Annotated in this window: 71 protein-coding genes and 17 pseudogenes; 47 read left to right on the forward strand and 41 right to left on the reverse strand. The window is 69.3% G+C overall.

Translation table 11 applies throughout. The features are described from left to right. Window positions 1-2352: 2352 nt before the first annotated feature. From ABZZ17_RS24660 to ABZZ17_RS24680, 5 genes and pseudogenes are all read right to left on the reverse strand, one after another. Window positions 2353-2787, reverse strand: a complete 435-nt coding sequence (locus ABZZ17_RS24660; RefSeq protein WP_356878572.1) for a hypothetical protein — start codon at window positions 2785-2787, stop codon at window positions 2353-2355. Between the two features lie 242 nt (window positions 2788-3029). Beyond that, window positions 3030-3314, reverse strand: coding sequence for a hypothetical protein (locus ABZZ17_RS24665; RefSeq protein ID WP_356878574.1), 285 nt, complete (start codon window positions 3312-3314; stop codon window positions 3030-3032). A gap of 513 nt (window positions 3315-3827) precedes the next feature. Next, complete coding sequence (locus ABZZ17_RS24670; protein ID WP_356878576.1) at window positions 3828-4433, reverse strand: hypothetical protein; 606 nt, start codon at window positions 4431-4433, stop codon at window positions 3828-3830. A gap of 191 nt (window positions 4434-4624) precedes the next feature. After that, a complete protein-coding gene (gene cas2e, locus ABZZ17_RS24675) occupies window positions 4625-4921 on the reverse strand; it encodes a type I-E CRISPR-associated endoribonuclease Cas2e (RefSeq protein WP_356878691.1) in 297 nt (98 codons plus the stop codon). Window positions 4922-5240: 319 nt separating this feature from the next. Next, window positions 5241-5480: pseudogene (locus tag ABZZ17_RS24680) on the reverse strand (CRISPR-associated endonuclease Cas1); the annotation flags it as partial. Window positions 5481-5530: 50 nt separating this feature from the next. On the opposite strand from ABZZ17_RS24680, the pseudogene ABZZ17_RS24685 reads away from it, so the two are divergent. After that, a pseudogene (locus ABZZ17_RS24685) lies at window positions 5531-5651 on the forward strand (VOC family protein); the annotation flags it as partial. A gap of 213 nt (window positions 5652-5864) precedes the next feature. Here ABZZ17_RS24685 and ABZZ17_RS24690 read toward each other — a convergent pair. After that, the gene (locus ABZZ17_RS24690) at window positions 5865-7202 is read right to left on the reverse strand and encodes a NucA/NucB deoxyribonuclease domain-containing protein (RefSeq protein WP_356878578.1); all 1338 of its coding nucleotides are present in this window, start codon (window positions 7200-7202) and stop codon (window positions 5865-5867) included. 195 nt (window positions 7203-7397) lie between these two features. Between ABZZ17_RS24690 and ABZZ17_RS24695 the strand changes: the two genes are divergently transcribed. After that, window positions 7398-8675, forward strand: a complete 1278-nt coding sequence (locus tag ABZZ17_RS24695) for a hypothetical protein (RefSeq protein WP_356878580.1) — start codon at window positions 7398-7400, stop codon at window positions 8673-8675. 887 nt (window positions 8676-9562) lie between these two features. Next, window positions 9563-10297, forward strand: a complete 735-nt coding sequence (locus tag ABZZ17_RS24700) for a hypothetical protein (RefSeq protein WP_356878582.1) — start codon at window positions 9563-9565, stop codon at window positions 10295-10297. Window positions 10298-10654: 357 nt separating this feature from the next. Here ABZZ17_RS24700 and ABZZ17_RS24705 read toward each other — a convergent pair whose 3' ends face one another. After that, on the reverse strand, window positions 10655-11314 hold the full coding sequence (locus ABZZ17_RS24705) for a hypothetical protein (RefSeq protein ID WP_356878584.1): 660 nt from the start codon (window positions 11312-11314) through the stop codon (window positions 10655-10657). A 374-nt stretch (window positions 11315-11688) separates the two neighbouring features. Here ABZZ17_RS24705 and ABZZ17_RS24710 point away from each other — a divergent pair. From ABZZ17_RS24710 to ABZZ17_RS24725, 4 genes and pseudogenes are all read left to right on the forward strand, one after another. After that, window positions 11689-11781, forward strand: a pseudogene (locus tag ABZZ17_RS24710) (zinc-ribbon domain-containing protein); the annotation flags it as partial. A 153-nt stretch (window positions 11782-11934) separates the two neighbouring features. Next, on the forward strand, window positions 11935-12327 hold the full coding sequence (locus tag ABZZ17_RS24715) for a hypothetical protein (RefSeq protein ID WP_356878702.1): 393 nt from the start codon (window positions 11935-11937) through the stop codon (window positions 12325-12327). Window positions 12328-12344: 17 nt separating this feature from the next. Beyond that, window positions 12345-15476, forward strand: coding sequence for a DUF87 domain-containing protein (locus ABZZ17_RS24720; protein ID WP_356878586.1), 3132 nt, complete (start codon window positions 12345-12347; stop codon window positions 15474-15476). A 25-nt stretch (window positions 15477-15501) separates the two neighbouring features. Next, window positions 15502-16371 carry a hypothetical protein gene (locus tag ABZZ17_RS24725; RefSeq protein WP_356878704.1) on the forward strand — a complete coding sequence of 290 codons (870 nt, stop codon included), beginning with the start codon at window positions 15502-15504 and terminating at the stop codon, window positions 16369-16371. Window positions 16372-16583: 212 nt separating this feature from the next. On the opposite strand, the pseudogene ABZZ17_RS24730 reads toward ABZZ17_RS24725, so the two are convergent. The 4 genes and pseudogenes from ABZZ17_RS24730 to ABZZ17_RS24745 all read right to left on the reverse strand — a co-directional run. Then, window positions 16584-17322: pseudogene (locus tag ABZZ17_RS24730) on the reverse strand (transposase); the annotation flags it as partial. Between the two features lie 488 nt (window positions 17323-17810). Next, window positions 17811-19244, reverse strand: a complete 1434-nt coding sequence (locus tag ABZZ17_RS24735) for a hypothetical protein (RefSeq protein ID WP_356878588.1) — start codon at window positions 19242-19244, stop codon at window positions 17811-17813. Window positions 19245-19848: 604 nt separating this feature from the next. Beyond that, entirely contained in the window at window positions 19849-20196 is a 348-nt protein-coding gene (locus ABZZ17_RS24740) for a MerR family transcriptional regulator (protein ID WP_356878590.1), read from the reverse strand. 849 nt (window positions 20197-21045) lie between these two features. After that, on the reverse strand, window positions 21046-21177 hold the full coding sequence (locus ABZZ17_RS24745) for a hypothetical protein (RefSeq protein ID WP_356878592.1): 132 nt from the start codon (window positions 21175-21177) through the stop codon (window positions 21046-21048). 39 nt (window positions 21178-21216) lie between these two features. Between ABZZ17_RS24745 and ABZZ17_RS24750 the strand changes: the two genes are divergently transcribed. The 4 genes from ABZZ17_RS24750 (at window position 21217) to ABZZ17_RS24765 (ending at window position 24940) form a co-directional block, all read left to right on the forward strand. Next, the gene (locus ABZZ17_RS24750) at window positions 21217-22020 is read left to right on the forward strand and encodes an alpha/beta hydrolase (protein ID WP_356878594.1); all 804 of its coding nucleotides are present in this window, start codon (window positions 21217-21219) and stop codon (window positions 22018-22020) included. Next, entirely contained in the window at window positions 22020-23330 is a 1311-nt protein-coding gene (locus tag ABZZ17_RS24755; RefSeq protein WP_356878596.1) for a SpoIIE family protein phosphatase, read from the forward strand. The genes ABZZ17_RS24750 and ABZZ17_RS24755 overlap by 1 nt, the downstream gene beginning before the upstream one ends. Beyond that, a complete protein-coding gene (locus ABZZ17_RS24760) occupies window positions 23327-23674 on the forward strand; it encodes an STAS domain-containing protein (protein ID WP_356878598.1) in 348 nt (115 codons plus the stop codon). Before ABZZ17_RS24755 ends, ABZZ17_RS24760 begins: the two co-directional genes overlap by 4 nt. 231 nt (window positions 23675-23905) lie before the next feature. Next, window positions 23906-24940, forward strand: coding sequence for a magnesium and cobalt transport protein CorA (locus ABZZ17_RS24765; RefSeq protein WP_356878600.1), 1035 nt, complete (start codon window positions 23906-23908; stop codon window positions 24938-24940). Between the two features lie 124 nt (window positions 24941-25064). Here ABZZ17_RS24765 and ABZZ17_RS24770 read toward each other — a convergent pair. The 4 genes and pseudogenes from ABZZ17_RS24770 to ABZZ17_RS24785 form a co-directional block, all read right to left on the reverse strand. Then, a pseudogene (locus tag ABZZ17_RS24770) lies at window positions 25065-25142 on the reverse strand (VOC family protein); the annotation flags it as partial. A gap of 101 nt (window positions 25143-25243) precedes the next feature. Continuing rightward, complete coding sequence (menD, locus tag ABZZ17_RS24775) at window positions 25244-26974, reverse strand: 2-succinyl-5-enolpyruvyl-6-hydroxy-3-cyclohexene-1-carboxylic-acid synthase (protein WP_356878602.1); 1731 nt, start codon at window positions 26972-26974, stop codon at window positions 25244-25246. Further along, window positions 26971-27936 (reverse strand): o-succinylbenzoate synthase, encoded by a 966-nt coding sequence (locus ABZZ17_RS24780; RefSeq protein WP_356878604.1) that lies wholly within the window; start codon window positions 27934-27936, stop codon window positions 26971-26973. The genes menD and ABZZ17_RS24780 overlap by 4 nt, the downstream gene beginning before the upstream one ends. After that, window positions 27924-28823, reverse strand: a complete 900-nt coding sequence (locus tag ABZZ17_RS24785) for a 1,4-dihydroxy-2-naphthoyl-CoA synthase (protein WP_356878606.1) — start codon at window positions 28821-28823, stop codon at window positions 27924-27926. The genes ABZZ17_RS24780 and ABZZ17_RS24785 overlap by 13 nt, the downstream gene beginning before the upstream one ends. 98 nt (window positions 28824-28921) lie before the next feature. Here ABZZ17_RS24785 and ABZZ17_RS24790 point away from each other — a divergent pair, with 98 nt between their 5' ends. From ABZZ17_RS24790 to ABZZ17_RS24800, 3 genes are read left to right on the forward strand one after another with little or no spacing between them, the layout of a single operon-like run. After that, on the forward strand, window positions 28922-30220 hold the full coding sequence (locus ABZZ17_RS24790) for an AMP-binding protein (RefSeq protein ID WP_356878608.1): 1299 nt from the start codon (window positions 28922-28924) through the stop codon (window positions 30218-30220). After that, window positions 30217-31020, forward strand: coding sequence for a methyltransferase (locus tag ABZZ17_RS24795; protein WP_356878610.1), 804 nt, complete (start codon window positions 30217-30219; stop codon window positions 31018-31020). The genes ABZZ17_RS24790 and ABZZ17_RS24795 overlap by 4 nt, the downstream gene beginning before the upstream one ends. 58 nt (window positions 31021-31078) lie before the next feature. Continuing rightward, window positions 31079-32284, forward strand: a complete 1206-nt coding sequence (locus tag ABZZ17_RS24800) for an isochorismate synthase (protein WP_356878612.1) — start codon at window positions 31079-31081, stop codon at window positions 32282-32284. A gap of 13 nt (window positions 32285-32297) precedes the next feature. Here ABZZ17_RS24800 and ABZZ17_RS24805 read toward each other — a convergent pair whose 3' ends face one another. Beyond that, a complete protein-coding gene (locus tag ABZZ17_RS24805; RefSeq protein ID WP_356878706.1) occupies window positions 32298-32648 on the reverse strand; it encodes a hypothetical protein in 351 nt (116 codons plus the stop codon). Between the two features lie 2 nt (window positions 32649-32650). Here ABZZ17_RS24805 and ABZZ17_RS24810 point away from each other — a divergent pair. Further along, window positions 32651-32755, forward strand: a pseudogene (locus tag ABZZ17_RS24810) (IS5/IS1182 family transposase); the annotation flags it as partial. Between the two features lie 387 nt (window positions 32756-33142). After that, window positions 33143-33607 carry a barstar family protein gene (locus tag ABZZ17_RS24815; protein ID WP_356878614.1) on the forward strand — a complete coding sequence of 155 codons (465 nt, stop codon included), beginning with the start codon at window positions 33143-33145 and terminating at the stop codon, window positions 33605-33607. Window positions 33608-33739: 132 nt separating this feature from the next. Here ABZZ17_RS24815 and ABZZ17_RS24820 read toward each other — a convergent pair whose 3' ends face one another. Further along, a complete protein-coding gene (locus ABZZ17_RS24820) occupies window positions 33740-34144 on the reverse strand; it encodes a hypothetical protein (RefSeq protein WP_356878616.1) in 405 nt (134 codons plus the stop codon). A gap of 216 nt (window positions 34145-34360) precedes the next feature. Further along, complete coding sequence (locus tag ABZZ17_RS24825) at window positions 34361-35197, reverse strand: LysR substrate-binding domain-containing protein (protein WP_356878693.1); 837 nt, start codon at window positions 35195-35197, stop codon at window positions 34361-34363. A gap of 96 nt (window positions 35198-35293) precedes the next feature. On the opposite strand from ABZZ17_RS24825, the gene ABZZ17_RS24830 reads away from it, so the two are divergent. Beyond that, the gene (locus ABZZ17_RS24830; protein ID WP_356878618.1) at window positions 35294-35788 is read left to right on the forward strand and encodes a cupin domain-containing protein; all 495 of its coding nucleotides are present in this window, start codon (window positions 35294-35296) and stop codon (window positions 35786-35788) included. A 68-nt stretch (window positions 35789-35856) separates the two neighbouring features. After that, the gene (locus tag ABZZ17_RS24835; protein WP_356878620.1) at window positions 35857-36216 is read left to right on the forward strand and encodes a DoxX family protein; all 360 of its coding nucleotides are present in this window, start codon (window positions 35857-35859) and stop codon (window positions 36214-36216) included. A gap of 56 nt (window positions 36217-36272) precedes the next feature. On the opposite strand, the gene ABZZ17_RS24840 is transcribed toward ABZZ17_RS24835, so the two are convergent. Together ABZZ17_RS24840 and ABZZ17_RS24845 are read right to left on the reverse strand one after the other, a co-directional pair. Next, entirely contained in the window at window positions 36273-36878 is a 606-nt protein-coding gene (locus ABZZ17_RS24840) for a cadmium resistance transporter (RefSeq protein WP_356878622.1), read from the reverse strand. Between the two features lie 874 nt (window positions 36879-37752). Further along, window positions 37753-37924, reverse strand: a pseudogene (locus ABZZ17_RS24845) (helix-turn-helix domain-containing protein); the annotation flags it as partial. A 205-nt stretch (window positions 37925-38129) separates the two neighbouring features. Between ABZZ17_RS24845 and ABZZ17_RS24850 the strand changes: the two are divergent. From ABZZ17_RS24850 to ABZZ17_RS24860, 3 genes are all read left to right on the forward strand, one after another. Next, window positions 38130-38735 carry a dihydrofolate reductase family protein gene (locus ABZZ17_RS24850; protein ID WP_356878624.1) on the forward strand — a complete coding sequence of 202 codons (606 nt, stop codon included), beginning with the start codon at window positions 38130-38132 and terminating at the stop codon, window positions 38733-38735. A gap of 160 nt (window positions 38736-38895) precedes the next feature. Beyond that, the gene (locus ABZZ17_RS24855) at window positions 38896-39675 is read left to right on the forward strand and encodes a hypothetical protein (protein ID WP_356878626.1); all 780 of its coding nucleotides are present in this window, start codon (window positions 38896-38898) and stop codon (window positions 39673-39675) included. A gap of 527 nt (window positions 39676-40202) precedes the next feature. Continuing rightward, a complete protein-coding gene (locus tag ABZZ17_RS24860; RefSeq protein ID WP_356878628.1) occupies window positions 40203-40760 on the forward strand; it encodes a hypothetical protein in 558 nt (185 codons plus the stop codon). A gap of 14 nt (window positions 40761-40774) precedes the next feature. On the opposite strand, the gene ABZZ17_RS24865 is transcribed toward ABZZ17_RS24860, so the two are convergent. Both ABZZ17_RS24865 and ABZZ17_RS24870 read right to left on the reverse strand, forming a co-directional pair. Beyond that, window positions 40775-41604, reverse strand: a protein-coding gene (locus ABZZ17_RS24865) for an IS5 family transposase (RefSeq protein ID WP_356878695.1) whose coding sequence is annotated in 2 segments (ribosomal slippage) — window positions 40775-41292 and window positions 41292-41604 — 831 coding nt in all. Because the reading frame shifts where the segments join, the coding sequence is not laid out codon by codon here. 942 nt (window positions 41605-42546) lie between these two features. Next, complete coding sequence (locus ABZZ17_RS24870) at window positions 42547-42993, reverse strand: DUF732 domain-containing protein (protein ID WP_356878630.1); 447 nt, start codon at window positions 42991-42993, stop codon at window positions 42547-42549. Between the two features lie 351 nt (window positions 42994-43344). Here ABZZ17_RS24870 and ABZZ17_RS24875 point away from each other — a divergent pair, with 351 nt between their 5' ends. Together ABZZ17_RS24875 and secD are read left to right on the forward strand one after the other, a co-directional pair. Then, the gene (locus ABZZ17_RS24875; RefSeq protein WP_356878632.1) at window positions 43345-43722 is read left to right on the forward strand and encodes a hypothetical protein; all 378 of its coding nucleotides are present in this window, start codon (window positions 43345-43347) and stop codon (window positions 43720-43722) included. A gap of 99 nt (window positions 43723-43821) precedes the next feature. Beyond that, entirely contained in the window at window positions 43822-46170 is a 2349-nt protein-coding gene (secD, locus tag ABZZ17_RS24880) for a protein translocase subunit SecD (RefSeq protein WP_356878634.1), read from the forward strand. Between the two features lie 286 nt (window positions 46171-46456). Here secD and ABZZ17_RS24885 read toward each other — a convergent pair whose 3' ends face one another. Next, entirely contained in the window at window positions 46457-47119 is a 663-nt protein-coding gene (locus tag ABZZ17_RS24885; RefSeq protein ID WP_356878636.1) for a hypothetical protein, read from the reverse strand. Window positions 47120-47577: 458 nt separating this feature from the next. Here ABZZ17_RS24885 and ABZZ17_RS24890 point away from each other — a divergent pair, with 458 nt between their 5' ends. After that, window positions 47578-49059, forward strand: a complete 1482-nt coding sequence (locus tag ABZZ17_RS24890) for a hypothetical protein (RefSeq protein WP_356878638.1) — start codon at window positions 47578-47580, stop codon at window positions 49057-49059. Between the two features lie 117 nt (window positions 49060-49176). Here ABZZ17_RS24890 and ABZZ17_RS24895 read toward each other — a convergent pair whose 3' ends face one another. Next, window positions 49177-50316 carry a helix-turn-helix domain-containing protein gene (locus ABZZ17_RS24895; RefSeq protein WP_356878640.1) on the reverse strand — a complete coding sequence of 380 codons (1140 nt, stop codon included), beginning with the start codon at window positions 50314-50316 and terminating at the stop codon, window positions 49177-49179. Window positions 50317-50403: 87 nt separating this feature from the next. Here ABZZ17_RS24895 and ABZZ17_RS24900 point away from each other — a divergent pair, with 87 nt between their 5' ends. After that, window positions 50404-51459 (forward strand): ferredoxin reductase, encoded by a 1056-nt coding sequence (locus ABZZ17_RS24900; RefSeq protein WP_356878642.1) that lies wholly within the window; start codon window positions 50404-50406, stop codon window positions 51457-51459. 7 nt (window positions 51460-51466) lie between these two features. Beyond that, entirely contained in the window at window positions 51467-52585 is a 1119-nt protein-coding gene (locus tag ABZZ17_RS24905) for an acyl-CoA desaturase (RefSeq protein WP_356878644.1), read from the forward strand. A 550-nt stretch (window positions 52586-53135) separates the two neighbouring features. On the opposite strand, the gene ABZZ17_RS24910 is transcribed toward ABZZ17_RS24905, so the two are convergent. Next, window positions 53136-54005, reverse strand: coding sequence for an alpha/beta fold hydrolase (locus tag ABZZ17_RS24910; protein WP_356878646.1), 870 nt, complete (start codon window positions 54003-54005; stop codon window positions 53136-53138). Between the two features lie 258 nt (window positions 54006-54263). Continuing rightward, window positions 54264-54567, reverse strand: a pseudogene (locus ABZZ17_RS24915) (GNAT family N-acetyltransferase); the annotation flags it as partial. A gap of 607 nt (window positions 54568-55174) precedes the next feature. On the opposite strand from ABZZ17_RS24915, the gene ABZZ17_RS24920 reads away from it, so the two are divergent. The 3 genes from ABZZ17_RS24920 (at window position 55175) to ABZZ17_RS24930 (ending at window position 59181) form a co-directional block, all read left to right on the forward strand. Continuing rightward, window positions 55175-55561, forward strand: a complete 387-nt coding sequence (locus tag ABZZ17_RS24920) for a GNAT family N-acetyltransferase (protein WP_356878697.1) — start codon at window positions 55175-55177, stop codon at window positions 55559-55561. 1083 nt (window positions 55562-56644) lie between these two features. Further along, the gene (locus tag ABZZ17_RS24925) at window positions 56645-57481 is read left to right on the forward strand and encodes an aldo/keto reductase (RefSeq protein WP_356878648.1); all 837 of its coding nucleotides are present in this window, start codon (window positions 56645-56647) and stop codon (window positions 57479-57481) included. 998 nt (window positions 57482-58479) lie between these two features. Further along, window positions 58480-59181, forward strand: a complete 702-nt coding sequence (locus ABZZ17_RS24930) for a hypothetical protein (protein ID WP_356878650.1) — start codon at window positions 58480-58482, stop codon at window positions 59179-59181. A 177-nt stretch (window positions 59182-59358) separates the two neighbouring features. Here the strand turns inward: ABZZ17_RS24930 and ABZZ17_RS24935 are convergent, their stop codons facing one another. Beyond that, window positions 59359-59982, reverse strand: a complete 624-nt coding sequence (locus ABZZ17_RS24935) for a DJ-1/PfpI family protein (protein WP_356878652.1) — start codon at window positions 59980-59982, stop codon at window positions 59359-59361. Window positions 59983-60132: 150 nt separating this feature from the next. Between ABZZ17_RS24935 and ABZZ17_RS24940 the strand changes: the two are divergent. The 5 genes and pseudogenes from ABZZ17_RS24940 to ABZZ17_RS24960 all read left to right on the forward strand — a co-directional run. Beyond that, window positions 60133-60450: pseudogene (locus ABZZ17_RS24940) on the forward strand (DUF4158 domain-containing protein); the annotation flags it as partial. A gap of 321 nt (window positions 60451-60771) precedes the next feature. Beyond that, window positions 60772-61110 carry a hypothetical protein gene (locus tag ABZZ17_RS24945; protein WP_356878654.1) on the forward strand — a complete coding sequence of 113 codons (339 nt, stop codon included), beginning with the start codon at window positions 60772-60774 and terminating at the stop codon, window positions 61108-61110. A 638-nt stretch (window positions 61111-61748) separates the two neighbouring features. Next, a complete protein-coding gene (locus ABZZ17_RS24950; RefSeq protein ID WP_356878655.1) occupies window positions 61749-61994 on the forward strand; it encodes a hypothetical protein in 246 nt (81 codons plus the stop codon). Between the two features lie 223 nt (window positions 61995-62217). After that, a pseudogene (locus ABZZ17_RS24955) lies at window positions 62218-63508 on the forward strand (transposase). Window positions 63509-63547: 39 nt separating this feature from the next. Then, the gene (locus ABZZ17_RS24960) at window positions 63548-63868 is read left to right on the forward strand and encodes a hypothetical protein (RefSeq protein ID WP_356878657.1); all 321 of its coding nucleotides are present in this window, start codon (window positions 63548-63550) and stop codon (window positions 63866-63868) included. A 786-nt stretch (window positions 63869-64654) separates the two neighbouring features. Here ABZZ17_RS24960 and ABZZ17_RS24965 read toward each other — a convergent pair. Further along, on the reverse strand, window positions 64655-65599 hold the full coding sequence (locus ABZZ17_RS24965; protein WP_356878659.1) for a LysR family transcriptional regulator: 945 nt from the start codon (window positions 65597-65599) through the stop codon (window positions 64655-64657). 116 nt (window positions 65600-65715) lie between these two features. Between ABZZ17_RS24965 and ABZZ17_RS24970 the strand changes: the two genes are divergently transcribed. Further along, window positions 65716-66528, forward strand: a complete 813-nt coding sequence (locus tag ABZZ17_RS24970; protein WP_356878661.1) for an inositol monophosphatase — start codon at window positions 65716-65718, stop codon at window positions 66526-66528. 49 nt (window positions 66529-66577) lie between these two features. After that, window positions 66578-67222 carry an NAD(P)-binding domain-containing protein gene (locus ABZZ17_RS24975; RefSeq protein WP_356878663.1) on the forward strand — a complete coding sequence of 215 codons (645 nt, stop codon included), beginning with the start codon at window positions 66578-66580 and terminating at the stop codon, window positions 67220-67222. A gap of 156 nt (window positions 67223-67378) precedes the next feature. On the opposite strand, the gene ABZZ17_RS24980 is transcribed toward ABZZ17_RS24975, so the two are convergent. The 3 genes from ABZZ17_RS24980 to ABZZ17_RS24990 all read right to left on the reverse strand — a co-directional run bounded on the left by ABZZ17_RS24980 (window position 67379) and on the right by ABZZ17_RS24990 (window position 70121). Beyond that, on the reverse strand, window positions 67379-68014 hold the full coding sequence (locus tag ABZZ17_RS24980; RefSeq protein ID WP_356878665.1) for a VOC family protein: 636 nt from the start codon (window positions 68012-68014) through the stop codon (window positions 67379-67381). A gap of 425 nt (window positions 68015-68439) precedes the next feature. Beyond that, window positions 68440-68796 carry an STAS domain-containing protein gene (locus ABZZ17_RS24985; RefSeq protein WP_356878667.1) on the reverse strand — a complete coding sequence of 119 codons (357 nt, stop codon included), beginning with the start codon at window positions 68794-68796 and terminating at the stop codon, window positions 68440-68442. Continuing rightward, window positions 68793-70121 (reverse strand): GAF domain-containing SpoIIE family protein phosphatase, encoded by a 1329-nt coding sequence (locus tag ABZZ17_RS24990; protein WP_356878669.1) that lies wholly within the window; start codon window positions 70119-70121, stop codon window positions 68793-68795. Before ABZZ17_RS24990 ends, ABZZ17_RS24985 begins: the two co-directional genes overlap by 4 nt. Before the next feature lie 400 nt (window positions 70122-70521). Here ABZZ17_RS24990 and ABZZ17_RS24995 point away from each other — a divergent pair, with 400 nt between their 5' ends. Both ABZZ17_RS24995 and ABZZ17_RS25000 read left to right on the forward strand, forming a co-directional pair. Next, window positions 70522-74508: a SpoIIE family protein phosphatase gene (locus tag ABZZ17_RS24995; protein ID WP_356878698.1), complete on the forward strand. Its 3987-nt coding sequence runs from the start codon at window positions 70522-70524 to the stop codon at window positions 74506-74508. Continuing rightward, entirely contained in the window at window positions 74508-74798 is a 291-nt protein-coding gene (locus tag ABZZ17_RS25000) for an STAS domain-containing protein (protein WP_356878671.1), read from the forward strand. Before ABZZ17_RS24995 ends, ABZZ17_RS25000 begins: the two co-directional genes overlap by 1 nt. 39 nt (window positions 74799-74837) lie before the next feature. Here the strand turns inward: ABZZ17_RS25000 and ABZZ17_RS25005 are convergent, their stop codons facing one another. Next, the gene (locus ABZZ17_RS25005) at window positions 74838-74996 is read right to left on the reverse strand and encodes a hypothetical protein (RefSeq protein ID WP_356878673.1); all 159 of its coding nucleotides are present in this window, start codon (window positions 74994-74996) and stop codon (window positions 74838-74840) included. 58 nt (window positions 74997-75054) lie between these two features. Here ABZZ17_RS25005 and ABZZ17_RS25010 point away from each other — a divergent pair, with 58 nt between their 5' ends. Continuing rightward, window positions 75055-75579 carry a hypothetical protein gene (locus ABZZ17_RS25010; RefSeq protein WP_356878675.1) on the forward strand — a complete coding sequence of 175 codons (525 nt, stop codon included), beginning with the start codon at window positions 75055-75057 and terminating at the stop codon, window positions 75577-75579. 33 nt (window positions 75580-75612) lie between these two features. Here ABZZ17_RS25010 and ABZZ17_RS25015 read toward each other — a convergent pair whose 3' ends face one another. Both ABZZ17_RS25015 and ABZZ17_RS25020 read right to left on the reverse strand, forming a co-directional pair. After that, the gene (locus tag ABZZ17_RS25015) at window positions 75613-76002 is read right to left on the reverse strand and encodes a hypothetical protein (protein ID WP_356878677.1); all 390 of its coding nucleotides are present in this window, start codon (window positions 76000-76002) and stop codon (window positions 75613-75615) included. A gap of 437 nt (window positions 76003-76439) precedes the next feature. After that, window positions 76440-76643, reverse strand: a complete 204-nt coding sequence (locus tag ABZZ17_RS25020; protein WP_114041062.1) for a cold-shock protein — start codon at window positions 76641-76643, stop codon at window positions 76440-76442. Window positions 76644-77010: 367 nt separating this feature from the next. Here ABZZ17_RS25020 and ABZZ17_RS25025 point away from each other — a divergent pair, with 367 nt between their 5' ends. Then, window positions 77011-79131 carry a SpoIIE family protein phosphatase gene (locus tag ABZZ17_RS25025; RefSeq protein WP_356878679.1) on the forward strand — a complete coding sequence of 707 codons (2121 nt, stop codon included), beginning with the start codon at window positions 77011-77013 and terminating at the stop codon, window positions 79129-79131. A 52-nt stretch (window positions 79132-79183) separates the two neighbouring features. Here ABZZ17_RS25025 and ABZZ17_RS25030 read toward each other — a convergent pair whose 3' ends face one another. Both ABZZ17_RS25030 and ABZZ17_RS25035 read right to left on the reverse strand, forming a co-directional pair. After that, window positions 79184-79351, reverse strand: a complete 168-nt coding sequence (locus ABZZ17_RS25030) for a hypothetical protein (RefSeq protein WP_356878681.1) — start codon at window positions 79349-79351, stop codon at window positions 79184-79186. A 95-nt stretch (window positions 79352-79446) separates the two neighbouring features. Next, window positions 79447-79542, reverse strand: a pseudogene (locus tag ABZZ17_RS25035) (EamA family transporter); the annotation flags it as partial. 11 nt (window positions 79543-79553) lie between these two features. On the opposite strand from ABZZ17_RS25035, the gene ABZZ17_RS25040 reads away from it, so the two are divergent. From ABZZ17_RS25040 to ABZZ17_RS25050, 3 genes are all read left to right on the forward strand, one after another. Further along, the gene (locus ABZZ17_RS25040; protein ID WP_356878683.1) at window positions 79554-80267 is read left to right on the forward strand and encodes a hypothetical protein; all 714 of its coding nucleotides are present in this window, start codon (window positions 79554-79556) and stop codon (window positions 80265-80267) included. Next, the gene (locus ABZZ17_RS25045; protein ID WP_356878685.1) at window positions 80264-81376 is read left to right on the forward strand and encodes a type IV pilus twitching motility protein PilT; all 1113 of its coding nucleotides are present in this window, start codon (window positions 80264-80266) and stop codon (window positions 81374-81376) included. The genes ABZZ17_RS25040 and ABZZ17_RS25045 overlap by 4 nt, the downstream gene beginning before the upstream one ends. Window positions 81377-81755: 379 nt before the next feature. Beyond that, window positions 81756-82343, forward strand: coding sequence for a sulfite oxidase-like oxidoreductase (locus ABZZ17_RS25050; protein ID WP_356878687.1), 588 nt, complete (start codon window positions 81756-81758; stop codon window positions 82341-82343). A gap of 4 nt (window positions 82344-82347) precedes the next feature. Here the strand turns inward: ABZZ17_RS25050 and ABZZ17_RS25055 are convergent. Beyond that, window positions 82348-82772 (reverse strand): annotated as a pseudogene (locus ABZZ17_RS25055) (transposase); the annotation flags it as partial. Window positions 82773-83437: 665 nt separating this feature from the next. Here ABZZ17_RS25055 and ABZZ17_RS25060 point away from each other — a divergent pair. Next, on the forward strand, window positions 83438-84181 hold the full coding sequence (locus tag ABZZ17_RS25060; RefSeq protein WP_356878700.1) for a 2OG-Fe(II) oxygenase: 744 nt from the start codon (window positions 83438-83440) through the stop codon (window positions 84179-84181). A 127-nt stretch (window positions 84182-84308) separates the two neighbouring features. Here ABZZ17_RS25060 and ABZZ17_RS25065 read toward each other — a convergent pair. Both ABZZ17_RS25065 and ABZZ17_RS25070 read right to left on the reverse strand, forming a co-directional pair. Continuing rightward, window positions 84309-84455, reverse strand: a pseudogene (locus ABZZ17_RS25065) (IS630 family transposase); the annotation flags it as partial. A 76-nt stretch (window positions 84456-84531) separates the two neighbouring features. Then, window positions 84532-84849, reverse strand: a complete 318-nt coding sequence (locus ABZZ17_RS25070; RefSeq protein ID WP_356878708.1) for a hypothetical protein — start codon at window positions 84847-84849, stop codon at window positions 84532-84534. 362 nt (window positions 84850-85211) lie between these two features. Here ABZZ17_RS25070 and ABZZ17_RS25075 point away from each other — a divergent pair. Continuing rightward, window positions 85212-85922, forward strand: a pseudogene (locus ABZZ17_RS25075) (transposase). Window positions 85923-86000: 78 nt separating this feature from the next. Here ABZZ17_RS25075 and ABZZ17_RS25080 read toward each other — a convergent pair. Next, window positions 86001-86378 (reverse strand): annotated as a pseudogene (locus ABZZ17_RS25080) (transposase); the annotation flags it as partial. Between the two features lie 802 nt (window positions 86379-87180). Between ABZZ17_RS25080 and ABZZ17_RS25085 the strand changes: the two are divergent. Continuing rightward, window positions 87181-87359: pseudogene (locus ABZZ17_RS25085) on the forward strand (glyoxalase); the annotation flags it as partial. Window positions 87360-87406: 47 nt separating this feature from the next. After that, entirely contained in the window at window positions 87407-87796 is a 390-nt protein-coding gene (locus tag ABZZ17_RS25090) for a hypothetical protein (RefSeq protein WP_356878689.1), read from the forward strand. A 19-nt stretch (window positions 87797-87815) separates the two neighbouring features. Here the strand turns inward: ABZZ17_RS25090 and ABZZ17_RS25095 are convergent. Beyond that, window positions 87816-88511 (reverse strand): annotated as a pseudogene (locus tag ABZZ17_RS25095) (IS630 family transposase); the annotation flags it as partial. Window positions 88512-88602 lie beyond the last annotated feature (91 nt).

The raw sequence follows: 88602 nt of genomic DNA on the forward strand, positions 1-88602 counted from the left end.
GCCGGCCCTTCGGGCCGGAGTCCTGCGCTTCGCTCCGGACTGGTTCGGGTTCCGCTGCGCTCCACCCGAACGGCCCGCTCCGCGGGCTGGGGTGACCCCGTTTCACGGGGTCGGGGCCTACAGGCCGTTGGGGCGGGTCCGCTCCGCTCCCCCACCCGGGGGCCCTTCCGGCTCCGCCTCCAGGACCAGCCCGCTGCGCGGGCCGCCAGCAAGGGAGAGGGTGGCACTGGGGCTGGAAGGAGCAAGGTGCTTTCCCGTCGGAGTCTCTCACCGGCATGATGAGGTGCTACTGGCATCAGGAGAGTGGGGGCACCATGAGCCGGGCCAAACGATGGGCACTCACAAGCGGGGTGTTATGCCTGGTCACCTGGATAGCCGTGACAGCAATCGCCCTGCTCCCAGCCGTCCAGGGCATCCAAGACGCCTTGGGTAAATGGCTCAAGGCCCTCGCTGCCGCCCCCGCAATCATCACGGTCATCGGGTTCTGGGTCATCGGCGCAAGCGGCGGACCACCAGACGGTACCTGGGGCAGTAACCCTGTCAGCCACCCGACAGACCTCATCTGACCGTGTCCCGGACCCGAGGGTCTCTGCTTCAAACACAGAGTGAGCTAGACTCTGGGATGCGCTGAGCATGGGCATCCCACAAAACGCCCCTCTTGTTGTCGGCGATCAGTGAAACTGCGCAGGACCCCACCAACCTGCGCAACCAAGTCCCGAGGCCAGAAACTCCGCAGGCCAGACGGCTGCCTCACCCAGAACTCTGCGCAGGTTCAGTGAGCCACGACAGCAGCCATCCCGCTCAGTCCAACTGTACAACCCCAGGTCAGAGGCATGACGACAGCTCAGCTTCAGCGACCCGCGACCCGCGACAGGATGTCACCAATCGGTGAAGCTGCCTGGCGCCCGGCGAACCTGAGCAGGCCTCCAGGTGCAGCCCTTGTCCTGCTCCAGTCGCCGGCTACCGAGGTGGCTCCAATGGCCAGCGTGGAGGCTGGAGTTCGCGCAGACCGTAGTCGGGCGGCAGCCATCCCTTCTTCCTCCTGTCGATGGTCTTCTGTGTGTGGGGCAGCGGGTACGGGCACCCGTACATCCCCTCAGGTCCAGGCGCAGCCCACGGGCGCCGGTAGTAAACCGTACACACAGGCCAGACGGTCTTCTCCGGCGGTTTCGGAGCCGGTTTCGCTGCCTTCCGGGGCCGACGGGGCTTGGGGCGTTACAGCTGGGGCGGACGTAGCCTGCAGCGCTCGCTGCCGCATCGTCGAGGAATGCATTCTGAAGGCGCGCAGCGCAGTTGCGACCAGGCCTGGGCCGAGGCCTTGGACCGTTACCCTCCCCCGCCCCCAGAAGACGCTCGGTCTTCGCCCTCCATGCGATTGCTGCTGCAGGCCACAATGAGCGAGAAAGTCCGGGAAGTCACCACCCGCAGAACGGCACCTGACCAGCCAAAATGTAGAACCTCCCCGAAACCACCTTCCCCCCAAGGTTCCCCCTTAGGTTCCCCTGGCTTACCCCCGCCCCTTGCCTGTGGCGACGCGCCGCGCCTCACCGGATCGCGACAAAGGCCGGCTCACTGGCTTTGTATTCGGGTTTCGAGAACGTCTGTTGTCCGGCCGCAGGAACACTCGCCTCATCCGGAAAGTGATGTCGTCGCATTCCGGGAACCTCGGTGCTCGTTTCGGGACCGTGGTTGTGCTCACGTGCCCAACGCAACGGACTTGGCAGGATCCATTCGTTCCTCAGCCCCACGCGGGACCGGCCGGACAGGTCCTGGCTAGTCGTCCACGGCCCCCGGAGCCAGGGCCGGGGCCGGGAACGCGAAGCGGGCCTCGGCGCCCGACCACCAGACGCCGATGGCGAAGACGGCGGTGGCCTCCAGCAGGGCAGCGCGATCGAGCCCGCCGCAGGGCAGAGGTGGACCGGGACGGCTCCGGCGCGCTGGACCGCGGCGAATTCCACCAGGCACTCACGGAGTTCTTCTACGGCAACGACCCGGACGCTCCCGCTAACCACCTGTTTGGGAAAGTCGCCTGCTGACAACCCCAGAATGTGGCCCAGGATCCGTACGCCCACACCACTGCTGGTGTGGGCGTACAGACCTCAGGCCAGGGCAGCCCCTAGACAACGCTTCAACCACCGACGGCCTCAATGGCGTGCCCTGGTCGACAAGCTCGCGGCCGCGCAAGCGGCGGTTTCCGCCGACGGAGCGGAGCCGGGTGATCAGGCGGGCCTCGCCGATGACATTGAGGAAGTTCTGGTGGTGCCGATCTGCCCGTACGGCCGAGGCTGGGGGGACGGGGAGCGGGAGCAGGAGGTCGTCACGACCAATCCGGTACTACACGAGGAGTCCCGCTCAGTCCCTGTCGATGCCTCGGGAGGCGAAGACCTCCGCCGCGTCCGGCACCGCCAGGACGCCGTCATCCACGAAAGTCACCTCCCGCAGGTTGGGCAGCAGGTTGAGATCGTCGAGCGACCTGACGTCGAACAGGTCGTCCTCGCCGTCCCAGGCGGGGGCGCAGTGCCTGAAGACTTCCGCCCCTGCGTCGAAGCACAGCTCCTCGATGCCGGCGAGCAGCTCGGCCGGTATCTCCAGGGCCTCGAAATGGGCCCTAGACTCCGGCAGCACCTCCGCATGGAGGCCGTTGTCCAGGACGTGGGACGCGGGGTCGCCGATCCCCTGCTCGGCCAGCCGCGCGGGCAGGTCGTAGACCGGGAGGAGCGGCTCGGGGCCGTACATGAGCTCCTCGATGACGAGCAGCTTGAGGTTGAAGTCGCGGAACTGGCTCATGGGAGATGACTACCACGGTGGGACGAAGGGCCGGAGCCCGGCCCCCTCGGGCCAGGTACAGCGCTCGGGCCGCGCTCGGGGCAGCGAGCACGCGGATCCGGGCGTCGATCACCGCCCGATCCTGACCTGTGTTCAGCGGCTCACGGCGCGGGGCCGCCTGCACACGACGATGACGCAGCCGGACCTCGTCGCAGGCGGGTTTCATGCCGGGTACCTCCGCGGCGGCGCCGGCCTGCACGGCCTCAGACGACATGCTTGTGGAGCGCGGCGAGTCCGCCGGGCGGGAGGGGAGCGGGGCTGCCCGTGAGGGTGTACCACTCCTCGGCCCCGGCGTACTGGATCCGTACCGAGACCGGGCCGTCCAGGCCAGGCTCGGTCGTCAGGGTGACGGCGCCGGTGATGACGCCGACCTCATCAGTCATCGCCCCGCCCGGGCCCGCCTTCACATGGTCGGTCAGCGGCACCGCTCCCTCCGGGACGACGCCGTGGTCGGGCTGCGGGGGGCCTGCTGACTGGTGGTCGGTCATGAGCACGTCTCCAGCATCTCGGTCAGCTTCTTCTTGTCCACCTCGGTCACCGTCGGCTGGTAGGTGGCCTTCACGTTCGTCCACGCCGTGGCATGAGTGCACCAGGAGCCCTTGGCCGATGGCTGCCAGTCCTCGGGACCCTGGTCACCCTTGGCACGGTTCGTCGCCGCCGACGGGGTCTGACGTTGTCAGGGTGGGAGTGGATGTCGGTCACCCGTGCCCAACGATGGACGCCTCGCGGCCGTGACGCGAGAGGAGACCGGCTTCGGGTTCCTCGGAAAAGTGTGGCCGCCAGGCTGCTTGCCGGGGTAATCGACGCGGCCCCCGGCATCCCGCAGGAATGTGGGGTGCCAGGTGCCGGGGGTCGGTCCGGTCGTGCCCCAGAGCGCTGTGGGTTCCGGCCCTGACCCGCGCACCCATGCCGGCGCGGACTGGACATGACCCTAACGATCATCAGGCCGGCTCCTCAGGACTCCCTGGAAACCGGCCCAGGCAGGTGTGGTGCGAGGGGTTTCAGCGGTAGGGGCTCCAGCCGCCGAAGCGGGCCATCAGCCGGCGTGCCGCGTGCTCGTCCAGGCCGAGAGCGGCCGCGGCCTGTCCAGCGCTCAGGTCGGCGCGGGTCCCGCGCGCGGCCCAGTAGCCGACCCGCCCGGCGGTGACCTCCATACGGCGGGCCGCCCGCACCCCCGCGACCGGAGACGTCCTGGTCAGCTTCTCGATCTCCTCCTCCAGCCGCTCCAGCAGACTCGTGACCTGCTCCGGCAGGGGGACGGTGGTCGCCTCGACCTGGGCGGTGTGGCCGTCCCAGTCCCGTACACACGCGTCCGCCTGTTCATCACCGGCCTCCGCGAGGTCCTGGCCGCCGATCAGCGTCCAGTCCAGGCGGTGTTCCGGGCCGGCCCAGCCGCAGGAACAGATTGCGCGCAGCGCGGCCGCGCGCGGGATGCGGGGGGTGTGGCCGTCGTAGACGGACCAGTGGGACACCGACTGGCCGCCCGGGCCGGAGCCGGAATCGAAGTACACCGGGCCCGGAACGCTGCCGTCGGCCAGGAGCACGCCGACCGCACCCTCGTGGGACGTGCCGAACTCGTCCGTCGTCCAAGTCTCCCGCTCGCCCACAACACCCCTCCAGCAGTCCGCCAAGTACGTCAGCGCTCCCGCCGGGACCGCCAGAGAACGACGATGCCGCAGCCGGTACCGCGGGCGGGGCCGGATCCACGAATGGGGGCGCCTGCCATGCTGTGTGGCGAGGAGCTGCTGTCGGAACACCCCCGCGTCGGCTGGGAGGACACTTCCTGACCTGCTCTTTTCTAAGGAGTTTGCGATTTCTTTACTATTGGTGTCGCTGATTGCGACGGACCTGTCATGCGGATCAGTGTGAGGCCGTCAAAGTCGACCGGGACACGCCGCCTTGACCCTGTTGTGCGAAGTACGTACCCCTGTTCGTTCGATGTGGAATGGATGAGCACGGCCTGCCCGTCTCCGACCACAGCGGTCACCGCCTTCCAGAGTTCGTCGCGGACTCGTGCGGAGAAGGTGCCGACGTAGATGCCGGGTACGACTTCGCTGCTCCATCGAGTCAGAGCGCCGCGGAGGTGGTCGGGCACGGCCGTGGTGGCCGATGACCGTCATTGTCGGCATCTCAGGCGTCTCCTCGGCTGTAGTTCCGTCCTGCCGGCAGGACGCCGGCATGTGGATCCTGAGGTTGACCAGACTCACGGCCTGTCCGTCGGGTTGGTCCTCGCCCCTTCTTTGTTCTGGATCGTCGGGGGCCAGGAGGGACTGGATGTCGCGCACAATGCGCGGGAGCAGTTTCAGTAGGCGCAGGTCGTCTCTGAGTTTGCGGCGCGCGTCGGCTTCGGGGTCATCGGAGGCGTGCAGGGCGAACGCCAATGGCAGAGTGGTATCGGCCTTGTACAGGTCGGCGATGTCGTAGACGAAGGAGTGCTGCTTGCCGGTATGGACGAAGCCGAGGGCGGGTGAGCAGCCGAGGGCGAGAAGGGCTGCGTGCACGATGCCGTAAAGGCAGGTGTTGGCTGCGGAGAGTGCCAGGTTGGCCGGGTCCTGGTCGTGCCACTGTTCTGGGTCGTAGTTGCGGCGGAAGCGTTCGATTCCGTGTTTGCGGGCGAAGAGGCGGTACAGGGACCTCATCCGTTGTCCCTCCATACCTCGCAGCGCGTCGAGGGTGACGCCTGAGGGAACGTCATCGTCGAAGCGTCTCCTACGAGCACGACCACGTCGTCCTGCGGCACGGCCGCGACACCGTCGCCCGGATCAGCGGCGGAGCGCTCGGCGAGGACCCCGACCCAGGTCCGCCCCCGCTGGCACGTCCACTTCCACCGCCGTCGCAGGGCTCATGAAGCCGCTCCTTCCTGTAGCCCCGGCTCGGGGGTTGCGGCTTCACCGACGCGGGCCGCCCTCGCGCAGGCGGCCCGGTGGTTTGCGGGCGCACGTGGTGGTGGACCTGAACCAAATAGCGGTGGCCACCGCCCCCGGGGAGGTGGGGACGGTGGCCGCACTTGTGCCATCGGCGGTCAACCGAGCATGACGTCAGTCGACGTGCACCCAGTACGGGTCCTCTACGGGCCAGGCCAGGATCCGGTCGTCGACATAGAAGTTGCTGAGTTTGGTGCCCGCCGACCGGTTCTCGCCCAGCTCGATGTTGCGCACCGTAAAGTCCCATTCGATCGACGATGCGCCCTCATAGGTGGAGCTGAAGGGGTATTCGTCGCAGTCATCGACCGATGTGTTGTACGGCGGAAGGCCGGTCGCGGCGTTGTAGTCCGGGCCCCACGGGTTGGACCCGCTCCTCTGCCCGCATGCCGCCTTCTTCACCTCCTCGTTCGCCAGGGCGATCGCGCCGCCCTGCCCGCGGCTCCCCACGCGGTGCAGCGGCGCGCCCCGAGTCCCGGCGGCCGGCGACCACTTGCCGGGAACCTTCTTGGGGTGGTTCTCCTTGGGGTAGGTGACGCCGTCGGTGGCCGGGGCGTTCTGCGCGTCGCGGATGTGCTGGCGAATGTTGGGGTGGTTGCCGTCGTAGGTGAGGAAGGGCGGCGCCCCGGTGTAGATGCAGGCGCGGGGGTAGCGCTTGACGCCGTGGGTGAAGTAGTCGGCCGAGTCGCAGCGGATACCGATCGGGGGGCCCTCACCGCGCTCGGTGCCCTGCTCGTATCCCGGGCTCGCGCCGTTCATGTAGAGGCGCCACTGGTGGAAGGCGACCTGGTCCTGGCCCTCCCCACCAACGGAGGAGACGTCCCAGTAGACCCAGTCAGGGAAGTTGCTCCACTGGGCCCATTCCATCTTCGCCGGAGACCGCCCGACGCCGCACGTGGCAGTGGTGGGCTGATTGGCGCCCGGCACGCATTCGGGGGTGATTTCCAGCTTCAGGTTCGGGGCGACGGTCCGCTTCTCCAAGGGGTTCCACCCGTCGTAGCTAACCTGGCCGGTTTTGGCGCGGAGAAAAACGCGAGTGGCGCGGGAGTCGTTGTAGCCGATGGCGGCGGCCTGGAACCTGATTGTGTTGGTGCCCTTCAGGACGGGCTTGCCGTCCACCTTCTTGTAGTACCTGTTCTTGAACTCGTATTCCTGGCACCACTTGAACCGGTTGTAGACGCGGCCGTCGGGGTCTTGGGCGTCCGAGGAACCGAGACAGTCGTTCAGCCACTCGGTGCCCGCGGGGTTGTCGGGGGATATCGGCATCTCCGCCGTCCCCTTGCCGTTGCTGCTGCGCAGAGCACCGTCGCCGGGCTTGGCCGTGTACCCGATGCCCGGGGCCGGCGCGGGGGACTTGGGGCCTGCGGCTGCGACCGGTGAGGCACCCACGGCGCACAGGGCTGCGGTGAGGGCGAGCGAGGCTATCGCCGCCACGCCGCGTCTGATGTGTTTCACAAGGTGGTCCCTTCCGTCGGTGGCCCATTGCGGGCGCGCACCGAAGGCATGGAACCGGTCAACTCCCTTTCATGCCAACCGAAAACGCGACTTCGTGATCGCATTTGGCTAGTTGTGGTACAGACCTGCCGCCCCCAGCGGCGCTAGTTTCGCTCAGCACTCATCTCACAGATCACACACAGAGGGAAAGCAATGATGCGCCGCACAAAAACCCGCCTGAGCAAAGGGCTCGGAGCGCTCATAGCCACCGCGACGGCCGTCGCGGGCCTGGCCGCCACCCCGGCCGCCGCCACCCCGGCCGCCGCCACTGCGGCCGCCTCCGGGCAGACGGTCCAGCCCGGCCAGGCCTGTACCGCAGCCGATCTCGGCAAGCGCCACCCGATCATCAAAAGCACGGAGGTCGCCCCGACGATCACCCACTTCAACGGCTGGTACGTCACCCAGGGCTCGACCGGCTACCAGAACGTCACCACCAGCACCCAGACCACCATCTCGGTCTCCGTCGGCCTCAACGGCGAGATCAAGGGCGATTTCGCCGTCGAGGCCCTTGGCACCGTCGGCGCGATGCTGGGCCTGAACGTACAGGTGAACTACTCCTCCACCAGCAGCGAGTCAACCTCCGTCAGCTGGAACTTCAACGACCCCGGCTACTACGGCGTCTACAAGGGCACCAAGAAGATCACCGGCACCTACGGAAGCCTCAACTGCAACCGCGCCCAACAGGGCGACGGCAGCTGGGCGCTGAAGTGGATCGAGGGACCAGACAGCGGCAGCTACACCACCTACACCACCCTCGAAGAGGGCGCGGTGCGCTGCGAGGACAAGGTGCCCGCCAACAGCATCATGCGCAAGGCGCAGGGTCTCCTGGACTGCGAGACCCCGCCCCGGGCCGGACACGCACCAGGGCCGGTGGCCTCCGCCAAGGCCACCGCGGCCAGGAACGCGGCAGCGAAGGAAACGGCGAACGGCACAGCGGGCAAGGCGACCACCCCGAGGACCAGTGTGCCCGCCACGCGGGCCGCCCTGAACTGCCAGCCTGACGTCTACAGGATCCACGTCCCCGGCAAGCCCCTGAACTGGAGCGCACCGGTCCTGACCAACGATGGCATCCGGCTGCGCGAATCCAACTGGACCAGCGCCCACCTGGACAACTGGCGGCTGTGCAACGTGACGGAGCGCAACGGGGTTATCGAGGCGTCCCTGTGGAACTGGGGCAACGGCGGGTGCGCGACCATCCCGGCCAGCATCGCCAACCAGGAACAGGCCTACCTCACAACGGCCCCTTGCGCGGAAGACGACCTCCAGCGGTTCTACATCTATCGCGACGTACCTGGCGGCTCGAAGATCGGCCTGCAGAACAAGTACACCGGCTCGATGCTCGGCCACGACCGGTACGCGGACGGGGAACTGATCCGCCAGTACTCCAGCGGCAGGCAGAACGGTACGGGCACGTACAACCTGGTGAAGGCCTGACCCTCACCCGCCAGACACGGTCCCCTCTAGCCCAGGCGCCCGACTTCCATCCAGCGTGAACCGAGGTCGGGCGACCCGGGCCTACACCACGGACACGCCGTGGACGCCTGAGCGCCTCTGAGTTCCCGGCGGGCGCTGAGTGCACACGCAGCCACCTCTTTCGCTAGAAGCGGGTCTGCAAGTCCGGTCAGGGGCCAGTTCGCGAGACAGAGGACTTGGTTGCGTTCGTCGTGTACTCCACACACGTCGTGCCGGTGGTGACCCTGCTCCGAGTAGAGCCTCGGGTCCGGCTTCCGCGTCCAGGAGACCGCGGAGCAGGACTGGGGCCTCGGGTACCTGTGACCAGTCGACATCGGCGCAGCCCCGCAAAGCGGGGTGGTCGCATGCACCTCGCTCAATCTGCGGGTACTCGCGGAGGAACCGAACGACGGCAGCCTGTTTGGCCACCGGATCCATCACACACATCTCTCTGCCCTGCTCCCACACCCTCGCCCCGGCCGGCGCGCCCACGGGACGCAACTCTTCCCGGGGCGAGCGCCGGACCCAAGCACCAAGTCCGATATCACCTCTCACCCTGCGGGTGGGCACCGGGTAAAGGTGTCCCACCCGGCACCAGAGGCACTGTCATCGCCATGCGGCCACCCCCCCTTCCCGGTCCGATGCAGCGTTCCCGGACAGGAAGCACACGCTGGGCAGAACCAACCCGTCGAAGGTATACCGCGTCATTCCTGGCCGACCTGGGCCTCGGCCAACGCTTCGCAGTGTCCAGCGAGGAGAAGTTACCGCTCCGCCGGGCCCCCCGCCGACACGAAATGGCCCTGGCACCCCTCCCCCGATATCCTGGTGATCCGACATGGGGGGGGCTTCCTCTCGTGGAGGGCGGCACGATGAACCGGAAGTTGAACGCGCATCGACTGCTGATAGCCCTCGCAGCACCCCTGCTCGTCTCCTCGGTCGCTCTCGCGCCCGCCTCCGCGGCCCCGGGCAACGCAGCAGGAGCCGCTCCGGCCCGCCCCTCCTGTGAGCTGGTTCCGGCTGGCACCGGCGAGCCGGGCGGCGACCGAAGCTACAACCTCCACCTCAGCGGATTCCCGGCGAACCAGTCGGTGCGGGTGGAAGGGCAGCGGTTTTCCTTCCGAGCCACAGTGGACGACCAAGGCAGCCTCAACCGACAGGACGTGAGGCACGGAAAATACAGCGTCAATTACCGGGACGGCGCCAGCAACCGAACCAAGCGCGTCGGATGCGCCACCACCGGGGAGAGGCCGGGCAGCGGCAAGCAGAACGTCAAGGTCACCGCCGTGGCAGTGAAGACCCTCACCAAGCCCGGGACCGTCGTCGACTGCACCAAGACGAACAAGGCGGAATTCGACGGCAGCATCACGGCAACCGGCCAGGGCAAGGTCGACTACTACTGGACGTACGCCTCCAGCGCCGAGCCGCACTCATCCGGTTCGGTCGACTTCACCCCCGGCACCACGAGCCATGCGTTGCTCAAAGTAGTCGACGTTTCGGGAACGGCGAACGCCTCATCCGTAAGCGTGTTCGTCACCCTCCACGTCCCGGGCCACAACATGAGCGCACGCAGCGAGCAGGTCGTACTGACCTGCGCTAAGCCCTGAGAACGCCGGCCAGCAGAAGCTCCTCCCACCCTGCCGAAACCGACCTCCGCGCAATGGCCCTGGGTGCCAGGCCGTTCGTTCTCGCTGGCTGGTGCCCGTGCCCAGATTGCCACCTCAGGTCACGTTGCCGCCTAGGTTCGGCTCGGACCAGGCAAGAGGCCCGTATACGGCGGCCGCGTGGCACAACTACGCCGCGTCCGCAAGGAGCTTGTCACCGACGTTCGCCGCGACGCCCTCCGGTTTCGCATTCGAGCGGCGCATCAGCTTCGACTTCTTGTCCGCGCCGTCATTGCCACGCCTCTCCCGCCCTCCGTGGTCCGCGCGGCCTACCCGCTCGTCAGACCAGGCATACCAAGATCATTCGGTGGGGCGCCCTAACGGTTGGCCTGCCATTTGCCCGCCGCTCAGAGGAGACTCCCCCGTGGGATCGTGCCCAGACCTTCTCTCCAGGTGGGCAAGCAGGTGCTCCGCTGTGGTTGAGGCCATGTCCTGCGGCGCGCCGACCGCAGTCAGGGCGGCGGCAAGCCTTGCCGAAGCCACGTCTGGCAGGTCCTGGTCCATAAGGAGGGGAAGGAGCAGCAGCAGGCGGGCGGCTGTGTCCTGGACGCCTTCGCGCGCGGCGGAAGGGTACTCGGCGATGCGGACCAGTTCGTGCCACGTCAGGCCGGTCCCCGAAAATTCTTCTCCCCAGCTGGCGATCTGTCGTGCGTAGCGCGTGTCTGGATGGGTGAGCAGGTAGTCGGTGGCGTAGTCGCCGACCAGGTTGCGGTAGATCACCACAGCTCCGGGACCCCCTTCGGCCGGCACTCGGAACATTGGCCAGTGTTCGGAATCGAAGAGGAGCTCGGACAGGGCATCGGCATCAGCGCCATCGTCGCCGAACCACTCCGGGACCGCCCGCTCGGCACATGCCCCGTCACTGCATATCGTCAGAAGGTAGTTCGACCAGAAACCCAAGCGGGCCAGCAGTGGCTCGCCTGCCACCAGCGGGCCGTCGTCGTATCCATTGATCAGCACCCTCCGATCCTGTCACCAGGCACTGACATAGTCCGATCCGGGACGGGGCCGGGCCGGGCCGGGCCGGGCCGCGGCACTGCTTCAGACCCCTGGCACGCCCCGGCACCAGGCCACACGGGCAGCCCAGGGTTACCACACGCCAGTCGCAGGCCACCTATTCGTCAGCCTGGGGGCCGTACACCTCCATGTCCGAAGCGGTGACCGGCTGCCGTCGCCGAGGGTCAGTGCGTTCGGTGACCCGAAGGGGGTGAGTGCGGCCCGAAGCGACCGGACCTGGCAGCCGACTGACGGCGCGCATGAGTAGAGCCAAGCGACTAGAATCAGGACTAAACCAGCAGATATTCCCCAGGGGGCTCAGAGCGCGGGACACTGGCATGGGTGAATACAGCGTCGGCCACACCACACGATGCGGGCACTGCGGTGCCCAAGCGCCGAAGTCTGCCGCCTTCTGTCCCGGGTGCGGTACGCCCCTCGACCCGGGCGCTGCCGGAAGCGGCCCGGGACCCTCCAGCTCGCCGTCCGTCCGGGCGGACGGGAGTTGGAACCCGCCGGGACATCCCCCACACACCCAGCCGCCCGACGCACCGCCCCAGCCACCCCCAGGGAGCGGCAGGACGACGGTGGAAGGGCAGGTACGCGGCCTCCAGGTGCGCACCGATCAACAAGGTGAATCCGACCGGGAGAACGTCTGGACGTTTCGGGTCGAGCGCTACGACGCATCGGGGCGCCGCGTGGCACTGGTTCCGGTCGAGATGCGCGGACGCACATTCGAAGGCGCGATCCACGAGGGCGACTGGGTCCGGGCGCACGGTCGCATGCGCTCCGGTACGTTCCGCGTTACTCGGGTCGAGAACCGCACGACCGGCGCGGAGGTCCGTCCCAAGGGGCTTCCCAAGCCGGTAATCATCCTCGTCTGCATCTTCTTCGCCATCGTCGTGGCCTTCATAGCCTGGGTGGCCTACGGCATGTTCACGATGCCCACGGGACCGCCCCCGGGCTGGGACTCCCCTTAGGCCATGAGGACATCGGCATGAGTATCGAAGAACTGACGGCGGAGGACCTCGATCACCTCCAGCGCGCGGGTTTCGAGCCGCCGCGGCTGGGCTCCGGCGTCGGCCTCACAGCGGCGCCGCCGGCCCTGCGCACCCTGCTCCGGGTCAACGGTGTCGGCCGGCTGCGGAAGGACGGCGCTCCCCCGTGGACCGACAGCCGGGAAGCCGCCGCCCCGGTCACTCGCGACCTACTCGTCAGCCTCTACCAGTGCAGGGTGCCGCTCGCCTTCGAGCTTGGCGGGGACTCCGGGCGGGCCTGCATCCGCCTGGGAACCTGGTTGCCTGACGGGGGTGCACCCGCGGCCGTACGGCGCAACAGCGGGCTGCTGCACACCGCCCTGCGGTCGCTTTACCCAGCGGTGGATACCACCGAGGAGGAGGTCTCGGCCGCGGAACCCTGGCCCCTTGGAGGTCTCGTTCTCGGTATCCCGACGGCCAAGCCGCCCGACGAGACGGACGGCGTGCGACAGGTGGACCGACTGCTCCGGGCCATGGGCCCCACCCGGTGGGCGGCGTTCGTGCTCGCCCAGCCGGTCGGCGAAGGACTGATCCGCTCCCTCAAGCTCCAGGTGATCAACGAGATGCGGGCCGCGCAGACCGCCGCGAAGTTGGGCGGGGTGCCCAGCCCGCTCGCCGAACACTACGTGGAACTGCTGACCGCCCAGTTGAAGAGTCTGGGTGACGCCCAGGGCACCGGCGCCTGGCGTACCGCCGTCTACCTCCTCGGCGACACCGACAGCTACGCCCACGTCGCCAGCATGTGGCGCGGGCTGTACTCCGGCGACCGTTCCGTACCGGAGCCGGTCAGGGTCTGGGACCGCGAGGACGTACCGGGGCTGGCTCGTGCCTGGGCCCTGCCCGACCCTGACGGCCCGTCCTCGGACGCCGGCCGCAAGCACCATCCTTTCCCCCACCAGTCCTTGCTCAGCTCCGTACAACTCGCCGCCTACGTCGATCTACCCGTGGGAGAGACCAACGGCTACGCAGTCACCGCGGTACCCGACTTCGACTCGGTGCCACCGCCGGTCAACGCCGACTCTGTCTTCCTGGGCTCCGTAGTGGAACGCCAGCAGGTCACCCCCGCGCCATACACGGTCCGCGCCCCCCAACTCACCCGTCACGCCCTCGTTACCGGAGTAACCGGCTCCGGCAAGACGAACACCATCTTCCAGCTGCTGCGCCGCACCGCCAGTTCGGGAGTGCCCTTCCTCGTCCTGGAACCGGCCAAGACGGAGTACCGGGTGTTGCTCCGCGACCCCGCGCTGGGCGGCCCTCTCCAGATCTTCACCCTGGGCACCGAAACCGTCGCACCGCTGCGCATGAACCCCTTCGAAGTACCTGAAGGGATTCCCATCGCCACCCACCTGGATCTGCTCCGCTCGGTCTTCAACGTCAGCTTCGGCATGTGGACGCCTCTGCCCCAGGTACTGGAGGCCGGACTGCACGGCATCTACGCCGACCGCGGGTGGGACATCACGACCGGGACGAATCGGCGGCTCGACGACGCGTCCGACCGCTCCCTCGCCTTCCCCACCCTTTCCGACCTCGTGCGGAAGGTCGAGGAACTGGTGCCCCGGCTCGGCTACGACGAGCGCGTCACCAGCGACCTGCGCGCGGCCCTGCGGACCCGCCTGAACAGCCTCCGTACCGGCGGCAAGGGCCGCATGCTCGACGTCGGCCGCTCCCAGCCCATGGGAACACTCCTGGACCGGCCCACCGTGATCGAACTGGAGGGCATGGGCGACGACGACGACAAGTCCTTCATGATGGGACTGCTGCTGATCCGGCTGGCCGAACACCGCCGCATCGAGGGAGACACCGAGGCCCTGCGCCACCTCCTCGTCGTGGAGGAGGCCCACCGGTTGCTGGCTGCCCCGGGAGGCGGGTCCCGGCGCGGCGACGAGACGGAGGCCGACGTCCGCGGGAAGGCCATCGAGACCTTCACCCACATGCTGTCCGAGATCCGCGCCTACGGGCAGGGGGTCGTGGTCGTGGACCAGATCGCGACGAGGCTCGCCCCGGACGTCCTGAAGAACACCAACCTCAAGCTGGTCCACCGCGTCGTGGCGGGCGACGATCGCGAGCTGCTCGCCGCGAGCATGGCGATGACCGAGCGCCAGAGCCTGGCCCTGGCCACCCTGCCGGTCGGCAGGGCGGCTGCCTTCATCGACGGCGAGGACGCGCCTCTCCTCGTCCAGGTGCCCCCGTCGAAGGGTGGATCCGGTACCTGGCCCTTCCATGACGAGGTCCGAGAGCACATGGCTACGCACGGCCCGTACGCGGAGCAGCCGGAGCTGCTGCTCACATCGCCGGCTTGCGACCTCCGCTGCCTGGCTGCCCCTCAGGCCTGCGCGGTGGCCCGCGGCCTCGTCACGGAACCCGCGGTGAAACGGGCATTCGGCCGGGCCGTGCTCTCCGCCGTGCTGAACCCCGGCGGGCTCGGCCGCACGTGGCCGGACGTCGCCGTCACGGTCAAGCCACGGCTCCCCCGCGGCCTGGACCGGGGCGAGCTGCCCGGCCGGCTGGTCCGACACGCGGCCTGGCACCTCGCCGACGTACGAGGTGCCCGGGCGGGATGGACGTACGCGGAGGTGGCCGAGGTGGCGTCGCTGACCGACGCACTGGTCAGCGCCCATGTGGAGGGCCGGGAGACCCGGGAGGAGACGGCCCGGCTCCGCCTGGTGCTCCTGGCCATCCAGGGCGGCGACTGCGGCCCGTACGCGGCGTGCGCCCGTATCTGGGAGGGCCGGCCCACACCCTGCCTGTGCGCCCTGCCGACGGCGGACCTGGTGGCAGAGGGCGGCTTCGCCGAGCTGTGGAGGCAGGCCCGCAGCTCGGACCGGGCTTCCCCGGAAGGTGGCCGAGCAGCGGTGTGGGATGTCTGCCAGGACGCCGCGCACCAGGTGGTGGAACTGCCTGAGGACGGGGCTCCGGACAGCCTGGTGGGGCAACTGCGCGGCACGGCCGACCGCATTGCCCTGTGCTTCGCCCAGCAGATGCTGGCCACCGAGACCTGGGCCCACCCGGCGACCGCCCGGCGGGTGCTCGCGGACCTCCTGGCCTTGGCGGGCCTGACCCCGGCGCTGCCCGAGGAATCAAAGGTTCGGTGAAACCTCGTCGAAGGGTTCCGTTGCGATGAAGGACAAGAGCGCGCCGAAGCACGAGTCCAAGGACTCGCCGAAGACCGGTGAACGCGATCGCGGCGGGGGACACATCGAGACCCGCATGGCGACCGACGGCGGCTCCCAGGGGCCGTCGGGATCGGACGCCGGCACACACGGCAGCAGGGAGGGCCAGCACGACAGCAACTCCTCAGGGAGCGGAGACCAGACCACGAAGAGTGAAACCCGCACCCAGGGCGGGGGGACGGACAAGACGACCACGACTGAGAAGCCCGACGGCACAGTGCGCAGTCTCACCGACCACTACGACTCCAAGGGCGAGTTCACCGGGTCGACGGAAGTCACGCAATCATTCGACCTGCCCAACGGGACGATCACCACCGACACGGTGAACAGGGGCGCCGACGGAAAGGTCACCAGCACCCAGCACACCGAGTCCCAGCGGACGAAAGACGGCTGGACTGAGACGACGACCGAGACCAACTACGACAAAGACGGCCGGGTGACCGGCAGCGAGACGACGGAGAAGACCCAGCACAACGACGGCAGGAGCACCGAAAAGACGGTCCGGCGAGACGGCGAGAATCTCGTGAAGGGCAGCGAGGAGAAGACGGTCACGCCGACCAAGGACGGACATACGGTGACGGACGTACATAGGAACGCCCGCGACGACGTCGTCCGTAGTGGAAGCATGAGAGAGCACCACAAGCCCGACGGTACGGTCATCAGGGACTCGAACCACAATTGGAACCCCGGCCGTGAAACGTGGCACACGCATACCGTAGAGCGCACCGGCAAGGACGGACATCGGCACGTCGATGGCTGGCGGGACTCCACCAGCCACGGCCGGACGACCAGGCAACCGATCCACCAGGTCAAATGAGGCGTACACCGAACCGGGGCTACGGGGCAAGGGTTCACCCTCCTGCATCCCAGCCGGTCGACTTGGTGCGGGCTCTGCCCAACTGACTGCTTAGGCCTTGGCCTGCTCCTGACAGGTGATCGGCGACCCAGCGCGAGCGCCGCTCGGCGGGCTGCTGTAGCGATCGCGGCCCGGACGGGGCTTGCGTCGCGAAATTCACTCCACTGCATAGGGGCGATGCCGAGCATGGCGTGGTGAACGCCGTCGCCTTTGAGGCGGCAGTCGCGGAGGATCTTCCAGGCCTTCATGCGGGCGAAGACGTGCTCGACGCGAGCCCGGACCTGCTTATGTGACCGGTTGTGCTCCTCTTTCCAGTCCGGGAGTTCGCTCTGGCCGCGCTCTCTGCGGTGCGGGATGACGAGTCCGGTGCCGGGGTAGCCGCCGTCGGCGATCGTGAGGGTGTGGCCGACGGCTGTTTTGGCGCCGGACTCCTCCCATGCCTTGCAGTCGTTGCGGTTCCCGGCGAGCGGCCGGCCGATCACGACGACCAGGCGGGTGTCGGCGTCGATGACGACCTGGTGGTCGTGGAGTACCGGTAGTTCTTCGACCGCTCGGCCACAGTGTGATCGCGGGTGGGGAGCAGGGTGTCGTCCACGATGAGCACGGTGTCCTTGGCGAACCGTCTGCGTGGCTGGAGCGCGAGCATCGGCCCCAGATGGTCGATGATCCGGTCCGCCGCCGACTTGGAGACCCCGAACAGCGGGGCGAGCTGGCGCATGGTCAGGTTCGTGCGCCAGTAGGCCGCGAGCAGCAAGCCCGGTCCTCCAGCGGAAGGCTCCACGGCCGGCCCCTGCGGACCGCGTCCGCGCTCTCGCGCCGCAGCACCGGCACCAGCTTCCCGAACTGCCGCGGGCTCAGCACGCCGAACGGGGATATCCAGGACGGCTCCGACGCCGTGATCACACCAGCCACAGCAAGATCGTCTCAGTGGTGCGCCGGCCAGCCGGGTCCTGCCCACGGTACGGAAATCAGGCGACCGGGCCTGGCGCATCATCCAGGATGACCCCATGAGCCATGACCTTGTGACGTTCCTCCACGCACGGTTGGACGAGGAGGCCGACCTGGCCCGACGCTGCGACGGTGGCGGCTGCGGGGAGTGGACCGCTCACGGGCACGCAGTCGACTTCTGTCCAGTACGACGGCGAGACCTGGCCATGCGATGACCTGCTCGACCTCGCGTCGCCTTACGGCGATCACCCTGACTACCCCCGACGCCCCTGAGACCGAGATCGTTTACGGGACAGCCCTCAGGGAAGCAGCGTTCGTGGCTGCGGCCCGCGAGCTCGCTTTCGGATCATCTGGCTGACCAGATGAAGAAGGCGGCGAGGTAGGTGGTGGCGGCTTTGTCGCTCGTCTTTCTTGGTCTGCCCCCGCTTCCCTCGGGGGCCTGCTCGGGGCCTTCAGGCCGGACCGATTTCCGGGTCGCGGGTCGCGCGGATCTCCCAGCGGCCGGTCCTGTCGGAGAGGTCCGCCCTGCGCCGCACCAGCACCACGCAGGCGGCCACGGCCACGACCGCAGAGAGTGCGGTCGTCAGCCATGCGGCGAGCCAGGACATCGGCAGCATCAGCACGAGGACGACCAGTGCGTAGGACAACGCCATACCCCCGAGCCAGGGCCAGTGGGCCCCGGGCACCACGGTGGTGGGCCACGGGGAGAGCCGCGTCGAACGCTCCGGGTCGGGCTGTATCGGGGTGGCGGGCTCCATGACCCGCTGGAATTCCTCGCGGTCCACCTTCAGCCACGCCACCTCCCCCTCGTCGGTGACGAAGGCGACCGGCTGGTGGTCGTTGCGGATCAGACGCCAGTTCCGGGCACCGCACAGCCAGCCCGGCCGTTCTCCCATGCGCGCCGCGAGGAGGGCGAGCCCGGCCGGCTCGACGGTCGGGTTGCCGATCAGCAGCTCGGAACCGTCCTCCAGCGCGAGGCGCAGCTTGTGGTCCGATCGCACCCGGACTGTTCCGTCCACCGTTCCGAACGTGGTGTGTTCGTTCCGCCGGGCCGCGATGATCCGTGCCCGGACGGCGGGCAGCGCCGCCCCGGCGGCCGCGTCCTCACGAAGGGTCCGGAGGGTCGGATCGGACGGAGGTACCCGGACGAACATCAGCGACCCGAAGAGCGTGATTGCCGCTCCGATGCCGAGGCCGATCCAGGTGGTCAGGGGCGTGAGGGAGAACGCGAGCGGAGAGGCCGCCTCCACGTACCGCTCGATGTGGCCGGGCTCGTCCACGACACCGCCCAGTGCGGGCGCCGTCGGGGCGTGCAGGACCAGTACGGATTCGCCCTCGAAGCCGCCGCTGAATCGGTCCGAGATGTGCCCGCTCACCACCTCGAGCCGCCTGGTGTCCGTACTGCCGCCCCCGGGGCCATGCACGGGCACCTCGACGGTGACGTCGGCGGTGTCCGCGACCTCCTTGTTCTTCCCCGACTTCACCCGGTGGAGCTCGACGATGGTGCCCCGCGTCACTTCGGCGCCGGCCTTCTGTATCGCCGCGATCCGTTTCAGGTCGTCGCCGTCCGGGCGCGTGATCAGCTCGGTGAGCACGGCCAGAGCGGGCAGTACCACCACCACGGCCAGCAGCAGGGGAAGGAAGTCCCGGAACGGCCGTTTCCAGGGCAGCTTCGCGGGCGGCGCCGGCACCGGTTCGACCTGCCTCGGTGGTGTGACCGGGATCGGACGGGAGGCCGACCACACCCACCCGGCGGCCAGCGCCAGGGACACCGCCCCGAGTACGGCCACGTCCGGCCGATACACCGACACGCCAACGTGGAACAACAGCGTCCACAGGGCCAGCACCGCGAACAGCAGCGCGCCCCCACCCAGAGACCTGGTCACCCAGGCGATTCTCCCCATGATCCCGAAACTACCAACTCCGTTGCTCACGAAGACGGCCCTGGGGAGGCGGTGGTCACCGCCCGGCTCCGAGCCCGGTCACGAGGGCGCCGCAAACCCGGCCGCGTGCGCCCCACCATCCCAGGTCCCGGCCACTCGCTCTCCCAGCGCCGCCTGCCCGGTACCTGGAGCCAGTGATGGTTCGACCAGGACGAGGGCCACCTGGTCGATGTCGACCCCACCCCGCTGAAGCCGAGACGGCCATCCCAGTGTTCAGGCGCCTGTGTGCACCTTCGGGTTACGCGACGAAACGCCGACTTCGGGCGATGGGATGACGGCCGGGCGGCCTGGAACCGGTCGCCGAGGTCGAGACCTGCGGCCCGAAGAACGGCCTTCTGTTCGAGATCGCGAAGGTCCGCCCGGTACGGCGCCGATGACCCTCGCCAAGGAGTTCGCCCTCGACAAGGCGATGGCTGCCAGACAGACCTGTGGCACCTGCCGCCGACGCTCCTTCTTCGTGCTTCCTGCGTCCCTGACGAGCTGCTTGGAGTGCCACGACGGCACGCCCGGAGACCCCGCTGGTCGCCAGGGGCGGGGCTGTGCGCTTTCAGGCCGCTGTACTGGGGGGCGCCTCGGCGGCATGCCGGTATGCGGCGTTGATGCGCTGGGCTTCCTCGAGTTGGTCTTCGAGGATGATGATGCGGCAGGCGGCTTCGACGGGGGTGCCCTGGTCGACGAGTTGGCGGGCGCGGGCGGCGATGCGCAGCTGGTAGCGGGAGTAGCGGCGGTGTCCGCCGGCGGAGCGGAGCGGGGTGATGAGGCGGGCGTCTCCGATGGCGCGGAGGAAGCCCTGGGTGGTGCCGAGCATTTCGGCGGCCCTGCCCATGGTGTAGGCGGGGAAGTCTTCGTCGTCCAGGTGGCCGCCGAGGGGGCCGGCCGGGGTTTCTGCTGTCATGAGCCCTCTCTGGCGGGAACGCGTGGAGGGGCCCTGGCGCCTATCGCGCCAGGGCCCCGAAGGAACTGCTACACCATCTGCCGGCCCTGAGACTGCGCCGGCCTCTTGTATCCGCTGACCCGTCCGAACGGGGACGGGAGGTGCGGGGATCGCGGTTGCTTGACCGGAGACCACCTCACTATCGATGTCCTGCGGTACCCGGGCCCAAAACCTCCGCCCGGGCGATCCTGATGGCGCCCAATCCCTCCGTTCATCCCTCGGATGATCAACTGCTTTCCAAGCGGGGAACTACGGGTACTGCTCCACTCGGTCCTGCTGGTACTGCGTACTTCTTTCTGCTCGTGGCCTGACCAAGCGCCACGCTCCGGCAGCCAGCCCCGTCGCCCATCCTGCGTCTGCTCTGGCTTGGAACCCCACTGCCGAACCTCCCGGTGCGCGCGCCCGCAGCCGACGCCTTCACCGAGGTACCACTCACTCACTTCACTGCTGGGTACTGCCAACTTCACCACTGCGTTAACTGCGGTACTGCTGATGGCAGCCCCTGAACCTGCGGGCCACCCGGTCCGACCGTCAGTCCCGTCGCCGTCCTTCGACAACCCTGGCTCCGGAACTCCACCGCCGCACCGCACTGCTGAACTGCAACTACCTGTACTGCTGCCCGGCAGTTTGTCTCTGCCGGGCCCTGCTTGATCTCGGCTACGTGAGAAACCATAACCACACCACAAGCAAATGTCTACCCCGGCCGGGATAGATTTCTGTTCCTGCGCCAGAGAGGTAATCGATCCCTGTCAGGTACGCAGCCGCACACCTGCAGCGGCATCCGCAGGCCCGCCTGCGGGCCGGGACCAGTCAGGCGGCCGCGGGCAGGTGCTGGGGCTGGGGCTCGCCGAGCTGGGCCTGGCCGAAGAGGAGTGCGTAGCCGTCGGGGAGCTGCTGGAGGATGCGAGCGAGACCGCGGGCCTGAGGGGGCGGGGGTGGCATAGCTGCTGGAGCTGGCGGTATGGATGCGAGACTGGCGCGATGGATATCCGCCGCAGGAACAATGTCACCGTCACCGGCCGCAGGGGTGGGCCGGTGCTTCTGCTGGCGCACGGTTTCGGCTGCGACCAGAACATGTGGCGCCTGGTCGTTCCCGCGCTGGCGGAGCGCTTCCGCGTGGTGCTATTCGACTATGTGGGATCGGGGCGATCCGCCCCCGAGGCGTGGAGTGAGCAGCGTTACAGCTCGCTGGAGGGCTACGCGGCGGATGTGCTGGAGGTCTGCGAGGCGTTGGACCTGCGGGACGTGACCTTCGTGGGGCATTCGGTCAGTGCGATGGTCGGGGTGCTGGCGGCCGCGAAGGCTCCGCAGCGGTTCTCCCGTCTGGTGATGGTCGCTCCTTCGCCGCGCTACATCGATGAGGACGGGTACCGGGGCGGGTTCAGCGCGCAGGACATCGATGAACTGTTGGAGTCGCTGGAGGCGAACTACCTGGGCTGGTCGGCGGCGATGGCGCCGGTGATCATGGGCAATGATGACCGGCCCGAACTCGGCCTGGAGCTGACGCACTCGTTCTGCGCGACCGATCCGGAGATGGCGCGGGTCTTCGCCCGCACTACGTTCCTGTCGGACAGCCGCGCGGACCTGAAGACGGTGACGGTGGCGACGCTGGTCCTGGAGTGCAGGCAGGATGTGATCGCTCCCCCTGAGGTCGGGGCCTTCGTCCACGCGGCGATCCCGGGCAGCCGCCTGGTCACCTTGGAGACCACGGGGCACTGCCCGCAGCTGAGCGCACCCGAAGCCACCGCCGGGGCCATCATCGAGTTCGCCGGGGTATCACGTTGATGTGCCGCGTCGGGGAGGAGCATGAGCCGGGCAGGGAGCCGGCCGCGGACAATACGGATGCGGTGTTCACTTCCCTGCTGGAGGACAGTGCGGAGGAGTTGTACGAGCAGGCGCCGTGCGGCTACTTGTCGACCATGCTGGACGGCACCATCGCGAAGATCAACGCCACGCTGCTGGAGTGGCTGGGACTGGAGCGCAATGCGGTGGTGGGGCGGATGCGGTTCACCGACCTGCTGACCGTGGGCGGCAAGCTCTACCACGAGACGCACTTCGCCCCGATGCTCCAGATGAAGGGCGAAATCAGCGGGATCGCCCTGGAGATCAAGACCGCCGGCAGACAGCGGATGCCAGTGCTGGTCACCTCGAAGGTGAAGGCCGGCGACGAGGGCGAACCTCTGCTGATCCGCACCACCGTCTTCGACGCGCGCGACCGCCGCGCCTACGAGACCGAGCTGCTACGCGGCCGCCAAGCAGCCGAGGAGGCCCGTCGTCAGGCGGAGGAGGCGCGCCGTCAGGCGGAGTCCGACCGTGAACGGCTCCAGGAAGCCCTCGCCGTGCTGCAGCAGAACCTGCTGCCCGCCGAGCTGCCCGCCATCCCGGGGCTGGAAGCCGGCTCGTACTACCACACGGCCTCCCCCGACCTCCTCGGCGGAGACTTCTACGACCTGTTCCCCCTCGACGCCGACCGGTGGGCGTTCTTCCTCGGCGACGTGTGCGGCAAGGGTCCGAAAGCCGCCGCGGTCACCTCGCTCACCCGCTACACCCTGCGGGCCGCAGCCCTGCACGACTCCGACCCGGTCACCGTGCTGACCACCTTGAACACCGTGCTCCACGAGCGGTACACCAGCGGAGATCCCCGCTACTGCACCGCCATATTCGGTGTTCTTGAGCCTGAGAGTGATCGTGTCTGCGTGCACCTGGCCTCCGGCGGGCACCCCTCCGCGCTGATCCAGCGCGCGGACGGCGTGCCCGACTACCTGTCGACCCCCGGCGGCATGCTCATCGGCATCCTGCCCGAGGCCCAGTTCACGGCGGCGCGCACCGAATTGCTGCCCGGCGACACCCTGCTCCTGTACACCGACGGCCTCACCGAAGCCCGCGTCGGGCCCGACCGCGCCCTGTACGGCGAAGACGCCCTGCACGCCTTCACCGCCGAACAGCCGCCCGCCGGACCGCAGGCCCTGATCCGCGCCCTGACCGGGCTCCTCGCCGACTTCGGCGACGGACTCGACGACGACACCGCGCTTCTCGCCCTCGGCATCCCCGTGCCCGCCACCCTCCCCGTCCCCGCGAGTGAAGACCTGACATGAGTACCCTGACGATCACCGCCCGAGACGCCGCCACCGGTCCCGTCCTGGAGATCACCGGCGACCTCGACTACGCCACAGCGCCTCAACTCCGCAGAACCCTCGAAGAGCTGACACTTGCCACAGGGCAACTGTTGGTCCTCGACATGGCCGGTCTGGAATTCTGCGACTCCAGCGGCATCACCACCATGCTGGCCGCCCGCAACCTGGCCACCGAACAAGGCGCCCGGATCGCCCTGGCCGCGGTTCCCGCCAACACCCTGCGCGTCCTGCGCATCGTCGGCCTGGACCGCGTCTTCACCATTCACCCCGACACCTCCACGGCCGCCGACAGCCGGGCCTGCTGACCGGTTCCCAAGCCCACGCCGGGTTCATCAGCTCGGCCAGGACCCGGCGGCCAGACGCCGGCTCCACAGCCCAACCACCGGGCCGCCGCTTGCCCGGCCTCCCCCCCCCAGCGGGGAATGCACCCTCCCCGTCGCTCTGATGGTGGGCCGCAGGGCAAGCAGGGGGTGATCATTCGCCGACCGGGGGTAGGTTGCCTCCCGACATGTCCCACGGCAGACGAGAGGCAGCGCATGACGGCACGGCGTAGTAGTGGGGCCGGAGACTTGCCGTCGGCGGTGGTGGACTGCGCGCTGTACGAGGACGGCAAGCGGATTCCCGGGCAGGTGAACCTGGGCCGGATCATGGAGCGGATAGAGCCCCAGGCCGGGAGGTTCGCATGGATCGGTCTGTACGAGCCGACCGAGGAGCAACTGCAGGAGGTTGCCCAGGCGTTCGGTCTGCACCCGTTGGCGGTCGAGGACGCGGTTCATGCGCATCAGCGGCCGAAGTTGGAACGCTACGGCGACATGTTGTTTCTGGTGCTGAAGACGATCGTCTACATCGAGCACGAGCAGATCACCGCGAGCAGTGAGATCGTCGACACCGGGGAGATCATGGTGTTCGCCGGACCGGGGTACGCGATCACCGTCCGCCATGGCAGCGCTCCTTCACTGGACGGCGTGCGCGAGGAGTTGCAGAACGACCCGCGACAGCTGGGCTGCGGTCCGGCAGCGGTTCTGCACGCGGTCTCGGACATGGTCGTCGACCGCTATATCGAGGTCGCGGATGCCTTCGCGGGTGACGTCGACACCCTGGAGGCTGAGGTGTTCTCCCCGGACCGGCCGGTCGACGCGGGGCGGATCTACCAGCTCAAGCGCGAACTTCTGGAGTTCAAGCGGGCCGTGATGCCGTTGGCGTCGGCCCTCCAGCGCCTGAGCGAAGGCGGTATGCCGCAGGTCCCCAAGGAGGTGGCCACCTATTTCCGTGACGTCGCCGACCATCACCAGCGGGTTCGTGAGCAGATCCTGGCCTTCGACGAGCTGGTCACCGGGATGCTTGCTGCCAGCGTCGCCCAGCTCGGCGTCCAGCAGAACGCCGACATGCGCCGTATCAGTGCCTGGGCCGCACTCATCGCCGTCCCCACCATGATCGTCGGCGTGTACGGCATGAACTTCGACCATATGCCCGAGCTGCGGTCGCCTTATGGCTATCCGGCGGTCTGGGTCGTCATCATCTCCGCGTGCACGATCGTCTACCGAGCCCTGCGCCGCAACAAGTGGCTCTAGCGACTCGGCTCCCCCACCACGCTCGCACCAGGGCACGCCGGGGCACAGGTGATCGCCACGGCCAGTCCTCGGAGCGCCGAGGCGGTCGCTTAGCCCGCTGGACGCCGTAGCTCTGGCAGCCCCGCGGGGCCAGGGAGCGCAGGACGTCGAATTCGTTGCCCTCGGGGTCGGCCGTGACCACCCAGCTCCGGCCCGGTCCCTTGCGTCCATCATCGGCGTAGCCGCCTCACCCCGCTCCGCGTCGCCGAGTAGCCGGTCGATCGGGCGCATCGGCGCTCGCGGCCCCTTGCGTCCTGTAGGAGGTCAGGTCGGTCCCGGGAGCAGGGCGGCGACGGCTCGGTCCGCGGTGGCTTGGAGGGCCGCGCGGAGTGCGGTGTCCCGGGCTCGGTCGGTACGTACCTCGATCAGGCGCAGGCCTTTGCCGCAGAGCGCGTCGGTGAGTTGGTGCGGGTGGGTGAGGAGGGTGTGCGGTGTTCCGGTTGCCGCCGCGAGGGCGGCGAGGTCCGTGCCGTGCGGTGTGCCGAAGACCCGCTCGAAGGGTTCCTTGTGTTCGGCTTGTTCGAGCAGTGAGAAGATGCCGCCTCCGTCGTTGTTGACCACGAGGATGGCCAGGTCGGGGACGGGTTCCGCGGGGCCGAGCAACAGCCCGTTGTGGTCGTGGAGGAGGGTGAGGTCGCCCATCAGCGCGCAGCTGGGTCCGTTGTGGGCGAGAGCTGCGCCGATCGCGCTGGACACGACACCGTCGATGCCGCTCGCTCCCCGGTTGGCGAGGACCGTGTGGGTTCGGGTTTCGGAGGTGGCGTGCAGATGCTGGTCGAGATCTCGGATGCAGAGACTGGGGCCTGTGAAGAGGAGGCTGTCAGGGGGCAGGCGGCGGGCCAGCGCGCGGACGAGGCCGGGTGCGGTGAGGGCCGGGGTGTCGTCGAGGAGGGCGTCCAGTGCCTCGCGGACGGCCCGGTCTGCCTGGAGCCATGAGGCGAGCCACGGGGAGGTCGGCGGTGCGGCGCTCCCGCTGTCGGCCTGTGCGACGGGCGGGTGGGTATGGGCTCGCGCTGTTCTGGCCGGGTCCGCGGGGTGCAGCCCGGGTACGAGGAGGTGGGTTCGGGCCGCTTCGAGCAGGGCGGTCTGCTGCCGGGTCAGTCCGGGTCGTCCCGCGCTCACGACCAGATCGGGTCGGTGTGCCTCCAGGAATCCGGGTGCGCGGAGCAGGTGCGGGTGGGCGGTGAGCGCGTTCGGCCCGTAGCGGCCTCCGGAGGTGGGCTCGGCGAGTACGGGCCAGCCGGCCCGCTGGGCGTGGGCGATCAACGGTGCGGGGTCCGCGCAGCCGTCGCCGAGCAGCAGGACTCCTCGCCCGGTGTCGGGCAGCGGGTCGCCCTGCACGCTCCGGGGCGGTGTCGGGCGGCACCAGGGTTCCGCCCCGGGTCGTCCCGCGAGGGGTTCCGGCCAGGGGTCGGGCTTGTCGTCCTGGGTGGGTACGAGAGGGGCGCGGAAGGCGATGTTGAGGTGGACGGGGCCGGGGGGACCGTGGTGCGAGCCGGCGGAGTGGCCGTACGCGCGGGCGGCCAGTGAGCGCCAGTACGCGACCGCGCCCGTTCGGCGTTCGGGTACACCGGTCTCGCAGAACCATCGTACGGCGCCGCCGTACAGGCGGATCTGGTCGATCGTCTGGGGTGCGCCGGTGTCACGGAGTTCGGGCGGCCGGTCGGCGGTCAGGACGAGCAGGGGGACGCACGACAGGTCCGCCTCGACGACGGCGGGGTGGAAGTTCGCGGCGGCGGTACCGGAGGTGCACAGCACCGGCACCGGACGCCGGGAGGCTTTGGCGAGACCGAGTGCCAGGAACGCGGCGGAGCGTTCATCGATCCGTACGTGCAGCCTGAGTCTGCCGGTGCGGTCGGCTTCGTGGAGGGCGAGGGCGAGGGGTGCCGAGCGTGAGCCCGGTGACAGTACGGCTTCGGTGACGCCGTTTCTGATCAGCTCGTCGGTGAGGACGTCGGCCATCGCCGTCGCGGCGTGGACGGCGGGGCCGGTCATGCGTACTCCAGTTGCGCGTGTGCCAGGGCGGCGCGCTCTGCCCAGGGTGCGAGCGGAGCGGCGTGTGAGGCCAGTCGGGTCGGGGAGACGGATGGGGTGCGTACCTCGATCCAGCCGTCGCGGGGAGAGAGCGGGGCGTCGCTCAGGTCGGCGTCCAGGAGGCCGATGGTGCCCAGGCCGCAGGCGTACGGGAGTTCCGGCAGCGCTGCGGCCAGGGCGATGCCGGCAGCCAGGCCCACCGAGGTCTCGATCGCGCTGGAGACCACTACCGGCAGCCCGCAGGCCTCTGCCACGGCCAGTGCCGCCCGTACTCCGCCGAGCGGTTGCACCTTGAGGACCACCAGGTCGGCTGCCCCTGCGACGCGCAACCGTACGGGGTCTTCGGCGCGGCGGATCGATTCGTCCGCCGCGAGCGGCACGTTCACCCGGCGCCGGAGCCGGGCCAGGTCGTCCAGCGTGGCGCACGGCTGCTCCGCGTACTCCAGGTCGTAGCGGTCGAGGGCGCGCAGTATGCGCACGGCGTGGTCGACGTCCCAGGCGCCGTTGGCGTCGATCCGGACGCGTCCCGTGGCGCCGAGCGCGTCGCGTACCGCCTCCACCCTGGCGATGTCGCAGGCATCGCTCTGGCCCGGCTCGGCGACCTTCACCTTGGCCGTGGTGCAGCCGGAGGCCGCCACCAGTGCGTGCGCGGTCTCGGGAGTGACCGCCGGCACCGAAGCGTTGACCGGGATCCGGGTCCGCACCGGGGCCGGCCAGCCCGTGTACGCGGCTTCCCGGGCGCAGGCCAGCCAGCGGGCGGACTCGCGCGGCCCGTATTCGGCGAAGGGGGAGAACTCGCCCCACCCGGCGGGGCCTTGGAACAGGCAGCCCTCGCGCCGGGACAGGCCGCGGAAGCGGACCCGCATGGGGATGGAGAATGCGTGCAGGGGGTTGGAGTCCTCCGGCGGGTTCAGTACTGCCACGCGAAGTCCGTCCAGTCGGCGGGACGCTTTTCCAGGAAGGAGTCGCGGCCTTCCTCGGCCTCCCGTGTGCCGTAGGCGAGCCGGGTTGCCTCGCCTGCGAACACCTGCTGGCCGACGAGCCCGTCGTCGATCAGGTTGAAGGCGAATTTGAGCATGCGCTGCGCAGTGGGGCTCTTTCCGTTGATCTTCCGGCCCCAGTCGAGGGCGGCGGATTCCAGATCCTGGTGGGCGACCACGGCGTTGACCATGCCCATCCGGTGGGCGGCCTCGGCGTCGTAGGTGTCGCCGAGCAGGAAGATCTCCCGGGCGAACTTCTGGCCCACCTGGCGGGCCAGGTAGGCGGACCCGAATCCGCCGTCGAAGCTGGCGACATCCGCGTCGGTCTGCTTGAAGCGGGCGTGCTCACGGCTGGCGAGGGTCAGGTCGGACACCACGTGGAGGCTGTGGCCGCCGCCGGCGGCCCAGCCCGGCACGACGCAGATCACGATCTTCGGCATGAAGCGGATCAGCCGCTGCACCTCCAGGATGTGCAGCCGGCCGGCTCGCGCCGGGTCCCAGCTCTCCGAGGTCTCCCCGGCCGCGTAGCGGTAGCCGTCGCGCCCCCTGATCCGCTGGTCGCCGCCGGAGCAGAACGCCCAGCCGCCGTCCCTCGGGGAGGGGCCGTTGCCGGTGAGCAGCACGCAGCCCACGTCGCTCGTGCATCGTGCGTGGTCCAGGGCCTGGTGCAGTTCGTCCACCGTGTGCGGGCGGAAGGCGTTGCGTACCTCGGGCCTGTCGAAGGCGATGCGTACCGTGCCCTGGTCCACCGCGCGGTGGTAGGTGATGTCGGTGAAGTCGAATCCGTCGACGGTCTTCCAGCGGGAAGGGTCGAATAGGGCTGAGACCACGTAACTGTCCCTTTCTCTCTTCGAATCGGTCACGTGTGCCGGTCAAGGTGATCGGTGATGGTTGCGGGAGGTGCTTGTGCGGCAAGTAGGGTCCCCGCATGGAAGATCACAGCGTATCCACTCGGTCACTGTGTGCAGTCGTCGGTCTCTCTGGTGAAACGTTCCTGAACGCGCTGCGCGCGGCCCTGTCGGGCAGTGGTCCCGCGCTCCTGCCCATCAGCGATCAACTGCCGGCCCCCGCGCGCGAAGCCCTTCTGGAGGCGCTCCGCCCCACGAGCATCCGGACGTCCGACGGCGAACAGCTCTGCCCGGGAGGTCTGCCGGTGAAGGCCGGGACGGCCCTGGTCATTCCGACGTCCGGGTCAACCGGATCACCCAAAGGAGTGGAGCTCACCGCACGGAGCCTGACCACTTCCGCCCGTCTGTCCCTGGCCCGGATCGACTCCGGAGACCGCGGGGCGCGCGGCGACCGCCGCGACCTCGGGACCCGCCGGGCCCCCTGGTTGTGCGCGCTGCCGGTCGACCACGTCTCCGGGATCCAGGTCCTGGTCCGCTGTCTGGTCAGCGAGACCCGGCCCGTCTTCCTCGACCGGTTCTCACCGGAAGCGGCCTTGGCCGAGGCCGAGGCCGGGTGCGCGCGGACCTCACTCGTGCCCACCCAGCTGCGCCGCCTGACCGCGCTGGGACGGGATCTTTCGGCGTTCCGGACGATCCTGCTCGGCGGGTCACGTGCGCCGGCCGGGCTGGTCGAGGAGGCGCGGCGCCTCGGCGCCCGCGTCATCTGCACCTACGGCATGACCGAAACCGCCGGCGGCTGCGTCTACGACGGTCTCCCCCTCGACGGCGTGCGGGTGACGACCGAGGCGGACTCCGGGCGGATCGTCCTGGCCGGGCCGACCCTGTTCTCCGGCTACCGCCTCGACCCGGGCCGGACCCGCGAGGTGCTGGGCCCGGACGGATACCGCACGAGCGACACCGGACTCGTGGGAGCGGACGGCCGGCTGACCGTCCACGGACGGCTGGACGACATCGTCATCAGCGGCGGCAAGAACATCTCCCCGGAGCCCGTCGCCGCGCTCCTGGAGGCCCACCCCGCCGTACGCGAGGCGGCGGTGACGGGGCGGCCCGACCCGGACTGGGGGCAGTGCCTGGTCGCCGCCGTCGTTCCCGCCGACCCCGCCAAGCCGCCGTCCGAGGACGAGCTGCGGACCTGGGTCCGCGAACGGCTCGCTCCCTGGGCAGCCCCGCGCCGCATCACGCTCCTGCCCGGCCTTCCCCGGCTCCACGGCGGGAAGACCGACATGCCCGCACTCACCGCCTTGCTCGACCGCGACCGCGACCGCGCCCGCGCCCCCGACCTCAACCTCGACCTCGACATCCTCGAAAGGACATCATGAGCACGAAGAGCCATGTCCCCGGCCCCGCCTACGCCTTCGACAACTCCAACGAGCACGCCGCAGGCCAGCACGACAGTCTGGCCCGGCTCCTGGACCCCCTGACCTGCCGGCGGCTGGCCGCCACCGGCATCCGATCGGGCTGGCGCTGCCTGGAGGTCGGCGCCGGCGGCGGCAGCGTCGCCCTGTGGCTCGCCGCCCACGTCGCGCCGGGCGGAAGCGTCCTGGCCACGGACATCGCACCGCACCACATCCCCGATACGCCCGGACTGACCGTCCAAACCCACGACATCACCACGGACCCGCTTCCCGAGAGCACCCACGACCTCGTCCACGCCCGGTTCGTACTGAGCCACCTTCCCGACCGCCGGGCAGTCCTCGGCAGGCTCCTGCGCACGCTCAAGCCGGGCGGAGTCCTGCAGATCGACGAACTCGACACCACGCACTGGCCGGTCGTCACCGCGTACGACGAGCCGCACGCCCAGGCCTACACCGCTTACCGGGACACCCTCGTAGCCGTGCTCCGGCAGGCCGGCGCGGACCCCACCTGGGGTCCCGGCGTGGCTCCCGCTCTGGTCGACGCCGGCTTCACCGGGATCGATGCGCACTGCCACACCGAGGTCTGGGACCGGACCTCGCCGGGGGCCGCCCTGATGCTCAGCAACAGCCACCACCTCGAACCGGCGCTGCTGGGCGCCGGCCTGGACCGGGACACCCTGCACACCGCCCGCGCGGCCATGCGACACGACGCGTTCCGCGCGGTGTCCTTCACGGTGCACACCGTGCAGGCCCGCCGCCCGTGAATCCCCCGCCTGTCCCGCCCGTCCCGCAGCCCCTCCCCAGAAAGCGAGCGACCACCACTTGAGCAGCAGCACTCCGCTCGAGGTCACCACCGTCCGCATCCCCGACCCCGGCCCCCTCGCCGCCCTGGCCCCCGGACCGTCCAGCACCCTGTGGCTGCACCGCGGGGACGGGTTGGTGGCATGGGGGGAAGCCGCCCGGCTGGAGACGACCGGCCCCGACCGCTTCGACGAGGCGGACCGCCGGTGGCGGGAATGGGCGGCGGCGGCCGTGATCCACGACGAGGTCCGCCGACCCGGTAGCGGCCCCGTCGCCTTCGGCAGCTTCACCTTCGCAGCGGCGGGAACATCGGCGCTGGTGGTGCCCCGCGTACTGGTCGGCCGCCGCGACGGCGTCTCCTGGATGACCACGGTCGGGACACCCCCCGGCCCCGTCCCGAGGCAGCAACCCGCTCCGATGCCCCGGGCTACCTGGCCGCACGATCCGACAGCCAGAGCCCACTGGCAGCACGCCGTCGGCGAAGCCGTCCGGCGCATCCGCGACGGCGAGGCCCGCAAGATCGTCCTCGCCCGCCAAACCATCGCCGAACTCAGCCACGCCGCCGACCCGCGCACCCTGGCGTCCACTCTGTCCGACCGCTACCCGGACTGTTTCACCTTCGCCGTCGACGGCCTCACCGGTGCCACCCCCGAACTCCTCGTCCGCCGCACAGGACGGCACATCACCTCCCTCGTCCTGGCAGGCACGTCCTGGCCGGGCGGCGCCACCCCGATCGGCGCCGCGAAGAACGCCGAGGAACACGGCTACGCGGCAGCCTCCGCCACGGACGCGCTGCGGCCCTTCTGCGCCGAACTGCACCCCTGCGACCAGCCGGAACACCTCTACCTGCCGCACCTCACGCACCTGGCCACCCGCATCACCGGCACCCTGAACGAGAACGTGTCCTCACTCGCCCTCGCAGGGGCGCTCCACCCCACCGCGGCCGTGGGAGGCACACCCACCGCCCGCGCGCTCGACCTGATCCAAGCCCTGGAGAACTCCGACCGCGGCAGGTACGCGGCCCCGGTGGGCTGGCAGGACGCCCGGGGGGACGGCGAATGGTGCATCGCCCTGAGGTGCGCGGCCATCGAAGGCAACCGCTTACGGCTGTACGCGGGCTGCGGAATCGTGGCCGACTCCGATCCGGAAGCCGAGTGGCAGGAGACCGAGGTGAAACTGACCGCGATGCGCACCCTCTTCGAGGAACTCCTGCCCGCCCTCGGTTGAGGCTCGCAGGGAATCAAGGTGCTGCTTCCTCTGCTGGGGCTCGTTGGCGCGCGGTATGCGCACACAAGGGAGCCGGGCGGGCCTCGGCGGCCGCTTCCCGGTCGCTTAAGGCGATGGCGGCCGTGCCGCGCAGGGCGGCCAGGATGGAGTAGGCGAGGTCGCGCAGGAGCGGCACGCGCCGCTCGAACACCTCGCGGGCCTGTTCGGGGCGGCCCGCGGCCAGCAGGGCGAGTCCGGCGAGGGCTTCGTTGTGCGGCTGGTACCGCTCCCACACCGCGAGCAGCATGGGCAGGACCTCGGCGAGCCGGCCCTGCTGCAACCGGATGCATCCGACGGCGAGGCCGCCCAGCCCGCTGGCATCCACTCACGGCCGGTCAGCGAGGAGACTCCCCTCAGTTCGATCCTGTCCTGGAAGCGATCAGAGTGCCGAGGCTGGGCCTGGGGCGGCCGCGCGAGCGACCGGACCAGGTACGACGATCGAACGTGTCCGCGATCTTTCCGGAGACCCAAGCGCCGCCCCGCTCTCCTTCGATCGGCTCGTAGTCGTCGAGGCAGCCGGTCAGGGCGACTACGAGCCGCTCCGGCCCGATGTGATTCTCGCGTTCCACGATTTGTGCCTCGTGAGGGATGACGGTGAGTGGTTCATGGGGCAGCTCGACGATGACGGCTCGGTGATCTGCTGGGCCTCCTACGGATCCGACCTTGCCGAGGCCATCCGCAGTCTCTGAACGACGCCCCGCACCTTCAGCCACTTTCGCACCAGACCCTATGCCGTTTCGTTTGGAACTAGGCTGTGCAGCTCGCCGCCGTGACCGGCTGACGGCGGTCGGCGGCCTGGATCACTGGAGGGAGGTGGCGGTGCACACCGTGCCGTGGTTGCACATCGTTGCGAAGCAAGGCTCTCTGCCGGTCGATCTCCTTCTTCCCATGACCGGCAGGACGTACGTAGCGCGTCTCGACGGTCGGGAGATGCGTGACACGAACGCCGTGTTCCAGCAGTTCTACGACGGATTACAGTTGCCTGATTACTTCGGGTGGAACTGGAATGCCCTGTCCGACTGTCTGCGTGATCTGAAGTGGCTGTCTGCGGACCGCTACGTATTGATCGTCGAGGCCACGGACGAGGCTCTGCCGGGCGATCCTTCCGAACAGCGGCTGCTCTTCAACACCCTGCTTCGGGCGGGACAGCGCTGGTCCTACACGCAGCGCCCCGAGGGCATCGAACTCGGCAGGCTCGTGATTGTCATGTCTTGTGACGCTTCGTCCGTCCCATCGCTGAAGGGACGGCTGCAATCATGCTTGGAAGAGACGGCATCGCCATAGGGGCTCATCTCGCGACGAGAGAAACGGCCCGGATCCCGCGCTTGCTCAGGTGGTCGCGAATGGCGCGTGCGCAGTACGCGCGTCCGCCGAGCGCACCTGCCATCGGGCCGCGACGAGGCGCGGGGCAGCGGCCTAGCGCGGGCCGGGCTCGAGGCGGCGCAGTTCGGCGGCGGCCGCCACGAGCTCGGCCAGACGGGGGACCTCGGCGCCCGCCGGAGTGCGCAGCTTGATGTGGCGGGCCAGCTTGCCCGTCCCCTCCAACAGGCCGCCTGCGTCGAGCCCGGCCAGGGCGACGCCGTCGCTGAACATCAGATTCACATGCGTGGCGTGCAGGACCAGCCCCGCGAACAAGCCCTTGTAGGTGCCGGGCGCGAACGTGAACCCGAGCATCCGCGCCGACACATCGACCTCCTCCAACGCGTCCGGCACCGCCCCGCGCACCACCTCCCGCGCCCGCGTGGCGATCACCGCCACCTCGGGAGACGCCGCGCCAAGCAGTTCCTGCCATGGGGACGGTCCGGACACTTCTGAGATCATGACCGGACTTTAGTAGGGCCGGGGACTGCCGCGGCGGCTGACGCTCCGTCTCCAGCAGCCGCCGCCTCGAACCGATGGTTCGCCGGGGGCCCTGGCACAACTTCTGTGGTGACGGCCCGACGGCCGACGCTCCGTGCCACCGAACTCGGGGAACTGGCAGGTCCACAGGTTGGCCTGACGCCGACACCAGCACGTAACGGCCCGGCCAGCCGGCGCTCAGTGACGGTAGGCGGCTGCCGCAATCTCGATGAAGGATCGGATCAACGGGTTGGTGTCACCTTCGTTCCACACCGCCACCACTCGGCTCGGCGCCATGTCGGTCAGCGGCACCACGGCCAACTCCGCGGGCAGGTCGTGTCCGAGCGGGGCCAGGCCGACCGTGCCGTTCCACAGCACGGCCTGCAGGCATTCCTGAACGGCGCGCACCACCGGGCCCTCGCGCGGCCTGCCACCGTTCCAGTACGACTGCCAGATGGGGTCGGCGCCCTGCGGGAACTGAAACCAGCGGCGGTCGCTCAGGTCGGCCAGCCGCAGCCGGTCGCAGCGGGCCAGCGGATCGTCGGCGCGCAGGACTGCACCGACCGGATCGGTCCGCAGCGCACGCACCGTCAGGCCGGTCTCGTTGAAGGGCGCCCGGGTCAGCGCGACGTCGACCAGTCCGGTGCGCAGCCCGCAGGTCGGGTCGGTCAGATCGGTGTCGCGGATGCGGATGTCGATGCCGGGGTGGGTTCGGCGGTAGGCGGCGGCCAGCCTGGACACTCCCGGGTCGGTGCCGTCGCCCAGGATGCCGACGGTGATGGTCGCGGCGCCGGCTGCCGCGCTCACGCGTACGCGCACGCGGTCGGCATGGTCGAGCAGGGCCCGCGCCTCGTCGAGCAGCACCGCGCCCACCGGAGTGAGCGTGACGCCGGTGGGTGAGCGGGTGAACAGCAGGGCCCCGGCATCGGCCTCCAACCGCTTGATCGCACGGCTCAGCGGCGGCTGGCTCATGTGCAGTCGGGTGGCCGCCCGGCCGAAGTGGAGTTCCTCGGCGACGGCCACGAAATAGCGCAAGGTCCGTAGCTCCACGCTGCAACGATACCCGCAGGGTATCGGCGCTGCGGGACGGGTCTTGGACACGGGCCTGCCCCCGGCGGTGCACTGGTTGGCATGACCGATGAAGCAGAGGCCAACGTGCCGCAAGCCGTCCCCGCCGTATCGGTGGTGGGTCCCGGCGATGGCGAGACGATCGTTCTGGGCACCACGCGCATGCGCGTTCTGGAGGACGGCAGCCACACCGGGCACCGCCTCGCGATCGCCGAGTCCGTCCTCGCCCCGCACACCCAAGGACCGCCGCAGCACCGTCACGCCCGGCACGACGAGGGCTTCTACATCCTCTCCGGAACCGTGCGGTTCACCGTCGGGGACGAGGACCACGACGCCACCACGGGCACGCTCGTGATGGTTCCGCCCGGTACCCCGCACACCTTCGCCAACCCGACCGACCAACCCGCCGTCATGCTCAGCACCTTCACCCCCGACCTGTACGTGCAGTACTTCCGGGACCTCGGTGAGGAGCTCGCCGGCGGCCGGCCGTTGTCGCCCGAGGCCCATACCGACGCGATGAGCCGCTACGCGACCGAGCCGGCCACCGGCCTCGGCTGAAGCAGTCGACGGGTCTGCGTGACCCGATCACCGATCACCCATGACCCATCACCCCATGAACGGGAACCATGAACATCGCCTACTGGATCGTCGCGGGACCGCTCTGCCTGTTCTACCTCTACGCGGGCACGCTGAAGGTGATCCGCAGCCCTGATCAGCTCAGGCCGATGATGTCCTGGGTCGACCGCATGCCCTTGCCCGCCCTGAGGGCGCTGGGGACGGTCGAAATACTCGGCGCGGCCGGCCTGGTCCTCCCGCCATTGACGGGCATCGCACTCCCACTGACGGTGGTCGCGGCAGGCGGCTTCGTACTTCTCCAGGCAGGGGCGATCGTCGTCCACCTGACCGGCGAAGACCGCCTGATCGCACTCAACGTCGGGCTCTTCACCACTGCGGGTGTGTCCATCTGGCTGGCCACCGGGCTGTGATGGAGCACCGCCCACGACGGGGGTGGCAGGGATTCGAACCATGGGCTCTGGCCACGTCACAGGCCGAAGGCGCCGCCCTCGATGAGGATGAGCAGGCCGATGGCGATCAGGACCAAGGGCAGGAGGATGTGGCCCCAGCGGGCGAGGGCCTTGGCGATGACCGGGCGGGTGGCAAAGTACCGGCCCGCGAAGCACCACACGGCCACCAGGGCGAGGAACACCACGGCGTACACGGTCATCCCGCCGATGCCGGCGGTGGCGAAGACGGGGACGTAGACGCCGATGTTGTCGCCGCCGTTGGCGAAGGTGACCGCGGCGACTTCCAGGGGGCTCGGCCCACCCTCCTTGTCCTGCGCTTCCTCCTCGTCCGCTCCGCCTTCGCGATGGTCTTTCCATGCCTGCCAGGCGGCCTTGAGGCCCAGCGCCAGGGGGAGCAGGCCGAGGTAGGGGATGGCGGACTCGGGCAGGAAGGTGGCGCCGAATGCGGCGGCCACCGCCACGGCGAGGATCGCGGCGAAACCCAGGTACTGGCCCAGCACGATCCGGCGGGTGGAGCCACGGTGCCCGGCTCCCTGGGCGAAGAACAGCGACAGGATCAGGATGTCGTCGATGTTGGTCACGGCGAACAGCCCGGCCGCCTGCCCGATGATGCCCAGGTTCACGAGTTGATGCTCTCCTCCGTTGGGGGTGTTCCGCCGACGCTACCGGGGCCCCGTGATGCGCCCTGGACGGGGCCGAGGAGCGGTGCCGTTCCTTCTCGTGAACATCGAACATGACTCGGTCGGGGCGCCTCCCGAAGCGCTGGACAATTGCCGTCCGAACTCGTGAACATGCCAGGCGTACCGTGGAAGTGCGGGCGGCACGTCCCCCGCCGCCGCTCCCGAAGGGCCCGGTGGGTGCCGGTCGGGGGCGAGCCGCGCACGGGCGGGTCGGTGACACGGGGTGCGGGGGCGCTTGGCCGGCCCCGTATCGGCGCAAGGGAAATGGGCGGGGCCGGCGCACAGGGGCGGGGCGCCGACCCCAGGAGAGGCCGGCGGGTCGGGGGGGCTCTGGCGGCTGCGGTGTCGGGTGTTCGCGGCCAGCCGGGCCTCAGGGGGACGGAGCCGACTCGACGCTGGTGACGCCGACACCACGTGCACCGCCGGACCGCGGCGCTCGGCTGCCCGGTAGCGTGCGCCGAGGCCGCCGCTGGCTTCAAGGACAGGGAGGGACCGATGAGCGGGTTCGCGGCGTGGCACTTGCAGTACGTGCCGGGTCCGGACGCCGTCAGTGCACTGGCCGGGAAAGCCGCCGCCGACCCTGACTGGCCCGAGGGCCCGGACCGGTTGCAGACCTTCACCGCGCACCTGGAGCGCAGCGGTGTCACCCGAACGACACTGCAGGACCTCACGGACGTCCCGGGTCCACTACGCCTCCCGCTGACTGCCTGCGACCTCGCCCTGCCGCGCCCGCCTGGCCTCGGCTCTGGCACCCGCGCCGGACCGTCGCATCGTCCGGATGCAGCCCGGCCGACGTCGCCGGGGTGTGTTCCGCCCGTCAGGCGTCGAAGCGGTGGCGGGAAGCCTCGATGTGGCCGACATATTCCGTGGGCCCAGTCACAGAGTCCGTCGATCGTCACTCGTAGCGCCTGGCCCGGCTCGGTGACGGTGTACTCGACACGCGGCGGTACAACGGGGTACACCGTCCGTTCGATCAGAACGTTGCGCTCGAACGACTGTTCCCAATCGCATGGAGATCATTCCCCGACTGCGTGCATAGCGCAATCATGCAGGCCTCCGGCCCTCCGAAGCAGTGCCGCTCCGCCGACCTGATCGGCTGCAGCGTCATGCGTTCTCGTTATTCCACAGCGCGTCCGATGAGTTTGTGGCTCCCGGCCGGTCCAAGCTCGTGACACCCCAGGAAAGGACACCGCCATGTCGGAGCTTCTCATCGACTTCATCACCTCCCTCGACGGCCACGCTTCGGGAGAGGGATGGCCCGGGTTTTGGGGCCTCGAGGGCCCGGAGTACCTCGCATGGCTCGGCGAGCAGCCCGAGGCCACCTACCTGATGGGAGCGAACACCTACCGCCTGATGTCGGGCTTCGCCGCTGGCGAGGTCCCCAATGGCCAGGACGAGTTCAGGCCTGAAGAAGAGGCGTCCGTCGACGAGCTCACGCAAGCGTCCAAGGTGGTGTTCTCCTCCTCACTCGAGGAGCCACTGACGTGGGCCAACGCCACGCTCGTCCGCGACGACGCCGTCGAGGCGGTCCGCGCCATGAAGTCGAGTGGCTCGGGGCTCCTCAGCACGATCGGCAGCCTCAGCCTTTGTCGGTCCCTGCTACGAGCCGGACTCGTCGACCGCTTCCGGGTCGTGATGTTCCCGGTGATCACCGGGGCCACGGGCGAAGAACGCATCTACGACGGCTATCCGGACGTTGCCCTCGAGATGATCGAGCACCGCACCTTTGACGGCCGCATCCAGCTGGTCGAGTACAAGCCCCGCGTGCTCGAGCACCCGCCGCTCGGCGTACCTGCATGACGTCGCCCCGCCGGCGCCGGTCTGGACGACCGCCAGGCTGGCGCCGGCGGGCGCGGAGCAAGACCTAGTAGGCGTCGAACGGCCAACGTCAGGTGTTCGGTTCCTCGACCTGAGCAGGGTCGGACGGCGGCTGTCCTGACCTCGGAGACAACCACAGCAGGTGACCCCTGCACGCCGATCGCGGACCGCGGACCTCGGAGAGCGAAAAGGGGACCTGCTCCTGAGTCGCAGGCAGGCCGAGGAAGAGCCGTGGCTCGGCGAGATCGACGGCATCGACACGCACTACTGCATCTGCCCGGCTTGGCAGGCGGCCGATCCGTGTCGGCAGCAGCATGGTTTCGTGAACGAGGCCGGCACCCCTGATGGCGACCCCAGACCCCGCGCCAGACACATGAAAACGTGGACAAGTGTGATCGCGGGACTCGCCGGGATCATCACTTTGGGATTCTTCCTGTGGGACCGCTACGTCCCACACCCCCCGACTGTCAAAGAGTGGGCAGTGCAAGCCAACACCATCTGCGACAAGCAAATCAAGGGCCTCCAAGAGGCCTCCAACAAGGTGAATGAATCCCTCAAGGCATTCGACGTGGCCATGAGCAAGGTCAACACGCCGGAGTCGCCCACCGGGGATGAGATCGTCGAGCTCATCAATCGAGCTGCCCAGGACCTAGACAGCTTCTCTGGCACAGAGCGGCAGACCAAGGCAGACCTGGATGGCATCGAGCGTCCCGAAGACCACGCGCAACAGGTCGACCGGCTGATCGAGGCCATGAACGAGATGAGCCAGAAGGACACCGAACTCAGCCAGTACTTCCGGAAGATCGGAGAGAGCACCATCCCCGATCGGAAACGGTTCGAAATCGAAGAGGAGCGCAACAAGCTCGTGGAGGAGGTAGACGGCACGCTGAAGGAACTCGGAGCAAAGCAGTGCCTGATCTGACCCTCCGCAGCGCCGCCGCGATACAGCAGCCGGCCAAATCTGTTGGACAGTACCGCCGAGCAGCCTCCTGGGGACCAGGCGCAGTGGCCCTCACGTGCTACGCGGCGGCTTCCGCTTCGCAGTCGTCTCCTTCGCCGTGCCGGACGTGCGCTTCACGGCGTTCTCCCTGGCTGTAGGGAGCGCGTGGACGACGTCGCCCAAGCGTGGCAGGACTGTGTCGATGGAGCGCCTCCGGTGGGTGGTGGCCGGTGGCGGGGACCTGCCGGGGCGGCTGCTACCGGCCGGGCTCCTGGCTGGACTATCCGCTGCTGGTTGAATGGCTCGGCGGCGGGCCGGCCGTCTGGAGCCCCGATACTCGCGAGGAGTGAGCGCAGTGCGGGCCGCCACCCGCTCAGGGTGGCAGCCCGCACTCACTGTCTGCTGCCCGTGAACTAGAGCCTGTCTCTTGGAAGTGCTGTGCGCAGGGTGCTGCATGCCGGGTCGATAACCTGTGTCGGCGTTGGCGGCATGGTGCGAAACTTCGGGCCATGACCTCACCCGAGCTCAGTGACCTGGACTATCTCCGGGAGATCGAGCGCCTCGCCAACCGCGTCAGTGTGGAGGCATCCAACGAAGGATGGCTCTCGTTCCAGGCAGACCCGGATGAGGCGACACCACTCCAGCGCAGCGTGAACGTACTTGCTCGGGCTCTGCGCCATTACCACTTCGACGGTGACGGTTGTCTGGACGAGGACCGGCCTCTGGTCCGCCTCGTCGGAGCGTCGGTGTTGAAGCCCGGGGCCATGCCGGCCGGGGTGGAGGAAGCGTACGAGGAGGTGTGTGCACGGATCGGCGTCGACCCCAGGCCGGAGGGCTGGGCACTGTGGAACACCTGGAGCGACGGGGACCTGAATGTGACCATGGTGGTGTCCGCGGTCGAGACGACCGAGGGGCTGTTCGAGAACTGGGCTCGCGGGAGGGCACTCGACCCTGTGTCACCGCTCCCCTCCCAGGTCGCCCTCGTCCGCCAGGGATGGATAGGACCGATGACGTTCTCACCTCGCGGCGTCAGACGGGCGGGCCTTGGAGGTCGGCCGCTGTCCTAGGCTCTGGCCCTCGGTCAGGAGCGAGTCCACATGAGGATCGCAGCGAGGTGCAGTGCGGCCTGGTAGGCGATGGCGAGCTTGTCGGTTCGCATGGCCAGACCACGCCACTGCTTGAGCCGGTTGATGCACCGCTCGACGGCATTGCGCTGCTTGTATGCCTCAGCGTCGAAGCCAGGCGGGCGGCCACCGGCGCGACCTCGCCGCAGACGGTGACCGACCTGGTCGGCAGGCTGCGGAATCACGGCACGGATACCTCGCCGCCGGAGATGCTCACGGATCGCGCGGGATGAATACGCGCGGTCCGCCAGGACGGCGTCCGGCCGGGTCCGCGGTCTTCCTGGCCCGCTTCGCGGAACACGGATGCCTGCCATGACCACCTCGAAGGCCGGCGCGTCGCCCGCCTTGCCCGCGGAGACGCGGAGGGCCAGGGGCCGTGCATGGCCGTCGCTGACGAGATGGACCTTCGTGCTCAGGCCGCCGCGGGAACGTCCGAGCGCATGGTCCTCGGGCTCAGCCCGAAATGGCGCCCCTTTTTCCTGGCTCCGGCGGCGTGCTGGTGAGCCCGACAGACGGTGGAGTCCACCGCCACAGTCCAACCGATGTCGTCAGCACCGTCGGCCGCCGCCAGAAGCGCGGCAAGAATCCGTTCCCAGGTGCCGTCCACGCCCCACCTGAGCAGTCGCTTGTGAGCGGTCTGGAATGAGCCCAGCTCGTCCGGCAGGTCCCGCCAGGGCGAGCCAGTGCGGTACTTCCACACGATGGCTTCCAGAGTTCGACGATGGTCGGCCCATCGCCGACCACGGACCGGATCGGCCGGCATCAACGGCTCGATCCGGGCCCACATCGCATCAGTGATCACCCGCCGGACAGACACATCCGATCAACCGACGAGCAGATCAAGGAGACACGCTCTAGCTGCTCCCGCCGCGCTTCTTATGCGGCAGCACTGGGCCGCCTGCCTGCGGCTGTTGCTGCTGCACCTCGGTATCGGTCGAGTCACTCCCAGCACTGCTCCCGCCACTACCGTTGAAGTCCTCCACAGTGCTGCCCCCGCCGCCGCCGTTGGAGTCAGGGGCCGGGCCCTTCGCATACGTGACCGGGCCCTTCGACTTACGCGGCAACGCCGGACCGGCCCCATGCCCCGGCGAGGCACCAGCGGGATCAGGTTCTGGCGATTCCTCGGCCACGGTGGGCCCCTTTCGCAACGGTGAACACGGCGACCAAGTCTTCCCCGCATCCGCCCGTCCCTAACCACTGGACATCCATCCGTCGGAGGTCGGAACGGCTACTGGCGCCAGTCTGCTCCCGGCCGGCCCGGAGCGGGAGTCAGGGGACGGTCACGCGCATCACGTACGGCTCCCCGCTGCTGATCGCACGGGCCTGCTCCCTCAGGTCTGCCGCAGAGAACCCGAGGAGCGCCTCGTCGGCGGACCGGGTCAGCAGAGGCAGGAGGGGTCTGACCCACCCCACCCCGGAGCACGTCCTCATACAGACGCCTGACCACGCAACGGAGGACCCTGCGAGGGCGCCGGTCCAATGAGCGCCGCCCCAGCCCTGGAGCCCTGGCGTACTCAGCGCCAGGGCCCCTTCCCTTCTCGTTCTCTCCGTGACGGCCGGGCGCAGGGCAGGTCGATCTCGCTTGCGACGGAGCACGATCCCGGCCGCGACACCGACACCGGCTACGAGCAGTGAACGGTTCCGCGCGTGCGACCGGATACGCGACACCTGAACATGCGGGCCTGCCAGTCGCGAGGGCCCGCTCGCACCGTGGTGGTCTGTGGCCCCGTCAGTACGTGGGGCAGAGGTTGGTCTGCACGGCGGCGAGGATGAAGGCGGCCTTGGTGGGGCCGAAGCCGTCCGGGTGGTTGGGGCTGATGAAGCGCCGGTTCGTGGACTCGACACGCTTGGTCGGGTCCTTCTCGTCCTTCATCGACTGGCACTGGTTCAGCCCGCGGCTGATGGCTTTGTCGTCCTTGCCGTTGACGATCTCGGGGTCGATCTTGTTGAGCGCGGCGAGGTAGATGGCGCGCTGTTCAGGGGCGGGGCTGGGCGGGATGCCGGCGGCTGCCGCTGCGGAGCTGAGCGCCTCTGGGGCGGTGCTCGACTGCGATGCGGACGGCGGGGCGGCGACCTTGTCATCGGGCTTGGGCTCGCTGGTGACGGCCTCGGAGCAGCCGGTGAGGGCGAGGAGGCCGGCGGCGGCGAGGAGGGTGATGGTGTGGTGTGTGCGCATCGCATCATGGTGTCGGCGCCAGGACCCGTATGGGTGGGATGTGACTGTTCCGTGACGCACGCGCAGGGCCTGACGAGCCGTCCGAGGAGGACGGCTGCATCAGGCGCGGAGTGCGGCAGGAGTGGGAGCCAGAGGACTTGATCGAGGTCTGGAGGCTGTTTGGAGGAGGACCGGGAGCGGCTTCGGAGCGGGTCGGGGGCGGCGAACCGGCTGGGTTTCGCGCCGCTGCTGAAGTTCTTCGGCTGCCGAAGAACTGGCGAGGAACACGGAACGGACCGGGGCGCCCCATACGTTGAGCAGGGCGGGGCCACGCCGTGCGCACCCGACGAGCACCGAAGGGATGGGGGGCGCGTGCCGCAACAGAGCCGCTCTGCGCGCCTGGCCGCGTCCGCGCTGACCCTCGTCGTCACCGTCCTCGCGCTGTTCGTCCCGGTGGCCGGGGCGCAGGGCATGCCCGTGCCCGCCGACAGGCCGCTCGCCCACCACACGGTGGCGGGGCACATCGGATCAGGGGCAGCACCGGACGACGTCCCGGCGCGGCAAGTCGCGGTCACGCCCCGACCGGACGCCCACATCCCGGGCCCGCAACCTGCGGGCCCCGCGCGTACGGCCGTCGACACGGCCCCGCGCCGCGCCCTGGGCGGGCCCGACGCGGGGCCCGCCACCGTACTCGCGCCGCCGCGCAGGCCGTTCGAGTCCGCCGCCCCGCGCGGCCCGCCCCACCGATGAGCACGCAGACCGTCATCGACGCCTGACCCTTCTGACCCGGCGCACACCGCGCGGGGCCGGTCACGCGTCCCTCCGTCCTGCCCTCATCGTGGAGTACGCATGTCTCGGACACCCTTGTCCCGCCCACCCTTGTGGAGGGCGATCGTCGCCCTGGCGGCCGTCGCGCTGTCCCTCTACATCGCCCTCACCCAATCCGCCCGCCTCGGCCTCGATCTACGCGGCGGCACCCAGATCGTCCTGGAGACCCGGGACTCACCCACCGTCAAGGCCGACGCCGCATCCACCGACCGCGCTCTGGAGGTCCTCAGGCAGCGCGTCGACGCCCTCGGCGTCTCCGAACCCGGCATCGCCCGCTCCGGCGAGAAACGGATCATCGTCGAACTGCCCGGAGTGCAGGACCCGCGCAAGGCCGCCGAGGTCATCGGCCGCACCGCACAGCTCACGGTCCACCCGGTGACGGGGGCGACGGCCGACCAGGGCTCCGCGATGCCCGAGGCCGACGGATCACGCACCCTGCCCGACCCGGACCGGCCGGGCAACCACCTGAAGCTGGGCCCCACCGCCCTCACCGGCGAGGGGGTCGAGGACGCCGCGGCGGTCCTGGACCAGCAGTCGCTCGGCGGCTGGATGGTCGCCCTTGACTTCCGCAAGGGCGCGGGCGACACCTGGGCGAAGATCACCTCGGACGCGGCCTGCGCGCCTCAGGGCGCACCGCAACGCCGCGTCGTCATCACCCTCGACAACAAGATCATCTCAGCGCCCGGCGTCACCGCGGACGTGGTGTGCGGGACCGGTATCGCCGGCGGCTCCACGCAGATCAGCGGCGGCTTCAGCCGGGCCGAGGCGCGCGAGCTGGCGGCGCTCGTGAAGGGCGGCGCGCTACCGGTGCCCCTCGACGTCGTGGAACAGCGCACGGTCGGCCCGACGCTCGGCGCCGACGCCATCGAGGCGAGCACCAAGGCCGCCCTCATCGGCATCGCCCTGACCGCACTGTTCATCACCGTCGTCTACCGCCTCCTTGGCGCGCTCGCCGCCGTGGCACTCGCGCTGTACGGCCTCATCTCGTACGCCGCTCTGGTGGCGCTCGGCGCGACGCTCACGCTGCCGGGGCTCGCCGGGTTCGTCCTGGCGGTCGGCATGGCGGTGGACGCGAACGTCCTGGTCTTCGAACGGGCCAGGGAGGAGTACCTGGGCGTCCGTTCCAAGGACCTGGCGAAGCCGGTGAAGACCGGCTTCGCCAAGGCATGGAGCGCGGTGATCGACTCGAACGTGACGACTCTGCTCGCCGCGGGATTGCTGTTCTTCTTCGCCACGGGCCCGGTCAAGGGCTTCGGGGTCACCCTGTGCATCGGCGTCCTGGCATCGATGCTCACGGCGCTCGTGATCACGCGCGCCCTCGTGGACTTCGCCGTCGCCCGCAGCTTCGTACGCAAGCGCCCCGGTCTGACGGGCATCGCCTCGACGGGACGGGTCCGCACATGGCTGTCCCGCCGCAACCCGAACCTGGTCCGCCACCGTCGCCGCTGGCTCGGCGCGAGCGCACTCCTGGTGGCGGTGGCCGTCGCAGGAATCCTCATCCGCGGCCTGGACTTCGGCGTCGAGTTCACCGGCGGCCGCCTCGTCGAGTACAGCACCAGCAGGTCCGTCGACGCGGACACGGCCCGGAACGCCGTGTCCGACGCCGGGTTCCCGCGCGCGGTGGTGCAGGAGTCCGGCGACGGCGACATCACCGTACGCACGGAGAAGCTCACCGACGACGAACAGCAGCGCGTCAAGGCGGCCTTGGAGGAGCCCGGCGGAACCGTCACGGTGGAGCGTGACGAACAGATCGGCCCGAGCCTCGGCAGCGAACTGCGCCACAAGGCGCTCCTGGCCCTGGGCATCGCGGTGGCCGCCCAACTGATCTACCTCAGCGTGCGGTTCCGCTGGACCCTGGCGGCAGCGGCGGTCTCTGCGATGGTCCACGACGTCCTCCTCGTGGTGGGCCTGTTCGCCTGGCTGGGCAGGCCCGTGGACAGCGTCTTCCTGGGGGCGCTGCTCACAGTGATCGGCTACTCCGTGAACGACACGGTGGTCGTCTTCGACCGCGTCCGCGAAGCGCGCCGCCGAGACCCCCGAGGCGACCTGGAGAAGACGGCCAACCACGCGGTGGTCCAGACACTCCCGCGCACGGTGAACACGGGTATGGGAGCCCTGTTCATCCTGACCGCACTGGCGGTACTGGGCGGCGACTCGCTGGCGGACTTCTCCGTGGCGCTGATCGCGGGCGTCCTGGTCGGCATCGCCTCGACCATCTTCACCGCGGTCCCGATCGCGATCGCCCTGGAACACCGCAACCCGACACCCCCACCGGCACGGGACCGTCGCACCGCGAAGGAAATCCCTGACGAGTACAACCCGTTGGAGGCGCGGAGGAAGAAGGAGAGGGGGACGGGGGCGGTGGTCTGAGCCCGCGAGGACGGTCCTGGCATCGGCCTTCGGCCCGGTTCGGGAGCCCAGCTCGGACGGGGGTTCGGCGCACCCGTACACATGGGGTCCTGGCAGGTCAGCGGACAGCCAGCGGGATAGCGGGAGTCCTGGCAACGGTGAAGGTCGCGCCCGGTACAGCGAGGCCGATGTGGAATTCGGCGTCGAGGTCACCGCCCGCGACCGCCCACGGCGACACCGTTGTGGACGAGTGCTCCAGTGTGCCTTCCCCGCCCACGGGCGGGGAAGGCACGGGCGCCGGGCGCGCTCAGCCGAAGCGGTTGATCTTGGGGAACCTCGCGGTGGTGTCGACGTAGTACTTGCGGATCAGCGGGCCGAAGCCGCCCTCCTCGTCGCCGAGGATCATCGACTTGACGACCTCCAGGCTCTTCGGCGCGGTGAACTCCTCCGGCTTCGTCTCGGGCTCCCCCGCGACCAGCGCCTTCCACGCCGCCCGGGACTCCGCCGTGGCGCTGACGTCCGGGTCGAGGCCCAGATAGTAGGCGCGGTCGTCGGCGTCCTTCCCGACGGCCAGGAAGACGATCACGTGGAATCCGCTGGTGAACTTGCTCTTGGCCCCGCCCACGTGCTCGGCCGGACCGTTGACGTACACGGCGCGCTCCGACTTGAGGGCTGTGTCGATGCCGGCCCACGCCGCCGAGGCACGGATCACCGACCCGAGGTCGCCGGGCGTGAAGAGCCCGTCCTTCCCGGGGCTCAGCAGAGCGCCGACCTCCTTGGCGCGCCCCTGGCAGTTGCTGTCCATCATCTTCCCGAACGCGGAATCGACCGGCATCTGCAGCCAGCACGCGAGGCGCTTGAGGCCGGTGCTGCCCTCCGTCGCGTCCACCGCCTTCGCGATCCGGTCCCTGATGTCCTTGAGCGCCGGCGCGGGCTTGTCGCCAGCCTGAACGTACGCCTGCTCGATCACGAAGCATCCCCCCGAGTCCGGGCTCCACTCGGCCCCCACCATGACGCACGGAGCGTACCCACGAAGGAGCGGAGCGTGAAGACCCCGGGACGGCCAACAGCGCGCCGCACGCGCCCGAAACCACCAGGCGTGGCCCATGAGCGCCCGGACCGTTGTCAGGGCGCGGTTGCCCGAACCCGCGAAGTAGCGGTCGAACGCGGCCGGCGTGAGGTGCCACGGCACGATGTCGTACTGCTCGCACAACTCGATCACAGGCTTGACCAGCCGGCTGATCGACGACGGCATCAACCCCGCCGCGTCCCGCGCCCAATCGTCGGGCGGCCGTCGAACCTCTGTCATGCGCTATGGGACTGGCCGCTAGGGCTGATCAGCGGTGCATTCGGTCCGAGTCGCTCGTCCCGAAGAGGACCTCAGCCCTGAACGGCACCGCTCCCGACAAGACTTGAGATCATCGTTCCATGCCACAGAAGGATGATCAGCTGACAAAGGTCGCGTGCGGTATCTCCAAGGCGACGGCATCGAAGCGCGCCGCTGCCGTGCTGCTGCTCGAGGCCGACGTCATCCTCCATGCGGACTGGGTGGCGGGGCTCGCGACGAACCACGCGGCCCCCGACTCGGTGCTGCGTCGCGTGTTCACACTGGACCCTCGGTCCGAGGCCTGGAGTCTGCTCGGGAGGCGCGAGCTGTCGCCGTCCGCGGCGCGGGCCGCCGTCGCGCACCCCGACCCGGAGGTCCGCAGCATCCTGGTGGGGAATTCCCGCTTGCCGACGGAGGCGTACGGTGCGCTGGCCGAGGATGCGGACCCGGCCGTGCGACGCCGCATGCTCCGGATCGCCGAAGCGTGCGGCGTCGAACTGCCGAAGGAGGTGGTCGTCCGGCTGGCGACCAGCCCGTACGGCGGGCTGAGGAGCATCGCGGCTGAACTCGTGGGTCTTCCGGAGAGGAACCTGCTCCTGCTGGCCGGGGATCGCGACCCCCGCGTCCGGGCCGCCGCCATCAACACCCGAACCTGGCACAGGCTGCCTCCGGCGGTCCGAGCCGCGGCCGAGGCCGACCCGGACGCGCGGGTACGCGAGGCCTTCGAACGCGTCGCCCGCCCCTTGATGCCCCTGCCGACGACAGTCAATGCCTTCCTCGCCGAAGCGGAGGAGGACCGCCGTCTCGCCGCCGCCCTCGCCTCACCCGTCGACGCCGACCTGGCAGCCTTCCTCGCCACCCACGAAGACCCTTCCCTACGCGAGCGGGCTGCCCGGAACCCACACACGCCCACACCCCTCGCGCTCAGGCTGGCCACTGACCCCGATCCCCATGTACGACTGGCCGTGTCCACGCGCGCGGACCTGACCGAGGAACAGCGGGTCGCGATCGACTACACGGCCCCGCAGGAGCGCTACTCCTTCCCGGCCTGGGTCGAGGAACACTTCGACGACCCCGATGCGCTGCGAGAGATCGCGGGTTCCCGCCACGTCATGCTGCGCCGGGGCGTTACGCGTGCGCCGGAACTGCCCGCCGATGTGGTCGAACGGCTGGCAATCGACGAGGACTACTACGTCAGGGCGATGCTGTGCGAGAACGACCACGCCCCGCACGAACTCCTCGTTGAGATGCTCGCCGGCTCCGAGAGGTGGGTCCTGCTGACTTCTCGTCGCAACTTCGCCCGGCCCGGCCTCGCGCGGTTCGCCGACAACCCGAACCACCGACTGCGGTACGCCGCCATGCGCGACCCACACGCCGAACCAGAACTCGTCGAGCGCCTCTCCCACGACCCGAACGACATGGTCCGACATCACGCAGCCTCCCACCCGCTCCTGCCACTCCCCCGCCTCGTCGAGCTCCTTGGCATGACCGAGCAGGGCGTGGCGCGAACAGCCGCCCGCAACCACGCGTTGCCCCACGACCTCATGCACCAGCTCCTTGACATCGCCGGCGTCGAGCGCTGAGCCGGGCATACCCGGCCAACGAGGAAACCGGCATCCGGCTGCGCCGGTCCGCCGGCCGCCGCAGCCGGACCCTGCCCGGACCGGGGCACGTCCTCCGGCGTGACGTCCAGGTGCGCGTCAGCTGGCCCGAAGGCCGACAGCCAGTGTCAGTTCGAGGACCCGCTGTGGCGATGCGAGATCCGGAAACAGCTCCCGCAGCTGCGCCATCCGGTACCGGACCGTCTGGGGATGGACGAACAACGCCGCCGCCGCCTCGTCCCGCCTGCCCTGGTGCAGCAGCCACGCCCGCAACGTCTCCTCCAGCCGCCGTGCCGTCGCGGCAGGCAAGGTCCGCAACGGTGCGAGGGCTCGGGCACGAAGGTCTGCGAACGCGTCCGCGTCGGCGCTCAGCACCAGCTCGGGCAGGTGGTCCTCGGTGTCGCGAATGTCGGAGGAGAGGGAGCGCGCGCGGACGGCCCGTGCGTACGAGGCGGACGCACGGGTCCACGGCCGGGCCGGGCCGACCACGGCGGTGCGGTCGATCAGCTGCCGCAGGAGATGTGATCGGTCGGCATCGGGGACGAGCAGCACACCGGTGGCGTCCGGCAGATCGTCGAGGACGAGGGTGCTCGGGTCGAGCGCGCGGTAGGCAGGCCGGGCCTGGGCGGCGGGCAGCAGGACCGCGGTCAGCGAAACCGGAGGCTGCCACCCGGCCCGTTGGACAGAGGCCAGCAGCACGTCCGGGCTCGCGCCGGCGAGGAGGTCGCGGGCCAGGTGTTCCAGCTGGCGCTCGTGGGCCCTGCCCCGGGCCGCCAGTTCGTCGGCGTGGCCCGCGGCGCTCGCGGCAGAGAGCTCGTCGATGTAGGCGAAGGTCAGCTCGGCGAATTTGGCGACCTCGGCGGCGGGCAGACCTACGGGCACGGCGCCCGCCGCCAGGCATCGCCAGGCCACGCGGGCGCCGACGCGGTAGGCGCTGAGCAGGGCGTCCATCGAACGGCCGTCGCGCACCTCGCCGCGGCCCAGCTCGTAGGCGGCGTCACCGGCGTCGCCGCCCGTGGCGTTCCCGCTCGCGAGGTCCAGGTAGTGCCCCAGGGCGGTACGGACGGCCCGGCGGATGGTGGCGCCCATGCGGCCCGAGAGGGCGTTGGCGTAGGGCGGGACCTCGTCCATGATCGCCTGGACGACCTCGTCGGCGGTGGTCTTCAGCTCGGCCCGAAGTGCTGTGACCGTCGTCTCATCCAGGGCCAGTTCACTGGCCCTCCGGATTGCATGGCTCACGGTTTCATTCCCTGCGAACAATTCGGCTGATCAAATTTACGTCCTACGGTCAGGACTTTACGCCTTGAGGCGCAGCAAGCTGGAGTCATGACGAGTGCAGCCCTCCGCAGCAGGGCGTGGAAACTGCTGGAGATGGTCACGACGCCGCTGCTGCCGTCGGACTACCTCGACCTGGTCAGCCCGCTGCGTGCGGGCGCTGACCTGCGCGGGCGCATCGAGGCCGTGCACCCCGAGACGGGTGACGCCGCGACTGTCGTGATCAGGCCGGGACGGGGCTGGCGCGGGCATACAGCCGGTCAGTACGTGCGGATCGGGGTCGATGTCGACGGGGTGCGCCTGTGGCGTGCCTACTCCATCACCTCGCCGACGAACCGCGAGGACGGCCGCGTCACGATCACCGTGAAGGCGATCCCGGACGGCAAGGTCAGCAACCACCTGGTCCGCAGGGCTAAGCCGGGCACGCTGGTCCAGCTCGACCAGCCGACCGGTGACTTCGTGCTGCCGCAGGCCAAGCCCGCCAAGGTGCTCTACCTGACGGCCGGCAGCGGCATCACGCCCGTGATGGGCATGCTGCGCGACATCGAGTTCGACGACGTCGTCATGGTCCACTGCGCGCCACGGCCACAAGACGTGATCTTCCGCAGCGAACTGCACGACCTGGTCGCGGACGAGAAGCTGCGGCTCACCGAGGTGCACACCGACACGGACGGCATGCTCGACGTCTCCCGTCTCGACGAACTCGTGCCCGACTGGGCCGAGCGCGAGACCTGGGCTTGCGGACCCGCGGGCCTGCTGGACGCCGCCGAAGAGCACTGGACCGGGCACGGCGTGCAAGAGCGCCTGCACACCGAACGCTTCCGCCCCAGCATCGTCGTCACCGGCGACGGCGGCGAGGTCACGTTCAGCGCGACCGGCAAGACCGTCGACGCGGACGGCGCCACGCCGTTGCTCGACATCGGCGAGGAGGCCGGCGTGCTCATGCCCTCCGGCTGCCGCATGGGCATCTGCTTCGGCTGCGTCAGCCCGCTCAAGGCGGGCGCCGTCCGCGACCTGCGCACCGGCGAGATCACCGAGGCCGAACCGGGCGTCCTCATCCAGACCTGCGTGTCCGCCGCGGCGGGCCCCTGCGACATCGAACGGTAGGAGCACTTTGACCGCCATCGACCCCACCGCCCACCTGACCGCGGAGCAGATCGAGGAGCTCGGCCGCGAGCTGGACGCCATCCGCGACGAGGTGATCGCCAGCCGCGGGGAGAAGGACGCCGCCTACATCCGCAAGGTCATCTCGGCGCAGCGCAAGCTCGAGCTGGTCAGCAGGGGCGTGCTGCTGTTCTCGATCTTCCCGCCCGCGTGGGTGCTCGGCACCGCGGGCCTGTCCGTGGCGAAGATCATGGACAACATGGAGATCGGCCACAACATCCTGCACGGCCAGTGGGACTGGATGCGAGACCCCAAGATCCACTCCACCACCTGGGAGTGGGACCACGTCTCACCGTCCGATCAGTGGAAGCACTCGCACAACGAGCTGCACCACACGTACACCAACGTGATCGGCAAGGACAACGACCTCGGCTACGGCATCATGCGCGTCGACGAGGACCAGAGGTGGCACCCGTTCCACCTCGGCCAGCCGCTGTGGAACTTCCTCAACGCCTGCTTCTTCGAGTACGGCATCGCGGCGTACGACCTGGAGCTCGGCAAGAACCTGCACAAGCGCCGCCGCAAGAACCCGGAGTTCCGCGCGCGGGCCAAGGCAGTGGGCCGCAAGATCCGCAAGCAGGTGCTCAAGGACTACGTGATCCACCCGCTGCTGTCGGGCCCGTCGTTCCTCCCGACGCTCGCCGCCACGTTCACCGCGAACCTGGTCCGCAACATCTGGACCCACTCGGTGATCATGTGCGGGCACTTCCCCGAGGGTGTGCAGGTCTTCGAGCGCCGGTCGATCAAGGGCGAGACGCGTGGCCAGTGGTACCTGCGACAGATGATGGGCTCGGCGAACATCAGCGGCAGCAGGGCCATGCACTTCATGACCGGCAACCTGTCGCACCAGATCGAGCACCACCTGTTCCCGGACCTGCCGAGCAACCGGTACGCCGAGGTCGCGGTCAAGGTGCGCGCGCTGTTCGAGAAGTACGAGCTGGAGTACGTCACCGGGCCGCTGCCCAAGCAGGTGTTCTCTGCGTGGCACAAGGTCTTCCGGCTCTCGCTGCCGAACAAGAAGCCCAAGGTCAAGACGCCGGACCGCGAGCAGGAGCTCGTCGCGGCCTGATTCCCGGAATCGGCCGGACCGGCGGCACCGTCGGTCCGGTCAGCCGCGGTGGAACAGGTCTGCGCCTGCCGACCGGTGCCGTCCTTTTGGCGCGGGTCCTTCGCCGCCGGGAACCTCCCGGCCTTCCTGACGCCACTGCCGCGCGAGGGCGTCGTAGATCGGAGAATCCGACTCCCACCCGCTGCCCGCCCGCACGTCGGCGGAACTTCTCTGTGCTGGAACGTTCCTGTGGTCCATGAGCAGCCCAACGACCCCGCGCCGGACATCGTGACGGTCCGTATCCCGAACGTCACCAGGAGACCCGCCACGGGGTGACGGGTACGCCTGCCTCAACACGGCTCAGAGCGCGAGTTCGGAAAGGCCTCAAGGCGTGCAGCGGGCGAGGGTCGGTCCGGTCATGTCCCCAGAGCGCTCCGGGTTCCGGCCCTGACCCGCGCACCCGTGCCGGCGCGGACCGGGCACGACCCCAACGGTCACCAAGCCGGCTCCGCAGGACTCCCGAGAGACCGGTCCTCGTACCGACACTTCCGAACCGCTCACGTCACTCCGGTCACGCCCCGGCGGACGGGGCCGGCGGCGTGGCGAGTCCGCCCAGGACGCGGGCGGCCGGTGCGGGGTCGGCCAGCCACTTCAGGTGGCTGCCCTCCAGTGTGTGGACGTCGTACGGGTTGTCAGGTGTCAGCTCGTTGCCCTCGCGGATCAGCCGGTCCTGTAGGGCGGTGGGCAAGCTCGTGTCGTCGGCCAGGCGGATGTAGGTCTTGGGGATGCGGCCCCAGGTCGCGGCCTGTGCCCGGTCGGCGGGGCCACCGACGTCCAGGCTCTCGTCGGGCTGGAAGGTGTTCAGGAAGGTGAGGAACTCCTCGTCCGTGCCGTCGGCGAAGAACGCCGCCTTGAACGCCGTGAGTGAGTCCGGGTCGGCGGTGCGGAAGTTGACACGGAGCAGGCCGAGTTCGGCAGGGTTCCCCGTCAGCGCCGAGGCGAATGCGGCCGGGTCGACCGTGGCCATCTCCGGTTCGGCGTAGTAGTCACCGACGTCGAGACGGACAGGGCACCACGCCGAGACATAGACGAGGCGGTCGATCAGATCCGGGCGCGCGTTGGCCGCAGCGGTGACCGTGATGCCGCCACGGCTGTGTGCGACGAGTATCACGGGTCCGTTCCGCTTGGCCCGTTCGAGGATCCCGACCAGGTGTGCGACGTTGTCGGCGAGTGTGACGCCCTTGATCGAGCCGGGGGCGGCGGCGAGCCCCTCGGGATCCTGCGGTGCCTGATAGGCGTGGGTATAGGTCGCCTGGAACCCGTGGCCGGGCAGGTCGACGGCGACCGAACGGTGCCCGAGGAGGCCGAGTTCTGCCTGGAGGGGCGCGAAGGAGAAGGAGTTCGCGAAGGCTCCGTGGACAAGTACGATTGTCGGTTGCATCTGTGTACTCACTTTCCGGCCGACGCGGTCCGGCGTCGGCCATGGCGGGCCCCGGCACGGCGAGCCGGCCCAGGGCTGAGGAGTGGGGCTGAGGAATGGGGCAGTTTCCGGCGCGGGGCGTCATGCATCGCGTCCATCACGGTCAGGTCGACGGCGTCGCTCACGGGCCGTTCGAGGTTCCGGTGTCATCACCGACCCACGTCATTGGCGTGGCTGACGCGCGACGTGCGTGGGCGTGCGCGTGGGCAGGTAGCCGAAGCTGTCGGCGGTGTCGGTCAGGACACCGCCGAGGTCCGGGTAGTGCCCGTGGGCTTTGTCGGATCGACTCGGCCTTCATCCAGCGGCCGAGGCCGTGTCCGCGGGGCTCTGGAAGCACGCCGGTGCCGTAGTGCTGGGCGTCACCTGTGCAGCCGCCGGGCACGACGAGTTCGGTGAACCCGGCGATCGAGCCGTTGGAGGTGTCGGGGGCGACGACGGTGTGCAGGTGGTCGCTGCGCTGTTCGACGGCCTTCGCCGCAGCCCGGACCCGGTCCACGTCCCAGGTCGTGGTGCCGTGATCGGTGCGTCGGCCGTGCGCCCCCGTGAGCGGGTCGGTCAGTGGGGTGATGCGGAGCGACAAGGTGTCTCAGTCGTGAGGAGGTCGCAGAGGTCAGTACGCGGGCTCAACTGCTGGGCACTCCTGCGCATGTGCTCCACACCTCCTCGTCGACAGCGCCGGTCCGGATCAACATGGACGGCTGGGAGAACGTAGCTGGTCCATCGGCTCCTCGGCAAAGGATTACTGACCTTGTGCTCGTGGTGTCCCCGGTGTTGGTCCTACGACTGCTTCCATCCGGACCCACTCGCGGAAGGCTTGCCTCTCCGCGGTCAGACCCCCGCGTGCGGATACCTCATACACCCGGCACACCGCGACGATCACTGATCGTCAGCCCCTACGAGAAGGCGACTGCAAGGTCAGTGACGACGAAGTGCGCGATGGCTGCTGTCGCCTGCCCAGCCGGTAAATGGTCTTGCCGTGTGCGTGTTCGCAGCGGGCCATTGAGATACTTCGGCCGGTGGACACGAGTACGGGGACAGACGGGATACGGCCAGGCCGTCCCGTGGAATGGGCGCTGCGTTCCGCAGAGCCGGCGGATGTCGAGGCGATCGCAGAGCTGCGGGCAACGGTGATGCGCCCGGACCTGGAGCGGCTGGGACGGTTCGACGAGCATCAGGTACGGCAGCGGCTGCGGAACTCCTTCTCCCCGCAGCACACGTCGGTCATCGTGGCCGATGGCACCTTCGCGGGATGCGTCACCGTGCGGCCGGCCGAGGACGGGCGGTGGCTGGAGCATTTCTATCTCGCTCCGGCCTTCCAGGGCCGGGGGCTCGGATCGGCTGTGCTGCGCACACTGCTGGATGGGATCGATGCCAGCGGCATGCCCGTTCGCCTGAATGTCCTGCAGGGCAGCGCCGCCCGGCGGCTGTACGAGCGCCACGGGTTCACCGTGGAGGTTCAGGACCCCATCGACGTCTACATGGTGCGACGGCCAGCGCACTTCACCGCATCCGCTTAGCCGGGCAGTCGGCCGCGAGGCGGAGACCCGCTGACAGCGTGCTGCCCTGCTGATGGCCCCCGTCGCCGATACCAATGGGCCGGCCCGGCGGTTCTGCCCCCACAGGTGGGCACCGGGCCTGACCCCCGCCCGCGTCCGAACGCGGGGACCACCCCGCCGCACTCCCGGCGTCCGCAGACGCAGGCCTCGCCTGGGGGCCGCGTACGCCAGCCCGTGTCCCGCGAAGCCATCCGTTTCCAGCCCAAGCCGCTTCTCGTTCGGGCCCGTCCGCGCGCCACGCGTCAGGCGGCGGCCTCACCGGCGAAGAGGTGGCCGCCTACGTCAAGGTGTTGGGCCGAATGCTGGACCCCTGCGACGACGTCGAGGTCAATGGGACACCACCGCGTTGGAGCGGCAGCCCCGGCTCGGTACGCGGTTCAGTGCACCCGGAACGGCGAGCAGCATCCCTTCCACGCCAGCGACAGGCCCGCACACCCCCCACCCAATAGCCGCGCAAACCCCGCAGAACCACGCCGCCGACGAGACGTTCTTGGTCGCCGAGAGCGTTCCGTCTTCGCCCACCCGGACATACAGTGCCTCCAGCCGAGGCCGGCCTCGGCGCCTGCGGGCCCCCGGCTGCCCGGCGAGCGGCTCGACGGTGGCGTCGCTGGGCAATGTCGCCAGGGCCACCACGGCCGACCGTTCTCAGGTCAATGGCCACCGGTCTGCTCCCGGGGCCACCTGCTTCTCATCCGCTGCTGAGGAGCGGTACGACGATCGGGGCGACGGTCTTGATGACTTCGAGAAGCTGATCGAGCCAGGTCATGGGTGTTCTGCCTTCCTTGCGAGAGAGTCGCTGGATCCGCGAGTACCGGCATTCTCGATCAACTCGGCCCGGCCCGTCGGGCAGACCCTCAAAGATCATTTACTCCGGTGGCAGCTGTGATAGAGGCCCACATCGCTACAGCGCGCACAACCCTCTGGCTTCGTTCACGAGAACGGGGTTCTGGCACACGTTCTGTAAGCGCGATGCACGAGTCTCTGCAGATCGCCCCAAGGTCAACCGCACTGTTAGCGTTGGGCCTTGATCAAAACGGAGGCAGCATGACATCGGCCATATTTCGCATCGGTGGGGATCTCGGGGTACGGCGGCTCGGGTTCGGAGCCATGCGGCTGCCGAGTGAGCCGGGTCCCGCCCGCGAGGTCTCTCTCGCGGTCGCCCGGCGGGCCGACGAGTTGGGCGTCACGCTGATCGATACCGCCCACATGTACGGCTGGGGAGCCAACGAGGAGCTGCTCGCCGAGGCCCTGTACCCCTACGTGGACGGCCTGGTCATCACCACCAAGGTCGGTATCGCACGATCGGCCACCGCAGCCGGACGGAAGCACGACGCCCGCCCTGACGTCCTGCGCGGTCAGGTAGAACACGCCCTCCGGCGGCTGCGCGTCGAACGAATCGAGCTGCTCCAGCTGCACCGCATAGATCCGAAAGTCCCCTTGGCGGAACAGCTCGGCGCGCTGCGGGAACTCCAGACCGAGGGCAAGGTCGGACGGATCGGACTGTCCGAGGTCTCCTTCACAGAATTGGACCAGGCGCGGAAAATCGTCGACGTCGCAAGCGTGCAGAACCGGTACAGCTTGCTCGACCGCGAGCACGAGCCGGTACTGGCGACGTGCGAAGCGGCGGGGATCGCGTTTCTGCCGTGGCGGCCGGTCGCCTCAGCGGCGGCGGCCGAGATCGCCACCGTGGCAGCCGAACTCGACGCCACCCCCGCACAGGTCTCGCTCGCCTGGCTCCTTCACCACTCTCCGGTCATTCTCCCGATTCCGGGCACCGGTCGAATCGACCACTTGGAGGAGAATCTCGCTGCGGCGCATCTCCACCTGGACCCGGCCCACCTTGACCGCCTCGACCGGTTGGCCGAGTACGAAGCCAGCTGACCGCTCTCACCGAACGGAAACTTAGCCAGAACCCCATCTCGTGGATCGAGCCGAGCCCCCGTAGGCCGTGGCGTACGCGAGCTCGGGCGACGCTTCGGGCTTCTGAGCCTAGGAGATGGCCTCCTGGCGGCCGGGACGGAGGCCGTCCAGCTCGACCGGCACCGGTACGGGGACGCCTGACGCCACCTGCGGCGTAGCCGGGTCCGCTTACGGCCGACATCCTGTTACTCCGTGGCGGACGAGGACATCTGGGCGGCTTTTCGGAGGGCGGACCGCTCTGCGGAGGCCGCCGGGCGCTGTTCCTGTTCGGACCGCCACCATTCCAGCTGTTCCGCGCCGCTCCGTACTCCGTCGTGCTGCGTCGAGCGGCATGGACTTCGACCGCGAGGTGGGTGAGGAGGATCCACTGCGTGACCCAGCCCCCGGAGTGCCGGGCATTCCGAGGACTGCATACGAGGGTGGACCCGACGCCACGACGAGGGGTCGGCCACCTCCCGTAGGTCGACCGGTCAGACGCTCACTGCCCGGCCTCCGTGTCCAGGAACTGGCGCCCCCGCCTCCGGCAAGCGGGAAGGAACGCCGCGCGGCGGCCGAATACCTGGCTTTCGAGGAGGGCGAAGCCCGTCCTAGGCGCAGAAAAGAGCGGCTGCATCGCATATGTGGCCGCCTCCTCGGGCCAGGCGCGACTCGCTACCGCGCCCAGCGGATGCGGCTCTCTGGGGCCGGGCGCGCTCTTGACGAGCCGCTTCAGGCTCTGGCAGGTATCCTCGGAGAGGAGCCCCGTGGCTCGGGGCCACTGCAGGCCGCCATGACGGCCCATCAGCCCTCACCCCATCCGCGACGTTCGCGGACAGTCGGCGTCGAGCGCTGATCCCGGCCGACCGGTAGACCGGCCGCGCCCCCTCTTGCCGCGACACGTGTCGCGTCGCCCGCCATGGCGAGCTCGATCCCTGATTCCGTACACACCCTGGCAGCAACTCTGCCATGGAGGGAAGCACATGAATCGGCAACGTCGTTGTGCACTGATCGCCCCACTCCTGGCTTCCGCCGTTGCGTTGCCACCGACGGCGGCCCTGGCGGCCCCTTCGGCCGTGCAAGCCCCTGCCGCCCCGGCATGCCAGCTGAAAGCCATAGGCGGCTCCTCGACCAACGTCAACATGGAGCTCACCGGCTTCCGGCCGAACCAAAAGATCACGATCAACCGAATCGGCGGAAGAGCGTCGGATACACGCGTCAATGCACAGGGCAACCTCATCGCGAAAAACCTGCGCGACGGCACCTACAACGTCAGACCACGCGATGGTGGTCGCGGCTCCACCGTCCCGTGCACGGAGGGGCCCGCCCCAGTGAACGTCAACATCGCCGAAGCCGACGTGGTCGCGACCAAACCGGACACCCCCACGGTCAAGTGCAACCAGGCAACTCCCGTGACGTTCGAGGGCACGCTCACAGGCACGGGAAGCGGTGACATCAAGGTCGTGTGGACCAGCCCGGACACGGGTAAGCGCACCGAGCCCATGGTGAAGTTCACCGCCCCGAGCGCCAAGACCCAGTTCGTCGTCAATGCCCCCGCTCGCGCGAACCCGGCAGAACCAAGGCCCACAGTGAAGGCCCAGCTCCTGGTACCCCGACAGGGATCGGAGCAGGGCGTCTCGTCGGCAGTGTTCACGGTGACGTTGCATTGCGAAGCCGGCACCTGAACCGGACGGATTCGACAGTTCGTCAGGAGGGGCAGCGCAGGGTGAGCCGGCCTGCGCCCGGACCGGGCGCAGGCCGTGCCGGATGGTAGCGGTCCGCCCGCCGGTACGGCCGTCCAGCAGCCCCGGCCACCGGGCTGAGGCTGCGACGGCCCTAGGTCGCTGCCTGCGGCACGTTGTTCAGACGAGCGCCGCTGTGGAGGAGGGCAGGTAGGGGGTGATGTTGCGCAAGGCGCGCTCGGTGTATTCCTCTTTCTCGCCGACCGGGGCGACATAGTGCAGCGCGCTTGCGGCGGCGTCGTTGCCCTGCAGGCGAGCGATGATCCAGGCGGCGAGGTAGTGCGAGGCCAGGCAGCCGCCGGCGGTGGCGATGTTGCCCTTGGCGTAGAAGGGCTGGTTGAGTACCTCGACGCCGGCGGCGACGACCCAGGGCTTGGTGGTCAGGTCGGTGCAGGCGGGGATGTTGTTGAGCATGCCGAGCCTGGCCAGCACGAGCGCGCCGGAGCACTGTGCCGCGATGAGCTGGCGCGAGGGGTCCAGGCGGCGCAGGATGTTCATGATTGCCAGGTCTTCGACGACCTCGCGGGTGTCGATGCCGCTCCCGACGATGACGGCGTCAGCGGTGCACGCCTCCTCAAGCGTGGACATCTGCTCGATGACCACCCCGTTCATCGAGGTCACCTTGGGGCTGGGGGTGGAGATGGTGACGCGCCAGTCGTCGGTCTTGATGCGGTTGAGCACTCCGAGCGCGATCAGGGAGTCGAGCTCGTTGTAGCCCTCGAAGGTGAGGATGGCGATGTGCACGTCGGTTGCCTTTCCGTTCGGTGGCGAGGACTTGACGGTAAAGCACCGACATGGCCATCGCCCTGCTGACGATGTTCGCGCAGATGGAACGGATCTACATGGCCCTCCGTCGCCCCGGGACGGGAGCAGGGGCGCTGGAATCAATGCGGCCGAAGCGGGCGCCGGCGAGCCGGCTGGGCAGTGCAGTGGAGCTGCGTACGCATGCTCGGGGTGTTCCCCACCGAGGACCTATCCGTGGCCCCAGGGGCGGCGGTCCGCTGCGCCGCCGATCAACTGGATGTCTACCCCGGTGAGTTCGCCGCGTACGCGACACGGCGGCAGCGCCAGTACGGGATGGGCTCGAAGGCGCCCACGCTGCGGGAACTGGAGGAGACGCGGAAGACCGCAACGGTGCCCCCCACTGTGCGGCATCGGGAGTCGGCGAGCGTCGACGACGCCCGCAGCTGCTCTTGGAGGTCGCCGAGCTGATCGGCATGACGTCGGCGTTCACGTATATCTCCGGGCGTCGACCCGTCGATGGTGGAGTTCGCGCTGAGCGTGTGCGCCCTGCCATGGCGGAGGCGTGCAGCGACGTGGGCCCTGACCCCGGTGGTGAAGCCGAACGTGCCCGCCCTGTCCCGGGGCCGACTGGTCCAGGTGGAGCAGGGGTATCTACGGGCGGAGGCGCTCTCGGCGGCGAAAGGGATGCTCATCGAAGGCCCCGTCGCTCCCGGTACCCCCGCGGCCGTCGCGGCAGCACGTGCGAGGATCACTGAGAGTTCGCCTTGTCCGCTTTCACAGAGGCCGCACATGAACAGCAAGTTCCTCCCCTTCCTGCGCAAGCGTGGGACCAAGGTCACCTACGAGGTGACCGGCACCGGCTCCTTCGAGGTGTCCTATTCGGTCGGCGACCCCTTGAAAGGTGAGCAGAAGCAGGTCAAGGCTGGCGTCACGCCGTGGAAGCAGGACGTCGTGATGTCCGGCATCGACGCGATGCCCATGCTCACGATCATCACCTCCAACCCCGAGCATCCCGACGGCTGGCTCCAGTGCACGATCTCCATCGACGGGGAACTCGCAGTGGAAGGGGCGGTGTCCTCTCGGTCAGCCAGCGCGACCTTCACGGCTCTGCCCGGCGCGACGGGCTGACGGCAGCGGGCATCAATGCGGGGCCCGGCGGGCCCTCACGCAGCGGGTGGAGCGGGAAGGCGCAGACCGTCCGGTGCCACGCGGCCACAGCGCCCGCACGAGACCCCCACCGGAGATGCTCACGACAGATGTGGCCAGGCGGCGGGAACTCCCGGTCGGGGTCACCACCGACGCACGGAAGCACGTTCCGCTCGAACGAGACGTCCACGGACAGCGCGCGGCCCCGGGCCCGGTGGCGAACGCCCGGTCCGCGTCCGCCAGCAGCCGCAGCGACCGTTCCTGGTCCGCGTCCCGGCTGGACGGGCGCAGCGTACCGGCCGCCCGCAGGCTGCGGGCGGGGAGGCGAGAGCTCGCGGCGACCGTCGGTCTGGGTCGCGAACGACTTTCGAGGTATGAGCCCTGCTTCGGGGAACGAGTTCATCCGCCACACGGCATCGCGAGACGGGCCACCATCGACGCGGCCAGCCTCTCCCCAGGCAGAGAGGTGTGCTGGGCCTGACCCGTCTCGACAGCCGCCTGGGCAAGCGCGGCAGCACCTTTCACCTTGTCGTTCTTCAGCCAGGTCTCGATGCAGTACGCCGCTACTGTTTCCCTGTCGTCGTCCGGGGTGACCCCGGACTGAATGAGAGGTGGGGACAGTGGAGAAGACCTGGTTCGAAGTGGTGTTCCGCAGGAGACCGCATCCGGTGCTGCGCCTGCTGGGCAACCTGGCGCTCTGTGCAGCCCAGCTGGTCTTCGTAGTCGCCGTGATCACGAACTTCCATAGTGGGTGGCGGTGGCTTGTTGTCCCGCTAGGGCTCTGGGCGATGGTGGCCGATGGCCGGGGCGTGGCCTTGGCGATGCAAGACCTTCGGCGGCGCGACGCCGCCCTGACGCCGGAGTGACCAAGTTCGCGGACTGAGCTTGTCGTTTATGGTCTGCCGTCGAAGGGGGCTCGAACTTGATCGAGATTTCCCCAGTTCACCGGATGTGTGAGGTGCCGTCGTTCGATGCTGTGCTCAGCAACAACGCAGCACTGAGGCCGGGAACGTGGGACTGGTCGAGCACAACGTCCAACGAGACGCGTTCACGGTGGTGGCGGAGTGCCGGTCGGAGCTGTACGCGTGCCTGGTCTTCACCGCACGCTCGTGGACCTGGCCCTCGCGCCTGAGCACCGGAGGGGGCCACGGTGCCCTCTACTCCGGGGTTGACCAGCGCCGGATCGATGTCGCCCGGCTACGGAGGGGGCTGGTCGCCGTTACACTGCCCCGGGCTAGCGATGGCTGGCTGGTGTTGACCGTGGACGTCTCCCCGTGGCTGAGGCCGGACGCCGACACCCCCTCGGACCGCTGCTTCTGCCATACCTTAGGCCGGGGTCCGGGCAAGCACCAGATGGTGCCCGGCTGGCCGTACTCGATCCTCGCCGCTCTGGAGACCGGCCGGACCTCGTGGACCGCGCTGTTGGACGATCCGGCTGGAGCCCGCCGCCGACGTGGCCGCGGTCACCGCTGGACAGGTCCGCGGCGTCGTCGGACGGCTCCTGGACGCTGGACAGTGGAGTCGGCGACCCGAGCATCCTCGTCGTGCTGGACGCGGGCTACGACGCGTCCCACATCGCCCACCTCCTGGCCGGCCTCCCCAGGAGGTTCTGGGGCGGATCCGCTCGGACCGGGTGATGCGCAAGCCGGTCCCGGTGCCGTGGATCTGCCCGCCACAGGGCGGCCGTCCGCCGAAGCACGGCGGCGACTTCGTCTTCGGTGACCCGGCCACGTGGGGCGAGGCCATCACGGTCATCGTCACCAACACCGACCGATATGGGGCGGCGACCGCGCAAGGCTGGTACCGGCTCCACCCACGACTGACTCGCCGAGCCGCCTGGCTCGACCACCAAGGCCCGTTGCCGATCATCGAAGGCACCGTGATCTGGTTGACGGTCGAGAAGCTGCCCAGCGGCGGTGTGAACAAGCCCGTCTGGCTCTGGTGGTCCGGCACCGGCGCCACCACCCAGGACGTCGACCGATGTTGGCAGTCCTTCCTGCGACGATTCGACCTGGAACACACCTTCCAGCTGCTCAAGCAGATCCTCGGATGGACCCGCCCGCGACTTCGGAACTCCAGGGCACGGGACCTCCGTCGGCCGTGGGAACGCCCGGCGGAACCGAACAGACTCACCCCCGCCCGCGTTCGACGCGGGTTCAGAAACCTACGCGCGAAGACCGGCACGCCAGCCAGTGCACCGAAACCAACCCGGGCCGGCCCCAGACGCCCGCTCGGCTCGAAGAACCGGCATCCAGCCACCCGCTACGAGGTGGGACGCGTCCTCGCCACGTGCGAGGCCTACAGTCGGCCCGCCCACCGCAAGGAGGGGACAAAACCCCGACGCAAAACCGACGCTGACCGCGATCACAGCACGGCATAGGCTGCTCGGGTAGTCGCAGCTGGACCAACAGGGGGCCTTATGGAGCACAGCTCTGAGCGAGAGAACAGCGAAGGCTCGGCTTCTTCCCGCTACACCCGGGATATGCAGCAAGAACGCCACGCCTTGCGCGAAGTCCTGCGCTCCGATCTGCCCGCCGCCCACATGGGATTGGGCGTGACCATCATCGCCCTCATCGTGGTCGCCAGCCTCTCCGGCCCTCGATGGACACTGATCATTACTGGTGCCTTCACGGCCTGGTTCACCCTTGCACTGACAGTGATCCAGATCGGCAGCGGCCGTGGCTGGGACGCCATCCGGCGGGCCTACGTCGCAACGTTCGGTTGGGGCAACTGGATCTGACGTCCCTCACTGATTTCGAGGTACTCGGGGCCGCAGCCTGGAGTGGTGTGTGGGGGCTGTGGTGACCAGTTGCGGCCGGCTGCGCGGATGGACGCCGTGTTCTGCTCGACGGCATGCCGTGCCAGGTCATGGCGGCGGGCTGGTCGGTTACGGCGCAGGGTGATGGCAGAGTTGAAGGGGGCGGGTCGGGTGACGTGTCCCGAGTGCGGGACGCCCTGGATTGCTTTGACCTGCACCGGCGGGCGGAGGGCTGGGCACTGCGGGTCCTGGTCGTCGGCCGGCAGCCACAGCCCCAGCAGCTCGTGGCCGACGTCGCCGGCATCTGCGGCCCGGGCTCCGCGACCAGAGAACGGTATGCGCTCGCCGGGTTCCGCCGCCTCATCGAAGAACGCGCACGCCAGGCCCACCACCTCCCGACTCCAGCGCCCGATGACGGGAGTCGTTTGTCAATGACTTCGGGCTCCGACTCAGCTCTGTTGGGGCGGCCACACAGAATGAGGGGGAAGTCGGACGCCCCCTTGATCCCCTGCTCTCGAAATCGACGGAGGGCACCTTCCCGCAGAAACAGGGGGCACCCTCCGGACCAGACCCGATCAGTTGAGATTCCCCTAGAAGGGGTATTCATCCGACAGCGAGTCAGCCTCGTCTTCCATCAAATTTCCGTCCAGAATTTGCCCCCTCCCATCGGCCGGGACCCGCTGACCGCTTCGGGATGATCGCCCGTTCCGGTCAGACGGTCACGAGGACGGAAGTCAGCTGCCACAGGCCCATTCCCCTGGTTATCCGTCACTGTCCGGTCCCGTTGGTGAGGGGCTGTGGAGAGGTGGTCGGTGGGGTGAATAGTGCCTGGACGGTTTTGGTGGCCAGGTCTCGTAGCCAGGTGTGGGCGCGGTCGTTGTCGTAGCGCTGGTGCCACAGTAGGTACAGGGGGACGTCGGGCAGCGGGAGGGGTGGCGGCAGTGTGGTCAGGCCGAGTTGCTCCCGGGCCTTTCCGGTTACGGCGTCGGGGAGGGTGACGACCAGGTCGGTTTCGAGGGCGAGTTGCAGTGCGAAGGCGGCGGTGGGCCCGGCGGCTACGACGCGCCGTTCGAGGCCGTGTGCGGTCAGGACGTCATCGACCGGGTCGCGCAGGCGACCGCGACGCGAAACGGTGACGTGCTCGGCGGCTGCGTAGCGCTCGAGGCTCAGTGGGCCTTCGGTGAGCGGGTGCCCCGGTCGGACGGCGATGACCAGCCGGTCCCTGCCGACGAGGCGGTGGCGGATGTCGGGAAGCGTCGGAGTGCTGGAGCTCGATTCGATGTCGACCTCACCCCGGCGCAACTCGGCATCGTCCGACCCGGGTTCGGTGGACAGGCGCAGCCGGACGCCTGGGGCCCGGCGGTGTACGGAGGTGATCAGGCCAGTACCGCAAGCTGCGGTCAGGGCGTCGTGCCAGCGCACGGTGAACACCCGGTCGAGAGCCGCCAGGTCGAGTTCCTGCTGCGCGGAGAGAAGCTGGTGGGCCTGCTGCACGAGGGTGTGGACCTGGGCGCGCATGGCCAGCGCCCGGGTGGTGGGGACCATGCTCCGGCCGGTACGAACCAGGATCGGGTCACCGGTGGCGTTGCGGATGCGGCCCAGGGAGCGGCTCATCGCGGGTGGGGTGACGTGGAGGCGTGCTGCCGCGCCGGCGACGCTGCCCTCTTCCAGCAAGGCGTCCAGTGCCGTCAGTAGATTCAGATCCAGTTGCATGACAGTAATCCTATGAGTGAAAAGCATGCACTTGTTGTTAACGATCGGGCGGCCTACCTTCGAAGTGCGGGGCAAGACAACCGCCCCCGCTTCTAACGATCCCCAGGGAGCCCACCATGAGCACCGCCATGTCTTTCGACGCCGGTACGACGTTCCTGGCCGATGTGACCGCCGCTGTGAAGACCGCCGGCATCACGCTGCGCGACCGCTACACCCCGCACGCCCGGGGCGTGAGTCTGGACGAGGTCGTCGGCGAGATCCACGCCAATGACGACGCGGTACTGGAGGTGCTGCGGGAACCGCTGCTGCGGGCGCGGCCGGGGTCGCAGTGGGCCGAGGACGAACTGGCCGGCGGCGCGCTCCCGGCCGGGGAGTGGTGGGTCGTCGACCCCGCCGAGGGCAACATCAACCATGTCCACGGGATGGACGACTGGGCTGTCACCGCCACCCTGGTCAGCGACAACCGGCCGGTGCTCACCGTCGTCCACCTGCCGCTGACGGGCGACACGTACACCGCCGTCGCGGGCGGCGGTGCCCGGCTCAACGACCGTCCCCTGAAGGTGTCCGCCAAGACCGACCTGGGCGCCGCGCTCATCGGCACCGGTCAGGCCAAGCCCGGCGAGGACGAGCGCACCTTCCGGCGGATCGGTGACTCCGTCACCGCCATGCTCATCAACGGCCTCGTCGTGCGCGTGTCCGTGCCGGCCACGATGCAGCTCATCCACGTCGCCGCCGGACGCATGGACGCGTTCTGGCAGTTCTCCGACGTCCGCTCCGGCCTGGTCGCCGGCGCCCTGCTGGTCTCCGAGGCAGGAGGCACCGTCACCGACCGGGCGGGCGAACCCTGGAACACCGCCAGCCGCGACTTCCTGGCCGCCGCCCCCGGCCTCCACTCCGCCGCCCTCAAGGTCCTCGCACCCATCGCCTGACCGGCGCGCCTCCGCTCTTCCCACCCGACACCACAAGGAGCACCACCTCATGACCAGCATCGGCATCCTGGGCGCCGGCCGCGTAGGAACCAACCTCGCCCGCAAGCTAGCCGCCGCCGGACACCACGTCACCCTCGGTGGCCGGAGCCCCGAAGACACCGCCGCCCGCACGGATGGGCTCGCCCCGCGGATCGCCTTCGCCGACCAGCGCACCACCGCCCGCACCGCGGACATCGTCATCAACGCGACGCCCGGCGACAGCTCCCTGGAACGCCTCGCCGACCTGCGCACCGAGCTCTTCGGCAAGATCCTCATCGATGTCTCCAACGCCACGAGCACCGCTGGTGACGGCTTGCCCGCCGACCTGTGCTATCCCGGAAGCAGCCTCGCCGAGAAGCTCCAGGCCGCGCTCCCCGACACCCATGTGGTCAAGACCCTCAACACCATGCTTTTCACGGTCATGACCGCTCCCGAGACCCTGGCCACCCCACCGACCGCATATCTCTCGGGCGACGACGAACAAGCGAAGAGGACCGTCTCCGGCCTGCTCGGCGACCTCGGCTGGCAGCCCGAACGGATCGAAGATCTCGGCGACATCACCACAGCCCGCGCCACCGAGGCCATGATCCTGGTCGTGCCCCACATCCTGCGACGGCACGGCTTCAAGCCCTTCGCCGTCTCCCTCGCCCGCTGACCCACACCAAGACCGGGTCATTGTGAAACCGGGTGGGTGGGTGGGACCGCTTCGTGGCGCGCGGATACGGCTACGACCGCTGCGAAGGCCAGCGCGTGCCGGCGTGGCCCGCGGTGACGGTCAGGGGACTGCTCCCGCGGGGCAGGCGGGCCCTGGTCAGATCGTGACCGGGCCGCGGGCGGTCGCGAACTCGACCGAGACCAGGCCCGGTTCCTCATCCTCGACCCAGGTGACGTCGATCTGGTCGAGGGGGTGGTCGGCCGGTTCGCCGAGGAATTCGGCGATGGAGGCGGCGTCACCGGCGATGGAGACCCCGTGGATGGTGGTGGAGGTGCGCGGGTCGGCGCTGGGGCGCTCCTCGGTGGGGACCGACCACTGCAGGAAGTAAGGCAGTTGCGGGTCCTCCAGCAGTTCCAGCAGGCCGATCTGCTTCCACCTCAGGTCGAACCCGTCGGGGCGGACGCGGTGGCCCTCGGCCGCGGTGCGGCCGAGGCGGGCTTCGACCGGGGCGATGTCGTCGACGGAGACCACCCAACCGAGCCAGCCGCCGCCCTCGGCGGCGCGGCGCGCGACCGCCTGGCCGAAGGGTGCGCGGTCGGCGGCGGGGTGGTCGAGTGTGGTGACGACCTCGACGTAAGTGCCGCCGCTCAGCGGGAGAATGAAATTGCGGGTGCCGAATCGTGGGTGCACGCCCCCGTCGACGAACCCGGCTCCGAGGGCCGATCCGATCCACTGGACGGTCGAGACGAAGCTGTCGCGGGCCACCGCATAGGACACGTGATCAAGTCGCACTGCTGCATCATCACCCGACACCCCGCACAAATCACGACGCCACGCCCGCCGCCCGGCCGCGTCCGGCGCGGATTCAGCCGTGGATCGGATCGATCATCGCCATCCCGGCGGCGGGGGGGGAAGCCCGGTCGATCAGCTCCGGGCAAGGGGCGAGCCCGGGGGCACCGGACCGGCTTGGACCCGCTCAGATCGGTCAACGGCGCACCCGATAGCGCAGGTGAAGCACGAAGACGTGGCGGCCGACAACCGTGACTCCGATCCGGTCCCAGTACCGCCGGGTGTAGTCGTAAGCGTGTCGTGAGCACCGGTCCACCCTCGCCTGGGCGCGCCACACCTGAAACCCGCGGCATCCCAAGTGGGGTGCGGGGTGGGGAGTGCGGGCGTCAGGCCGAGGGGAGCCAGGGGCTGAGCTGTGCACGAGTTCGCTAGGCGTGCAGGGCGTTGACGGCGTCCTCGACGGTGGGCTGGAAGGTGAAGAGCTGATCGAGGCCGATGATGCCAAAGACATGCATCAGGTCGGCGTTCAGCCCGACCAGGAGCAGGGGCGCACCGGCCTCGTTCGCGCGGTGGTAGGCGCTGACGAGCACGGTGATGCCGGTGGAGTCGCAGTAGTCGAGCGCGGAGAGGTCGATCAGCACGGGGACGTCGGAGCTGAAGGGGGTGTCCTGGATGACCCGGGTCAGCTCCGGTGCCGTGTGGTGGTCGAGTTCGCCGGCCACGGCCAGCACGGTGACCCCACGGGAGTGGGTGTGTCGGGTGGCGGTCAGGGTGCGGTCGGTCACCTGTTCTCCTGAGCGGGTAGTGGTGTGCGGCGGGGCGGGACGGACAGGGCGAGCAGCGCGGTGTCGTCGCTCACCCCGGTCCCCAGGGCGGTGAAGAGCTTGTGCACCGTGGCCAGCAGACTGTCGGCTCCGCGCGCGGTATGGGCGGACAGGTGGCGGGCCAGTCCCTCCTCGCCGAGCATGCTGCCGTCCGCGGTACGGGCCTCGATGAGCCCGTCGGTGTACAGCAGCAGCGTGTCACCGGGGGCGAGGCGGGTGGTGGCCTGCACGAAGTGGGGGTCCGGCAGGAGCCCGATCAGCTGGCCGCCGGTGGTGGACACCGTCTCGACGGTGCCGTCCGCGCGCACGGCCAGGGTCGGGGGGTGGCCGCCGCCGGCCAGCGTGACGGTGAAGGAGCCGTCGGACGCGGCGTCGAGCACGCCGAACACGGCGGTGCAGAAGCGTGGGTTGTCGCCCTGGTACTCGCCCTTGAGGACCGCGTCGAGGTTGGCCAGGGCGGTGCAGGGGTCGGGGTCGTAGATGGCGGCGGCGCGCAGGGTGTAGCGGGTGAGTGAGGTCAGGGCGGCGGCGTCGGCGCCCTTGCCGCACACGTCGCCGAGGAAGAACGCCCAGCGGCCGTCGTCCAGGGGGAACAGGTCGTAGAAGTCTCCGCCGACCTCGTCGGCGGACGCGGTGTGGTAGGCGGCGGCCGTGTGCAGTCCGGGCACCGTCGGGAGGGCCGGCGGCAGCAGGGTGCGCTGGAGGGTGCGCGCCAGGCGTTCGGCGTCGGCGCGCCGGGCGCGTTCGGCGGCGACCGTGCGCAGCGCGGACAGCCGCAGTTCGAGTTCGTCCATGACGAGCGCGGCCAAGTCCCGGAGGGTCGCGAGCTGGACGTCGGTGGGGCGGCGGGCACGGGTGTCGAGGACGTCGACGGTACCCAGGTGGTATCCGTCGGCCGTGGTGATCGCCGCCGCGGCGTGGAAGCGGACGCCCAGGTCCGCCTGGACGAGGGGGTCGGTGGCTCCGCGCGGGTCGGTGAGGGCGTCCGTGAGGACGTACGGATCGTCGTACGGGACGGCGCAGGGGCTCGGGCCCGGGTCGCGGGGGACCTGCGGGACGCCCTGGAGGCCGTGCGCGGCCTTGAACCACACCCGGTCGCCGTCCAGGATCGCCACGGTGGCCATGGGGACGTCGAAGATGCGGGCCGCGAGGGCGGCGATCTTGTCGAAGGTTCCGTCGGACGGGGTGTCAAGGACCGCGTAGCGGCGCACCGCGGCGAGCCGCTGCTGTTCGTCCGGCGCGGCTCCCCTCGCGTCCCGGTGAACGGCGTACTCGGCCCCCGTCATGTCGCCCCCGCCCCCTCGTCGGCCGTCCCTCTTGGTGCGGGGCCCGGTTGTCCTATCCTACTGATCACGTCAACGAGTTCCTCAGGATGGCCCAGCGCCCATGTGGGTATCTCACGGACGTAGTGATCTTGACGTGCGGAGGGGACAACGCCATCGACGCCGGCGGGCTGCGCCCGGGCATCGGCCGTCGTGAACGAAGGGGTGGACAGTGACGCGTTCCGAGCGTGCCGAACCGGAACCGGTGCCGGCAGTCGGGGCCGGTGTGTTCGCCGCCGACGAGGCGGTCGGCCGGGACCTGTCCCTGGTGGACTGGGCGGCGACCACGCCGCTCGGGGACCCGGAGGACTGGCCGCAGAGCCTGAAGACGACCGTGAGCATCCTGTTGTCGTCGAAGTTCTCGATGTGGATGGCCTGGGGGCCGGAACTCACGTTCTTCTGCAACGCCGCCTACCGTCGCGACACCCTGGGCCGGAAGTACCCGTGGGCCCTGGGGCGGCCGGCGAGCGAGGTCTGGGCGGAGATCTGGAACGACATCGGTCCCCGCATCGACACCGTGCTCACCACCGGCGAAGCGACCTGGGACCAGGCCCTGCTGCTGTTCGTGGAGCGCTCTGGGTACCCGGAGGAGAGCTACCATACCTTCTCCTACAGCCCGCTGCGCGACGACACCGGGCAGGTGGTCGGCATGCTGTGCGTGGTCAGCGAGGAGACCGACCGGGTCATCGGCGAACGACGGATGGCCACGCTGCGCGATCTCGGGTCCGACCCCAGCGTGGTGCGCACCGAGCAGGAAATGCTCGACTTCGCCCGTCTGCAGCTGAGCCGCAATCCGCACGACCTGCCGTTCACGCTGACCTACCTCTTCCAGGACGACGGCAGCGCCGGGCTGGCCGCGGTCACCGGCATGCGCGCCGACCACCCGGCCGCGGCGGAGCTTCTGCTGCCGGACTCCGAGACGGTGTGGCCGACGGCCGCCGCGTCGCGGGGCGAGTCCGCGCTGGTGCCGTTGGACGGCGCCGTGTTCGCGGACCTGCCGACGGGGGCGTGGGCCGAAGTGCCCCGCCAGGCGCTCGTGGTGCCGCTGCGGCAGCAGGGAGGCGCCCCGTACGGGTTCATGGTGGTGGGCCTGAACCGGTACCGGGACCTGGACGACGGGTACCGCGGCTTCGTGGAACTGGTCGCCGGGCATGTCGCCACCGGAGTGGCCAGCGCTCGCAGTTACCAGGCGCAGCAGCGGCGCGCGGAGGAGCTTGCGGAGCTGGACCGGGCGAAGACGACGTTCTTCTCCAACATCAGCCACGAGTTCCGTACCCCCTTGACGCTGATCATGGGGCCGGTGGAGGAGCTGCGGGACCGCCTCGTGGGCGCGGACGCGGACGTGCGCGAGGAGCTGGAGGTCGTCCACCGCAACGGGCTGCGGCTGGGCAAGCTGGTCAACACGCTGCTGGACTTCTCCCGCATCGAGGCGGGCCGGATGCAGGCCCGCTACGAGCCGGTCGACCTGGCGCGGGTCACCGGTGAGCTCGCCAGCGTGTTCCGCTCCGCCGTCGACAAGGCAGGCCTGGACTTCCGGGTGGACTGCTCCCCGCTGGCCGAGCCGGTGTTCATCGACCGGAGCATGTGGGAGAAGGTCGTCCTCAACCTGCTCAGCAATGCGCTGAAGTTCACCTTCGACGGCTCGATCCGTGTCGCCGTGGGCGCCGAGGACGGCACGGCGGTGGTGACCGTCACCGACACCGGGATCGGTGTCGCGGCGCAGGAGATGCCCCGGCTGTTCGAACGGTTCCACCGCATCGAGAATGCCCGTTCGCGTTCCAACGAGGGCAGCGGCATCGGTCTGGCCCTGGTGAAGGAGCTGGTCGGCCTGCACGGCGGCGAGATCAGCGCCGCGTCCGCCGAGGGCCGGGGCACCCGGTTCACCGTCCGGCTGCCCTTCGGCTCCGCGCACCTGCCGGCCGACGCCGTCCTCCCGGAGGCGGGCACCGACGCGGTTCCCCTCGCGACCGACCCCTTCGTACAGGAGGCCCTGCGCTGGCTGCCCGGCGAGCAGAGCGCGGCGACGCCCGCCGCCGTCCGGGGGGACGCGGTCACGGGTGCCGTGGAGGGGAACGCGGAAGGGCCGGGCCGCGGCCCGGCGCACGTACTGGTCGCCGACGACAACGCCGACATGCGCGAGTACCTCATCCGTCTGCTGCGCGGAGCCGGTTACCAGGTCAGCGCGGTCAACGACGGCCGGGAAGCAATCGGGGCCATCCGTGCGACGGCCTTCGACCTGGTGGTCAGCGATGTCATGATGCCCCACCTGGACGGCCTCGCCCTGGTCGCCGCGCTGCGGTCCGACCAGCGCACCGCCTCGGTCCCCGTACTGCTGCTGTCCGCCCGGGCCGGGCAGGAGGCGTCCATCGAGGGTCTGCGGGCGGGAGCGGACGACTACCTCGTCAAACCGTTCGCGGCCGCCGAACTCCTCGCCCGGGTGCGGGCGAACATCGAGCTGGCGCAGCTGCGCAGCCACCATGCCCGCTGGCGCACCGCGCTGGTGGACTCCCTTCAGGAGGCCTTCTTCGTCTGCGACGAGGAAGGCGCCGTCGTCGAGATCAACGCGGCCTTCACCGACATCATCGGCTACGGACCCGAAGGCCTGCCCTACCGGCCGATCCACCCCTGGTGGCCCGACGCCGCCACCGACTCCGAGGCGCACCAGCAGGTCAGTGACGCCTTCGCCCTGCTGCTGGGCCACACCAAGGGCTCGTACACCATTCCGGTGACCCACCTCGACGGACACCGGCTGTGGGTGACGGCCACCTTCAACCAGGTCGACGATCCCGACACCGGGCGCCGCGTGACCGTCGGCACGTTCCGCGACGTCACCGCCGAGCACTACGCCATCCAGCGCGAGAGCGCACTGGCAGCGCTGGCCACGTGCCTGTCACGGGCCACCAGCGTGCCCGAGGCCCTGGCCGGTGCTCTGGCCGAACTGAAGAAGCTGTGGCGCGCCCGGTGGGTCGTGGCCGCTGTCTTCGACCACGGCGACGAACCCGTGCTGACCTCCACCGACGCGTCGCCGGCCTGGCCGGAGCTGCCCGCCGCACGACGCGGGACGCTCGACGGGCTGCGCCGGGGGCCGGTCCTGACGCCGGTCGCCGACCAGACCGGAGCCGGCATCCTCCTGGAGTTCCCCGACGGCCCGCTGGTCCTGTGGATCGACCTGGGTGAGAACCGGCCCTTCACCGGCGAGGACCAGCTGTTGCTGTCCCTCCTGGCCGGTCACCTGGCCCAGGGGCTGAACCGCGCCCACCAGTTCGACCAGCAGCGCGCGACTGCCATCGCCCTACAGCGCGCCATCCTCGGCCCCTCCCGGCTGCCCGACGGTTTCGCCGTCCGTTACGAGCCCGCCACCCAGCCCCTGGAGGTCGGCGGCGACTGGTACGACACCGTCACCCTCCCTGACGGCCGCATCGGCATCGTCGTGGGCGACTGCGTCGGCCGGGGCCTTGCCGCCGCCAGCGTCATGGGCCAACTGCGCAGCGCGTGCCGCGCCCTGCTGCTCCAGGACTCGAGTCCCTCCCAGACGCTGATGGCCCTGGACCAGTTCGCGGCGGGGGTCCCGGGTGCGATCTGCACCACCGTCTTCTGCGGCGTCCTCAATGCCGACACCGGGCAGCTGACGTACGCCAGCGCCGGCCATCCGCCCGGCATCCTCGTCCTTCCCGACGGCACCCGTCGCCTCCTGGAGGACGGACGCTCCCTGCCGTTGGCCGTGCGGCCCGGCAACCAACGCCCCGAGGGCGCCTGCACCATACCTGCCCGGTCCACCCTGCTGCTGTACACCGATGGGCTCGTCGAACGCCGCCGCCGCCCGCTCAGCGCGGGCATCGACCAGGCCAGTGAAGCCCTCCAGGACGGCCGGGACACCTCCATCGACGACCTCGCCACCCACGTGATGTCGCGGTTGGCCCCCGCCGACGGCTACGACGACGACGTCGCCCTGCTGCTCTACCGCCACCCGGCCCCGCTGGAGATGTCCTTCCCCGCCGAGTCCTCGCAGCTCGCCCCGGTCCGCAAGACGCTGCGCGGCTGGCTCAACCAGTGCGACCTGCCCCCCACCACCATGCAGAACGTCCTGGTCGCCGCGGGCGAGGCGTGTGCCAATGCCATCGAGCACGGCCACCGCGACGCCCCCGGTGACACCATCTACTTCCGGGCCGAGGCGCATGTCGACAAGCTGCGCCTGACCATCGCCGACACCGGCCGCTGGAAAGCACCGCAGCCGGAGCTCAACACCCATCGCGGTCGCGGGATGGGTCTGATGCGCGCACTGATGCAGCACGTCACCGTCACCCCCGGCCCGTCCGGCACCACCGTCGACATGCATACGAGGATCGCCTGATGACCACCACTCCCCTGACCCTCACCCTCGGATGGCGGCCCGACGGTACCGCGCTGCTGACCGCTGTCGGTGAGATCGACATGAGCAACACCAGGGAACTGGCCGCCGCCCTCGCGGGCACGGCCGGTCCCCTGGTCCTCGACCTCACCGGTGTCGAATACCTCGACAGTGCCGGCCTCAGCGTGCTCTTCCCGCACGCCGACCGCATCGAGCTGCTCGCCAACCCCCTCCTGGAACCCGTCCTGACCATCTCCGGCCTCACCGACCTGACCACCGTCCACGGCACGTGAACCCGAAACGGCCCTGGGCAGGCGCTCGGAGCGGAACCGTCAACTGTTGCGGCTCGCCCACTGCGCGGCCCGGACCGTTCCCTGCCGGATGTCCTGCCGGGGCAGCTGGAGGTCGAGAGCGTCCTCCAGGGCGTAGAAGTACAACTGGCATCCGCTGCGGCCCTCGCTGATCGCGGCCGAGCTCGGCGTGCCGTGCACGGTCCGCTCCCTCGGATCCTGGGCGTCCGGCACGAACGGACTCGCGGAGGAGTTCCTGGTGACGGACCGCGACCTCCTGCCCCGTCTCCTCGACGGCACCTGGTCGCCGTACGAGCTGACGCTGATCGACGTGCCCGCCGACGTGACGACGGAGCAGCTCGACGAGCTCGCGCTCGTGCTCGGCACGACCGGCTTTGACGAGCCGCTCCTGAACCGCCTGGGAGACTCCCGGGTCTGGTTCTCGGGCCACGACGACTGCTACGTGCTTTTGGAGACCCGGGACCCGGCTCTGCCGGCCGCGGTCCTGGCACGGCTGCTGACCCTTCTGGCCGGCTCCGCCCTCGCCGGACTCGCCGAGGCGTCCCTCTCAAATGTTCCCGAGCCCGGGCTCTGGCTGCCTGAGCAGCTGATCGCGACCGCGCCTCACTGGATCGGAACGCTGGCCGGCGTCACCGAGGATCTGGTCGCCATCAAGCTGGCTGCCCTGCCGGAGCCGTGGCGGCTGAACGTCTCGTTCCCGCGACAGGCCCACCTCACCGCAACGCTCGACGTACGTCACGGCACCTGGCGGATCACTGGGTGACACGTCGCAGAGAGAACGACACCCGCGAGCGCGCTATCCGGCGCTGCGTGTGCCGGGCGGGTCCTGGGGGTCCACTCCGGTGGAGGCGGAGGCGTCCTTGGTTCCGCTGGGGCGTTGTGAGCGGCCTCGCGGGCCGAGGTCGTGCATGCCCTTGTCGCCGGAGCCCTTGCCCTGGTCCTCTCCGCGGGTGCCCCTGCTCTTGGAGGGGGTGCCGTGGGGGTTGCCCGCTTCTTCCTTTGAAACCTTTCGGCCGGGGCCCTTGGCGGCGGCGTACTCGTCCGGGTGGAAGGAGCGGTGGGCGCTCGGGTTCTCCTGCTGAGTGGTCTCGTCCACATCCGGTGACCAGCCGTGCTGCTTCGCTTCCTTGTGCCGGCTGATGCCCTCGCCATCGCGGGGCCGGGACGGCTTCGGTTGCTTGGCCATGACCTGACCTGCTGTCCTGTATCGGGATGGACGCACACGTCGCGCCCTCTACCCGTGGTACTGAAATCCTCTCACCGGCCCGCGGGACGGTCATATCGGGCCGCGTACTGCGGGTCTGGGGGCGTGCACGGCTTCAGGCGGGGAACCGGTCATCCTCATACCCGGTTCCCCGGACCGTCGCGCCGCGCCGTGAGGCCGGCCCAGATGGCGGTGCATCGGCGGGGGCGGGGTCCGCTGCCGCCGATGGGGGCATCGGGGATGAGGTCGGGGGCCGCTCGGAGGTAATCAGGATCCGCAGCCGCCTGCCATACGGCGTGTTCACGCGACCTGACCTGGCGTCGCAAAAGAAAGGCCCGGCCGGCACGAGCGTGCCGGCCGGGCTTTCATGCGGCAGCGAAGCCACTGCGTGCTCGCGGGCCGCTACAGGGAGTGAAGGCTCAGGCGGGGGTGATGTTCTCCGCCTGGGGGCCCTTCTGGCCCTGGGTGACGTCGAAGTTCACCTTCTGGCCCTCCTGCAGCTCGCGGAAGCCCTGAGCGGCGATGTTCGAGTAGTGGGCGAAGACGTCCGGGCCGCCACCCTCCTGCTCGATGAAGCCGAAGCCCTTTTCCGAGTTGAACCACTTCACGGTTCCGGTGGCCATGTGTCCTCCAAGGGACTAGAAACCGGTCCCGCACCATGCGGGAGCCGGAGGTGATCGCCCTGGTCCTCAGAGACGCCGAACAGCAAAATCGCCCGTGAAACTGTGCTCACGGGCGACCGGTACTTCGGAACCATGACAGCTGGCGCTGACGCTACACGGAGAGTCCTGCTCGCACCACAGAAACGCCTCCTACGCCTCACTCCACGGACGAACTTCCGAATGGGTGCCCCTCCCCCACACCGGAGCACCCGCCGACGGAGGCTGCCGCCCGGGCCGGGCGGGCGCAGGATGAGTAGGAGGACCGACGGGCGAGCGAGGGACCGGACCGTCGGGTCCGAGACCCGCAGTGGCTGAAGGAGGTCCGGTCATGGTCGCGTCCGAGGCGTTCCCGGCCGGCCCCGGCCCCGTACGGGTGGTTCCCTCCGAGCCCGGCGGCCTGCTGGACGTGCTGAGCGTGGCCGCGGTGGTCCTGGACACCGGGGGGCGCATCACGTTGTGGAGCCCTCAGGCCCAGGAGCTGTTCGGCTGGTCGGCCGAGGAGGCGCTGGGCAGCTACGCGGTGAAACTGCTGGTCGCCGATGAGTACGCCGATCTGGTCCTGGAGCTGTTCGCGAAGGTCATGGCCGGCGGCGACACCTGGGCAGGCGTCTTCCCCGTGCGGCACAAGGACGGCTCCACGAAGCTGGTGGAGTTCCGCAACATGCGGCTGCAGGACGAGGACGGCGCCGTCTACGCCCTGGGGATCGCCTGCGACGAGGCCGTTCTGCGCGGCGTGGAGCGCGACCTGGCACTTTCGGTGCCGCTCGTGGCGCAGTCCCCGCTCGGGCTCGCGGTACTGGACACCGACCTGCGGTACGTACTGATCAACCCGATGCTGGTACGGATCAACGGCCTACCCGCCGAGGAACACCTGGGCCGTACACCCCATGAGGCGGTGCCGTTCCTGGACACCGAGGTGATCGAAGCCTCCATGCGCCAGGTCCTGGACACCGGCGTACCGCTGCTGGACCAGTACGGCGTCGGCCGTACTCCCGCCGACCCGGGCCGGGAGCACGCCTGGTCGGGCTCGTACTACCGGTTGGAGGACCCCCGCGGGCGGGTGATCGGTGTCGCCCTGGTGGTGGTGGACGTCACCGACAGTTACCGTGCGGCCAGAGAAACGGCCGAGGCCCGCAGGCGCCTGGACCTCATCGCCCGGGCTTCGGTGACCGTCGGCACCACCCTGGACCTTGAGCGCACGGCCCGGGAACTCGCCGACCTCGTCGTGGCCGACCTGGCCGACCTCGCCTCGGTCGACGTCCTCGACTCGGTCCTGGAGGGCAGCGCGACCGCGGCCCCCGGCCCCGGTGCGGGACAGGCCCTGTTCATGGCCCTGGCCCTCGCCGCGGCTTACGAGACGGACGCGCTCCGCGCCGCCGACCAGGTGGGCGAGCGCACCACCTATTCGGCCGAACGCCTGGTCACCCGCTGCGTGACCACCGGGCACCCCGTCCTGGTGCCGCACACCAGCCGTACGGACTTGGGGCGCATCGCGCGTGACGGCGCCTCCGCCGACCTCCTCGCCCAAGAGGGCGCGCATTCCTACCTGGCCGTGCCGCTGACGGCCCGCGGACAGGTCCTCGGCGCCCTCGGCCTCCTGCGCACCCGCAATCCGCTCCCCTTCGGCCACGACGACGTCACTCTGGCCGGCGAGCTCGCCACCCGCGCCGCCATCGCCATCGACAACGCCCGCTGGTACCAGCACGCCACCGACACCGCCCTGACCCTTCAACGCCACCTCCTCCCGCACCCCCCGCCCCGGTCCGCCGGCCTCCAGATCGCCTACCGCTACCAACCCGCCGCGGCGGCCAGTGGGATCGGCGGCGACTGGTTCGACGCGATCCCCCAGCCCGAGGACAAGACCGCCCTCGTCGTCGGCGACGTCATGGGACACGGCGTCCACGCCGCCGCCACCATGGGACAACTGCGCACGGCGACCCGCACCCTGGCGGACCTGAGCCTCGATCCGGCCCGGGTCCTGCGCCACCTCGACCACATCACCACCGAACTGGAGGGGACCATGGCGACCTGCGTCTACGCCACGTGGGACCCTCTCCGCGCCCGCTGCCGCGTCGCCCTCGCCGGCCACCCTCCCCCCATCGTGATCCGGTCAGGGCAGTACCCCGAACTGCTCGACCTTCCCGTCGGTGTGCCGCTCGGCACGGGCGGCCTCGGCGACGCCGACTTCCAGACCACCGCCCTCGGACTGGTCCCCGGAGACCGGCTGGTCCTGTACACCGACGGACTCGTCGAAACCCGCGGAGACTCTTTCGACGACCGCCTCGGCCTCCTCCTCAGCCTCCTCACCGACTCCGGCCTCTCCCCTGAGGCAACCTGCGACCGGCTCCTGGCCGCCCTACGACACGACGACGCCGCCGATGACGTCGCCCTCGTCATCGCCCACGTCCGCCCCCACCCACCCGGCGACGGGGCGAGCGCACCGATCTGACCGGCCAACCGGAACGGCCCGGTCGACGCGCATACGGGCCGGTCCCGCGACGTCAGAACCGGACCGTTTCGGGCGCCTCTGCGAGCGGCTCGCCCGCCTCGTTCGCAGCCTCTGCCAGCCACACCACGGCGGCTCCCGCGACGGCCACGACGACGATGCCGGCGACCGCGGCCCAGCTGATGCGTTCGCCGAGGATCAGCAGTCCGGCGAGGGATCCCATGACGGGGTCGATGCTGAACAGCGTGCCGACCACCCTCGCGGAGGGACCAGCCACTGGTGCCCGCTCACCCGGCCGATCGCGCCGATCCCGAGGAAGGCCACCGCGCAGGGCCCCAGGAACTCCAGGGTGACGGCGACGCCGAGCGGGATCCGGTCGATGGCCGAGTAGAGGCAGAGGTTCATGGCTGCCATGGCCACCCCTGGTGATCAACGGCACCGTCTACGCGCCGACCGCTGCCGTCGACCTGTCGATGAGCCAGGTCAGCTCGCAGGTCGTCACCCGCGGCGTCATCGCCCGGACCATCGGCCTCGGCATCCGTCCGGCCGCGGGATACCTCCGCCCGGTGATCGGAGTCCCACCGGAGCCGGTGCTGTTCACGACCTATCCGGCCGTGATCGCGAAACCGGCCTCGGTCACCGCGATCACCGGGTTCACGGCCCCGGCTCCCGGCGCGCCCGTCGACGTCACGGACGCCACCATCCCCGGCGGTGGCCGGGCGTCCCTCACGTTCGGCGGCTACGCCAAGCCGGGACCGGCCACGACCGGAGCGCTCGACCACGTCGTCCTGCAGGTGGCGCACCACGAGGACGGCGACGTGGAGTCGGTGAAGATGTCGGTGGACTTCCCCGGCAGCACCTGCACCGGCACTGGCACCGGCACCGCACTGAACGTGCCGGTCCGTCTCGGCTCCAGCGGCCCGGTGACCGACCAGGTCGACCTGGCACCGTGTGGCCTGACCGAGGCCTCCCAGTTGGCCGGGCTGACCGTGACCTACACCGTCACCGCCGGGAGCGGCGGCGCGAACGAGCACCTCGGCGGCACCCGGATCGACCTGCTGTCCGGCCCGCTCGTCAAGGCCGCCGTGTCCTTCGACGGCCACACCAGCACCGTCAAGCAGTGGACGGTCCTGCCATGAGCAAGCACACTACCTTGGAGACCACCATGTCCGGGCCAAGTGCCGCGATCATCGACCGCCTGCTCGGTGAGCTGTGGGAGCGGGGCGGCAGCGACCTGCTGCTGACCACCGGATCGGCGCCGTTCCTGCGCGTCGACGGCGCACTGCGACCGGTCGAGGGGCCCGCGCTGACCGAGCCGGAGGCCGATCGTCTGGTGACCGGCGTGCTGGGCGAGGAACTCACGGAACGGTTCCGCCGGGAGAAGCAGGTCGACTTCGCGTTCAGCTGGGGGGAGAGGGCCAGGCTGCGCGGGAACGCATTCGTGCAGCGCGGCGCCTCGGCTCTGGCGCTGCGGATCATCCCGTTCGACGTGCCGTCGTCCGAGCAGCTCGGGCTCCCCCCGGTCGTCATGGGGTGGGCGGGCATGCCGCGCGGGTTCGTGCTGGTCACCGGGCCGACCGGGTCGGGGAAGTCGACGAGCCTGGCGGCGCTCGTCGACCACGTCAACACGCACCGGTCGGTGCACATCCTGACCATTGAGGACCCGATCGAGTACCTGCACCAGCACAAGCGCTCGGCGGTCAACCAGCGCGAGGTCGGCACCGACACCGACTCGTTCCCGGCCGCGCTGCATGCGGCCCTGCGTGAGGATCCCGACGTCCTGCTCCTCGGCGAGATGCGCGACCCGGAGAGCATCTCCGCGGCCCTGACCATCGCCGAGACCGGGCACCTGGTGTTCGCCACCCTGCACACCAACGACACGTCGCAGACGCTGGACCGCATCGTCGACGTGTTCCCGGCCGAGCAACAGCCGCAGATCCGGCTGCAATTGGCGCACACCCTGGTCGGCATCCTGAACCAGACGCTCATCCCCCGGATCGGCGGGGGCCGGGTGGCCGCCTTCGAGGTGCTGGTGGGCACGTCGGCGATCCGCAACCTGATCCGCGAGGGCAAGACCCGCCAGATCCGCAACATGGTCTCGACCGGCCACCGTGACGGCATGCAGACCCTCGAAACCAGCATCAACGCCCTCGTCGCGGCAGGCGCCGTCGCCCACGAGGAGGCCCTGCTGCACACGGCCTACCCGGAGGACATCAAGCGGCCCCACGTCCAGGTCGGCCGCGCCTGACCGTCCGAGGGACAACGCCGTGAAGAGGCGGTCCGGGGCGCGGATGCCGCTCGCGCGGGATTCGCTTCGTACCTGGTCGCCCGCTCTTCGCCGGGTACCTGACGGACTTCGCCCGCACGGTTGTGCTCGGCGACGACCTGGTCAAGCTGAGCGTGGCAGCCCGCGAGACTTCTCGGGCAGGACCGCATCGCCGGCGGACAGCTGCACGCCGAGGTGCGGGCCCTGGCCGGCAAGGCGGGTTGGAGCCTGGCGAAAACCACGACGAGCCTGTCGGTCTCCGCGTCTACGGCGCGGGTGAGCGGCGGATGCTGGCAGACTTCTGCTCGCGGAGAGGCGCTCGCCGTCACCGCGTCGGCAAGCGGGAGAACAGGGCGGCATCGTGGGATCGGGACAACTTCCTCCTGGCCAGAAGCTGGCGAAGGGCTGGCCGGTGTCGCACTACGGGCCGGTACCGAAGTTCCGGCCCGAGCGGTGGACCCTTCTGGTCTTCGGCGCCACTGCCTCGGGCGAGAAGTACAGCTGGTCCTTCGACGAGGTCTCCGCCCTCCCCTGCATCACGATCGTCACCGACATGCACTGCGCGTCGGGGCCCTCGACGACCGACCACGAGTTCTACGGCGTGCCCGCCCGGGCCTTGCTGGAGCTGGCGCCACCGGCCCCCGATGTCACCCACGTCATGGCGTGGGCCGAGTACGGATACAGCGCCAACCTGCGCCTGACCGACTTCGCCTCGGACCGGACCCTGCTGGCCATGCACCACGACGGGGAACCGCTGACCGTCGAACACGGCTTCCCCCTGCGCCTGGTCGTACCGCACCTGTACGGCTACAAGGGGCCCAAGTGGCTGCGCGCCATCGAGTACATGACCCAGGACCGGCGGGGATTCTGGGAGGAACGCGGGTTCCACAACGTCGCGGACCCGTGGAAGGAACAGCGGCACTCTTACCAGGAGGACGACTCCCCTTAGGAGTGTCCGACAAATGATCACGGATCGGTTCACGGAGCCAGAGGGTCAGCGAGGCCAGGATGACGCCGGCGCGGTAGCGGTCGGCGAGCTTGCCGAACCTGATCGCGATCGCGCGGCACTGCTTGAGGGGTGCGAAGCATCGTTCGACCACGTTGCGGTCGCGGTAGACCTCCTTGTCGAAGGCGGGGGGTCGGCCGCTGAGGCGCCGGCGGTTGGCCGCTCGGTCGCGACGCTCGGAGATCGTGACGGCGATACCCCGACGCCGCAGCATGTGCCGGATCGGCGGGATGCGGATCGGATCCCGTCGAGGAGCTGAGCGAACGCGGTGGCGTCGTTGACATTGCCGGGCGTGAGCACGGTGGGCAGGGGCAGGCCCCGCCCGTCGGCGGCGTACTGGTGGGCGCGGTTGACCGTGGAGTCGACGGCGACGATCCCCCCACCTGGACCTGCCACAAGGTCAGTTACCGGAAAACCAGGTCAGGACACCGCACTGACTTACTTCATTGGGGACAACTACGCCGGGTGACCTGACCCCGCGTCAGAGCGGTCTTCCCACACCACACATGCGGTCACCCGGTACGGAGCGGCCCAGCCCTGCTTGGGACCACCGCGCATCAGTAGTCCCCGAGCCGGCCCCCACCCCGCCGCGTTGGGGACGCTCTGCTTGCTTTGCGGGTTCACCCCAGTCTATTCTCGTCACCATGACGATAATCGCTCAGCGGTCCCCGCCTCCCTGTGGGCATTGATTCCAGGAGCCTCGATCCGCCTCTACGCGCACGGCCGTGACGTCGAGCACGAACCCAGAGTCATGCCGGCGCGCACACCAGCCGCCCGGCGGCCGCCTGCCACCGCGCTGCGGCAACCCAGCGCCTGATCCCTGATGCGCGATCGTGCTCCCCGATTCACCGCTCGTGCACTTCAAACCCTCGAAGACTCCGGCGCTCGGGGAGCCGCGTGCCGACGCAAAGAAGCGCGTCGATCGAAGTGGGAATTCGGATGACGCAACCCCTCCCCTCCCGGAGAAATCCACCCGCCAGGAGCGTCCTCCGCGCCCCCGGCGGCATCGACAATGACCTCAGGACGAAAAAGTGAGCATGTTCACAATGCCGGTAAATCCCTTCGACCTCTCCGAGGGAATGCTGAGCCGAATATCCACCGATGACTCATGGGCCCCGACCGAGTCGCAGATCCCACACGTCGATGCCAGGGTGATTCGCCATTTCCTCACTCCGGCTGAAGTGGAAGCATTCGCGGCCGAACTCGCTACCCAGCGCTTTGCGCCGGTGGGTCTAGACGGCGTTGCCGCCAACTACGTAGAAGGAGACCCGGTCGGCTCTCTCCGCGCCACGGCTGACTCCGAAGTCTTGGCGGCAGAGTTCTACCGCAGGCTGCGGACGTTTCTGTCGTTTGAAGTAGGACCGGACGATCCGACGGATGCAGACGGAAGGCGCTGGAAGCCGGCGTCCGTCAATCCGCGTATGCGCTTCATCACGTACGAACCCGGCGGATTTCTTGTCCCGCACTACGATTCACCCTATTTCGCCCCCGATGGAACGCGAACTCACCTGACGGTCGTCGTCTACCTGTCGTATGAGGCAGTGGGCGGAGAAACGCGGTTCATCGCCGACAAGCAGAACGACCTTCCCTTTGCGCAACGCGACTTCTCGGACTGGCCCCGGCTCGCAGAGCCTGAGGAAATATTGAGCGCCCACCGCCCCGAGCCGGGCGATGCGCTCCTCTTTTGGCATCGGACGCTTCACGACTCGGCCCCTCTTCTTGAGGGTAAGAAAACAATTCTCAGAACCGATGTGCTCTACGAGCCCATAGACATGCCTTGAGTGACAGCAAGGCAGTCGTCACGCAGGAGGTCCCACGCGGTAGCCGCCCGGACCGGTGACACCGGGTGGGCGCCCAGGGGGGGCTTCGGCTTCGACGACGCTCATGTGGTGCTCCCCCTGTAGGAATCTAGTGCCCTGGGCCAAGGATTCGGTGACAGTAGGCGTCGGCCTTGTCGAGGATCTCGTCGGCGGTCTTCGTCCAAACGAAGGGCCCGGGCTGGTCGTTCCAGTCGGTCAGCCAGGCCCGGATGTCGCGCTCGAGGGCCTGGACGGAGCGGTCGACTCCACGCTTAGGGCTGTCCGGTAAGTGATCTGGGATGGTTGATGGTGCGTAAGCGGTCAGGAACGGTTCAGCTAGTGCGCAGCCGGTCGCCTGGCATCGGGAGGCGGGGAGGGGTGTAGCCGTCGTGGTCCTTGGGGTCATGTGCTCGCCCGTCGTCAAGTAGCTGGTCGGGGAGGAGAAGGACGCGGGCGGTGTCGGAAAGGTTCAGATCGGAGCCGGGGCCGATCCAGGAGTCACGGTCTTCCCCGGGTGTCCATGGGTATTGGTGCACGTAGAAGGTGTCGCACAGCAACACGACGTCCGCTGAGTCCACCGCGCACGCCGCGAGTTGCACCATGGTTTCTGGCAGCGTGGCGGTGATGGCCAACCGGTAGGTGTAGTGCACCGCACTTCCTCGCTCGGGCACCTGAGGGTGTGGCCCTACCTCCCAGTGTGTGATCTTGGCGGTCAGTGGGTACGTCCTGTCGCCGCGGACCACAGTGACGTCAACTCCCGCAGGGCCGGGTGTGCTTTGCCCCTGACCTCCTTCCCCTGAGATGCAGCTGGCGAGGGCGGTAGCCACACAGGCGACCATCGCCGCCCGCACTGCCGCATCGACACGTCTTCTAGTCAGCCGCTCCACTTCCCGCTCCGCCCCTCGTCCGAGCCCTCTCGGCCCGCTCTGAAGATCAGAGACGCGCCCCACCGTCACCTGGTTCCGGGTCAAGGATTCCTGTAACTGCTGGTCACGGGTGAGATGATCTTGGTGTGGCTGGTGTGATCACGGCGTCGGAGCCGTCCTGGATAGCCCCGTTCACCGGGCTGAGCCCGCGCTGTTTTGGGAAGCTGGTGATCGTGCTGCGGCGCGAGGGTGCGGACGCGGGTTCGCAAGGGCCGGCCGTGGAGCCTTCCGCTGGAGGACCGGGCACTACTGGTCGCGGCCTACTGGCGAACGAACTTGACGATGCGCCAGCTCGCCCCGCTGTTCGGGGTGTCCAAGTCGGCCGCGGACCGCATGATCGACCACCTCGCGCCGATGCTCGCGCTCCAGCCCCGAAAGCGGTTCGCCAAGGACGCAGTCGAAGAACTACCGATACTCCACCAACCACCAGGTCGTCATCGACGCCGACACCCGGCTGGTCGTCGTGGTCGGCCGGCCGCTCGCCGGAAACCGCAACGACTGCAAGGCATGGGAGGAATCCCGCCAAAGCCGCCGTCGGCAAGACACTCACAATCGCCGACGGCGGCTATCCCGGCACCGGACTCGTCATGCCGCACCGCCGCCGCAAGGGCGAAGAACTGGCCGACTGGAAGCAGGATCACAACAAGTCCCACAAGCAGGTCCGAGCTCGAGTCGAGCACGTCTTCGCCCGCATGAAGACCTGGAAGATCCTCCGCGACTGCTGCCTCAAAGGCGACGGCGTCCACCACGCCATGCTCGGCATCGCCCGCATGCACAACCTCGCCCTCGCCGGATAGGCAAGCAAGCGGCCCGCACCGCGACTGACCCTGCCCAGGGCGACTCAAAGATCATTTACGGGACAGCCCTTTGGGTTTCTTCTGGGTGAGCTCGGCGAACCACCCCTCGACCAGGTTCCGCCAGGACGCGCTGGCCGGTGTGAAGTTCAGGTGAAAACGAGGGTGCGCCAGCAGCCACTTCTTCACGTCCGGCGTCTTGTCGGTCGCGTAGTTGTACAGGATGAGGTGGACCTGGAGGTCGGCGGGGAACTCCTTGTCGAGTTTGGTCAGGAACCTCTTGAACTCGGCGGCCCGGTGGCGCCGGCGGAGGGAGTCGATGACCTTGCCGGTCGCGACCTCGAGGGCCGCGAAGAGGGTGGTGGTGCCGGCGCGGATGTAGTCGTGGCTGCGTCGCTCCGCAACACCGGGCATCATCGGCAGCACTGGCTGGGACCGGTCCAGGGCCTGGATCTGCGACTAACGACAAATTTCAGACTCAGGTCACGAGGGCCTGCCCAGCGGATCGGTTTCCGCCGGACAGGCCCCGCGCTGGCAGGACTCAGCCATTGAGCGTGAAGGTAAAGCGCCCGCGAGCTAGCCGTCCAGGCGGACCATCGGCGCGAGGTTCCTCGCGCCGAGCGGCCTGCCGAATTCGGCTGGCGCACAGCCGAACCCTGCGGCGATCAGTCGCACCGGCCGCACAGGTATTCGCGCGGCAGGGCGGACCGAGGATGTGCCACTCCCGGCACGGGGGCCCACCGGCCGCGGTGCGCCCGGTGGGAAGGCGGACCGTACGGCGACTGCCAAGCCGGCCGGTCGCTTCGACCGGAGACACCCGGGTCGAGGAGCGTGCGGTGCGCGTGGACGCGGAACTCGCCGTGCACCCGCAAGTGCCCGGAGGGGCACCCGCGGCAACGGCGGAGAACGATCGGCAGGCAGGTGGGAACGACCACCCAGGTTCTGGACATGGAGATACACCGGTTCCAGTGAGAAGACAGCAGCGAAAGGGAGCGCGGCGCACAGATGCGACGCGCGACGGTTCAGCGCTCGGGGGGTCTCACTTGGTGTACAACGGCACGTCCTTGCCAGGGGCGACTGCGGGCGGAAGCACGCTAACGGCCCACGAGAGCACGGCGCCACTGAATATCGGGCGGGCGCCACCGCCCCCGGGGAGTCTCGTCGACGACGCCGGACTCGAAGGCCGAGAGCGTACGGACGGTCTGCCCGTACTGCGGTTGTCTGCGCGCAGGTGCCGATCGTTTCGTCGTCGTCGGCGGTCCACCTCGTCTTCGAACAGTCCCCCGCCCTCACCGCAGCACGGCACGACCGCTGCGCACCCGGCCTCAGACACCTCGCCTTCCACATCGCCCCCCCGTCGGCGGCCCCCACCAACGCGCCGCCTACCTCGAATCACGTGACGGCTTCGAAAGCGAACTCGTCTCCGTGGGCATGGCCTAGTGCCGTGACCGGGAAGGTTTGCCGTGTTGCTCTGCGATGATCGACGAGTGAGCAAGCATGAGTGGGACGCGTTGACCAAGATCGAGGAAGTGTTCATGGTCAATTCATTCGAGATCGACATCCTGGCCGGCGTCTGGGGAGACCTCGACGACGCCGACCAATCCCGGCCGGTCAGCGAGCTCGCAGGAACCTTGCTCACCCTCGTTGATCGCGGGTGGATTGAGGTCCGTCGGGTTGCGCCGTGGGTGTCGCCGGCCGGAGAGAGCGGTCTTCAGCCGGGCGAGCTGATCCCTCGGGATCAGCTTCCGGCGGCTCTCGAAGATGCCGTCAACTGGGAGTATCCCGACGACGGGGATTGGATCGGTGCGTTGACCCTGGTCGAGACCGAAGCCGGGATGAAGATCACTCGTCTCTCTCCTGAGGAAATGGACGAGTAGGCCGCCAAGCCGGAAATTGTCAGGCCGCCGCCCGCGGCCGTCCGCCCCAGCGGACACCTCGTTCGCTACGGATACGTGCTCGTTCCACTCGTTGGGCGGCCATGACTTCGGGGTGGCGGGCGTTGTTGTTCCGCCAGCGCAGGTAGGCGTGCAGGGCCCGGGTCTGGACTGTGTGGTTCGGATGGTTCGAGTCGGCCAGGGTGAACTGCCGCAGCGGCCCGAAGTGGGCCTCGATCGGGTTGGCCCAGGACGGGTAGGCCAGCGTGAAACACAGCTCGACCTTGTTTCTCGGCGCCCACCTGCGGAATCTCCAGTTCAAGTCGGCGGAGAGGTTGTCTAGGATCACGTAGATCGGGGCGTCGTCCGGACGGGCGGCTCGGATCGACCGCAGGGCGACCCAGGTGTGGTCGATGCCCTTGCGGCGCCGGTTGACACCCCACAGCTTGTCGTCGCCGACGGAGTAGCAGCCGTGGAAGTAGGTGATGCCGTGGGTGCGGCGGTAGGTGGCCGGCAGCCGGTCGAGCCGCTTCTGTTCGGCCCAGCAGGAGCCGGCGGTCGAGCGGATGCCCAGCGGGCCGAAGTCGTCGAAGGCGAACGTGCGGTCAGGACGCTCGTTGACCGCTTACTCGATCCGATCCAACCTGGCGTCGAACGCCGGATCCGGGGACTCCTTCCAGGTCTTCGTGTGCTGGACGGAGATCCCGCAGCGGGCTAGGCACTGTCTTCAAAGGGTTCTGATGGGGGATCATGTGCCGCATGGTGCGTCGTCATGAACTGTCGGATCTGGAGTGGGAAGCGTTGTCCGC

The sequence above is a fragment of the Streptomyces sp. NPDC006512 genome (genome assembly GCF_040611935.1).
GTDB lineage: Bacteria > Actinomycetota > Actinomycetes > Streptomycetales > Streptomycetaceae > Streptomyces.

Coding starts and splice junctions, on each gene's coding strand:
- ABZZ17_RS24760 (WP_356878598.1), top strand. CDS start 23,327: ATGAGTACCCTGACGATCACCGCCCGAGACGCCGCCACCGGTCCCGTC.
- menD (WP_356878602.1), bottom strand. CDS start 26,974: ATGACCGGCCCCGCCGTCCACGCCGCGACGGCGATGGCCGACGTCCTC.
- ABZZ17_RS25025 (WP_356878679.1), top strand. CDS start 77,011: ATGGTCGCGTCCGAGGCGTTCCCGGCCGGCCCCGGCCCCGTACGGGTG.
- ABZZ17_RS24745 (WP_356878592.1), bottom strand. CDS start 21,177: ATGCCACCCCCGCCCCCTCAGGCCCGCGGTCTCGCTCGCATCCTCCAG.
- ABZZ17_RS24750 (WP_356878594.1), top strand. CDS start 21,217: ATGGATATCCGCCGCAGGAACAATGTCACCGTCACCGGCCGCAGGGGT.
- ABZZ17_RS24820 (WP_356878616.1), bottom strand. CDS start 34,144: ATGATCTCAGAAGTGTCCGGACCGTCCCCATGGCAGGAACTGCTTGGC.
- ABZZ17_RS25000 (WP_356878671.1), top strand. CDS start 74,508: ATGACCACCACTCCCCTGACCCTCACCCTCGGATGGCGGCCCGACGGT.
- ABZZ17_RS24925 (WP_356878648.1), top strand. CDS start 56,645: ATGACATCGGCCATATTTCGCATCGGTGGGGATCTCGGGGTACGGCGG.
- ABZZ17_RS24990 (WP_356878669.1), bottom strand. CDS start 70,121: ATGACGGGGGCCGAGTACGCCGTTCACCGGGACGCGAGGGGAGCCGCG.
- ABZZ17_RS24995 (WP_356878698.1), top strand. CDS start 70,522: ATGTGGATGGCCTGGGGGCCGGAACTCACGTTCTTCTGCAACGCCGCC.
- ABZZ17_RS25015 (WP_356878677.1), bottom strand. CDS start 76,002: ATGGCCAAGCAACCGAAGCCGTCCCGGCCCCGCGATGGCGAGGGCATC.
- ABZZ17_RS25045 (WP_356878685.1), top strand. CDS start 80,264: ATGAGCAAGCACACTACCTTGGAGACCACCATGTCCGGGCCAAGTGCC.
- ABZZ17_RS24700 (WP_356878582.1), top strand. CDS start 9,563: ATGAACCGGAAGTTGAACGCGCATCGACTGCTGATAGCCCTCGCAGCA.
- ABZZ17_RS24975 (WP_356878663.1), top strand. CDS start 66,578: ATGACCAGCATCGGCATCCTGGGCGCCGGCCGCGTAGGAACCAACCTC.
- ABZZ17_RS24830 (WP_356878618.1), top strand. CDS start 35,294: ATGACCGATGAAGCAGAGGCCAACGTGCCGCAAGCCGTCCCCGCCGTA.
- ABZZ17_RS24665 (WP_356878574.1), bottom strand. CDS start 3,314: ATGACCGACCACCAGTCAGCAGGCCCCCCGCAGCCCGACCACGGCGTC.
- ABZZ17_RS24910 (WP_356878646.1), bottom strand. CDS start 54,005: ATGCAACCGACAATCGTACTTGTCCACGGAGCCTTCGCGAACTCCTTC.
- ABZZ17_RS24860 (WP_356878628.1), top strand. CDS start 40,203: ATGACCTCACCCGAGCTCAGTGACCTGGACTATCTCCGGGAGATCGAG.
- ABZZ17_RS24795 (WP_356878610.1), top strand. CDS start 30,217: ATGAGCACGAAGAGCCATGTCCCCGGCCCCGCCTACGCCTTCGACAAC.
- ABZZ17_RS24835 (WP_356878620.1), top strand. CDS start 35,857: ATGAACATCGCCTACTGGATCGTCGCGGGACCGCTCTGCCTGTTCTAC.
- ABZZ17_RS25020 (WP_114041062.1), bottom strand. CDS start 76,643: ATGGCCACCGGAACCGTGAAGTGGTTCAACTCGGAAAAGGGCTTCGGC.
- ABZZ17_RS24660 (WP_356878572.1), bottom strand. CDS start 2,787: ATGAGCCAGTTCCGCGACTTCAACCTCAAGCTGCTCGTCATCGAGGAG.
- ABZZ17_RS24890 (WP_356878638.1), top strand. CDS start 47,578: ATGCCACAGAAGGATGATCAGCTGACAAAGGTCGCGTGCGGTATCTCC.
- ABZZ17_RS24945 (WP_356878654.1), top strand. CDS start 60,772: ATGAACAGCAAGTTCCTCCCCTTCCTGCGCAAGCGTGGGACCAAGGTC.
- ABZZ17_RS24970 (WP_356878661.1), top strand. CDS start 65,716: ATGAGCACCGCCATGTCTTTCGACGCCGGTACGACGTTCCTGGCCGAT.
- ABZZ17_RS25060 (WP_356878700.1), top strand. CDS start 83,438: ATGTTCACAATGCCGGTAAATCCCTTCGACCTCTCCGAGGGAATGCTG.
- ABZZ17_RS24790 (WP_356878608.1), top strand. CDS start 28,922: ATGGAAGATCACAGCGTATCCACTCGGTCACTGTGTGCAGTCGTCGGT.
- secD (WP_356878634.1), top strand. CDS start 43,822: ATGTCTCGGACACCCTTGTCCCGCCCACCCTTGTGGAGGGCGATCGTC.
- ABZZ17_RS24765 (WP_356878600.1), top strand. CDS start 23,906: ATGACGGCACGGCGTAGTAGTGGGGCCGGAGACTTGCCGTCGGCGGTG.
- ABZZ17_RS24900 (WP_356878642.1), top strand. CDS start 50,404: ATGACGAGTGCAGCCCTCCGCAGCAGGGCGTGGAAACTGCTGGAGATG.
- ABZZ17_RS24960 (WP_356878657.1), top strand. CDS start 63,548: ATGGAGCACAGCTCTGAGCGAGAGAACAGCGAAGGCTCGGCTTCTTCC.
- ABZZ17_RS25030 (WP_356878681.1), bottom strand. CDS start 79,351: ATGGGATCCCTCGCCGGACTGCTGATCCTCGGCGAACGCATCAGCTGG.
- ABZZ17_RS24755 (WP_356878596.1), top strand. CDS start 22,020: ATGTGCCGCGTCGGGGAGGAGCATGAGCCGGGCAGGGAGCCGGCCGCG.
- ABZZ17_RS24725 (WP_356878704.1), top strand. CDS start 15,502: ATGAAGGACAAGAGCGCGCCGAAGCACGAGTCCAAGGACTCGCCGAAG.
- ABZZ17_RS24740 (WP_356878590.1), bottom strand. CDS start 20,196: ATGACAGCAGAAACCCCGGCCGGCCCCCTCGGCGGCCACCTGGACGAC.
- ABZZ17_RS24965 (WP_356878659.1), bottom strand. CDS start 65,599: ATGCAACTGGATCTGAATCTACTGACGGCACTGGACGCCTTGCTGGAA.
- ABZZ17_RS24930 (WP_356878650.1), top strand. CDS start 58,480: ATGAATCGGCAACGTCGTTGTGCACTGATCGCCCCACTCCTGGCTTCC.
- ABZZ17_RS24695 (WP_356878580.1), top strand. CDS start 7,398: ATGCGCCGCACAAAAACCCGCCTGAGCAAAGGGCTCGGAGCGCTCATA.
- ABZZ17_RS24870 (WP_356878630.1), bottom strand. CDS start 42,993: ATGCGCACACACCACACCATCACCCTCCTCGCCGCCGCCGGCCTCCTC.
- ABZZ17_RS24720 (WP_356878586.1), top strand. CDS start 12,345: ATGAGTATCGAAGAACTGACGGCGGAGGACCTCGATCACCTCCAGCGC.
- ABZZ17_RS24850 (WP_356878624.1), top strand. CDS start 38,130: ATGTCGGAGCTTCTCATCGACTTCATCACCTCCCTCGACGGCCACGCT.
- ABZZ17_RS24920 (WP_356878697.1), top strand. CDS start 55,175: ATGCGCCCGGACCTGGAGCGGCTGGGACGGTTCGACGAGCATCAGGTA.